This is a genomic window from Aquitalea pelogenes (assembly GCF_041914625.1).
GTDB classification, from domain to species: Bacteria; Pseudomonadota; Gammaproteobacteria; order Burkholderiales; family Chromobacteriaceae; genus Aquitalea; species Aquitalea pelogenes.
This window is the reverse complement of sequence record NZ_JAYSDA010000010.1, coordinates 56,410-139,334: the sequence shown is the minus strand read 5'-3', so window position 1 is coordinate 139,334 and position 82,925 is coordinate 56,410. Positions and strand designations below refer to the sequence as shown.

The following is an 82,925-nucleotide window of genomic DNA, read 5'->3' as shown; positions in this document are numbered from 1 at the left end:
TTTGGGGATATCAAGCTGCACGGCACGCTGAGTAATGAGGGGAAGGCGGGGCTGGCTAATCCAGTCAGCGCATTCCCCAAAACCGAATTAAGCCTTGATCAGAACTACTCGGAATGAAGGGTATTGATTATTCGCCAGCTCATCATTCAATTAGAACAAGGAATAAACATGTTAATCGGACCACCCGTATTACTAAAGCCAGCACAAGCGCAAACCACCACCCAGAAAGAAGATAGGGCATGGCTGGAAAGCATGATGCCCAATCGCGACAGGGGAGGATTTCCAGTAGGAAAATCCGGCCAATGGCACCCCGGCCTGCACATTACCGGCTTTGTCGGATCGGGGGACAACAACGCCGTATGGGCGATTGCCGACGGTGCCGTCATGTATTACGCCGAGGACAAAGGGACAGACCTCAGCGAGCACGCCAACTCCAGCGGAGTGGTGATCATCAGGCATGAAACCCAGATTGGCAGCGAGGCAGAAGGCTGCATTGTGTATTACTCCTGCTATCAACACCTGCAAGTCATCAATGAAGCAATCAAGACAGCCTACGCCAAGGGCAGCCCCGTCTATAGAAAAGACCTGATTGGCCATGTCGGTAACGTGGCAGACAATAGCGGCATCCATTTTGAAATCTTTTGCAGCGGCGCAAATGTAAAGAAAATCACCGGTCGCAGCAGCGGCAAGCTGAACCTCGCCAAATCCGGCCGGAAAAACATTGTTTACGGCGATACCCACTACTACATCCCGGCAGGCACTCCCTTATATTTCCAGGCGACAGCGCCAGATTACAGCGCACCCACCCTCAAAAACCCAACACCGAGTACGTCAGATTTATACGTCACCATCAAATTTGAAAAGGGTGAAGTCACGATAAGCAGCAAGTTATTAAAAGACAATCAATACATCAGCATCCCACACCGCGCCAAAGACAACAAATTCTACCAGGCATACGAATACAAGCTCTATAACCGAGCAGTCAAGATGGGCGAACAGTATAAAAAAATCGCCCCCAGCGCAATTTATGAAATGCTGAAATTTGGCCGCATCATTGATGAGGTCAACACCCAGAAAATTGGCCATGACATTCCACACTGGCATCAGATTGACACACCACAGGGCCTGGCCTGGATCAATCTCAATGCCGCACCCGCCCAGGGCGCAAAGCCCATTACCGTATTTAGTGATGGCGATTTTCCGGACTGGGCAGACTGGACCCTCATCGATGATGACCCGGTTGATAACGGCCTGTGTGATAGCAAAATCATTCATTCACTACTGTATCCAGCGGGCAGCGAGAAAAACGCAGCCGTATTACAACGGGCATTAACTGACCCGGCTGTCAGTAGCAAACTATCAAAGATGATTTGCAAAATTCCCAGCGAATGGGACAAAGCAAAGAAGGCAGTGCGCCAACAATGGCGTAAAGTGGCATCCCCGCTCAACCCCATACCACTAGACAATAGCAAATTCCAGAAATTAATGGACGACCTGGACAAAGCCTGTTTCTGGCAGCGATTCGTCGACAACAACAATAAATTCCCCAGTGCTTGTCTACCTACTGTAGACAATGCCAGCAAGGCATTTTACCAGGGTGCGATAACGGAAGATGTCTGGTTCTTCAACCCCAGGGAGTTCATCCTGCATTTCAGGAAATGTAATTGGCTATCGGAGTTTGAGTTTGCGCAATTACTGCCAAGAACACTAAAGCGCCTTGATCGCACACAATTCAGAACCGAATCCAAGAGTTGGGAGGCAGCATTCTCCACAGCCAAAACCTGGACAAAAGCACTATGCCAAGGCTTTAACAAATATGGCATTTTACACAGCAAAGGCAGATTAGCGCATTTTATTGCGCAAACCATTCCAGAAACCAGCTATCTGGCATATTTAGCCGAGCCACATGATCCAAGCGCAGAATACAGGCCCTATTGGGGACGGGGCATTATTCAACTCACGCACAAAGGCTCCTATTCAAAGTATGGTGAATTTCGTGGAATACCATCCACCAAAAATGCACAGCTTGGTGTGTATGCGGAATTAGGCTGGAACCCAGATAATTTAATTGCAAAGCCGGGACAATCCGAAAAGAAAAAGCAACTAAGCCATTCGATTAATAATGTATTTGGCTGCATCGATAGCAGTGGTTTTTACTGGATCAGTAAACAATCAAAAAAAGTCACCAGCATGCACTCTCTATGTGATCTAGGCAGCGCGATTAAGAATGGCATTGAGGTCAGCAAAGGTATCAATGGTTGGGTTTTTGATCAAAATATCAACGGACTTGAGCTAAGACTTCAAGCCTTGGAGTACTGCAAATGGATTTTACATGATGCCATTCCACCCAAAGACACTGTTAACATCACCTTTGTCTGGCGCAGAAATAGCAGAAAAGAAAAAATAAATGGAGAAGAAAAATTTGTCCCTACCACGCACTCTCTAAATTTGGCATATATCTTACAAAGACCTTAAACATAAAGACATCAGCGCAGAACCATTAATTAATACAAAGAACACATTCATGTCCAGAATAATTACCTACATAGCTTGCATTTTTGTTTTTATTGCAAGTCCCGCGGTGTATAGCAAATCAAACTCAGCCATTGAAGTTGATACATCTAACGCAACTTGCTTTTCCTCACACGAAAAAGGCGAATTCATATTTATCAGCCTTATTTTATTTTCCGATTACCGATTAGGTGGGTATGTACAGCATAACAATGGTACCACACTACGCTTAAAATATTTATACGCCAATTATATAGACAAAAAAGGAGCAGGTAATGATAGTGAATCTCACACCTATGCAGAAATTACAAATAACAAAATCACAGGGTATTATATATACAATTGGTACAGAGGAGACATGCCAATTCTTGAATATTATCCTAAAAAATCCAACAGACGATATGGCTTATTTATTGATTCAGAAGCACAAACCTCACACACACCAGATATAGCATGCGACTGGTCGAAATCAAGTTTATTAAATGATACAAACAACTAAAAATATAAATAGCAATCAAAAAAAACACCACATAGTCACTCCCTGGAAGGATACCAATGCTAAGAATACTAACCATCGCAGCCATCTTTCTGCTTGCCATTACAGCCCATTCAGCCCAAAGTCAGAAAAATCCAACCGCAGAAATAGATAAAATTCGCCCAGACTGCTATTCATCACGAGAAAAGAATGAGTTCATATTTATTACCCTAGGCCTCTTTAATGACAGGCGCCTAGGCGGCTTTGTACAACACAATAACGGCCCTATCATTCACCTTAGATATCTATACCCTGAATATATAGACATGACAGGATCAAACAATGATAGTCAGTCACACACTTATGCCGAAATGATGAACAATAAAATGACTGGATACTACACTTACACTTGGTATAGAGGAGACTCGCCAATGCTCGAATATCGTCCCAAGAAAAAAATCAATCGTATTTTCTCAGATTCGACTCAGGCGCGGACGACTCAAAAATACCTTACGTTGCATGCGACTGGTCCAAATCAGATCGACTATCAGAAGAAGAAAATAACTAAATATGTTATATAAAAATATAAACACAAAAAAGACATCCATATCAAAGAAAATCAACCAACACAGCTGTCTTTCATTTTGCTATTGCACCGCATGCAAACGGGGAAAGCCTAGCTTATTGAATAAATCATTAAGCGTGACCGCGTGAAGTATTTGTTTTGATTTGTGCAATTTATTTACTAAGGACTGTCATGTTAAGAAAAATCACCGGCCTAGCAAGCGCCCTTATTGCCACCACGGCGCATGCATCCGTACCAGCAGCCACTTCAGAAAACAGAATTAATAGAACTAACACCTACTGCTTTTCTGCCATGGGAGATAAAAAGCCTATTTTTATCAGCCTAATCCTGCCGCAGGGCCCACGCCGCGATGTTTATGTGCAATACAACAATGGGGCTAAAATTCGCTTGAAATATTCCAACCATAAAGACATTACAGTAAAGGAAGGGAAATTTAAAAACTATCGCTATGTATACACAGAAATAATTAACAAAAAAAAGACCGGTTTTTATTCATTTTACTTGCATGGTGATGGCCTATCTGTTTTTAACTATGTCCATAGAAAGGGGCCCAAGGAATATTTCTTCTTCCCTGATTATGGTGCAGCCAAGGCTAGCCCACCTGCCAGTCTGTGCGACTGGTCCAAATCAGATTTACTGGATGGTGATGAAAGCAAATAACACCCAGCGTTTTCCACCAGTAACGACAAAGGCAGGGCGCATAGGCCGGCCAGTAGTCACTCAAACCACATATTGATTTGCAATAACTCCGCCAGCGCTGACCGTGTGTAAGCGTGAATGTCCTTTGAATTGCATTGCCAAACGTGAGAGGCCATCGCCATGACCAGCCTGCCAAGCTCTTCCCCTACCCCGCGCCGCGTTTACTGGATACCCCTCATCCTGTTTGCAATTGGAGCACTGGCGCTGTTGCTGGTCTGGTTGTATGGCAAAACGCTGTTTCAGGGGCCGACGGATGGCTTCTTGTTGCAAACCAGTCTTTTCTTCTGGGCCGTGTTACTGCCAACCCTGGCGGTGTTTGTCTGGTTAGTGCTGCTGATCCGGGGGCCTGCTGCGTTGGCGGTGCCTCGCGTTCACCGTGCCAACACCACTATGGATGGCAGGTCGGAGGGCCTGGATTCCGTTCTGCAATACATGCGCCATCAGTACCCGGGCAAATGGCGCAGCATCAAGCCATGGGTGGCAACGCTATTGCCGGAGAAGGTAGTGTCCAGCCTGGCGGATGTCGACCAGGCACCGGCACCGCTCTGGCTGGATAGCCCGGATGCCTTGCTGCTGCGCATCACCCCGGAACAGCCAGCAAAGCGCCTCGCCCGTTTGCGTGGCCGTTGGCGTGTGCCGTTGGATGCCGTCACCCTGGTGGCGGACACATTGCCGAAAACCGGGAGTATGCAGCTGCAACAGCTGCTGGATTTGAATGCACGCTGTCAGTGGCGGCTGCCGGTCTGCCTTGCCCTCACTGGCTGGACGGTACCGGAGCAGGGTATTTCCTGCGTACTGACCCAACCCGGCGATGCGGCACAAACGCGGGCCGACTTGCGCCAGCTGGTCTGGCAGAGCGCCATTGACGGACAGGCAGCCTTGCTGGCGCACAAGGGCTCTGCCACGCTGGCCTTTTCCGCTGCGCTGGATCAGCCCGGCGTGATTGATGATCTGGCCGAATCCCTGGCGCAGATCAGCCACCACCTGCCAGACGGGCAGCACATCATCCGCCTGGCGTGGATTGCCGGTGCTGACTTATCGCATATTGCAGGCCATGTGGTGGAGGATTGTGTGCAATGTGCACCGCGCCGCCATCGTCTTGCGCTGACCGACCTCATCGGCTGGCTTGTGTGTGCCCTGTCCCTGCTGCTGGCGGTGGCGGTGGGCGTGTCCGCCATGCGCAATCACACCCTGGTGATGGACGCCCAGGCCCGCATCGCCCAGCTGAATGCCGCCCGCACCATCAAGCAGGCCTTACCAGCCTTGCTGAGTACCCAACAGTTATTGCAGCAGCTATCACAGCAAGCCAACGCCGGTATTCCCCTGCTGTCGCGCTTTGGCCTGAACCTGAATGACAAGGTGCAGGCACCGCTGTTTGCCGCTTACGGCAAGGCTGCCCGACAGTGGGTGATTACGCCTGCGCAACAGGATATCCAGCGCGTTTTGCTTGAGCTGAACAAGCTGCCGCTGTCCGGCGGTGGCGAGGCGATTTCGCTGGCCAGCAAGGTGGGGTTTGACAGCCTGAAAGCCTATTTGATGCTGGATACGCCTTCCCGCACGCAGGCGGTATTCCTGTCGGATCAACTACGCCTGCGCAGTGGATCCGACGGCCAGCCGCAAGCAGACATCATGCGCTTTTATGCGCAGCATCTGGCGGCACACCCGGAATGGAAGCTGGCGGCCAGCCCTGCCGTGGTATCCGCTGCCCGGCAGACCTTGCTTGGCCTCAACGGGGTGGAGCATGGCGACGAAACGATTTACCAGTCCATCCTGCAACAGGCGGCTGACAAATATCCGGCCCGCACCGCCAGTAGCCTGCTGCCGGGGGTGGATAACCGTGGCCTGTTCCTGCTGCCCGGCACCCTGCCCGGTGCCTATACCCGCGAAGCATGGGATGGCCATGTCCGCACTGCCATCGAAAATGCCGACCCGAAACAGGGCGGCGAGGCGCTATGGGTGATGGGGGCAGAAGCTGCACGCAGTGAAGGCAGCCTGCTGAAAACCCGCTTGCTGCAACGTTATTTCAATGACTACGCCGCCGCTTGGCAACGCTGGCTGAACGGCATGCGCTGGCAATCTGCCAGTAACCTGTCCAGCACAGTGGAGCAACTGAACACTTATGCCGACCCGCAGCGCTCGCCGCTGCTGGCCTTGCTGAGCATGATCCAGTACCAGGGGCAGGCTGGCATGGCGGAAAAGTCCCTGGCCAGTGACTTGCTGGACAAAACCCGCGCACTGGTGGGCAAGTCCGGTGACAAGGCGGCCATGCAGCAGACACAGCCTTCCGTCCCGCTAGCCCGTGCCTTTGGGCCCTTGTTGCGGCTGACTGCGCCGGATGATGCACAAGCCAGCCACACAATCAGCCTGGCGCGCTATCTGGAATCCGTCACCTCGGTGCGGCTGAAGCTGCAACAGCTGGCCTCCTCGCCCAACCCCGATGCCGCGTCCCGCCAGCTGGCACAGGCGCTGTTCAAGGGCGAACAGAATGCGCTGGCCCATGGCCAGGAGTACGCGGCCATGCTGGCTGCCAGCCTGGGGGCAGAATGGGCCGGCTTTGCGCAGCAGCTGTTTGTCAGCCCGCTGGATAGTGCCAACCAGGTGGTGATGCTGCCAGCGGCGTTTGACATCAATGATTTGTGGCGCCGTAGCATCTACCTGCCATGGGGTAGTCAGCTGGCCGGGCGCTTTCCCTTCAATGCCAGCGATAACGACAGCTCCATTCCGGTGCTGACCGGCTTTCTGGCCCCGGAACAAGGCGCGATTGCCCGCTTTCTGGGCAGTACACTGGCCGGAGCGCTGGTGCAGGAAGGCGATCAATGGCTGCCCAGCCCCACCTTGCAGAATGCCGCACCTTTCGATGCCGACTTTCTCAATGCGGTGAATGCACTGAGCCGCCTGTCCAGCCTGCTGTATGCCGAAGGCGATGCCGCTTACCAGTTTGAGCTGCGCCCGGTTGCCATGCCGGGCCTGGCCGAAACCACGCTGATGATTGATGGCCAGGCATTGAAGTACTTCAACCAGCACGAGGCCTGGGTAGCCATGCATTGGCCGCAGACCGGGCAGCCCGGTGGCACTTATTTACAGTGGCTGTCGCTGGCTACCGGCACACGGCAAACGCTGGAATTCAGCGGCCGCTGGGCCTTCGTCCGCTTGCTGGAAAAAGCCAAGGTGGTACAACTGGACAAAGCCCGTTTTCAACTGGACTTTGCCCTGCCTGATGGCTTGACCGCACGTTATATCCTGCGCACCACTGCTGGCGAGGGGCCGCTGGCCTTGCTCAAGCTGTTGCAGTTCAAGCTGCCGTCACGGGTGTTTGCCTTGCCTGCACCTTCAATTGCCGCCAAGGAAAACATCAGCGCCAAACGCTGATGCAATGAAGATGCAATGAACTGGCCACAGCAATACGACAGGGCTGAGCGCGCAGCGGCTTGCTGTATGCCCTGCCCGGTTGCCGGTTCCTGCCTCTGGCGCATGGTGGTGACAAAGGGCCTGTTGCAGGATGTCCGGCCCGGATTGCCAAGACCTGCTTGTAAATGATGCAGCCATTTCACAGGCAATTCTAAGTATTTGGCATTAAGTCATGTCATGGAACTGTCATTCTCAGGGTCTACACTGCGCAGCATCCATTGTGCAGAAGCTGCAATCATGTCTCTTATCAAACGTTTATGGCTGACCATCCTGTTTACCGTGGCCAGCCTGCTGATTGTGCTGGCCGTTACCAGTCAGCAATTGTTCTCCCTCACCCGGCATGTGGATGACTACAGCCAGCATCAGCAACTGTCGGCCAATCTTTACCAGTTCAAGGCCAGCGTACTCAGCCTGTCCCGTGCCGACCCCTTGCAGCCGGAAACGGCCAAGCATCTGCAACAGGTCAAGCAGCAGGTCAAGCAACTGGGCAGCCGCATTGCCGCGGCCTTGCCTGCGGACAGTGCGGAAAAGTTTGCACAGCAAAGCAATATGCTGTGGCAGCAATACGCCAAGAATCTGGAAAGCGCGCTGACCATTGCCGAAACCGCGCCACAAGATGCGCTGTCGATTCCGGAACAGGCCTATCAGCAAAGCCTGGTGCCGCTGGTGGCACTGCTAGACCAACAACTGGTGCTAGCCGGCAAGGATCAGGCCGCAGAAGAAGCAGCCATGCATGCCATGCTGCAACAGCTGGCCATCATCATTCTGGGGCCTTTGCTGCTGGCCAGTGTGGCAGTGGTGCTGATTCAGCTGGCACTGGCACGGCGCTTGAAAATGCAGATGGCCGCCATGGGACGTGCCGTGGATGCACTGAGTGAAGGCAACCTGGCTGCCCGCTTGCCGGAACAGGGGCAGGATGAACTGGCGCAAATGGCCGCACGCATCAACCGCTTTCTGGAACGACTGGGCGAGCTGTTGAGCAATGTGCATCAGCACGCCAGCCGTAATCAACGCGACAGCCAGCAATTGCAGCTAATCACCAGCCAGGCGGCTGACGCCAGCCGCTTGCAAAGCGGCAAGGCCAATCTGAGCAACGAAGCAGCCGCGCAGATTGCCAGCCAGGCAGAAAGCGTGGCGCAATTCATTGCCCAGGCAGAAAGCGGATCGCAACAGGCGTTGCAACGCACCGAGCATGCCCGCCAGCTGTGCAGTGCCAATGCCTCTGCCATGCAGGACCTGGCCGCTCGCATTGATTCCGCCATGCAGGAAATGCAACAGCTGAACCAGTCGATTGGCGATATCGCCCAGATCAGCACCCTGATTCGCGATGTGGCGGACCAGACCAATCTGCTGGCGCTCAATGCAGCAATTGAAGCTGCCCGTGCCGGCGAGCAGGGCCGGGGTTTTGCCGTGGTGGCGGATGAGGTACGCAAGCTGTCCGAGCGCACCGCCAGTGCCACTTCGCGCATTTTTGACTGCCTGTCGCAGGTGGAAACGGTAAAGCAGTCGCTGGGTGACGCCATTGATACCGCCGGCAAGGCCAGCCATGACAACCAGCATGCTCAGCAGGCACTGGACACTGCCCTGTCCGGCGTGGACCAGTCGCTGGCCGAGCTGGACCAGCTGATGGGACAGATCAGCCAGGTGCGCCAGCAACAGAGCGAGGCCGGCAACAGCATTCGCCAGCATGGTTTTGAACTGGCCCACCTGGCCAGCAGCATCGACGAACAAATGCGCAATGCCCACCCGGTCATGCACCAACTGGCGGAGTCTGCCGGGGTACTGCACCAGGCGCTCAGCTGGTTCCGCTTGCAGCCACAGCACTGAGGTGCAAGAAACAAAAACGGCAGCCATCATGGGCTGCCGTTCAGGCTGCTGAGAAAGTCATTTGATTCAATTGCACTGGACCCGGCAAAGCCGGGCCTTTCGATTCACTGATTACTTTCGCAGCCTTTCATTTATTCCCTATCCCCCCGCCCTTACCCTGTAAGGGGGCCTCGCTTTCCTTATGGAAAGCGAGAGGGGCTTGTCAACAAAACAGGCTGCTTACAGCACCGCCAGCGCGGCTTCGTAGTTGGGTTCGCTGCCGATTTCAGCCACCAGCTCGCTATGCAGCACGGTGTTGTCGGCATCCAGCACCACCACGGCGCGGGCAGTCAGGCCAGCCAGCGGGCCGGAAGCCAGCTTCACGCCCCAGGCTTGCAGGAAGTCGGCATTGCGGAAGGTGGACAGGTTCACCACGTTCTCGATGCCTTCGGCGCCGCAGAAACGCTTTTGTGCAAACGGCAGGTCGGCAGAAACGCACAGCACCACGGTGTCGGCCTTGCCAGCGGCTTTTTCGTTGAACTTGCGTACCGAAGTGGCGCAAGTCGGGGTATCCACGCTGGGGAAGATGTTGACGATTTTCTTCTTGCCGGCAAAGTCGGCCAGGGTCACGTCAGCCAGATCACCATTGGTCAGCGTCAGGGCCGGAGCCTTGTCGCCCTTGACCGGCAGGGTGCCTGCCACTTCAACCGGGTTACCGCGCAGGGTTACAGATGCCATCTTCATGTCCTTCAGGCAAAGGCGGCCAATGCTGCGACCGGCCGCCGGGGTGGAGATGCACTCAGTGTGGGGCCTGGCGGCAGAAAATCAACCCTGCCGCCAGTCAGCCTATTCTTCCAGCTTGAGCCCCAGCTCGTTCAGCACTTCACGCGCACTGCGAAATGCTTCCACGGCCGCCGGGGCGCCGCCGTACACGGCACTGTGCAACAGTACCTCGCGGATTTCCACCAGGCTGGCACCGTTGTTGATGGCACCGCGCACATGGCCTTTCAGCTCGGTGCTGCGGCCCAGCGCCGCCAGCATGGCGCAGGTGATCAGGCTGCGGGTTTTCAGGTCCAGCCCCTCGCGCTGCCAGGTGCTGCCCCAGGCGTGTTCGTTCAGCCAGTCCTGCAAGGGGGCGGAAAAGCCATCCAGATTGCTCATCGCCCGTTCGACAAAGGCCTCACCCATCACCTGGGTGCGGCGGGCCTTGCCGGCGGCGCGGTCTTGCTCGCTCATGTCGCTTCCTTTCCGAGGTTGAAATCGGCCTGCTGTCTCAGGACAGCAAACTGCCCAGCACTTGTACCAGCCGTGCGCATTCGGCATCAGTACCGATGCTGATGCGCAGGTACTGGTTGATACGCGGCGCAGTGAAATGGCGCACGATCACCGCCTGCTGGCGCAAGCCGGTGGCCAGCATGGCGGCATCGTGCTGCGGGTGGCGGGCAAACACGAAATTGGCCGCCGAGGGCAATACTTCAAAGCCCAGTGCCTGCAATTGCGCTGTCAGTTGTTCCCGCGTGCGCATCACCGCCTGGCAGGTGTGGCGGAAGTAGTCGTCGTCTTCGAACGAAGCCACCGCCCCGGCCAGCGCCAGCCGGTCCAGTGGATAGGCGTTGAAGCTGTTTTTCACCCGCTCCAGCGCCTCGATCAGCGTGGCATCGCCCACCGCATAGCCCACACGCAGCCCGGCCAGCGAGCGCGATTTGGACAGGGTGTGCACCACCAGCAGGTTGGGATAGTCGTTCACCAGCGCGATGGCAGTTTCACCACCAAAATCGACATAGGCTTCGTCGATCACCACCACCTGGTCGGGATGGTCATCCAGCAGCTGGCGGATGGCAGACAGCGGCAGCAGGCGGCCAGTGGGCGCATTCGGATTGGCCAGGATCACCCCGCCGCAGGGCTGGCGGTAGTCCTCCACTCGGATGGACAGACCGTCATCCAGCGGAACCTGTTGCGCCTGAATGCCGAACAGGCCGCAATACACCGGATAAAAACCATAGCTGATGTCCGGCATCAGCAAAGGCTGTTCATGCTTGAGCAGGGCCTGAAACACGATGCCCAGCACCTCGTCCGAGCTGTTACCCACGAACACCTGCGGGCGGCTGACACCGTGGTAGCCGGCAATGGCGTCTTTCAGCTTTTCGCCGCTCGGGTCCGGGTACAGGCGCAGGCTGTCGTCGGTAGCGGCACGGATGGCCGCCAGCACCTTGGGCGACGGCCCATAAGGGTTTTCATTGGTATTGAGCTTGATCAGCGTATCCAGCTTGGGCTGCTCGCCCGGCACATAAGGGGTGAGCTGATGCACCACCGGACTCCAGAAACGACTCATGATTCAACCTTTCCCGGCCACGCCCAGCGCAGCCTGTAGTTCATTGAGAGCGGCTAACAAAATAGCATCGCGCCCCTGATGCAAGGCGCGCAGACGCAGCAGCATTTTGTCAGCTGCTGTTAACGTCCTGCGCTGCGCGCCGACAGCAACACGCCGCCCAGAATGGCAGCAATCCCCAGCAGGTGATAACCATGAATGGCCTCACCCAGCAACAGCATGGACAACACGGCACCAAAAGCCGGCATCAGGTGGATGAAGCTACCCGCCCGCGCCGCACCAACCCGCGCCACGCCCTGATTGTAAAAATGATAAGCCAGCACCGAAGGCAGGGTGCCGACATAGGCAAAACTGGCCAGCGTGGTGACATTCAGCACCGCCCGCCGTCCCTGGGCATATTCCAGCAAGAACAGCGGCAGGATGGCCAACAGGCCGATGGCCACCAGCAGGGTGAGCAGGCCCAGCCGATCCAGCCCGGCGGGCAGGCCACGCAACAACAGGGTATACACGGCCCAGGCCAGCATGGCGGTAAACACCAGCGCATCGCCATGGTTGATATCCAGCGTCAGCAAGCGGGATGGTTCACCATGCGCCACCAGCAGCAACACCCCGGCAAAGGACAGCAACACCGCAGCCAACTGGCGACGATTAAGCGGCAGGTGGAAAAACAGCGCGCCCAGCAGCACGATCAGGATGGGAATGAAGGAATTGAGCAGCACACCATTGGTGGCGCTGGTGGACTGCAAACCCAGGTAAACCAGCGAATTGAAACTGGCAATACCCAGCAAGGCCAGCAGGATGATGCGTCGCCAGTGCGGCTGCCACAGCGGCCGCTGCGCCAGCATGGGCTTGAGGCCGACAGGCAGCAGCACGGCCAGCGCAATCAGCCAGCGGCCAAAAGCCAGGGTCAGCGGTGGAATGCTGGCATGGACGGCACGGCCCAAGACGAAGTTGCCAGCCCAGAACAGGGCAGCCAGGGTAAGCAGACAGTAAGCGGCAGTATGGGAAGAACGCGGTGAGCTCATGGTTTCAACCATGCCATGCCGGGCGGAAGGCTGGCAACTGTTTTGCGGCGCAACATGCATGCACTCACGCTGGCGGGCAGACCGGGATGAGGATTGCGTCTTCTCACTTCCTCTGCCCGCTACGCGGAACTGTTTTCATGGCGGGGCTGCCCGCCGTGCAGGCAGGGGAGCTGCGTCGCCAGCTCCCCTGCACCCCTAGGCGACCCCGGGTTGCGCGTATTTCCGCCGTATCCGCGCCGGGCAAGGCGCCACCGAACTCGCCATTCGCTAACGTCGAATGGCTCAAACATGCGGCGGCTTAAAACCTTGCCCGATCCCGGCTACTGCGGCGCGCGCCACGGGGATCAGGGAGCTTCACAACGTTCTATCAGTTGGCGTTAGTACATCCATTCAGAACGATAGTGTCAGTCCTCTAATCAAAAAAATCAGTCCCGCCTACATGGCGGACATGCCCCGCCACGTAAACACGCGACGCGCGCCACGGGGATCAGGGAGCTTCACAACGTTCTATCAGTTGGCGTTAGTACATCCATTCAGAACGATAGTGTCAGTCCTCTAATCAAAAAAATCAGTCCCGCCTACATGGCGGACATGCCCCGCCACGTAAACACGCGACGCGCGCCACGGGGATCAGGGAGCTTCACAACGTTCTATCAGTTGGCGTTAGTACATCCATTCAGAACGATAGTGTCAGTCCTCTAATCAAAAAAATCAGTCCTGCCTGCATGGCGGGCAGCCCCGCCACGTAAACACGCGGCGCGCGCCACGGGGATTGGGGCGCATCACATCACTGTTGATTCGACACTACGTCTTTTGTCTGCATCACAAGCCAGGCAAAAAAAAACCGGAGCCGTAGCCCCGGTCAACGACATCCCCCACGAGATGTATTCCCCATTGACGCCCGCCGGCATGTTGCCAGCAACATGGCACCCTGCACGTAGCAGGTGGGCGGACATCAGCATCAATCTGCATAGCAGCATAAGCGGGACATGGGGGCGCTGTCGATATCCTGTTGAATATTTTCATTACAAATTGATCAAACAATATTGGATACAATCAAATAAACAATAACTTACCTGAAAATATCAATAATATTGTCGTATTATTTGATCAAACAACACAATGACTTAGCCAACATTCCTCCAGCTTTATACAGCTGGCTGGCCGCGGCAGCCGGGCCGCCCTGCCCTGTCAAGAATGTTAAACAAATGCCACAGTCAGCGCGCCAGTGCCGTCAGGCGTGGCATATGGTCTGCGGCATGGAAACGGCCTTTGGCATCGCGGTTTACCCAGGCCATGGCGTACTGCGGGTCGTGGGTGAAGAATAGCCGCCCTTGCCGGGCAAGCAAGCCTTCCAGCAGCTGGCGTTTTTCGTCGGTCAGTTGCTCCGGAAAGCGGTCGTAACCCATGGTGATGGGCACATGCACCCAGGGCGCACCGGGAATGAGGTCGGCGGCATAGACAACCGGCCCGTCTTCCAGCGGAATTTCGGTCAGCAGCATGCCCGGTGTGTGTCCGTCGCTCAGGTGAAAGCGGTAATCAGCCGGCAGGCAGGCCGGTGTCTCGCCATCGGTCAGCACCAGTCGGCCACTGTTTTCCAGCAAGGTAATCAGTTCGGGAATAAACGACGCGTGGTCACGCGCATGTGGCTCTTTGGCACGCTGCCAGGCGCTGCGGCTGACCACGAATTGCGCCTTGGGGAACAGCAAACGCGCCGGACTGCCATCCCAGGCGGACAGCAGGCCGCCGACATGGTCGAAATGCAGGTGGGACAGAATCACCACGTCGATGTCTTCGTGGCTGCAACCGGCAGCGGCCAGATTGTCCAGCAGCACATGGCCGTCTTCCACCACGCCGTAGCGGGCTTTGAGTTCCGGCGCAAAAAATGCGCCGATACCGGCTTCCAGCAGAATGCGGCGGCCGTCCTCTTCGCGCACCAGCAGACAACGACAGGCCAGCGGCACACGGTGTGCCTCGTCCGGGGCCAGCCATTGGCTCCACATGGCGCGTGGCGCATTGCCGAACATGGCACCGCCGTCCAGTTTCTGGGAATTGCCAAGCAAGGATGTCAGGGTACGCATGGGCGCTCCGCTTGATGATGGATGTTCCGATTATCAAGCAAGCGCTCGGTATTGTCATCAACTGGCCGTTGCATCTCCCGCATGGGCGATGAACAGCGCCTCTTGCTCCACCTTGAGCTGACGCTCCAGCATGGCGGCGACAAGGTCGGCCAGCATGGGCGGCAGGCTGCGGCCAGCCAGGCGTGCCAGGGCTTGCTGATCGTCGGCGCTCAGTGGCTGGCCGCCACAGGCCAGCGTCAGGTCATCGGCCTGCATGCGCCAGGGTTGCCAGGCGCAACCGGCCTTGCCAGCCAGTTCGCCCACTTGCAGCGCAATGGCTACGCCGGACGGGTCCAGGTCACAGGCCACCTGCACCGGCAAGCGCAGCAAGGCCAGCACATGCCCCACCGCGTCCAGCCAGCGCCGGTGCGGATAGCCCGGCACCCAGATGGTGAGTACGGGCTCGGCTTGCCGGGTCAGTACTTCAAACACGCTGAGGTTTTCCACAATGCGCACCATCTGCACGGCACCACGTACTGCATCCACCTGCAGCAGCGCTTCCGGTGCCAGTGCCAGGCCGCGTTGCAACAAGGCGGCAGACAACAAGGGCTGACCGGCGGCATAGAGCGTCAGCGCGCCGGACAGGAAAACGTGCGGGGTATGGCGCGAAATGCCACAGGATTCCAGCGCAATGCCGAACTCGGCCAGCCAGCGCCGGTCGGCCTCGCCAAAGGCCTTGCTGCGACCCAGCGCGTATTGCGAGAACTGGCGCTCGGTGCCCCACAGTCCGGCCGTCAGCCAGTTGTCCAGCCCCTGGGCAATTTTCAGGCGCCGCTCCAGCGTGGAGGACTGTACGCGCTGGGTCAGGCTGTCAGCCAGGCCTTGCAGCTGCGGGTTTTGCGGCTGCCAGCCACGCCATAGCTGCACGACTTCATCACGCGCATCGGCATCCGGCAGGCCGATCAGGCTGCGCAGCTGGTACACCTCGCGCCAGTTGACCCAGAACGGCTCCCACTGGCCCAGCCGGTCGGGCTCGGCATGCAGTTCCACCTCACACCAGCCACACTCCAGCAGGCGGCGCAGCAAATCTTCGGCCTGGGTTGGATCGCCACTTTGCGCCACGAGAGTAGTCCAGCGCTGGCGCATCACGCGCAAGGCCAGCCAGCGCTGCAGCAAAGCCTGGTCGGTCTGGGGCAACAGCAAGGGTGTAGGGGCAAGCGTGGGTTGCAGCAGCAAGTGGTGGCCGCGGGCGCCGATGGGCAGGCGTTCGACCAGTTCCGGAGAAATACGGGCAAGCCAGCTGGACATGGGGTTCTGCCAGAGTAAAGGGTGAAAGGAGTAGACCGCCGGACGGAAACAAGTTTCCCCGTCCGGCGGCAACATCAGGCCTGCGGGTCTGCCTGCGGCGCATCCACCCGGCGGCGGGTTTGCAGGATGGGCGGAGCCCACTGCTCGCCCGGCCGCTTCTTGCGGGTGGCCAGCGTCAGTTCCGATGGTGCGAAGATATTGATGTTATGGGTGTTGGGCGTGGTGATCAGGTACTGCGCCTCGGTGGCCTTGAGGAAGCCTGCCACCCGGTCGATGTTGAAAATGTCGAGGTGGGCGAAGGGTTCGTCAATGAACACGAAGCCGGACGGATTGGCCTCGTCCATCATCAGGCCGATCAGCAGGATCAGCGACTTCATCACCTGCTGGCCGCCGGAAGCCTCGCCGTCGTTCATGCCCATCAGCCCCTTCTGGTCGAAGTTGAAGCGTAGCGTCAGCCCGGCTTGTGCCAATGCCGCGTCGTCGTTTTCCAGCGTGGGCAGTTCCACATCCACACCGATGCCGGCCAGCTCGCCCAGGCGCTTGATATTGGCACCATAGGCGCGCACCGTGGCGCGCAGCTTGCCCATATAGGCGGCGCGGGCGTCGTCGGTAAGTTCACGCGAGCGGTCCACCTCGCTCTGGCGGCGCTGGCGTTCGCGGTCGATCTGCGCCAGGTCGTCAGCCAGCTTGTCACGCAGTGCCAGTACCGACTCGTCAGTTTCCCATTCGCCGCCTTGCAGCCGCTCTTGCAGGTAATTCAGCTGATGGCGCGCATCGGCGGCGCTTTCGTATTCCTCTTCCAGCGCGGCCACATGCTCGGCGGCCAGCGCATCAGCGGGCAGGCGTTCGGCCCACTCACGCAGTTCGGCCAGCAGGCGGCGCAGCTGGCGGCGGCTGTTTTCCACTTCCTGACGCTTGCCGTCATAACGCGACAGGCTTTCCTGTTCGCGCTGGCAGATGCGGTCGTGCTCCAGCCGCGCATCGCTGTAGCGCTGGTCTGCTGCATCCTTGGTGGCACTCGCTTCGGCCAGTTGTGCGCCCAGTTCCTGCTGCTGCGCTTGCAGGCTGTCCAGTCGCGCAGCCAGTGCGGCAAATTCTTCGGCACGGCTATCCAGCTGGCGGATGGCGTCCATGCCGCCCAGGTATTCGGCCAGTCCGGCCGCCTCGCGGGTGATGGTCACCAGCCTTTCTTCATCGGCCAGAATGCGCACGTTCAGCTGCTTCAGCTCGTCGCGCAGAGCCAGCAGGCGCGACTGGCGCGCACCTTCGCCAAAGGCAAATTCATGCGCGGCCACGCCGATATGGCGCGCCCCGCGTCGTTCGCGGAAGTAACCGTCGCGGGTAATCCAGTCGCCATCCACCGCGGCACCGGCCTGGGCGTTTTCCACCCGGCTGACCTTGTTCAGCTGCTGGTACAGCCAGTCCGGTGCATTGGCGGAAAAGCGGATCACCTCCAGCAGGCTGCCCTTGCGTGCAGGCGGCGGGCTGCTGCGTTCCGGCACTACAAAATGGCGGAAGCGCAATTTTTCGCCCAAGCGCCAGGCCTCGCCCTTTTGCTGCGGGTTTTCCAGCAGCACCACATGACGGTAGGGGCGCAGCATGGCTTCCACCGCACCCTGCCAGCCGGCGTCCATCACCTCGATGATGTCGGACAGCATGGTGTGGCCGATATTGGCCTCGTCCAGAGCCGCCTTGAACTGGCGCACTTCTTCCGGCGAGCGGCCACGGCCGATTTCCAGTGCCTCGACATGGTTTTTCAGGTCGACGCGCTGGCGGTTCAGGTCGCGCAGGCCGTCTTTCAGTTGCTCGGCCTCGCCGCGCAGACCGGACAGCTTGTCGGACAGTGCGGCGGCATCGGCACCGTATTCGCGGCTGGCCAGGGCTTGCAGGCGGTCGCGCTCTTTCAGCTGGCCGCTGACGCTGGCGTGTTCGGCCTTGGCGGCCATGAACTGCTCCTGCGCCTGCAAACGGGCTTGTTCAGCTGCCTGGCGTGCTTCGCCAGCGGCCACTTCGGCGGCCTTGAGCTTGGCCACCAGTTGCAGGGTGTCGTGATGTTCGCGCCGGGTGCGGCTGAGCTGGCCGTAGGCGGTGCGGTAGTTTTGCCAGGTCTGGCCCAGTGCGCTCTTGCCATCCAGATAGGCCAGCACCGGCAGGGCTTCGTCCTGCAGGCGGCGGATGGTCTGGCTGAGCTGACGCCATTCCAGAAAACGCCCGGCGCGGGTTTTCATGGTTTCCACCCGCGCTTCCAGTGCTTCTTCCTGCCGGGTGAGCGCTTCCAGTTCCAGCTCGGTGGCCCGTTGTTCGTCGCGGGCGCGCTGGTAGTTGTCCAGCACGTCCTTATCGCCGAATACCTGGAAGACCAGGTCCAGCAATTGTTTGGGGCTGTATTCGGTCAGCTTGTCGGTATCGCCCTGCTCCAGCGCCAGCACCTCGCCCACGGCGGGGGTGAGGCCGGCCACTTCCAGCCGGCGGCGGTATTCCTGTACACCCAGCCATTGCGCTTGCGCCTCGGCCAGTTCCAGCGGCACATCACCATCCAGGATGGCGTAATGGCGCACCCAGTCGCCGCCCTGCTTCTTGATGCGGCACAGCAGCGTCACCGCCTCACTGACGATGGGAAAGAAGGGGGTGGGATACAGGCCGCCGGACGGGCGACGCGGGTTGTCCACCACGCCGCGCAGGTAGGCAAAGGGCTCGCGGTTGTTGCGCACATAGCGTTTGTAATCGCGCTTGCCCGAGCACTTGATGGCCAGCAGGGTGCGCATGGCATCCAGCAAGGTGGTTTTGCCCGAACCATTGGGGCCGATGATGGTGACAATCTGCGCGTCCAGCGGCACGGCCAGCCGTTGCCAGAAGTCCCAGTGCACCATTTCTACCGATTTCATCTGGAACATCAGCGGTCTTCCTCTTGCGCGGGGGCGTGTGTGTCGTCTTCGGGGCCTTCAACAGCAGCAAACAGGCTGGCGCCATCATCCGTCACCGTGGGCTGTACCGCCTGGGCAATGGCGCTGGCGGTCTTGTCGGCCAGGGCGTCGGCCGCCTGGCTGCGGCGCTGGCCCAGTACCTCGGACAGCGCGCCTTCGATGATGCGCGGAGCCAGCTGGCTGTAGTCGATCATCAGATCCAGCATCGGGCCTTCATCCAGCCACTTGTTACGGCGCACCACAAAGCCCAGGTTCACCAGCCGGCCCAGATTGGCATTGAAGCGGGTACGGCCGCCCAGCGCCTTGCCGAAGTCGGCGTACAGCGCGTCTTCCGACACACCGGTGGACACGCCTTCGCCGGTTTCCAGCGGTTTTTGCGCGCCAAACATATCGCTCTGGTTTTCCCGCCCGGCTTCCACGCGGGCAATCTGCCGTTCGCGCTTTGGCAGGATGATCAGCGCCCACAGGATGACCAGCAGCGCCACGCCATCGCGCGGCAGGCCCAGATTATTGTTGAGCCAGGCTTCGCCGCTGCCGAATACCGGCTCGGTCATCTCCGGCAGCAGGGCGACGGCGATGTGCTCGGCATAGGGGTTTTCCACCAGCCGCAGGCCGACATCGGCCAGCCGCTTGTCCAGCTCCTGGCGGAAGATATCGTCCAGCAGCGCCTTGCGCGCCAGCGCGTCGCCACGCGGCACCACGCGGTGCGCCAGCAGACGGGCGGTGAGGGTTTTCAGTTGCTGTTCCATGGCTTAATTCGGGGTATGGGGAAGCAGGCGCGCATCAGACAGCGTGGCTACTTCCGGGTGTTCGGGTTCAATCACGGCTTCGCCGCCGTGCAGGGTGAACGGCAATTTGGCCAGCGCCGCCACAATGCTGGCATCGCCATGGCTTTCCGGGTCGCCAATCAAGGACAGCAAGGACAGCCGGTAGGCGGTTTCGTTGTAGCTGTCGGCCAGCACCGCCTGCCGGATGGGAATGTGGTCCGCCCCGCTCTCGCCCAGTTGCAGGCCCAGGGTTAGCAGTTCGTCGTACATGGCTTCGGCAGCAAACAGGCGCTCCACTTCCAGCTCGCCGGACAGGGGCGCGGCCACGCTGCCGGGCAAGGTGGTATTGCCGGCCTTGGCCCGCTCGCGCGCCAGCAGCTCGAATTCCGCCATGTCAGCCAGTTCCGGCGTGGCAATGAAGGCGGGTTCCGGGTTGATGGACAGGCAGCCGGTCAGTTGATCGGCCAGCTGGCCCACCGCCTGACGGCGCAGCCAGTCGGCGATATCGGTGGAGGTAAGGCCGGAGCTGCCCAGATGCACACGCTGCGCGGCCAGCTGCGCCAGACGGCGTTCGAAGGTACCGGCCAGCGCCAGCATGCGGCTTTGCGCCAGCGCCACCGCCTGCGCCTGATTCAGGGCGGACAGGCTGAGCGTGTCGTCGGCGGTCAGGCTGCGGATCACTTCTGTCGATTTAGCCACCCAGCGCCACACGGCTTCCAGCCGGTGCTGGGCAGCGCGGATACGGAATTCGGATTGCGATTCCAGCGCTTCTTCAAACTCGCCATACAGCTCGTTCAGCCGCGCCAGCAAGTGCTTGAGGGCGTCGTCCGACAACTGCCCCACCGCCTGCCCGGCGGCCACCTGGCTGGTGAGATAGCCCAGCTCGACATCATCACCGGCAAAGTCAATCAAGGTGGCCAGCGCCGCCAGCGCCACGCGTGCGCCTTCGGACAGCTGGTACTGGCCACCATCGCTGTCGTACACCAGCAATTCGCCCTCGCGCAGGCGGCCCAGAATGGTGGCCAGCTTGGTGTCGTTGAGATAAGCAAAGCGCTGGGCGATTTCCTGCGGCGTCCAGCGCGGCGCGTCGGCGCGGCTGCCCAGTTCGCGCAGCACCAGGAGGCGCATCAGCACCTCCTCGTCGCCACCGCGAAACAAGGTGACAAACACGGACAGATACGGCCAGGCCTGTTGCAGGCGATTGACCGCAGACAGCGAATCCGGCGCAATGCCCGGCTGGAAAAAGTCGGCGAGCGATTCCAATGACATTCCGGCATCAAGAAGCAAAAGCGGATTGTCCAAGGCCGGGCGGGGGTAAGTCAACGCATCTTGCATGACTGGGGGTGCGTACCAGGGCAGGGCACCCCCCCCATGCTCAGACTGCTGACGGTTGTATTTGCGGTGTGCGTCGGCTTCGCGCGATATAGGCCAGGGCGGCCAGGCTGATCAGGGTGGTGAACATCAGGTAAAAGCTGGGAGCCTGATTGCTGCCGGTGGCGCTGATCAGCCACACGATGATGGCCGGGGCAAAACCACCAAACACCGTTACGCCCACGTTGTAGCCAATGGCCATGCCGGTGGCGCGGGTGGCGGGCGGGAAGATTTCCGACATCAGCGCTGGCAAGGCACCAAAGTAAACGGACTTGAGCAAGGCCAGCCAGCCCACCAGCACATACAGCGCCCAGGCACTGCCACTCACCGAGACATACAGGAATACCGGGTAAATGGTGAGGGCAAACAGCACACCGGCCATGGCCATTTGCCTGAGCCGCCCGATGCGGTCGGACAGCCAGCCGGAAAACGGCGTCACCACGGTAAGGATTACCCCGGCCAGAATGCTGGCAGCAAAACCGGTGGCGGCATCCATCTTCAGCTGGCGGATGGCAAAGGTGGGCACGTATTGCAGCATGTAATTGACTGCGGTGGACACGGTAATCACCCCGATGGCCGCCAGCACCATGCTTTTCTGGCTGAGCAGGACATCACGCACCGGCGTGGCGGTGTGCTCGGCTTCCTTGAAGCTATGCGCATCGTCCAGACAGCGCCGCATCAGCAAACCGGCCGGGCCAATCAGCAAGCCGAAGAAGAAGGGAATGCGCCAGCCCCAGGCCAGCAGCTCCTCATGCGTCAGCAGCTTGACCAGGCCATAACCAAACAGCGAAGCCAGCAAGGTGGACAAGCCCTGGGTGGCAAACTGCCAGCTGGCGAGAAACCCCCGGCGGTGCGGGGCATGCTCGATCAGCATGGCGGTGGACGCGCCGAACTCGCCACCCGCGGAAAAGCCCTGAATCAGCCGCGCCAGGAAAATGCCGATGGGTGCCGCCACGCCAATCTGCGCATAAGTAGGCAGCAGGGCGATGATGGCGGTGCCCACCATCATCAGGCTGACCGTCAGCAGCAGCGCGGCCTTGCGGCCATGCCGGTCGGCATAGCTGCCCAGTACCACGCCGCCCAGCGGCCGGATCAGGTAGGAGGCACCAAACGAACCGAAGGTCAGCAGCATGGAGGCGGTTTCATTCCCTGCCGGGAAGAAATTGTGGGCGATATAAACGGCAAAAAAGGCATAAATGGCGATATCAAACCATTCCAGCGCATTGCCGATGGAAGTGGCCACCACGATGCGGGTCAAGCTGACGGGTTTAGCTGTCGACATGGTTTTCTCCTGTGTATGCCCTGGCCTGTGCCACCAACTGGCTGCCCTGCTCGCCCAGATCCCACCAGATGCCGGCCATCAGCCCCAGGGCCTGGCGCGCCACTGGCGCAAGCAGGTGCTCATTGGGCGCATGTTGCGCACAGCCGGGGTAGGAGTGCGGCAGCCACAAGGTAGGCAGTCCCAGAATGTCGGCAAAGGCATCATTCGGCACCGTGCCGCCCAGATTGGGCAGCAAGGCGGCAGGCTGGCCGGTACTGTGACGCATGGATGCCAGCGCCCACTCGACCCAGGGATGATCCAGCGGCAGCCGGGTAGCCGCAGAACTGGACAGAATGCGCACCTGCACATGTTCCAGCCCATGCTGTTGCAAGTGCGACGCAATATGCTGCCGGGTATTGCGCCAGTCCGTCCCCACTACAAAGCGCAGTTGGCACACCGCCTTGGCGCTGGGTGGTATCGCGTTCACCGGCTTGCGGGCATTGCCGGACTCCAGCGCCAGCACTTCCAGCGCATTCCAGCCTATCACCCGCTCCAGTGGCGTCAGGCCCGGCTCGCCCCAGTCTGTATCCACCGCCGGGCTGTTTGCTTCGCCCGCCAGCGTCAGGCCGGACAGTGCACGGCGCACCCGCTCGTCCAGCGGTGGCGGCCGCAGGCCGGGTACCTGAATCACCCCGCGTGCATCCACCAGACAAGAAAGCGCGTGCGCCAGCACTACGGCCGGGTTGCGCAGGGCACCGCCCCAATTGCCGGAATGATGGCCGCCTTCGCGCAACAGGATATTCAGTTCGAACAGCACATTGCCGCGCGAACCCAGAAACAAGGTCGGCCGCTCGGCACTCACCCGTGGCCCGTCCGAAGCAATAAAGACATCGGCCCGCAAGGCTGCCTGTTCTTGCAGGCAGATTTCGCGCAAACCGGGCGAGCCGATTTCCTCGCCACTTTCAAACAGCCATTTGTTGTTGAAGCCCAGCCGGCCGCCACGGCTTTGCCGCACCGCCTCCAGCGCAGCCAGGTTGATGGTGTGCTGGCCCTTGTTATCCGCCGTGCCACGGCCATACCAGCGCCCCTGCTCCACCGTCACCTGCCAGGGATTCAGGCCGCTGCGCCAATGCACATCATCACCGCGCACCACATCGGCATGGCCATAGCTCAGTACGGTGGGCAAGTCGTCGGCTTCATGCCGCTCTGCCAGCAGGAAGGGCGCCAGCGGTGCCACAGGGTTGTCCAGTATCCGGCAGTGAAAACCCATGCCCTGCAAGCCGGGTATCAGCTCCTGCTGGAAATAGGCCAGATGAGTGGCCGCCTGTGCCGGGTCCTGGCTTTCGGTATGAAAGCCCACCCGGCGTTGCAGATCGCCCAGCAAACCGCCTTGATCGAAATAGGCATACGCCCGCTCCAGTGCCTGACTTCGTAAAACCTGCCCTTGCGTCATCTGGTTTCTCCAATGGGAATTCAATATGGTGGGATGGCTTGCGCAGTCTAGAAGCGGGCAAACAGCAATGACAATTGCAAAAAAAGCCAGGCTTGTTGCCATAAAAGCAAGGGAGATCAAGGTGATACACGGCATCGCTCTGCGCTACTTCGTGGAAGTGGCGCGTACCGGATCACTGGCTGCGGCATCGGAAGAACTGCATGTCGCGGTATCCGCCATCAGTCGGCAAATAGCCAAACTGGAGCAAGAAGCCGGTACGGCACTGTTTGAACGACTGCCCCGTGGCATGGTGCTGACCGAGGCAGGAGAATTGCTGGCAGAACATGCACGTCGCACACTGCTGGATGCGCAAACCGTGCTGGGTGAAATCTCATCACGCCATGCCAGGCAAGGCGGCCTGGTGCGATTGGCGTGTACTGACGGGTTTGCCCATAGCCTGTTGCCGGACATCATGCTGCTTTATCACCAGCAACACCCGGCAACGCGCTTTTCGCTGGAAAACGGTAGCCCGGAACAGGTACGGCACTGGGTGGAAACCGGCGAAGCCGATATCGGACTGGGCTTTGCCATGGCGGACAGCCATAAAGTGGACGTTGTCCTGCAGCACGAACTGCCGGTATGCGCCCTGCTGCGCCCCGGCCATCCGCTGGCCGGACAAGAGACCCTGAGCCTTGACGACCTTGCCCGCTATCCGCTGGCCATCCTGGAGCGCGGCAACACCGTGCGGCAATTGCTGGAATGGAGCTTTAGCGCACAGGGCAAGGTATTCAGCCCGCTGCTGAGCAGCGGTCACTCCAGCACCCTGCACCGCTTTGCCGCCCGTACCGATACCATTGCGCTGGGCAGCCGTCTGGCCATTCACGGCTTGCCGGAATGCAGCAAGCTGCTGGCAAAAAACATCGACGAACCACTGCTGCAACAAAGACAGCTACAGCTGATGACCATGCAGGACCGCCGCCTGCCACCGGCTGTCAGCCAGTTCCTGCAGTTGCTGGCGCAACAATTGCGCGAGGTACTGGCGGACTGAACCGCCTGGTTTGGACAAGAAAAAAGCGGCCCATCTCATCAATGGGCCGCTTTTACTTTCTATAACACCGACAACCTATTTCAGGCTGCCGGACAGGAAGGCTTTCAGGCGTTCGCTCTTGGTATTGCCGAATACTTCGTCCGGGTGGCCTTCTTCTTCCACCCGGCCCTGATGCAGGAACATCACGTGGTTGGACACATTACGGGCAAAGCCCATTTCATGGGTCACCACCACCATGGTGCGGCCTTCTTCGGCCAGGGTCTGCATCACCTTGAGCACTTCGCCCACCAGTTCCGGGTCCAGCGCCGAGGTGGGTTCGTCAAACAGCATCACTTCCGGTTCCATCGCCAGTGCACGGGCAATGGCCACACGCTGCTGCTGGCCGCCGGACATGTGCGCCGGATACTTGGCCTGGGCCTGGGCGTCCAGCCCTACCTTGCGCAGGTATTTTTCGGCGCGGGCAATGGCTTCGTCACGCGACAGGCCCAGCACATGAATGGGGGCTTCGATGACATTTTCCAGCACCGTCATGTGGCTCCACAGATTGAAATGCTGGAACACCATGGCCAGCTTGGCACGCATGGCTTGCAGCTGTTTGTGGTCGGCCGGCACCAGTTCGCCCTGCTTGTTCTTTTGCAGGGTGATTTCCTCGCCACCCAGGCTGATGCTGCCGGCGTTGGGTTTTTCCAGGAAGTTGATGCAGCGCAGGAAGGTACTTTTCCCGGAGCCGGAAGAACCGATGATGCTGATTACATCGCCTGCCTTGGCCTTGAGCGAGATGCCCTTGAGCACTTCGTGGCTGCCATAGCTCTTGTGCAGGTCTTTAACGACTAGCTTTTCCATCTTTTATCCTTGCGGGTAACTCAGGCCTTCATCGGGCGCAAATGCGCCAGCCACTTGCTTTCCGCCTTGCGGAACAGGGCCACCAGAACAAAGGTGATACACAGGTAAATCAATGCGGCCAGACCAAAGGCATTAAACGAATCATAGGTGGCGGCATTGGCATCGCGCGCCACTTTCAGGATGTCCGGCACGGTGGCGGTAAAGGCAACGGTGGTGGCATGCAGCATCAGGATCACCTCGTTGCTGTAGGCCGGCAGTGCGCGGCGCAGGGCCGACGGAATGATGACCCGGCGATACAGGGTGAACTTGCTCATGCCGTAGGCACGGCCCGCTTCGATTTCACCATACGGCGTGGCCTTGATGGCACCGGCGAAGATTTCGGTGGTATAGGCACAGGTATTCAGGCCGAAAGCCAGAATGGTGCAGTTATACCCTTCGCGGAAGAAGTGGTTGAGAAAGCCCACTTCGCGCACCACGTCAAGGCTGTACATGCCGGTGTAAAAGAACAGCAGCTGGATGTACAGCGGCGTGCCACGGAACACGTAGGAAAACAGCCATACCGGGCTGGACAGCCACTTGGACTTGGAGACCCGGGCAATGGCCAGCGGAATGGAGGCGCAAAAACCGAAGGCAATGGAAACCACCAGCAGCCACATGGTGACGGCCAGGCCGGACAGGTGATAGCCGTCCGACCAGAGGAAGGCTTTCCAGTATTGTTGGATGATGTCGATCACAGGTCTGCCTCCCGCACGCCGGTGGAGTAGCGGCGTTCCAGCCACATCAGCACCACGCTGGAAACCGTTGTCAGAATCAGGTAAATGGCACCGGCCACCAAGGTGAAGAAGAACACGCGGTAGGAGCTCTTGCCGGCATCAATCGATGCTTTCACCACATCGGACAAGCCGATGATGGACACCAGCGCGGTGGCCTTGAGCATGACTTGCCAGTTATTGGAAATACCCGGCAGGGCAAAGCGCATGACCTGGGGAAACTGGATGCGGGAGAAGGTTTGCCAGCTGCTCATGCCATAAGCAATGCCGGCTTCGATCTGGCCTTTGGGCACAGACAGGAAAGCCCCGCGGAAAGTCTCGGTAAAGTAGGCCCCGTAGATGAAGCCCAGGGTAAACACACCGGACACAAAGGGGTTGAGGTTGATCTGCTCCATGCCTTGCCATTCGGTCAGGTGATTCATGCCGATTTGCAGGCTGTAGAAGATCAGCAGCATCAGTACCAGGTCCGGTACGCCGCGAATCAATGTGGTGTAAAGCGTGGCAATGCCCTTGAGCACGGGATTGCTCGACAGCTTGGCGCCAGCGCCACCCAGACCGATGATGAAGGACACCAGAAGCGACATGACTGCCAGCTCCAGCGTGACCCATGCACCGTCCAGGATGATTGGCCCGAATCCATCCAGAAACATGGCCGTTTCCCCTGTATGTTGTGCTCGCCACACCCTGTCCCGCGCGCGCAGACATCCACCGCCAGTCCCGCAAAGGCAGGCAGCAGCGTGAGTTTGTCACCGGGGCGCAGTGTGTCAGCGAAGTTGGCAGCGGACGTAACAGTGGGTGTTACGCATCTCCTCCGCAGCCGTGATGAAAACGCGCCCCGCTGATATCACCGGGGCGCGGTGCTTCCGTCAGTGTTACGACTTATTTGCCGTATACATCAAACGTGAAGTATTTCTTTTCGATTTTCTTGTAGGTGCCGTCTTTCAGCATGCCGGCAATCGCCTTGTCGATGGCAGCTTTCAGATCGGTATCTTCCTTGCGCAGGCCGATGCCGGCACCGGTACCCAGGGTTTTCGGGTCGTTCAGGTTGCCGCCGGCGAAGGCAAAGCCCTTGCCTTCCGGTTTTTTCAGGAAGCCTTCATCAGCCTGGATGGCGTCTTGCAGGGAAGCGTCCAGACGACCGGATGCCAGGTCAGCCAGCACCAGGCTCTGGTTCTGGTACGGAACCACTTCTACACCGCCCGGTGCCCAGTGGGCCTTGGCGTAAGCTTCCTGGATGGTGCCTTGCTCAACACCAACGCGCTTGCCCTTCAGGGAAGCGGCAGTCGGCTGCAGGCCGGAACCAGCCTTGGCAACCATGCGGGTCGGGGTATTGAACAGCTTGGCGGAGAAGTTGATTTCTTTCAGACGTGCTTCGTTGATGGACATGGAGGACAGCACGCCATCAAATTTCTTGGCCTTCAGGGCCGGGATCATGCCGTCGAAGTCGTTTTCCACCCATACACACTTGGCTTTCAGGCGTGCACAGATTTCATTGCCCAGGTCGATGTCAAAACCCACCAGCTGGCCGTTAGGGGCCTTGGACTCGAACGGAGCATAGCTGGCATCAACGCCAAAACGGACTTCTTTCCAGTCTTTGGCAAATGCGCCAAAAGAAGTGGCCATCAGTGCCAGAGAAACGGCGGTAATCACTTTTCTCATCAAACTTCTCCTTACTGCTTGGTTTTATTGTTCACACCATGCCGGGCAGCCCCTGCCACCGCAACATACCGATACGCTGTAATCGGCTCGCCTGCCTTGTGGGCGGGTCAAACCGACTGGCAGCAATGGTTATATGAATAGCGCAAATTGTCCAGAAGCACGACTCCGGATACAGGATAAATAACGCATCCGCCCTGACCGGAGAGGACAGCAGATCAAGGCTGGGCCGATTTCTGGAAGATCAAGTCGCATTCGATTGTATTCTTGAGTACAAAATACAACAAACCCACGTAAAACTACGTAGCGTATTTTGCAGTGCGACATCAAATTTTCAAAGTGCAACCGTGCAATAGACGAAAAAAAGCCGGTTTCTTCTGAAAACCGGCTTTTGGGACAGTGTCTGGCTTAGTTTTCTTCGCCAGCCGCCTTGGCAGCAGCGGCAGCTGCCTTGGCGGCTTCAGCCGCTTCCAGCTGAGCGCGGGCCGCGGCCTTGCGGGCCAGGCGTGCTTCTTCGGCCTGACGTTCGGCCTCTTCAGCAGCAGCACGGGCGCGGGCACGCATGATGCGCAGATAGTTATCAATCGCGCGCACCAGCTCACGGGTGCCTTCGTGGGTCAGCGCAGAAATGGCAAATACACGCGGGGTGTCGACATCAAACGCCAGGCTGTCGTCCGGCTGGGTCTTGGGCCAGCCATAGGCTTCCAGGAAGGCGCTTACCGTCAGGTCGCGCTCTTCTTCCGGCAGCATGTCCAGCTTGTTCAGCACTAGCCAGCGCGGCTTGCCGTGCAGTTCGGCATCGTATTTTTCCAGCTCGGCCACGATGGCGCGTGCTTCGCGTACCGGGTCGACATCCGGGTCGAACGGGGCGATATCCACGATGTGCAACAGCAGGCCGGTACGTTGCAAATGCTTGAGGAAGCGATGACCCAGGCCAGCGCCTTCGGCAGCACCTTCAATCAGCCCCGGAATATCGGCAATCACGAAGCTGCTGGTATCGTCCATGCGCACCACACCCAGGTTGGGGTGCAGGGTGGTAAACGGATAGTCCGCCACCTTGGGGCGCGCGGCCGATACCGAGCGGATGAAAGTGGACTTGCCGGCATTGGGCATGCCCAACAGGCCCACGTCTGCCAGTACTTTCAGTTCCAGCTTCAGCGTACGCTGTTCACCCTCTTCACCCGGTGTGCTCTGACGCGGCGCGCGGTTGGTGGACGACTTGAAGTGGATATTGCCCAGGCCACCCTTGCCGCCACGGGCAATCATCACCCGCTGGCCGTGATGGGTGAGGTCGGCCACCAGCTCGCCGGTGTCGTGGTCGGTAATCACCGTGCCCACCGGCATGTGCAGTTCGATATCGTCACCGCCCTTGCCGTAGCAATCGGCACCACGGCCACGCTCGCCGTGCTGCGCCAGGTATTTCTTGACGAAACGGTATTCCACCAGGGTATTCACGTTTTCGTCTGCCACGGCAAACACGCTGCCACCCTTGCCACCATCGCCACCGTCCGGGCCGCCAAACGGCACGTACTTTTCGCGACGGAAACTGGCGGCACCATTGCCGCCCTTGCCCGCAAACACTTCGATACGGGCTTCGTCGATAAACTTCATACATCCTCCTTGAGGAGTCAGGCGTCAAGGTTGCATCCGGCAACCAGCCCTCACGCCTTGCCCCTCGTCTGGCCCGCCAGATGGCAAGCCGGATAAAAAAAAGCCCTATCTCACAGGATAGGGCTTTCTTGTCTGCAGAAAGCGATTATTCGCCGTCTACACCGGTGTACGGTACCACGGTAACGATCTTGCGTTGCAGAGCACCCTTAACGGTGAACTGAACATAGCCGTCAACCTTCGCAAACAGGGTGTGATCCTTGCCCTGACCAACATTTTCACCAGCGTGGAAACGGGTACCACGCTGACGAACAATAATGGAACCTGCCGGAATCAGTTCGCCACCGTAAGCCTTAACGCCCAGGCGTTTGGCTTCGGAGTCACGACCGTTGCGGGAGCTACCGCCTGCTTTTTTGTGTGCCATGACTGTTTATCCTTACTTCGAAATCGCGTCGATGCGGATTTCGGTGAAGTTCTGACGATGACCCTGATGCTTCTGGTAGTGCTTGCGACGACGCATCTTGAAGATACGTACCTTGTCGCCACGACCGTGGGAAACAACAGTAGCCGTAACGGTGGCACCTGCAACCAGCGGGGCGCCTACAACAACCTGTTCACCGTCAGCGACCATCAGCACTTCTTCGAGTACGATTTGGCTGTCGACGTCTGCAGGTATCTGTTCTACTTTGAGTTTTTCACCGATGGCAACCTTGTACTGCTTGCCGCCGGTTTTTATGACCGCATACATTCGCATAGCTCCTAAAGAGGGAATCTTCCCCGCATCACGCGAAGAAGAACGCGAAACTATACGCAGGGTGCAAAAAGTTGTCAATAATTTCATCAGTTTAGCCCCGCAACAAAGGTGGGCATGGCTGGCTGCATGGCTTTTCTGGTAACATTCCGCGCTTCTGGCTCCGCTAACACCAACATCTGGCTAAAACCGTGTCCACCCCGCTATTCCGCACCCTGATCGCTGAAGACATGCAGACCGTAGACCGCGTCATCCGCGCACGCCTGCACTCCGATGTAGTTCTCATCCGCCAGGTGGCGGAATACATCATCACCGCCGGCGGCAAACGCCTGCGCCCGGTACTGACCCTGCTGTCCGGCAAGGCACTGGGTTATGAAGGCGACCATCTGTACGAACTGGCGGCAATGATCGAATTCATTCACACCGCCACCTTGCTGCACGACGACGTGGTGGACGAATCCGACATGCGCCGTGGCCGCGAAACCGCCAATGCCCTGTTCGGCAATGCCGCCAGCGTGCTGGTGGGTGACTTCCTGTACACCCGCGCCTTCCAGATGATGGTGACCACCAATAACATGCAGATCCTGCAGGTGATGGCCGAAGCCACCAACATCATCGCCGAAGGCGAAGTGCTGCAACTGTTGAATATCGGCAATACCGAACTGTCCGAACAGGACTACCTGCAAGTCATCCAGTACAAGACTGCCAAGCTGTTTGAGGCCGCCGCCCGCGTGGGCGCGCTGATTGCAAACGGCAGCGACGCCCAGGTCAAGGCACTGGCCGACTACGGCATGTACCTGGGCACTGCCTTCCAGATCATCGACGACGTACTGGACTACAGCGGCGACGCCGACACCATCGGCAAGAGCCTGGGTGACGACCTGGCCGAAGGCAAGGCCACCCTGCCCTTGATCTACACCATGCGCCAGGGCCCCGCCACCGCGGCCGACGTGGTGCGCCAGGCACTGGAAAACGCCAGCCGCGACCGTTTCCACGATGTATTGGCTGCGGTACAATCCTGCGGCGCGCTGGACTACGCCAAAAACGAAGCCATCAAAGCCGCCGAACAAGCCGTGGCCGCCATTGCCGACCTGCCGGACACCCCGGTGAAACAGGCACTGGTAGAACTGGCCCGCCTGTCGGTAGAGCGCAACGCCTGATCCGGATTTAGGTCTCCGTAGTTAAATGGATATAACGGCCCCCTCCTAAGGGGCAGTTACAGGTTCGATTCCTGTCGGGGGCACCACCTACAGTTCCAGCGAAGTCCGAGCAAGTCCACAAAAGCCGCACCCCGCAAGGGTTTGCGGCTTTTTTTATGCCTATGACGTCCGAGGAGGTCCTGCCACTTCCGGTGGTTTTGTTGGTACAAATGTTGGTACAATTTTCGCAGCAGAAATCTTGTACCAACATTTGGAGGGTGCAATGCCCCTGACAGACGCGCAGATAAAGGCTTTCAGGCCCTCAGAGGACGGCAAGCCAGTCAAGTTGGCCGATGGTCAAGGACTATTCCTGATGGTGATGCCAAACGGCTCCAAATACTGGCGCTATCACTACCGCTTTGCTGGTAAGCAAAAGACACTTGCTCTGGGTGTCTACCCAGACATTACCCTCAAGCAAGCCCGCACCAAACGGGAAGATGCAAGACGCCTGCTGGATCAAAATACTGACCCCGGCCTACAAAAGCAGGTGGAGAAGCTCAATGCCAGTGCATCCAATGCGACAACATTCGAACTGATTGCCAGAGAATGGCACGCCAGCGCCAGCCACGAGTGGAGCCAGGACCACGCTGACCGAGTCCTGGCATCCTTGGAAACTCACATCTTCCCTTTCCTGGGAGAGCTGCCAATTTCGCAGATCAAGCCGATGCAATTGCTGGCCGTCCTGCAGAAGGTTGAACGTGCAGGTAAGATCGATACCGCTCTACGCCTGAAACAGCGCTGCGCATCCATCTTTGACTTGGCTGTTCGCACTGAGCGCTGCGATACCAATCCAGTAGCTCCGCTCAGCAAGACGTTGCGCACCCAGCAATCCACACCGCGCAAAGCCTTGCATGAGGACGACCTACCAGACTTTCTCAAACGCCTGGCCAGCTTCGATGGCAACAAACAGACTGCCCTGATGATGGAACTGGCCCTACTCACCTTCACCCGGGTGGGTGAACTGTCACAAGCTAGGTGGGAAGAAATCGACTTCGAGAAGGCCCTGTGGACCATCCCACCGGAGCACCGCAAGCTGCAGGAGAAATTCAAGAACACCGCTCCGCCACACCTGGTACCGCTATCTAGCCGTGCCATTGCGGTCCTACGCAGCATGGAAGAGATCAGCGGAGGGCGTGAGCACATCTTCCCCAATCGTAACGACCCACGCCGCCCGATGTCGCCGGAAACCTTACGCAGAGCCCTGCACAGCATGGGCTACAAGGGAAAGGCCGATGTACACGGTTTCAGAGCGACAGCATCGACCATCCTGAACGAAGAAGGCTTCAATCCGGATGCGATCGAGCGCCAGCTATCGCACGTTGAAACCAACAAGGTACGCGCAGCCTACAACCGTGCGGAGTACATGGAGGAACGAGTCAAGATGATGGAGTGGTGGGCTAAATTTCTGGAACGTCAGAACCAATGAGCATGAATCGTAAAACATATCTTCCGCCAGCGTCTTGGTAAACGTCGTAAATACAACTGGTCGCCCAGGAAGTTCGGCGTATTGACGCGCCAATCTTGCTGCACGATGCATGGCAACTACGGTCTTTCCTGTGCCGGCACCACCAGAGACTTTAACTGGCCCACTCCAGTCACGCTCAATCAATTTGCGCTGGCTCGGATGCAAGAAAACGCGCCAACGTTCCAGTGGTGCCCCCAATAGGGCCTCAAGATCACTGTCGTCGGTAAGCACAACAAAATGACGACGCGACCCATCCCGTTCCAGCGCAGCACCGTAGTCCTGAGGATCGATCTGTTCATGTGGTGACGATTTGTCCAGCAAGATTTGCTCTAACGAATCGCCTGCTGCATACAGGAACAAAGCCTCATAAGCTTCATCAGGCAACCTCGATTGCAATGTATCCAGCTCTGCATCGCAGGTTATCGACCTAACTAAAGTCAACATCTCATCTGGTACGCCAAGACGTCGGATTTCACGGTCTTTCAGCGCATCAAAGATACCAGCAGGTTGGGCAACCGTTGCCAAGTCCTGTTTTGCAGGCATGGACTCTTCAACGGAATAGACCTGGATACTTCCTACATCCGGATGGATTGCGACCTTGTGTCGTCGTGCCCATTGATAGGCATCATCATGCTGATCAACCCAGAGTAAGCAATACACATTGCCGAGATCAGGCTTTAAGACGATACCTCTCATGTTGTCATTCATCCGGACCGAACGCATGTTCGGATCAGCAGCATCATGAATGCGCTCATAATTGATACCGGGCGCAAGGTACGGCGGGTGAATGCGGTACTGCAGCACCCTGCGCACCGTTTCATGCTGGCCAATCTGGATCGGGAGGTGCGTTGTCCGGACGAGGGCTGGGGCATCCTGGAAATCAAGACCGCCAGCTATCACTCGGCCCCGCAGTGGGAGGAAGGCATAGCCCTTTTTGTTTGGCCTCTTGTAGCAGGGCAATGGCCAGCTGCGTTTTACCGGATCCGGCGGTAGCCTGAATGCGGTAGCGACGCGATGGGGCCTGTATGCGGGGAACCCAAGTTGCCAGGCCATCGGCCAGCCCTTTGATGGTTTGTTGCAGCTGGCCTTGCAGGCTGGCGATATCTGGCTGCAGATCCAGTTGGTTGCTCAGGAAAGCTTTGACCTGATCTGCGGTACTGCTCGGCAGGCCCAAAGGCAGTAGCTGCGTGATGCGAGCCGGCAGGTTGGGATAATCCTGGATGTCGTAAATGCGTTCTCGCGGGATGCCGACAATGCTGGAGGCAGTCAGGTGGAAATCCGGCAATACCAGGCAATTGCTAACTGAAGCTGCCAGTTCTGCCTTGGCAAGCAACTGGCGCATTGCACCGTATTGCACCCGAACTTGGGCGGCGACATCGCGCTGACGCGTTCCATAATTTTTCAGCAATTGCCCATCGCAAACGCTGAGCACACCAGCTTTGACTTCGACCAGTAGTAGGTCACCAGCCTGGTTCATGATGATCAGGTCTATCTCGCCGTGACAGTCTCGCTCTTCATACAGGCTATGCCATTCAACGTTATGGAAGATGGTATAGCCATCTGGCAGCGTTTTTTGCAGCAGCCCCAGTACATCCATTTCACGGCGATAGCCGATGGAATTTCGTGTATTACCCGACAAGTCCGGAAGAAGCGTGGCCATGCGATGACATCATTTTTATAGTTACGGCATAACCATATCAGAAGCTAACAAAATTTACGTAGTTAAACTGCATGAATTATGATGCCTTGCGACAAGGTTTGTCGTAGGTCAATGTCATGCTGTGTCTGTCTTGAGGAAGGGGGTGGGCATATGTACCGAGAGCAGAGACAGTCACGAGAGGGTGATCCGGGCTGGACCGTGTTGGCCGTGTTGTTGTTTGTCGCATCCCTGTTTGTGCCAGGACGCTTTGTCAGCAAGTGGCTTCAGGCGCTGGCAGCGGTCTTGCTTGCCATCACCTGCCCATTGCTTGGTGTTCCACTGTTGCTTTACTTCGTCCTGTCGCGCTAAGGGGAGAGTTGCATGCCAGTTCCAATCGGCCCGCTCAAATTTGTCTGCCCTCGCTGCCACTGGCAGCGGACCATCCATATGGCTTCTGACGTACTCATTCAGCCGACTTGGGCCAAGCAGTGTCCACAGTGCGGTTTTGCTCCGCTAAAGGCGGAGGCCGGTAGGTGTCTGCCCGGCTTGCTTGGTCAAGTTGTTGAGCGAGTTCTGCGTAAATTCGTGTAGTCCGGAGCATGCATGAGTACATCACCAAACACCAGCATGTCTAACTGTCTCGCATCGGCCGAGCTTGCCAAGGTGGTAAGTGTATTTGCCAGCAAGCCACTTTCAGAAATCCCCTTGATTGACCTGCGTAATGCCTTGCGTATTTACAAAGTAAGCTTCGCTGAGGGTATGAGCAGGGTAGAGGATGAAATGCCTGCGCTGGCCCTTCTTGCTTTGCGTGAAATGAGGCATAGACTATTTGCTGCCTGAGCTCTGCATGCTTGATTCACGCCATGTAAGTGTTCGCTGACTTATTCCTTCAGCTTGTCTGAGAAGAGACGCTCAATGTATAGCGACGTCGGCCAGTACGGCTGCACCGGCTCCAAGGCTGAGCAATGATGCACTGGTCATTAAGTTACGTGCGGTCAGTCAGTCGTCTGCATCTTTTTTAATTACTTGTTCCGAGGAGGTGTCCGGAACAATCTCATACCTCTGCAGTTCCAGAATGTTAAGTGTACAGGCCCTGCCTAGCCCAAGCCTGGCACATGTGGATTGCGTCATGCTCACCACGTTTGCTGCCACTTGTTGGCTCACCTCGCACAGTTCTGTTTCTTCTGCAATCACACACCACTCATCCGGAAGGCTTGCGATGCACCACGGCCACCGTTAAGACCGCGTGTACTCGGTTGCTGCATTCAGTGATGCATTACCCAGCCCACAATGAATTTCTTGCTCCACAAAAGGTGGAATTTTTTCTCTCTGAAGCCGTGTCAATACTAGTTTCTCTGAAATTTTGTAGAGCGCTGTCAGATTCAGGTAACGAGGGGGGAGCTACCAAGGATTCAGTCAATCCCGCTCCTCGTTCACACCGATGTTTAGTTCAGCTCTTTGTTGCACTGCTTATGGCATCTTTTAACGCACTTGTAATCAATGCAATATCGATCTCTTCTCCAGGATGCGTCGAACAGAATTCAAACAGGGCCGAGACATAGGCATTGCCCAGTGCCTTGGTAATCAATGCTGCCGTTGTGCCCGCAACCGCTCCACCAGCCACGGAACCCACGACGGGGATAAGTTTTAGAAGGCCAGATACGATCGCACGTCCTGCCAGTGTCGCTGCAGATGCTCCCAACACGGATGTAACAATTGTGGTCAGCGCGGCTGTGCTGATCTCCATGCCAAAGGTCACGCCGATCTTGGCCAGCATCCCGACCTGAATTGGAACGAGAACAACTGCATCAGAGAAGGGAATGGGCGTTGCTCCTGCGGTGGCCGCTAGACCTGCCGCAATGTTCACCTCCTTCTCCGCCTGACGCTTTTTTACTTCGAGGCCTCTTCGGATACGTGTCGAGAGTGCATTCGCATATGCACGCTTCTGCGCCTCGGGTAATAGCTCCAATGTTGCGTCGATCAGAGAGTCTAGACCTGTCGGAGGCAGAGTGGCATCGAGCTCTTCGATATGCTCGGCAATAGCTCGAACACACACGATGTTGGAGGCTCGAGCTAGAAGTTTCTTCGCGTTATTGGAGAATTCTTTATTCTTTCGCGATTTGGTGAGTACCACGACCACTGGGATGCCTGCGTCTGCGATCGTGTTGCAAAGCTCAACTTCAGCGTCCTCGACACGATCACTGCCCTCCTGGATGCAGAGCCATGCGACATGAATATGTCTGTTTTGGTCATCAGAGCCTGAACGTTCGCGGATGAGTTCGTCGAGTTCGCCCTTAGTGCTTGCATAATCAGCGACTTCCAAGCCTTTTGTATCGATGATTGTAAGCGGATGGCCCGGTTTGGTGATTTCAACAATCTTCTGGGTTACTGGCTTTCCTGAGCCAGTTTTTGCGAATTCGCCGCGGAAGACTGTGTTGATCAGCGTGCTCTTGCCAACACCAGTTTTGCCGACGGTCACAACGTTGACTCGACCGAGCCCCTTAGTTGCCTCACCAATGGCGACCTCAATTGCGTCGTGAAGCTGAAGTTCCTGTCCAACAGATGCGTTCATTTCTTTCCCTCAATTGAATCGAATTTTACAAATCAACAGTCCGGCGTACTGCTAGTCCATTGCGAATCACACATGGACCATGCTGATGATTATGGCATTTGCGCCATGTAACTTGGGATTGTACACATGACACTTCGTTATATAGAAAGTTAATTGTGGTAACGCGAGAACCGGACGTGGGGTCGCTGCCTTGCCACGCTGGCTGATGGAAGAGTACGGCAACAAGCTACCTGTTTATCCGGTACGCTTGAGGCCACATGGCATAGACAAACAGATTTTTTTTGGCTATCGCGATGGTGAAACCAGTATCGAATTCCTGCGTGCGTTTATTGATCTGGCCAGCGAATCGTCAGGGAAGTGAGGCAAGCTGGTATGTACAGGTCCGTCCGTAATTCTGTGTAACCCTGCCATTCGACGCCATCTTGTTGACAGGCGGCTTTGGCCGAGATCCAGCCAATTGGCATAACACATAGTCCACAGTCATACCGAATCCTGTAAAATCTTGTCATTCACCGCCACATACAGGTACTGACGTGATTGTTAAGGAGTTGGATCCGTTCCAGTCGGAAGACAAGCTGGCCAAGTCTGGCAGGGCTGCCGAAGAGCAGATGGCCTTTTACCTGAAGCGTTTCTTTGCTACCGATTCTGATGTCCTGGTACTCAATGGCGTACGGTTGGAAGAAGATGGCGACGCAGCTCAGATCGACCATCTGCTAATTCACTCTTACGGGCTGACCATCGTGGAAAGCAAGAGCGTCCACGGCAAGATCCAGATCAAAGATGATGGCCAGTGGATCCGATGGTTCGGTGCCAACCAATCCAAAGGGATTGCCTCCCCTCTCACCCAGGCCCGCTTACAAGAGCGCTTCTTCCGTAAAGCCTTGGGCATTGCTGCAAAGAATCCTGGCTTCTTCGACAAGCTCCAGATCGACACTTGCATTGCCATCTCAGATAGCGGGGTTATCTTGTGGCCAAAGAGTGGTCCTGTGGATAACGTCTGTAAAGCTGATCAGATCGCAGACAAGGTCATCGAGAGCAATGTCTCCCGTGCTCGTCAAATGCAGGAACCAGTGCTTTCAGCTGAGAACCGCAAGAAGATTGCAGCCTTCCTCTTGGCCAAAAACAAGCCACTGATCAAGCAGACCTTGGCACCTGCGGTGGAACAAGCATCGCCTGTTGATGAGGAGGCCTCCCCTGTCCTGGATACGGTCTCGGGGTAATCAGGATCAGGTTGGCCATAGCAGGTATCACCGATCACGAACTCATGCTGATGGCTACCGTGCCACCCCATGGCATGCTGGAAGATGACATGCAGCGTTGCCAGGGTAATAGACCCTGGTACCAGTAGCTGTCGCCAGATCAATGGCTCTGAATCAGTCAGCGCGATACGCAGCTGATAGACAGGCACAGATGAACGAACAATATGTAGATGCGGCTTGATGCCAGTCACCATACAGCTCCTTCGTCTACTGTTGCGATCAGTCTGCCTGGGTACCAATGTCCACTCAGGTCAGTACATGGCAATCATCCGAATTGCACTCTGCTTATGGGCAGTGCAATTCGTCTTGTCTGTCTACTTGAGCACCAATATCACCACTAGTTATTAATAACCATACAGTAATAGCAATAAAAGCATATTACCAATACCGAGAAAATGCAGCTCTACATTTCCCATATTGCTTGGATTGAATGACAAACTTAGGCCCGTACTCACGGACAAAGTGACCACGGTCTGCACTCTGGTAAAGCACCATGACCACCTCGGCCACGGTGCTTTACCAGAGAAGCGCATCATCCAGTCAAGAAAATCACCTATACATCATGCGTGGCTAAGATCACGCTCTTCAATTTTGGCCAGCATCCAGTCATCAATCTCGCTCTCAACCCAGCCGACACATCGCTCTCCAAGAGAGACTGACTGGGGAAACGCACTATCACTCATCAACTGGTACAGGGTGGAGCGTGACAAACCGGTCTTTTCAAGGACATCCTTCAAGCGTAGAAATTTCATGATGTGCAACCTGTGTGTTAGGACACATCATTCAGGTGCGCAGTAAAAATCTCACCGCATGGCCGTCGATACCTATGTCGAAATCTTGACTCTCTTCTTTCTTATCTGCACTTTCACACCGTTCACCTCAATCACTCCAAAAGGACGTGGCGGATTACCCACCTGTGGAAGCACAGGTAGTGATGGTTCCATTTTCTGATGTCCGGGCACTTCATTCGGTTCACTTGAGACGGTCTCCGCATCTGGCTTCGACCCAGAATGGTTACATTCAATCACATGTTTCTTTCCTCTCCGCCGCGCATTGAAGCTAGGAAATAGTGCACGCCACGGATCTGACTTAAGCCTGCTATCCTTGCCCATATAGATTGGAAGGCCATGGTAGGTTGTTGACTTCACCGCAGTGGGCTCTTGCTTTTTTTGGGTACTCGGCTTCGGCTTATTGCGAGGGAGTTGACCACGGCTATAGGTCACAAACCGCGGGTCGTCCTGGATGCTTAACCGCATCACCGCATCCAACTTAGTCATGTAATGGACCAGCATTTTTAGCTGCCTGTCCGCATCAGGCTCACCACGCTTCATCAGCCCGATAGCACAAAGCTGGTAGTTAACTGGTTTGGCTTGCAGCAAATAGGAGATGTGCCCCACCTTGTTCAAGCCCTGCATCCAGATACTGGCAATCATCTCAGCCTGCTTTGGTGTCGTGACTATCCGGCCATCAAAGAACAAAACAAGGTGAACCTTCCAGTTAAGATCGCCTCTTTCAAGCCTCCACACATAGCCGGTCAAACCATACCAGCTTTTTTCGAACCGCCTCTGGTTACGACTCCGCAAGAGCGTTGCCAAATCGTCTTTGATTGAGCCGGGAGTACACCGGGTTTCCCGGGTGTAGCTCAGCTCTAGTCGTTGCACATACAGATCTTTGTAGATTTTTTGCAAGCCGTTGATGTAGTCCTTGCAACCTCGTGCATTTTTGTTTGCAGTGCGTACCATCAGTTGTCGAGATGCCTCGAACTTTTTCTGTTTTACCTTTTCACGAAAATCCAAGACAAGCTGATTCCATGCACTCGCAAGCTCTGGGTCTTGGCTTGAAGAATGCGCGGAGTTCATGGTGCGAGGCCAAGAGTCTGTAACAGAGTCATTCAAGGCATTGACCAGCATCAACAGTAATCTCAGGTACGGATGTACCTCGTAATCTGACAAATGCAGCCACATCTCACGAAACTCATTGCTTTTGAGCCACTTCAGTTCCTCTACCAGATGAGTGGAATCAAATACGTCCACCCCAGCTTCGACTCTCACGAATCGGTATGGCAACGCATCAGCACCCAGCAAACGCACTGCCAGTCGCATTCCAGAAATGACCGTGCTGACAGCGTTTTGTAAGTCACCCACTACGATAGCTGGACCGTGGCCATCTAGCAGCACCCGCCCGGGGATCCAACTCCGACAAGAATCTCTCAACCCTTCGGCCGTTTTGTTGGAAATAGCCCCCCGACTTCCTGTAAAGCCTCGTGCCATCTGCACTCCCTTTGACGATCACTTTCCCTACAACCTGCCATCCCATAATCGGACATTCTCCCCCTTGCAACAAGCATGCTACAGATAAAAACAGTGCGCTCGTGGTAGATCAGGTAATCATAGGCAATGACAGGGGATAAGCGTGGTACATGGAACTGACTTTCCTTAAATAGGATCCATAATTATCGGCCCTATTTGACAAATATCATAAAATTAAAATTATCTAATATTAATAATTGCCGAAGAATTTATGACCGATGAACTCGGTAATTCCGGCAACTATCATGACCTAAAGTACGGCAGATTCAGGGGGATATTTGTTAGTGAAGGTGAGACTCTTGAGGGGATATCCACAGCAGAGATGAGGCCGGGATCATGTACCGGTCAACGTAAAACAGATAGGCAAGACAGCAGCATAGTTGACTACAAGTAAGTCAACCCAAACAGAACCGGAATGAGATGCAGACCATCATCACGATCGTGCTGGTAATCTGCATATTGTTCTTGTCAGGCTCTTTTGAGCTGCACGACGTTACCACCTTCGACCAAGGAAAGTTGACCATTCGCACAGAGCTCAAGTGCGCTCCCCAGCAGATCCAGTGTTTTACAGCGCTGTTCCCAATGGGTATGTCTTGCATAGCGCCCTGTCGTTTTGGCATCAGGCCTTGCATGAACCAGGACCCGGGCAACCATGTCCCGCTCAATTCCCAGCTCTTCCATCCGCGTGGCTACCGTGCGGCGCAAGTCATAAAAAGTCCATTTACCGCCAGGAAGGTTGTAGAGGCCGTAGTCCTGCTTGGCACGACAGCACTTCATCCGCTTGGCAGGATGTGCCTCACGATTCACTGGGTGCACAACAGAACTACAATCGAGCGTTTACACAGATGTTTGGCCGTGAGTCGAGACCAATCCATCTGCTATACTTGCGTCGTGTGTTGGTGATCTATTTCAGCCCCGCAAACACTTGCAATGACAACGGCAAGCAGTTTTAATTCGGTTCCCTCCGAACGTCGCAAAATCACCATTTTTCGCTACGTTGGTACAAATGTTGGTACATTTTTAGACGGTTTAAAAATTACCACATAAAAATCAGCAAGATGGGATACAAATCCGATTCCTGTCGGGGCACCACTTGCACTGCACTGTGCATTCACAAAAATCCACAAAGCCGCATCCTGTAAAGGAATGCGGCTTTTTTTATGCGTTGCTCTAACAGCAGTCAGCTGACATTGCCAGCATTCAGTCATCCCGCCCCAAATTGCTTCCCCTCTCCCTGTCCGCCGCCCGTACCGCATCGCGGTCGGGATATTCGCCGATACGCACCAGCCGGGCGATGATGGCTGCGCGGCTGCGGCCCATGCTTTGCGCGATGCTGGCGCAGTCGGGAGCGGCGGGGTCGTGCCAGCTGGCGCGTAGCCGGGCGTCGTCGCTGGTGCTCCAGGCTTTGCCGGCATTGGGGTTGCTGTCACGCTGCCGGTCAAGGTCCGGCAGTGGCAACGGTGGCGGCTGGCTGGCCCACCAGGCGGGCTGGCCGGCTTGTTCCAGCCGCAGGTCGTCCGCCTGCATGGCGCTGGCCTGGTCGGCAAAATAGCCTTGCTTCACCAGCCGGGCGAGGATGGCGGCACGGCTGCGGCCCAGCTTCTCAGCCAGATCTGCACTGGTGACGGTGCTGGAGGTTTCCCACAGCGCACTCAGCCGGTTGTCTTCGGCAATGCTCCAGCGCTCGCCAGCGCGGCTGTGACCGGGACGGACCGGAGCAGATGGCGGAACGGGCTGGCCGGCATGCTGCTTGCTTACCCTTTTGAGCTGCTGGTAGTAGATGGCGCGGGCCTGGTCCAGCGCCGGGTCTTTCGGGGTGTGCAAGGCCTGGCCGCGGTGTAGCGGGTCCTGGCCCAGTATCAGTTGTTCGACGATTTCCAGTTCCCGGAGCATGGTGTGGCCCTCTCTTGTTTCCGGCGTGGCGAGGCTTGCCGAAGCTGGCAACGCTGCGCTTGATGATGCAAGTATGGCGGGCTTGTTGGCTTACGGTCCATTCTTGCACTGGTGAGGCTGATTCTTGGCCTTGGTGGTGCGTGAGCCGGCCTCGAATGCCGAAATGCAGAGTGAGCTAAGCAACTATGCCGCCAATGCGGCCACACAGCACAAAGCCGCCATCACAGGCGGCTTTCAGGCTACTGACCAGCGTATCTGGTGCGCTTGTATTGGACCCGGCCAGGCCGGGCCTGCCGACCAAGTAATTGATCCCGCAGCCTGTCTATCTAATCCCCCCCGCCCTTACCCTGTAAGGGTGCCTCGCTTTTCTTTCAGAAAGAGTGAAGGTTTGAAAGCCGCCATCACTGGCGGCTTTCTCTTGATCAGGGCGGATGACTTCAGGGTTTGGCCAGCGGCTGCAAGGCCCAGTCGAATACCGGTTTGAAATCGGCTGCCATGGAACGGGCCATGCTGGCGGTGATGTGGTTTTTGTCCTGATAGCGGATATGGCCGTTCTGGCTGGCGTAGCAGGTGGTGGCATCGCAGAAATGGTCGAAACCATCCCAGACGCGCACATTCGGCGCCTGACTGGCCACCTTGCGCAGCATGGCCACCACGTCGGCGCGTTCTGCCTCGGCTTGCTGGCGGCTGACATTACAGGCAGCGGCTCCCAGCCGTATCACGCACTCTGGCGGCGAGCGCTGCATTTCCGGCTCCGGCAACACCAGCACCAGCTTCAGCCCCAGTTGCTGCAGGTAAGCGGCATTGCGCTGTAGCGCCTGTTGCAGCACGGCCAGCGAGGTGGCGCGGTCCAGCGGTGCCATGCCCACCTGTTTGTCCCACACGCTGTCCGGCATGCCGTTCTGCCCGGCGGCCAGCACGGCAATGCTGTTTTCACCCGGTTTGTTGAGTGCGGCATAGCCGCTCCAGCGCACATTCATCAGCACGCCGCTGACGCCCTGTTGCTTGAGCTGCGGCAGTTCGTCCCGCACCGCACGGGAAAAGTTGGTGCACCAGGTGCGCAGCTTGCCCTCGCCCACCGGGGTGACATCCGGCAGTGGCGGGCAGCCGTGGTACACCCGGCGCAGGATGGCAATATGCTGTTGCTGCGCCAGGGTTTCATACAGCGGCATCAGGTGGTCGGTGTGCGAATCGCCCCAGGCCAGCAGCCTGACCGGGCCATTGCGCTGGCCTTCCACGCACTGCGCCACCGGCGACAAGGGCAGGCCGTCCTTGGGCATGGCGCAATTGCCGTGCATGACCATGGCGTCACCCTTGGCCTGCAACAGTGCCTGATGGCCGGACCACGGTGCGCGTGGCAACAGGAACATGGCCACATTGCCCAGCAGCCACATGCCCACGATCATGCCAAAACCGCTCCACAGCGTGGCCTTGGTGGCGGTGAAGGCGCGCAGTTTTTTCTGGCGGATGGGTTGCTCGACATAGCGATAGCTCAGCCAGGACAGCAACAAGGCCAGTACGCCGCCCAGCAGCAGGTCGCGCGGCAGGCTGCGCTCACCCAGGCCCCAGTAGCGGCCCAGCGCCAGCAGCGGCCAGTGCCACAGGTAAAAGCCGTAGGAAAGGATGCCGATGTCGGTCCAGGGCCGACGCGCAGCCAGACGGCTGACGGCATTGTCCGCATTCAGCTGGCCACCCAACAGGAACAGCACACTGCCCAGCACCGGCAACAGCACGATGACGCCAGGGAACACCATGGTTTCGTTCAGGCCCAGCACCGAGCCCAGCAACAGCAGCAAACCGGTGCCACTGGCTACGCCAGCATGCGCTTTCCAGCCAGCAGGTAGCGGAGTGATGGCCAGCAGCGCACCGGCGGCGAATTCCCAGGCGCGGGTGGGCATCAGGTAAAAAGCGCGCGGGGTTTCGTGATAGGACAGCCACAGGCAGTAAGCGAGCGAGGCGACAAAAATCAGCCACAGCAAGGGAGGCAGGCTGCGCGCCACCTTGTGCGGCTGACGGCCATTCAGGCGGTACAGCCCCCACATGATGAAGGGCCAGGCCAGGTAATACTGTTCTTCCACCGCCAGCGACCAGGTGTGCAGCATGACGGTGAGGTCGGACGCGGAATTGAAATAATCAAACGCATGCTGCAAGAAATGCAGGTTGGCCGACAGCAATGCCACGCCGCGGATTTCCCGGCCAAGCTTGTTCTGGTCGTCCGGCAGCAGCACAAAGTAGGACAGCAGCAACACCACGCATACCATCAGCAACAGTGCCGGGCCCAGACGGCGAAAGCGCCGGGCATAGAAGGCCTTGAAGTCGATGCGACCCTGGCTGATGAGCTCCTGCCGCAGCAAGCCGCTGATCAGGAAGCCGGAAATGACGAAAAAGATATCCACCCCGACAAAACCGCCGCCAAAACCCGGCACGCCGATGTGAAACAGCACCACGGCCAGCACGGCCAGTGCACGCAGGCCATCGATATCGGGACGGTAACTGCCAGCATTCACGCTGGAGGAAGGACGAAGAGACATGGAAGGCCTGGCACCCGGCAGACGGCATCGGATGGATGCAGCGCAACAGGTGGCTATCTGTGGATAAAGAGCCGCCCATTGTATAGCGGGCGGCGCATGCGTCAAAGCACGGCGCAGCTTGGTGCTGCACTGCAAAGTCCACATGGCGCTTGCGTGGTGGGTGAGGTATACCGAAATCAGCTGCCGGCACGGCATTTGCTACGGATTTACACAAGAACAGGTCGCCTGCTGGCGGATTTTGCCGGTTGACCCCTCCTACACTGGCAGGATGTCAGCCGGGCCGCCGCCCACTAGTCAGCCACAGCACGCCTGCTGCGGGCTGACCCAGGCAGCACATCGTCGGGGAGAACAATATGGTGACTTCCATCCTGCTGGACCTGATGGGAGGCGTGGCGCTATTGCTGTGGGGCCTGCACATGGTGCACAGCGGCATCGTGCGCGCCTTTGGTGCCAGCCTGCGCCGGGTCATGGCTACGGTATTGCGCACCCGCCTGCAGGCCTTTCTGGCCGGGCTGGGCATTACCGCCCTGCTGCAAAGCAGCACTGCCACCGCGCTGATGCTGTCATCGTTTTCTGCCTCCGGCATGGTGGAGCTGGCCCCGGCGCTGGCGGTGATGCTGGGGGCCAATGTCGGCACCACGCTGATTGTGCAGCTGCTGTCGTTTGACTCCTCCGCCATCTCGCCCTTGTTGCTGGTGCTGGGTGTGGTGGCTTTCAAGCGCAGCCGTGATGCCCGGGGGCGTGACCTGGGCCGGGTGGCCATTGGCCTGGGCTTGATGCTGCTGTCGCTGCACTTGCTGCTCACCAGCCTGGCGCCGGCGGAAAACGCGCCGCTGGTGCGCGAAATCCTGTCGGCCATTACCGGCGAGCCGCTGCTTACCCTGCTGCTGGGTACCGTGCTGACCTGGCTGGCGCACTCCAGTGTGGCCACGGTCTTGCTCACCATGTCGCTGGCCTATTCCGGCTTCATTCCGCCACTGGCCGCCTGTGCGCTGATTCTGGGTGCCAATCTGGGCAGCGCGCTCAACCCCTTCATCGAAGGTTTGTCCAGCAGCAATCCGGCGCACCGCCGACTGCCGGCGGGTAATCTGCTCACCCGGCTGGCAGGCTGTGCACTATTCCTGCCCCTGCTGGACCCGTTGCTGGGCTGGCTGGGCCAGCTGGAGGACAATCCGGCGCGGCTGGCGGCGGACTTCCACACCCTGTTCAATGTGGTGGTGGCGCTGGTATTCCTGCCGCCCATCCAGCCCTTGTCGCGCTTGCTGTGCCGCTGGCTGCCGGACAGCAAGGCCGCGGACGACCCGGCGCAACCGCTGTATCTGGATGCCAGCGTACAGGGCACGCCCAGCGTGGCGCTGGCCTGTGCCGCCCGCGAGGCCCTGCACATGGGCGATATCGTGGAAACCATGCTGCGCGAATCCATGCAGGTGTTGCTGGGCAATGACCGCAAGCTGGCACTGGCGGTTTCGCAACGCGACAACGCGGTGGACAGCCTGTACGAGGCCATCAAGCTGTACGTGGTGCAGCTGACTCGCGACAGCCTGGATGAGGCCGAAGGGCGGCGGGCGATGGAAATCATGGCCTTGTCGATCAATCTGGAGCATATCGGCGACATCATCGACAAGAACCTGATGGAGCTGGCCAACAAGAAGATCAAGCATCAGCTGCAGTTCTCGCGCGAAGGAGCGCAGGAACTGGAGGCCTTTCACCGCCTGATCATCGACAATCTCAAGCTGTCCTTCTCCGTGTTCCTGACCGGCGACGTCAAGGCGGCACGCCAGTTGCTGGACGAAAAAACCCGGGTGCGCGAACTGGAAATGCAAGCCGCCGAAAGCCATATGGCACGGCTGCGCGAAGGCAGGCTGGAAAGCATGGAAACCAGCTCGCTGCATCTGGATATCCTGCGTGACTTCAAGCGTATCCACTCCCATCTGTGCGCCACGGCCTATCCGGCGCTGGAAGCCAGTGGTCAGCTGCGCCCCAGCCGCCTGCGCAAACCGGCGGTGTCCGCCACACCAGCCAGCAGTGATGGCGCTGGCAGCGTACATCCAGCCCCGCCGCCGTCAGCCGGGGCGTGCTGAGCAGAATTGTTAAGGTGTTTGCCAGTCCGGCCCCGACAGGCCGACAAGCTGGTATATCTGTCAGCCTGATTCATGCCCGGATGCCGCCATGCGCTTTGCCATTACCCTGACCGACCGTTTCAAGGTGCTGCTGGACCTTGCCTTGATGGCCGGCTGGCAGCCGTTGAAAATCTTCACCTGCCCGCTGGATGGCAAGATCCACGACAACCGGCTGGTGGTGGAACAGGCGGCCCGGCTGGGCATTCCCGTGCAGCTGTCACCAATGACCGAGGCGGATCTGGCCGCGCTGGCCGCCCAGGGCTGCGAAGCCCTGCTGCTGGGCAGTTATGACTGGAAAGTACCGGACTGGCGGCCTTACCTGCCCCGTGCGGTCAACTTTCACCCCTCGCCGCTGCCGGAGGCGCGCGGGCCGTTTCCGCTGGTACGCGCCATTCTGGAGCAACGCAGCCAATGGGGGGTGAGCTGCCATGTGGTGGAGCCGCGCTTTGACAGCGGCGCGCTGCTGGATCAGCAACTGTTTGCCCTGAGTCCGGATGAAACCCTGGCCACGCTGGAGTGGAAATGCCAGTTGGCACTGGAGCAGCTGGGCCGCCGCGTCATCGCGGATTTCGCCAGCTTGTGGCAACAGGCCAGGCCACAGGGGGCTGGCAGCTACTGGCCGCGCTGGAGTGATGCCGAACGCACGCTGAACCTGCGCGGCCCACTGGACGCCGTCCTGCGCCAGTTGCGCGCCTTTGGCGATATCAACTGCCTGGCCGAGGCCAATGGCGTGGGCTTTGTAGTGCATCGTGCCCACGGCTGGCTGGAGCCACACAGCCACACGCCCGGCACCCTGCTGCGCAGCGTGGACCTGTCCATGCTGTTTGCCGTGCAGGATGGCTATCTGGTGATCAGCGAATGGAGCGTGCAGTCCCCCGGTGCCATCAGCGGTCGACGGCCATTCTGAGCGCCGTTATCCGATTGCTCATTCCACGAAAAACAGCCCTTGACGGGCTGTTTTGCATGGCGGTAATACCGGCAGCTACCACTGGCCACCGAGAGCAGCAATCAAGGCCACGCTGGCGGTGTACTGGCGGTTTTTCAGGGTCCACAGGCTGTTTTCGGCGCTGATGCGGCTGTTTTGCGCGGTCAGCACATTCAGATAACTCACCACCCCGGCGCGATACTGGTTGAGTGCAATGGTTTCCGCCCGCTGCGCCGCAGCCAGTGCCGCTTGCTGGTACTGCATTTCCTCGTCCAGCAGCGCCTGGGCGGACAGATTGTCCTCTACGGCCTGGAAAGCGGACAGCACGGTCTGGCGGTAGCTGGCCACGCTGGCGTCGTAGCTGGCCACGGCGGCGGCGGTCTGTGCGCGGCGCAAGCCACCGTCAAACAGGGTGAGTGCCAGTTGCGGCCCCACGCTCCAGATACGGTTGGGCAGGCTTACCCAGTCGGCAAAGCTGCTGCTCTTGTAGCCGCCGCTGGCAGTCAGGTTCAGCGTGGGAAAGAACGCGGCCTTGGCAATGCCGATTTCGGCATTGGCCTGTGCCACCGCCCGCTCTGCCGCCGCGATGTCCGGACGGCGCTCCAGCAAGGTGGACGGCAGGCCGGCGGGCAGTTGTGGCAGATGGGGCAGGGTTTTGCTGACCGGCAGCGTGAAGCTGGCCGGGGCCACACCCAGCGAGGCGGCGATGGCGTGCTCCAGCTGGGCACGGCTCAGCTGCTTGTCCACGCGGGCGGCCTGAGCGGTTTTCCAGCTGCTTTCCGCCTGCGCCACGGCATCATCCGACACCATGCCCACGGCAAACTGGTTGCGGGTGAGCTGCAGGGTTTGCAGCAGATTGGCCTCGCTGTCCTGCAATTGCTTGAGCTGCACATCGGCCGCCACCAGTTGCAGGTAGGCAGTAGCCAGCTGGGCCTGGCTGCTCAGGCGGATGGACGCCAGTTGGGCGGCGCTGGCCGCCTCCTTGGCATTGCCCGCCTCCACCGCGCGGCGCACCGTACCCCACAGGTCCACTTCCCAGCTGGCGCTGGCAGACAGATTGTACTGATTGCTGACACTGCCGCCCGCCGTTGTCACCCCGCGGGTTTTGCTGGCGGTGCTGCTGATGGTGGGCCACAGGCTGGCTTCGGCCTGATCCAGCAAGGCGCGGGCATTACGGTAATTGGCCTCGGCCTGGGCAATGGTGGGGCTTTGCCGGTTGAGGGTGTCCATCAGGCTGTCGAGCTGCGGGTCCTGATACACCGCCCACCAGTTGCCACGCGGAGCGGCATCTTGCGGAGTGGCGGTTTTCCAGCGGCCGTCTTCCTTGTACGTTGCCGGAATGTCCATCTTGGGCCGGGTGTAGTCCGGGCCGATGGCGCAGCCTGCCAGCAGCAGGCTGATCAGGCCGGCCAGTACCAGCCGGGACGGGGTGAATGCAGACATGCGTGTCATTCCTTGTGTGCGGCAGCAGCCCGGCTGCGCCAGTTGTCACGCCATTGCTGGCACCACAGGCGGAAACGGTCCAGATACAGGTAAACCACCGGCGTGGTGTACAGCGTCAGCAACTGGCTGAGCAGCAGGCCACCGACAATGGAGATGCCCAGCGGGGTGCGCATCTCGGCACCGTCGCCATGCCCCAGTGCCAGCGGCAATGCGCCAAACAGGGCGGCCAGCGTGGTCATCATGATGGGGCGGAAGCGCAGCAGGCAGGCTTGCAGAATGGCATCGTGCGAACTGAGACCCTGCTCGCGTTCGGCACTGAGGGCAAAGTCGATCATCATGATGGCGTTTTTCTTGACGATGCCGATCAGCAGCAGCACGCCGATCAGCGCGATGATGTTGAATTCGCCACCGGTGGCCAGCAGCGCCAGCAAGGCCCCTACCCCGGCCGACGGCAACGTGGACAGGATGGTGAGCGGATGCACCACGCTTTCATACAGCATGCCCAGCACGATATACACCGCCACCATGGCAGCCAGAATCAGCACCGGCTGGCTGCCCAGCGAATCCTGGAAGGACTTGGCCGTACCCTGGAAGCTGCCGTGTATCGACGATGGCAGGCCGATGTCCGCGGTCGCCTTGTCGATGGCGGCAGTAGCGTCGGACAACGAACTGCCCGGCGGCAGGTTGAAGGACACGGTGGTAGCGGCAAACTGGCTCTGGTGGTTCACCGCCAGCGCGGTATTGGTGGGCTGCCAGCGGGCAAAGGCGGATAGCGGAATCGGCTGGCCGGTGGTGGTTTGCAGATAGATGCTGCGCAGGCCTTCGGCGCTTTGCCAGTACTGGGGTGCCACTTCCAGCACCACGTGGTACTGGTTGAGCGGGTTGTAGATGGTGGACACCTGGCGCTGGCCGAAGGCGTCGTTCAGCACCGAATCCACTTGCGACTGGGTCAGGCCCAGGCGCGCCATGGCGTCACGGTCGAAGGTGAGCGTGGTTTGCAGGCCCTTGATTTCCTGATCGCTGCTGACATCGGCCAGCATCGGCAGTTTTTGCAGCGCCTGCTGTACCCTGGGCGTCCAGCGGCGCAGCTCTTCCAGATCATCCCCTTGCAGGGTGTACTGGTACTGGGCATTGGCCGCCCGTCCACCCACGCGGATGTCCTGCACCGACTGCAAGAACAACTGCGCCCCCGGCTCGCGCGCCAGCCGCTTGCGCAGGCGGGCAATCACCTGATCGGCGCTTTCCGTGCGCTCACCCAGCGGCTTGAGGCTGACAAACATATTGGCGGTGTTGCGCTGGCCGCCGCCGGTAAAGCCGATCACCTTGTCCACTGCCGGGTCCTGCCCTACCGCGTCGATAAAGCGTTGCAGCTTTTGCTGCATGGCCTGGAAGGAAATGCTCTGATCGGCCTTGATCATGCCGGTGAGACGGCCGGTGTCCTGCTGCGGGAAAAAGCCTTTGGGCACGATCACATACAGATAGACATTCAGCGCAATGGTGGCCGCCAGCATCAGCATCATCAGCGGGCCGTGGCGCAGCGCCCAGCCAAGGCTGCGGCGATAGCCGGCCAGCATGGCGTCGAACATGCGCTCGCTCCAGACAAACAGGCGGCCCGGCTTGTGTTCGCCATGGCTTTTCAGCCAGCGCGCACACAGCATGGGCGTGGTGGTGAGCGACACCAGCAGCGACACCAGAATGGCCACCGACAGCGTGACGGCAAACTCGCGGAACAGGCGGCCGATGATGCCGCCCATCATCAGGATGGGAATGAACACCGCAATCAGTGAAATGCTCATCGACAGCACGGTAAAACCCACCTCACGCGCGCCCTGCAAGGCGGCCTGGAAGGGCTTCATGCCGTTTTCGATATGGCGGGCAATGTTTTCCAGCACCACGATGGTGTCGTCCACCACAAAACCGGTGGCAATGGTCAGCGCCATCAGGCTGAGGTTGTTGAGCGAAAAGCCGCACAGATACATCACGGCAAAAGTGCCCACCAGCGATACCGGCACGGTGATGGCAGGAATGGCGGTGGCACGGCCATTACGCAAGAACAGGAAGACCACCAGGATGACCAGCGCGATGGAAATCAGCAGCGAGCGCTCCACCTCGGACAGCGAGGCACGAATGGTGGAAGTGCGGTCCATCACCACCTGCATCTTGATGGCGGCGGGAATGGACGCCTGCAACTGCGGCAGCAAGGCCTTCACCCGCTCCACCGTTTCGATGATGTTGGCACCCGGCTGGCGGAACAGGATGATCATCACCGCCGGTTGCTTGCCCAGCAAACCGGCATTGCGCACATCCAGTACCGAATCCTTTACCTCGGCCACGTCGGACAGGCGCACTGCAGCGCCGTTCTTGTAGCTCACCACCAGCGGCAGGTAGTCGCTGGCCTTGCCGGCCTGGTCATTGGCCTGTACCTGCCAGTGACGCTGGCCGTCCTCGACAAAGCCCTTGGGCCGGTTGGCATTGGTACTGGTGATGGCGGCGCGCACCGTTTCCATGCCGATACCGTAATGGTTCAGCTGTAGCGGGTTCATTTCCACCCGCACTGCCGGCTGTGCGCCGCCACCGATATTCACATCGCCAATACCCTCCACCTGGGCCAGCTTCTGGCCAAGGATGGAGTCGGCGGCATCGTACATCTGGCCGCGGGTGAGCGAGTCCGAGGTCAGGCCGATGATCATGATGGGCGCGTCGGCCGGGTTCACCTTGCGGTAGGTGGGGTTGGACGGCATGCCGGTGGGCAGCAGCGACCGGGCCGCGTTGATGGCGGCCTGTACATCGCGTGCGGCACCGTTGATGTCGCGGTTGAGGTCAAACTGCAAGGTAATGCGGGTGGACGCCAGCGAGCTGGACGAGGTGATTTCGGTCACCCCGGCAATACGCCCCAGCGCCCGTTCCAGCGGGGTGGCCACGGTGGACGCCATGGTTTCCGGGCTGGCACCGGGCAGCTTGGCACTGACCGAGATGGTGGGAAAATCCACCTGCGGCAAGGGCGACACCGGCAGCAGCTTGAAGGCGAGAAAGCCCGCCAGCAGGATGGCCAGCGTCAGCAGCGTGGTGGCAATGGGCCGCCGGATGAAGGGCGCGGACGGTATCATGCCTCGGCCTCTGCCTGGTCATCGTCAGCGGCATGGCCTGGACGCCGCCAGCGCCGGGCCAGCCGGTCGAAGGCCAGATAAATCACCGGGGTGGTAAACAGCGTCAGCACCTGGCTGACCAGCAGCCCGCCCACCATGGTGACACCCAGCGGCGAGCGCAATTCGGAACCCATGCCGCTGCCCAACATCAGCGGCAGCGCGCCCAGCAGCGCCGCCATGGTGGTCATCAGGATGGGGCGGAAACGCAGCAGACAGGCCTGGTAGATGGCATCGCGCGGGCTCATGCCCTGCTCGCGCTCGGCCTCCAGCGCAAAGTCGATCATCATGATGGCGTTTTTCTTGACGATGCCGATCAGCAGGATGATGCCGATGATGGCAATCACCGACAGGTCTTTGCCGGACACCAGCAAGGCCAGCAGGGCACCGATACCGGCCGAGGGTAGCGTCGACAGGATGGTGATGGGGTGGATATAGCTCTCGTACAGCACCCCCAGCACGATATACATGGTGATGATGGCCGCCAGGATCAGCCACAGCGTGTTGCTGAGCGAAGCCTGAAAGGCCAGCGCCGCGCCCTGGAATCTGGTATCCAGACTGGCCGGCATACCCAGTTCGGCTTCAGCCTGACGGATGGCCTCCACCGCCGGGCCCAGTGCCGCGCCCTTGGCCAGGTTGAACGAGATGGTGGTGGTGGGGAATTGCCCCAGATGGTTGATGGTGAGCGCGGTCGGGCGCTGTTCTATGCTGGCCACCGTATCCAGCGGCACCGGGCCGCCACTGGCGGTGGGCACGTAGATGCCCTTGAGCGACAGCGGGCCTTGCTGGTTCTGCGCGTCCACTTCCAGCACCACGCGGTACTGGTTGGTCTGGGTGAAGATGGTGGAAATCAGCCGCTGGCCAAAGGCGTCGTACAGCGCATTGTCGATGGCTGCAGTGGTGACGCCCAGCCGGGCGGCGGTATCACGGTTGATGTTGACATAGGCTTGCAGGCCCTTGTCCTGCAAGTCGCTGGCCACATCCGCCAGTTGCGGCAGCTGGTTCAGCTTGTGCACCAGCTTGGGCACCCATTGCGACAGCTCGTCCGGATTGGTGGCCTGCAGGGTGAACTGGTACTGGGTGCGGCTGACACGGGTATCGATCGACAAATCCTGCACCGGCTGCAAATACAGCGACATGCCCGGCACGCTGGCGGCACTTTGTTGCAGGCGGGCCAGCACGGTGCGGATGTCATCACGTTCGCCCTTGGGCTTGAGGTTGATTTGCAGGCGGCCGCTGTTGAGCGAGGCATTATTGCCATCCACCCCGATGAAGGACGACAGGCTGTCCACCGCCGGGTCTTTCAGCAAGGCCTGGGCCAGTTGTTCCTGCTTCTGCGCCATGGCGCTGAAAGAAATACTCTGCGCCGCCTCGCTGCTGCCCATGATGGCGCCGGTGTCCTGCAAGGGGAAAAAGCCCTTGGGCACCGCCACATACAGCAGCACGGTGAGCAGCAAGGTGCCCAATGCCACCAGCAGGGTGAGCTTTTGCCGTTCCAGCACCCAGCCCAGCATCTGGCCGTAACGGGCAATGATGCGGTCGAAGAAGGCCCCGCTGGCATGGTAGAAACGGCCCTGTTTTTCTTCCGGCACGTGCTTGAGCAGGCGCGCGCACATCATCGGTGTCAGGGTGAGCGAGATGAAAGCCGAAATCAGGATGGACACCGCCAGCGTGATGGCAAATTCACGGAACAGCCGCCCCACCACATCGCCCATGAACAGCAGCGGAATCAGCACCGCAATCAGCGAGAAAGTGAGCGAGATGATGGTAAAGCCAATCTGCTGCGAGCCCTTCAGTGCCGCCGCCATCGGCTTTTCGCCTTCCTCGATGTAGCGGGCGATGTTCTCGATCATCACGATGGCATCGTCCACCACAAAGCCGGTGGCAATGGTCAGCGCCATCAGGGTGAGGTTGTTGATGGAAAAGCCGGTGAGGTACATCACGCCAAACGTGCCCACCAGCGACAGCGGCACCGCCACGGCAGGAATGATGGTGGCCGGCACATTGCGCAGGAACACGAAAATCACCATCACCACCAGGCCGATGGCCAGCATCAGTTCAAACTCGACATCCTCCACCGAGGCACGGATGGTGACAGTGCGGTCGCTCAGCACCTTCACATCCACCGCGCCGGGCAAGGTGGATTGCAGTTGCGGCAGCAAGGCCTTGATGCGGTCGGTCACCTGGATGACATTGGCCCCCGGCTGACGCTGCACATTCAGGATGATGGACGGCGTCGTACCAGCCCAGGCTGCCAGCCGCATGTTTTCTGCCGCATCAACGACCTTGGCCACATCGCGCAAGCGCACCGCCGCGCCGTTCTGATAGGCGATGATGACGTTCTGGTATTCCTCGGCCGACTTCAGCTGGTCGTTGCCATCCACGGTGGAAGCTTGCTGCGGGCCGTCAAAACTGCCCTTGGCCTGGTTCACATTGGCATTGCTGATGGCAGTGCGGATGTCCTCCAGCGTCAGGCCACGCGCGGCCAGTGCCTTGGGATTGCTCTGGATGCGCACCGCAGGTCGCTGACCGCCACTGAGGCTGACCAGCCCCACGCCCGGCACTTGCGACAGCTTTTGCGCCAGCCGGGTGTCCACCAGGTCTTCCAGCTTGGTCAGCGGCAGGGTGTCCGAGCTGACCGCGATGGTGAGAATCGGCGTATCCGCCGGGTTCACCTTGCTGTAGATCGGCGGATTGGGCAGGTCGCTGGGCAACAGGTTACCCGCCGCATTGATGGCGGCCTGCACTTCCTGTTCGGCCACATCCAGCGTCAATTCCAGGCTGAACTGCAAGGTAATCACCGATGCCCCGCCAGAACTGGTGGACGACATCTGGGTCAGCCCCGGCATCTGGCCGAACTGGCGCTCCAGCGGCGCGGTAATGGAAGACGTGATGACTTCCGGGCTGGCACCGGGGTATTGGGTCACCACCTGGATGGTGGGATAGTCCACCTCGGGCAGGGCCGATACCGGCAGCAGCTTCCAGGCCACCAGACCGGTGAGCAGGATGGCCAGCATCAGCAAGGTGGTGGCCACCGGCCGCAGGATAAAGGGACGTGAAGGGTTCATGCCGTAATCCCGCGCTTAGTTGGCGGCAGAGGCGTGCTGGCGCTGGCCGCCCCAGCTGCCACTGGCGGCATGCTGCTTGCCCCGGCCCTTGCCTTTGCCATTCCCATCGGCTGCATTCTGCATGGCCCGGTCGATCACCTTGATCTGCGCACCTTCACGCAGCTTGTCCAGGCCATCCACCACCACTTTCTGACCGGGCTTCACGCCCTCTTCGATAATGGTGTTGTCGCCGGATACCGCACCGGTTTTCACCTTGCTGATGCTGACGGTCTGGTCCGGATTCACCGTGTAGACATAGCTGCCCACCTTGCCCTGCTGCAAGGCCACGCTGGGGACTACGATTGCATCGGGCTGGTCGCCCAGTTGCAGGTGCACATTGACAAACTGGTTGGGGAACAAGACGGCATCAGCATTGGCAAAGCGCGCCTTCAGGTTCACCGTGCCGGTGGTGGTGCTCAGCTGGTTGTCGATGGCCAGCAGCTCGCCATCGGCCAGCTTGTGGCGGTTGTCACGGTCCCAGGCTTCCACCTGCAATTTGCCCTTGGCGGCACGCGCGGCAGCCAGCACCTGGCCAAGGCTGGTTTCCGGCACGGCAAACAACACATTAATGGGCTGGGTCTGGGTAATCACCACCACGCCGTTGCTGTCGCTGGAGTGCACGATATTACCCAGGTCCACCTGACGCAGGCCGACACGGCCGGACAAGGGCGCAGTGATGCGGCTGTAATCCAGTTGCAGACGGGCGGTGGCCACCGCGCCCTGATCCAGCTTCACCGTACCCTGATACTGGGCCACCAGCGCCTGCTGGGTATCCACCTGCTGCTTGGCAATGGAATTCTGCGCCAGCAGCTGCTGGTAACGGGTGAGGTCCAGCCTGGCGTTTTGCAGCAGTGCCTGGTCGCGCATCAGCTGGCCTTCGGCCTGAGTCAGCGCAGCCTGAAAGGGACGCGGGTCCAGTTCGGCCAGCAGCTGGCCTTTCTGTACCAGCTGGCCCTCCTCAAAATGCAGGGCCATCAACTGGCCATCCACCCGGCTGTGCACCGTCACCGTATTGGTGGCAGTCACCGTGCCCAGAGCCTCCAGCTGCAAGGGCGCATCCTGCTGCATCACCGGGGCCACCGCCACGGCTACCGGGCCGCCACCGCGCTTGGGTGCGGCTGCATCCGGTGCGGCACTGCGATGACTGCTCCACCACCAGCCACCAGCCGCCAGTGCCAGCAGTAACAGGGAAACATTGCGCAAGGTATGGGTGGATTTGGCAGGAGCGGCAGACATATTGGTTTTCCGGGAAAGGAGCAGCTTAAATTGTCAGCGGAGTCAGGATCGACAGGCCTGATGCAAAGCAGCAAACAGGCTGAGATGATATGGAATCCCTTTGCCCTTGCCTATCGACAAGCTGTTTATAGTTGTTAATCGTCCGGCATCCGCTACATCCTGCCGGATGTGACCGCCAAGCAGACATGAAAAAGCCCACCCTGGACGGGGTGGGCTGTGATGGACTGCAATCTGGCTCAGAACAGCATTTCCTTGACGTTTTCCACGGCATCCTTGGCAGCAGGCGCGTTCGGATCTTTCGCGGCAGGGTCGTCTGCCGCAGCATCAGAAGCGTTACCGCCCGGAATGCTGCCGTGGTTGTCAATCTTCAGTTCCGGATTGGTCTTCTGGAATTCTTCGTAGTAGTACTCGTCACCACCACGCTGACCGGCACCCGGTTTCACCACGATGCCGGCAGGCACTGGCAGTTCCACTTCCGGCACGCCCTTGAGCGCGTTGGCCATGTAGTTCATCCACACCGGCAGCGCGGCGGTGCCACCATAACCGTAACGGCCCAGCGAGCGCGGCTGGTCGTAACCCACCCAGGTGGCTGCCACCAGATTGGGGTTGAAGCCGACAAACCAGGCATCCTTCCAGTCGCTGGTGGTACCGGTCTTGCCGGCCAGGTCCATGCGGCCCAGGCTCATTGCCTTGGCTGCCGTACCGTAGCGCACCACATCTTTCAGCATGGAAGTCATGATGAAAGCATTGCGCGGGTCGATGGCCTGCGTGGCATTCTGGCCGGCCACCGCAGGCTGGGTCTTGGCCAGCACATGGCCGGACTGGTCTTCGATGCGGTCAATGAAGTAGGCCTTGATGCGGTAGCCACCATTGGAGAACACCGAATAGCCTTCCGCCATCTGCAGCGGCGTGGCCGCACCGGCCCCCAGCGCCATGGTGAGGTAGGCCGGATGCTGTTTGGGCGAGAAGCCGAAACGCTGGATATATTGCTGGGCGTAATCGGTTCCCAGCGCCATCAGCAAGCGTACGGACACCAGGTTTTTGGATTGGGTCAGCGCACGGCGCAGGGTAATCAGGCCGGCAAATTTGCCATCGTCATTCTTCGGTTCCCAATTACCGGTACCCGGCGCACCAGGCACGGTCAACGGGGCATCGTTGAACATGGTGGATGGCGTCACACCGCGTTCGATACCGGCGGAATAGATAAAGGGCTTGAAGGTGGAGCCCGGCTGACGCCATGCCTGGGTCACGTGGTTGAAGCTGCGACGGTTGAAGTCAAAGCCGCCCACCAGCGACTTGATGGCACCGCTACGCGGGTCCATCGACACGAATGCCCCTTCGACATCCGGCATCTGTACGATTTCCCAGTAGCCCTTGTCATTGGCACGCACACGGATGACCGCACCGCGGCGAATCTGTTTATCCGCTGCCAACTTGGGGTTGAGCGCACGGCGGGCAAATTCCAGGCCCGGCCCCTTGATGACCGCCACCTTGCCGCCGCGCAGGTAGGCGCGCACTTCGGACGGGCTGGCAGACAGCACGATGGCCGCCTGCATGTCGCCACTGTCGCGAATTTCAGACAGTGCATCGTCCAGCACTTCGGTCTGGTCTTCTCCCTCTGCCGAGGCCAGATCGATATAACTTTCCGGGGCACGGTAACCCTGCTTGCGGTCGAAATCGATCAGGCCGGCACGCAGTGCGTCATAAGCCCATTGCTGGTGATGGCTGTCCAGCGTGGTGTAGACCTTGTAGCCCTCGGTATAGGCAGCATCCTTGTAGCGTTCGTACATGGCCTGACGGACCATTTCCGCCACGTACAGGGCCGGCTGATTGGCGTCAACACTGGCGCTGGCCAGATGCAGCGGCTCTTTGATGGCCGCGTCATACTGGTCCTGGGTAATGAAATTCAACTCGCGCATGCGGCGCAGCACATACAGCTGACGCAGGTGGGCACGCTCCGGATTGACGATGGGGTTATAGGCGGAAGGTGCCTTGGGCAGGCCGGCCAGCATGGCCATTTCGGCAACGCTCAGGTCGGTGATGGGCTTGCCGAAATAAGCTTGTGCGGCAGCCGAAAAACCGTAAGCGCGCTGCCCAAGATAAATCTGGTTGAAGTACAACTCGAGAATCTGATCCTTGGAAAGCGTATGTTCGATTTTGAAAGCAAGCAAAGCTTCATTAAACTTACGTGTGAAAGTCTTTTCACTGGAAAGAAAGAAATTCTTGGCCACCTGCATGGTGATGGTACTGGCACCGGAACGGGCATGACCGGACACCAGATTACCGACGGCAGCACGCATGACACCCATGTAGTCGATGCCGCTATGCTGATAGAATCTTTCATCCTCGGCAGCCAGCAGTGCTTGTTTCATCAGTTGCGGGACTTCATGGATGCGGGCGAACGAACGGCGCTCTTCACCGAACTCTCCCAGCAACTGGCCATCTGCCGAGTAGACGCGCAGTGGAATTTTTGGACGGTAATCCGTCAGCACATCAAGACTTGGCAAACGCGGGTAGGTTATGATGATGGCAATGGCTGCCGCACCGGCTGCCAGCACGGCCCCACCAATGACCAAACCGGCCAGAATCGCAAGAAGTCGTTTGAACATAATTACAAATAGGCTTTCGGAAGAAAGCGGATTATAACGTCTTGTGAGAACTAGCAAGACAAACATTGACAGCGACAGTGCAAAAACTGTCGCACTAGACCATTTCGGGGCCTTAACTGATGCTATCCGACAAATTTCGGTTCAGTACGGACTGGCTGGATCAGCTTGGATTGGGGAAATCCAAGAATGTTCCTCTGCTGGGTCTTGATATCAGCACTACCTCGGTCAAGCTGGTAGAGCTGTCCAGATCGGGCAAAAATTTCCAGATCGAGCGATATGTAATTGAGAACCTGCCCAAGGAAGCCGTTTCCGAAGGCAATCTGGTGGATATCGAAGGGATTGCCGAGACCTTGCGCAAAGCATGGAAGCGACTTGGCAGCCCTATCCGGAATGTCGCCATCGCCATTCCCACTTCGATGGCCATCTACAAAAAGCTTCTGGTACCGGTCAGCCAATCCGAGGACATGGAAGGCATGATCGAGTCCGAAGCCGACCAGATCATCCCCTTTCCGCTCGATGAAGTGAATCTGGATTACCAGGTGCTGGGCCCGTCCAGTAGCAGTCTGGATGATCTGGAAGTCCTGCTGTGTGCCGCGCGCAAGGAAAAAGTGGAAGAACGGGTGGCTGTAGTGGAAATGGCTGGCCTGCGCGCCCATCTGGTGGATGTGGAATCCTTCGCCATGATGACGGCCTTCGAGCAGATCCAGCAGCAACTGCCCGATCATGGTATGAACCAGACTTTTGCCCTGTTTGATATCGGTGCCAGCAAGATCCACTGCAATGTCATCCGTAACGGCCAGCAAATCTACTACCGCGAACAGATGTTTGGCGGCCAGCAACTGACCCGCGACATCCAGCGCCGCTACGGCATCAGCTTTGACGAAGCGGAAAACGGCAAACGCAGCATGGCGATGCCGGACGGTTACGAGTCGGAACTGCTGCACCCGTTTGTCGACGCGCTGGCACAAGAAATCCAGCGCGCACTGCAGTTTTTCTACACCACGGTCAGCGTGTCGCAATACCTGCGCGTGGACTACATCCTCCTGGGCGGCGGCTGCAGCATGCTGTCCGGACTGGACGACGCAGTGGCCTCCCGCACCCAGATCAGTACCATGATTGCCAACCCCTTCACCTCCATGGTGCAGTCCAGTTCAATCCGGCTGAAGGAATTGCTGCTGGATGCGCCTGCACTGCTCATTGCATGTGGACTTGCCATGCGGAGGTTTGACTGATGATCCGCATCAACCTCCTGCCGCACCGCGAGCAGAAAAAAGCCGCACACCGCCTGCGCTTCCAGCTGTTGCTGGGCAGTGCCTTTGGTGTAGCCCTGCTGATTGTCGGACTGAGCTATTTCGTTCTGGACACCCGTGAATCGCACCAGGAAGAGCGCAACCAGTTCCTGCAAGGCGAAATTGCCAAGCTGGATCAGCAAATCAAGGACATCGGCGCACTCAAGAAGCAGCGTGACGACCTGCTGGCCCGCAAACAGCTGGTGGAACGCCTGCAACAGGGTCGTAATGATGCCGTACACATTTTCGACCAGCTGGTTCGCCAGACGCCGGATGGCATCTATCTGAAGAGCTTCAGCCAGAGCGGCAACAACTTCAGCTTCAGCGGCTATGGCCTGTCCGGGGCCCGCGTATCCAATTACATGCGTACCCTGGCACAGTCCACGGTGTTCACCGAACCGCAGCTGGTGGAAGTGAAAGCCTCCACCGCCAGCAACCAGCGCGTGAGCGAGTTCAGCCTGACCAGCACCTTCAAACAGACAGCCCCGGCTGCCAGCGCACCGCAAGGCCAGGTCGCACCGCAGGGAGCCAAGCCATGACCCTAGACGAGTTCCGCAACCTTGACCCCAAGGACATGCCCAACTGGCCCTTCCCGGCCCAGGTATTCGTGGCAATCTTCATCGCCGTGGCCTTTTTGGGACTGGGGTATTTCTTCGTGCTGAGCGACCAGCTGGACAAGCTGCACAACGCCCAGCAACAGGAAGAACAGCTCAAGCAAACCTTCGTCGACAAAAAGCGCCAGGCCATCAACCTGGAAGCGCTGCAACAGCAATTGAAAGAAATCCAGCTGTCCTTCGGTGCCCTGCTCAAACAGCTGCCCACCAAGGCAGAAATGGATGCGCTGCTGACCGAAATCAACCAGGCCGGCATCGGTCGCGGACTGCAGTTTGACCTGTTCCGCCCCAGCGGCGAGGTGAAGACTGCCGAAATGGCGGAAGTGCCGATCGCCATCCGCCTGACTGGCAGCTACAACGACCTGGCTGCCTTTGTCAGCGATGTGGCACAGCTCTCGCGCATTGTCACCATCGGCGACATCAAGCTGACTCCGGGCCAGGGCAAGGATGCTGCACGCATGACCATGGAAGCCACGGCCAAGACCTACCGGTCGCTAGAGCCGGAAGAGCGCATCGCAGCGGCACAGCCGCCGAAGAAGTGAGTGTGACTTCATGCTGAAAAAAACTTACGCCATCTTGCTGTGCCCGTTGCTGCTGAGCGCCTGCAGTGGCAGCAATACCGACGACCTGCATGCCTGGATGTTGCAGGCCAGCCAGGGTTTGCGCGGTCAGATCGACCCCCTGCCCCAGGCACAGAGCTACCAGCCGTTTGCCTACAATGCGTTTGACCTGCCCGATCCGTTCAACCCGGTCAAGCTGCAAATGGCAAAACGACAGAACTCGGCCAATGCGCCCGACTTCAAGCGCCCGCGCGAACTGCTGGAAAACTATGATCTGGACAAGCTGAAAATGACCGGCTTGCTCAAGCGCAACAATATTACCTATGCCTTGATCCGCACGCCGGAAGGCAGTATCTACCGCGTGCAACCGGGTAATTTCATTGGCCCCAATTTCGGCCAGATCAAACGTATCAGCGATACCGAACTAGTACTTTCCGAGACCGTGGAAGATCTGAACGGAGAATGGGTACAACGCGAAACCAGCATGTACCTGGATGAACAAGGGCAGAAATAATGAAAAACCATTCAATCAAACTGTTGTCGGGGCTGGGTCTGTCCATTGCATTTTCCATTGCCCATGCTGCATCCATCACCGCGATCGACATCGCCCAGACCGATGGCGATGCCCAGTTGCTGCAGATCACCTTTGACGGGCCGGCCAGCAAGCCCAACAGCTTCGCCATTGCCAACCCTGCACGCGTTGCCTTCGACTTTGCCGATACACAGGTGAAGCTGCCGAAGAACACGGTTGAGCTGGGCAATCCCATCGTCAAGTCCGCTGTCGCGGTTGAGGCCAATGGCCGCTCCCGCCTGGTGCTGAACCTGGCACACAATGTGTCCTACAGCACCAGCATCTCCGGCAACAAACTGCTGATCCGCATCAACAACACCATGTCTTCCCCGCAGCAGTCGGCCACTTCGCAAGAACAGCCGGCCAGTACCGCTTCGGCCGCCGCCCAAGCCAGTGCCCAGGCTGCCGTGGCCACCACCCCGCTGGGTCTGGACTTCCGGCGTGGCCGTGGCGGCGAAGGCCGGGTGGAAATCAACCTGCCAACCGAGAGTACACCGGTGGATATCCGCCGTGAGGGCAAGAACCTGGTGCTGGATGTGATGGGCGCCAATCTGCCGCGTTCGCTGGAAAAGCGCATGGATGTCAGCGACTTTGCCACACCGGTGGACAAGGTGATTGCCAGCAATCAGGGTCGCAACAGCCGTGTCGTGATTCAACCGCAGGGTGACTGGGAATTCTCTTCCTACCAGACCGAGCGCAAACTGGTGGTGGAAGTACGCAAGGCCGTGGTGGAAAGTGCCAGCAAGAACGAGCTGAACAGCAAGCCGCAATACAAGGGCGACAAGCTGTCGCTCAACTTCCAGAACATTGAAGTACGCACCGTACTGCAGGTGATTGCCGAATTCACCGGGCTAAACATCGTTACCAGCGACTCGGTCACCGGCAATATCACCTTGCGCCTGAAAGACGTGCCGTGGGATCAGGCGCTGGACCTGATCCTGCAAACCAAGGGCCTGGATCAGCGCCGCAATGGCAACATCATCAATATTGCCCCGCGTGAAGAGCTGCTCAACCGCGACAAGCAGATTCTGGAAGGCAAGCAGCAACTGACCGCACTGGAGCCCATCCGCTCGGAAACCTTCGTCCTGCGCTACCGCTCAGCCGAAGACTTCAAGAAGATTCTGGATGGCAGCACCACCACGTCCGGCTCCAGTGCAACGGGCAACAGCGGCGGCAACGGCCTGCTGTCGGCCCGAGGCAGCTTCATGATCGACCCGAAAACCAATACCCTGATCATCAACGATACCCAGACCGTGATCGACAAGATCCGCGATCTGGTGACCAAGACCGACATTCCGGTCAAGCAGGTGCTGATTGAAGCGCGCATCGTCGAAGCCACCGACAACTGGAGCAAGAGCCTGGGGGTGAAACTCAATGTGGCACGCGCCAGTGGCGGTACCAGCATTGGTGGTTCGCTGGCTGATGCCACCACCAGCTTCAATATCGCCCGCGGAACGACTACTGGCACCATCCCGCTGACCTCCGGGGTGAACCTGGGCCTGTCCGGTACCTATAACTCCATCGGTGCCGTGTTTGGTGCTGGTTCGCGCGCTGCCATCGGCCTGGAGCTGGACGCCATGGAAACCGCCGACAAGGGCAAGATTCTGGCCAGCCCACGCATCATGACTGCCGACCGGGTAGAGGCCAGCATCGAACAGGGTACGGAAATTCCGTATCAGGAAGCCAGCTCCAGTGGTGCAACATCTGTGTCGTTCAAAAAGGCCAACCTCAGCCTGAAAGTGACCCCGCAAATCACGCCGGACAACCGTGTGCTCATGGAAATCCAGATCAACAAGGACAGCGTCAGCAGCACCTTGTTTGTCAACAGCACCCCGGCCATCGACACCAAGGTGGTGAAAACCCAGGTGATGGTGGAAAACGGCGGCACCGTGGTGATTGGCGGTATTTACCAGCAAACACTGGATACCACGATCAACAAGGTACCACTGCTGGGTGATATCCCCTTCCTGGGCGCACTATTCCGCAGCAAGGTGGACAAGAACAACCGCACCGAGCTGCTGGTATTCATCACGCCTAAGGTGGTTGAAGACCTGAACCTGCAAAATCGCTGAACACTGGGCATCTGCGCGCATTTTGTCCTCTGCCCGCGCAGACAGACCCAGCCAGCATCAGCTACAATGCCTGCCATGGAGAACATGGCAGGCAATTTTTTTCTTGTCGGGCTGATGGGTGCCGGCAAGACCACCGTTGGCAGGGCACTGGCACGCAAGACCGGCAAGACCTTCTACGACTCGGATCATGAAATCGAGGCGCGCACTGGCGTTCGCGTCGCCACCATTTTCGAGATAGAAGGCGAACTGCGCTTTCGCGACCGTGAAAGCAGCGTGATTGCCGATCTGGCAAAAATGAACAATATCGTACTGGCCACCGGTGGGGGCGCCGTACTGCGTCCGGAAAACCGGGCCGAGCTGTCAAGACACGGCGTGGTGATCTACCTGCGCGCCTCCATTGACGACCTGCTGGCGCGCACCATGCACGACAAGAACCGCCCGCTGCTGCAAACCGCCGACCCGCGCGCGAAACTGCAAAGCCTGCTGGAGCAGCGCGACCCCTTGTACCGCGAAGTCGCCGACATCGTGGTTGATACCTCGCAACAGAACGTCAACCTGCTGGTCAGCCGCCTGCTCGATCAGCTGCATAACATTCCAGCCAAGACCTGACGCATGATTACGCTAGACCTGACCCTGCCGGATACCCGCTACCCCATTCACATTGGCCACGGACTGCTTGATCAGGTTGAACTGATCCTGCCGCACCTGCCCATTCCCCAGGTTGCCATCGTCACCAACGACGTTGTTGCCCCGCTCTACCTGGAGCGCCTGACCCGGCAATTGGAAAGCCACGGCGTGCATTGCATTCCGGTGGTGTTGCCGGACGGTGAGGCCAACAAGAACTGGCAGACGCTGAACCTGATCTTCGACGCCCTTCTCAGCCACAATGCCGAACGCAAAACCACGCTGATTGCCCTCGGTGGCGGTGTGGTGGGCGACATGACCGGCTTTGCCGCCGCCTGCTACCAGCGCGGTGCACCCTTCATCCAGATTCCCACCACCTTGCTGGCGCAGGTTGATTCCTCGGTGGGCGGCAAGACCGCCATCAACCATCCGCTGGGCAAGAACATGATTGGTGCTTTCTACCAACCCCGTATGGTGCTGGCCGACATGGATCTGCTGGCCACCCTGCCCGAGCGGGAACTGTCGGCTGGTATTGCTGAAGTCATCAAGTATGGCTTGCTGGGCGATGCCGACTTCCTCGCCTGGCTGGAAGCCAATATGGACAAACTGCGCGCACGCGACCCGGCAGCGCTGCAATATGCCGTGCGCCGCTCGTGCGAAATGAAAGCTGAAATTGTCGGCCAGGATGAAAAAGAACAGGGCGTACGGGCCTTGCTCAATCTTGGTCATACCTTTGGCCACGCCATCGAAGCCGGCCTGGGTTATGGCGCATGGCTGCATGGCGAGGCGGTTGGCGCTGGCATGGTGCTTGCCGCCGCCGCGTCACAGGAACTTGGCTGGCTGAGTGCGCAAGATGTCCAGCGGGTGGTGACACTGATTGCCGCTGCCGGATTGCCGGTACAAAGCCCCGACTTCGGCCTTGAGGAATGGATGCGCCACATGGGCCACGACAAGAAAGTGGAAAGCGGCGTCATCCGCTTTGTCCTGCTCAAGCAACTGGGACAAGCCGTGATTCAAGCCGGGCTGCCGGCCGCGCTGCTGGAGCAGCTGTTCCAGTCCGCACACATCAATCCGGCTCTGGGGCGGCATGGCGCTTGAGGCTGTCGCCACGGAAACCTTGACCCCATTAAGGATTTTTACGGATTGCGGCCCTGCACGCCTCCCCGAATAATCGACTGCATAATTCAAGCAGAGAGAGAATCTCGGAGGGAAGCCGCGGTGGATGCAATAACAGCCTTGGTCGCCAGTTTTGGCCTGATGTGTACTTATGGTCTTGCCCGCCGTGTCTGGCGCAAGGCAACTTACAAGAAACCGCGTGCGCGGGGTATCGACCCTGTCGGTGAGGCCGAGGTGTTTCTGGCTTATGGCCGCAGCAGCGATGCAGTGCGAGTACTGAAAGAGGCGATGAAAGATGAGCCACAGAATCTTTCCATCAAGGTGACGCTGTTGCGTGCCTATTCCTCGGCAGGTAACTGCAAAGCCTACTGCCGTCTGGCGCGAGATGTACAGGCCCAGGTGAAGGATCAGCCGGTATGGCGCACCATCCAGGAGAATGGTCGGCTGCTGGCTCCACAGGATCCACTGTTCGCCGCCAAGGCGTGATGCCATCCCAAACAAACAGGCTGCCCGAGGGCAGCCTGTCTTGTTTTGGACCATCACGATGGAAAACTCAGCTGGCGTCAGCTTCCGGCTCGCGGAACTGCAAGCTGTGCAGACGTGCGTAGATACCATCCTGCTGCATCAACTGCTTATGACTGCCCTGCTCCGCCACCTTGCCCTGATGCATCACGATGATGCGGTCGGCGTTCTCGATGGTGGACAGCCGGTGGGCAATCACGATGGTAGTACGGTTCTTCATCAGGTTTTCCAGCGCAGCCTGTACCAGTCGTTCGGATTGGGTATCCAGTGCAGAGGTTGCTTCGTCCAGAATCAGCAGCGGGGCGTTTTTCAGCAGTGCACGGGCAATGGCCAGACGTTGACGCTGGCCACCTGACAGACGCACACCGTTCTCGCCAATCTGGGTATCCAGCCCTTCCGGCATCGCCTCAATGAACTCCAGCGCATTTGCCGCACGTGCCGCTTCGATGATCTGCTCGCGGGTAATGTTATCGCGTGCGCCATAGGCGATATTGGCAGCCACAGTGTCGTTGAACAGCACCACATCCTGACTCACCATGGCGATATGCTGGCGCAGATCAGCCAGCACGATGTCATCCAGCGCAATACCGTCCAGCGTGATCTGCCCGGACAAGGGCTGGTAAAAACGCGGAATCAGGCTGACCAGCGTGGTTTTGCCGCTGCCGGAAGAACCCACCAGCGCCACGGTTTCACCCGAATTCACCTCCAGGCTGACCTGCTGCAACACATCGCGTTCGGCATTCGGATAACGGAAAGACACATTGTCAAAGCGCAGTCGGCCCTGGGTTTGTGGCAGACGGCGTGTACCGTGATCCGGCTCACCCGCCTCGTCCAGGAAATTGAATACGCTTTCCGCAGCTGCAAGGCCGCGCTGCATGGCTTGGGAAATGCCGGTAATCCGCTTCACCGGTGCAAACAGCAACATCATGGCGGTAAGGAAGGACATGAAGTCACCGGCGGTGAATGATCCATGCTGGGCACGCAAGGCGGCAAAATACAGGATGGCGGCCAGCGCACAGGCAATCATCAGCTGGGTCACCCCGGTATTGGCCGAACTGGCAGCGCTCTGCTTCACCCCGTTGCGGCGGATGGCCTGGGCTGCAGCATTGAAGCGGCTTTCTTCATATTCTTCGCCGCCATAAACCTTGATGACTTTCTGACAATCCACCCCTTCGCCCAGAATCTGGGTCAGGTCAGCCATGTGTTGCTGATTCTCCAGCGCCAGACCACGCAGGCGTCTGGCCACCATGCGCATGCAGACGGTGACCACCGGCATCACCACCAGGCAGATAATGGTCAGTTGCCAGTCGATATACAGCAGCCAGGCCAGCAGGCTGACAGCAGTCACCCCGTCCTTGACCGTGACGGTGATGACATTGAAGCCTGCTTCGGTCACCTGATTGACATCAAAGGAGATGCGCGACACCAGGCGGCCAGACTGATTGTCGGCGTAATACGGCACCGGCAGGCGCAACATCTTGGCAAACATTTGCTGGCGCAGGGTTTGTACCAGATGCCCGGCCAGCCAGCTGGAGGTGTATTCGTTGATGAAACTGGTGATACCGCGTACCAGGAATACCCCGACAATGGCCATCGGCACCCAGACAATGGCCTTTGGGTCCTTGTTGACAAAGCCGCCATCAATCAGCGGTTTCATCAGCCGGGCAAACGCCGGTTCGGTCAGCGCGGCAATGGTCATGGAGACCAATGACAGGGCGAATACTTTCCAGTACTGGGCCAGGTAACCCAGCAGTCGTCGGTAGATGGGCCAGCTATGTTTCAAGTTGATAGTCCAATCAGTTCAATGTGATGCGGCCAGCAGGCCGGAAAGCCCGCTCAAGGCCATGATCTGCTGCAGATTGCTGTCCGGTGCAAAGCGTTGCCGGACATCAAGCGCTCCGGCCGCCGCCATGGCACGCTGCTGCGGCATCGCATCCAGCGCGCTGGCAATCGCGTCCGCCCAGGCCTGGGCATTGCCGGCTTCCACCAGGGTGCCGGTCTGGCCTTGTTTTACCGTTTCAGGAATACCGCCGGTAAGGCTGGCCAGCACCGGGCAGTGCAAGGCCAGTGCTTCGATTTGCGACATGCCCAACGGCTCGTAGGTGGATGGCATCAGCAGCAGGTCGGCACGCCGATACAGCGGTGCCACCGGGGATACCACACCGGCCAGCAGTACACGCGACTGCAAACCCAGCCGCTGGACTTCAGCCTCGATATCCGGTCTGGCCACCCCATCGCCCGCCACCAGATAGCGCCAGTGCGGATGGCTGTCACGCAGGATATTCATTGCTTGCAGGATGGTCAGATGCCCCTTTTCACCGCGCAGCATGGCGGCATGCAGCAGCACCGGGCTGTCATCTGCCGCCAGCCAGCTGGCGATATGAGGCGGCACCGCCTGATCAACGGCGGCATCCAGCCCGGCGAAGTCTATCCCCGGATACACCACGTGGATGCGTTCGGGCCGGATGGCCGGATTCTGCAGCAAGGCATCACGCAGGTAATGACTGGGCACCATGGTGGCATCCACCAGCTGGTTATACGACCATGCCGAAGGCTTGCCCGGCTGATAGGTACGCGAGCGCAGCAGGAACGGCCGGCGCCATACCAGGCGCGCGGCAATGGCCAGATTATTGCTGTCATGCCCGCTGTGGCAAATGGCCAGGCGCGGCTGATGCCGGCTGATCCAGCGCCGTAAAATGGCAATGGAGGGCAGGTGCAGGCTGTTACGGAAGCGCACCGGCAGCACCGACAGCCCTTGTTGCAAGGCCACCTGCTCCACCCGGCTACCGGGACGGCAGGCCAGCATGGTGCGCAGGCCATGCGACTGCATCTGGCGCATTTGCTGCATCAGTTGCAGCTCCTGGCCACCCACATTGTCGGATGACTCGGTAAACAATACCCAGTCAGTCATGATGATTTCCTTCGGCAGCGCCGGCTGGCTGGCTGATACGCAGCAGCTGTTGCAGGGTTTGCCATGCTTCGGCGCTGCTGATGGCTTCCATGCACAGGGCACGACGACATTCATTGGCACCGTTGCCAAAACGGCGGAAACAGCGCAAAGCCCAGTCCACATCGCGATGGTGCACACTGCGCTGGTTACGACAGGGGAAGATGGCAGGCCCTACCCCCAGGCAGTGATGGTGCGCAAAGAAACGGCTGGCACCAAACAACACCTCGCTGCCGGGGCCAAACAACATCAGCAATGGCGTACCGGCTACCTTGGCCAGATGCGCCACACCGGTATCAGGGCAAACACAGGCGCGCGCGCCGGCCAACAGCTGACGCAGTTGCAGCAGGCTCAGGCAGCCAGCCATGCGTACATCACTGGCAGGCGGGTCGATTTGGCGCAGCAGAGCATCCTCGCCCGGCCCGCAAGACCACACCACAGACAGCCGGGCGGCACGAATGGCATCCGCCAGTGCCCGCCAGTGTTCAGCAGGCCAGAAGCGGGTGGCCGAGCTGGCCCCCACATGCAGCACGACATAATTATCCGGCACGTGTGGCAGACTTTGCGGTGGCATCGGCCAGTCACTTAGCTGATAAGGGGCAGGCTCGGGGCCATCCACCAGTCGAGCAGCGGTATCGGTCCAGGCTTCCGGCTCGGTAGCGTACGGGATGGCCTCATCCAGCAGCCAGTTCTTGTGTGCTGGTTGTTCAGCGGCAAAGCCGACAATCCAGCGCGCCCCGATGGCACGTGCCAGATAACTCAGCCGGTTTTCACCCATCAGCAGCACCAAATCAAACCGCGGCATGGCAAACAACTGGCACACCGAGGCAAAGTTGCGGATATGCCAGCCAAAAGCCCGCACACCATAAGGTTGACCAGCATAAAGCGCTGCCTGACCGGGTGGGCAGGCCATCACGATGTCGGCCTGTGGATAACACTGTCTGGCCTTGGCCAGCAGGCTGGTGGCCATCAGCGCATCGCCCAGCAGGAACTGGTGCAGGATCAGTACACGCTGTACTTGTTCAGGCCGGGGCTTGCGCCGCAACCATTGCCAGGGCAGACGTAATAACAGGGACAGGAAAATCAGCGCCCGGCCGGGAAATCGACTCGCCTTCATCATGTCGGCCTCACTGCTTGGGATGCATGGCCGTGCTGGTCTGACAACAGGCTGCGGTACAAGGCCAGCATTTGCGCAACCATGTGTTGCTCGGTTTGGTCCTCTACCCGCTGGCGGGCCTGGGCTGCCATGTTCGGCCAACTGTCCTGTGCTGCCAGCCAGGCAGCCACATTGCGTTGCCAGGCTGCAGTATCGTGCGGGGCGGCCAGCCAGCCGGTGGCCGGGCTCACCCACTCGGCACCACCACAGCGGGTACTGGTGAGTACCGGCAGCCCGCAGGCCATGGCTTCCCCCACCACCGAGCCGAACGGTTCGTACATGGTGGGCAGAATAAAACCATCGGCCATGCCGTAATGGCTGAGCACATCCTTTTGCGGGCCGGTAAACACCACCCGTCCGGCAATACCCAACTGGCTGGCCAGTTGCCGGTAAGCGGCCAGTTTCTTGTCGCCCCCCACCACCACCAGCCATACATCCGGATGAGGCTGGATGGCATGCAGCGCCTGCGCCACGCCCTTGCGCTCAAAACCTGAACCCACATACACCAGCACTGGTGCCGCCGGGGGAATACCGTATTGCGCACGCAGTGTGCTGCGCTGTTGGCGGGCAGCAGCAGGGTTGAACCGCTGTGCATCCACGCCGTTATGAATCACCACACACTGCTCTGGCCGGAGCGGAAAACGCTGCAATACGTCCTGTTTTACCATCTCCGAATTGCAAATCACCACCTGCAAAGCCGGGTGCTTGAACATGGTTTTTTCCATGCTCAGCATGAAATGATGATAGGGATTACACCAGACCGACAGCTTGTGCCACCAGCCCTTGCCTTCCGCTCTGGCCGCCAGCCAGGCTGCATGCACGCCATCGCCGGCACGGAAGATATGACAACCCGGAATGCGTTCGTGCGACTGCACCAGATCGGCCCCCACCTGCAACCAGGCCCGGCGCGCGGCGCGGGCAAAACCCCAGTCACGCCAGATGCTGCCCAGATAGAAGGGATTGACGCGACACACGGCCACGCCATCCAGTTGTTCCCAGTTACGGTTGATCAGCACCGGCTGCAGCTCGTCCTGCTGCTTGAGCTGACCCAGAATGGCGCTGACAATCCGTTCTGCCCCACCGGCCGGATTGTATTTCTGCCGCACAATGGCCAGACGGCTCATGCGGTTTCTCCCAGTACGGCATCCACCGCATCCAGCACTTGCTGCAGGCTGATCATGTTCAGGCATTCGCTGTTCCAGCCGCCGCCGCAACCGGCGTTACCGCAGGGACGACAGGGCACACGGGCTGCAACAACACGGTGCGGCACCTGCCACGGCCCCCATTCGATGTCACCGGATGGACCAAACAGCGCCACACAGGGCGTTTTCATGGCCGACGCAATATGCATGGGCACCGAATCCACGCCGATATACAGGCGGGCATTGTCGATGGCTGCTGCGAGCTCTTTCAGGGTCAGCTGGCCGGCCAGGCTGGCAACCGGCTGCGTCAGCCGCGACTGGATATCGGCCAGCATGGCCATTTCATCCGGGCTGGGCGCGGCCGTCAGCAGTACGCGCTGGCCACGCTGCTGCAGGGTGTTGATTAGCGCGGCCATGTTTTCCACCGTCCAGCTTTTGAACAACCAGCGCGAGGTGGGGTGCACCAGAATGTACTGCCCAGCTTGCAAGCCTTGCTGTTCCAGCTTGGCAGCCAGCGTAGCCTCGGCATTATGCCCCGCCACCAGGGTCAGCTGACGCTGTTGTTCTGCCGGATACACCCCGATACGCCGCAGCGCATCCAGATGGATTTCAATGGTATGGCGGCGGTTGCCCGGCACCTGCAAATAACGGTGGGTAAAGCTTTTGCGGAACATCTTGCCATACGGGCCATCCGGCCCCACCGACCAGCGTGGCGACAGCAGGCGGACCAGCCAGGCGCCGCGCTTGTGTTCGGTCAGGGTGATGACCAGGTCGTACTGGCGCTGACGCAGCCGGTTGATCAGCCCCAGCTCGGCCTTGCACTGACCGATGAGGCCCAGCTTTTTCCAGTTGCGGTCTATGGTGTGCAACTGGCTGATGGCCGGATGCAGGCTGAGCATTTCCTGCGTATCCCGATACACCAGCGCATCGATTTCCAGCTGCGGAGCCTGCTGTTTGAGGACGCTGAATACCGGAGAGGTGAGCAGCACATCCCCATGGTGGCGCAGTTTGATGACCAAGACGCGGCGCACCTGGTTCAGATCGATGGAGTCGTTCAGCATAGATAGGGTGAAAAAAGCCGGATCAGGCATCCGGCTCGGCATTCAGCAGTTGCAAAAGATCGGCGATTTTATCAGGGTCTTCGGATCGAAGCATGCGCCCCGCAATGGGCGCGATATCGTCCAGATGGGTGTTGAGCACCATGCGCTTGACCGAGAGCAGGCTGGCCGGATGCATGGAGAACTTGCGCAAGCCCATGCCCAGCAGCAGGCGGGTCAGGCGCGGATCGCCCGCCATCTCGCCGCACACCGATACCGGTACCCCACCCTTGATGCCGGTGCGGATGGTATGCAGGATGAGCTTGAGCACCGCCGGATGCACCGGGTCATACAGGTGGCTGACCGAATCGTCGTTACGGTCGATGGCCAGGGTGTACTGGATCAGGTCGTTGGTGCCGATGGACAGGAAATCGACGTACTTGATGAAACTCCCCACCACCAGTGCGGCGGACGGAATTTCAATCATCGCGCCCACTTCCACCTTTTCATCGAATGGCAGGCCTTCTTCATGTAATTCCTGCTTGGCGTAATCCAGCTGGGCAATGGACTGCTTGAGTTCGCCCAGTGAATTGAGCATGGGGAACAGGATTTTCACCTTGCCATAGTGCGAGGCGCGCAACAGCGCACGCAGTTGGGCACGGAACATCAATGGCTCGGCCAGGCACAGGCGAATGCCGGTGAGGCCCAGCGCCGGGTTGTCTGCCACATCATGGTTCAGCCACTTGGGGTTCTTGTCGGCTCCAAGGTCCATGGTGCGGATGGTGACCGGCAAGCCTTTCATGTCTTCGGCCACCTTACGGTAGGCCTCGAACTGTTCGTCCTCGGTAGGCAGGGTGTCGCGCCCCAGAAACAGGAACTCGCTGCGGAACAGCCCCACCCCGGCTGCGCCGGAACCTTTCACCACGTCCACATCCTGCGGCAGCTCGATATTGGCCAGCAGTTCGATCACCGTGCCATCTTTGGTTTTGGCATCGGATTTGCGGATGGAGGACAGCTTGCGCTTGGCGTCGCGCCAGGCACGCTGCCGCCGGCGGTACTCGCTCAGCACCAGTTCGTCCGGGTTGATGATCAGCACGCCTTGCTGACCATCGACGATGATCTGTTCTTCCTCGCGGATTACCTCACGCGCGTGATGCAGGGCGATGACGGAAGGCAGGTCGAGACTGCGCCCCAGAATGGCGGTGTGTGAAGTCGCCCCGCCCACATCGGTGACAAAGGCGGCAAAGCTGGAATCCTTGAAATACACCATGTCGGCAGGTGACAGGTCGTGGGCCACCAGGATGGTGTCGTCCAGCAGGTCACCCGGAGCCGGCAGTTGCGGCGTGTGGCCGTCCAGATTCTTGAAAATGCGTTCCACCACCTGCAGCACGTCATTCTTGCGTTCGCGCAGGTAGTCTTCCTCGATGGCGTCAAACTGCTCCACCAGCAAGTCGCATTGCAGTTTCAGCGCCCATTCGGCATTGCAGTGCTGCTTTTCGATGATTTCGCGTGGTTCGCGCGAAATGGTGACATCACCCAGCAACATGATATGCAAGGACAGGAAAGCGCCCAGCTCAGCCGGGGCATTTTCCGGGATGCTGCCCCACAGCATCTCCAGTTCCTTGCGCGTGGCGCGGACGGCTTCGTCAAAGCGCGCCATTTCCGCCGGAATGTCCTTCTCTTCCAGGCCGTAATGCGCCACATCGTCCATGCTGCGCGAGATGAGATGGGCCCGGCCAATGGCGATGCCGCCACCAATGGCTACACCGTGCAGGGTGATATTCATCGTCCCATCCCCTCCTCAAGCGGGCTGATTCATTCAGCCTCGTCAAAACGATTGTTGATCAGTGCCACCAGCGCATCCAGCGCTTCCTGCTCGTCCGGACCATCCACGTCCAGCTCCACGGTAGCCCCCTTGGCCGCGGCCAGCATCATCACGCCCATGATGCTCTTGCCGTTGACACGCCTGCCATTGCGGGCAATACCCACATCGCTCTTGAAGCGGCTGGCCAGCTGGGTGAATTTACTCGAAGCCCGCGCATGCAGGCCAAGTTTATTGATAATTTGTATTTCAACGCGCAGCATTACCGTCCCCTGGAAGAATATAAAGCACGCCCTCCAACCCACCGGTAATGGCCTTGCTGACCACGATTTCCAGCGGCTGGCTGCTATAACTGAGCGCACGTACCAGCATGGGCAGACTGACCCCGGCAACGGCTTCCACCTTGCCCGGGTCGATCAGCCGGCTGGCAATATTGGATGGTGTGCCACCATACATATCAGTCAGTACCACTACGCCATCGCCTTGTTCCAGGCGTGCCACCAGCGCAGAAGCCTCGACCAGTTTCTGATCCGGATCCTCGGTTTTTTCTACCGCCAGCGTGGCGATATTGTCCGGGTCCCGTCCTAATACATGCCGGGCGCAGTCCAGTAGACAAGCGCCCAGATTGCCATGCGATATGACCAATACACCTACCATGCCCGCGTCTTCTTGTCCGTAACGATGATCGGCACACAGCTGCCCCGGGGGCAGGCTGCGCTCATTTCTGCTGCGAATCCGCCATTGTAGCAGGCCCGTTTTCCACACGGCGGAACCAGGCCAGTTTATCTGCCAGCGTGACAACGCTGCCCACAATGATAAGCGCTGGCGACGCAACACCATAGGAAGAAATCAGTGCCGGCAGGCTCTGAAGCGTTCCGGTCAGCGTGCGCTGACGGGTGGTGGTGGCCCATTCGATGACCGCCGCCGGGGTATCGGCCGGTTTGCCGTGGGCGATGAAGGCCGCACACAAATCAGCCGCCATGGTCAGCCCCATGTACACCACCACCGTCTGGCCTGGCCGGGTAAGGGCTGGCCAGTCCAGATCGATGCTGCCGTCTTTCTTGTGGCCGGTGACAAAAGTCACCGACTGGGCATGATCACGATGGGTCAAGGGTATACCGGCATAGCTGGCTGCGCCATTTGCCGAGGTAATGCCCGGCACTACTTCAAACGGAATGCCGTGGGCGGCCAGGGTTTCGATTTCCTCACCACCACGGCCAAAAGTAAACGGATCGCCGCCTTTCAAGCGCAATACGCGGCGGCCTTCGCTGGCCAGACGCACCATCAGCTGATTGATGTCTTCCTGCGGCAAGGTGTGATTGGCACGAGCCTTGCCCACGTAAATGCGCTCGGCATCGCGCCGCACCAGCTCCAGCAATTCCGGCGCAACCAGGTTGTCATGCAGCACCACATCGGCCTGCTGCATCAGGCGCAGGGCACGGAAGGTAAGCAGGTCGGGATTGCCCGGTCCGGCGCCCACCAGATACACCGCACCACTGGGACGGTCTTCCGCGCTGTCCAGGCGCAGTTCCATTTCGGCGCTGGCCACCGCCTCGCGGCCATTCATCACCGCTTCAGCAATCGGTCCTTCCAGCACGTTTTCCCAGAAAATGCGGCGTGACTCCACGTCGGCAAAGCGGGCCTTTACCCGGTCGCGAAAGCGTGCCGAAAATGCCGCCAGCAGGCCGAAACCGGCCGGAATGATACTTTCCAGCCGTGCCCGTACCAGACGGGCCAGCACCGGAACGGCACCGCCGGATGACACGGCAATCACCAGCGGCGAGCGGTCGATGATGGCAGGGGTGATGTAGGTGGAGAGTTCCGGATCATCCACCACATTGACTGGAATATTCTGTGCTTGCGCTGCGGCCGATACTTGCTGGTTGACCTCCCGCAAATTGGTGGCCGCAACCACCAGCCGCATGCCGGCCACGCGGGATGCCTCAAACCGCTCCGGCAGCCACTCCAGCTCGCCCTGCTCAATCATCCGGGCCAGTTCCGCCGTCACTTCCGGCGCAAGTACGGTCAGGCGTGCACCGGCAGCCTTGAGCAAACGCACCTTGCGCAGGGCGACATCGCCCCCGCCCACCACCAGGCAGGCGGCATCCTGCAGCTTGAGAAAAATCGGGAAATAATCCATGCAACACTCCGCAACAATCGGCACAGCATACTTTATTTGTTGCACAAAAACGACGACCACGGCATATGCAGTCTGATTTTCATCATCACAATTTCCGAATCAGGTGCCATGATGAAGCAAAGCCCCGCACAAACGTTAACAGGGGCGGCATCAGAAAGCGGCGGGTAGGCATTTGGATAAATTGAGCGCAAATACCGGTAGCCATGTCATCCGGTCTGGCAGCGCCCTGCTGCTGTTCAGTAGTTCGGCATGGGCAGCACCTGCCATCAAAACCCCATGGGAATGGCCGTTGCTATGCATCGTGGGTTTGGCGTTGGCCGCATGGCTGGGCAGTTTCTGGCAACGCTGGCGCCTGCGCCAGCTGCAGGAGGATTCCCTGCGTTTCAATGTGCAGCATTCCGGCGAGGCCATGCTGATTCTGGACGAACAGGGCCGGGTACAGGCTGCCGGTGAGGCCTGTGCCAAGTGGCTGGACATCGGCCCCGACCAGCGCTTGCCCGAAACACTGTACGCACGCTTGCAGCAACAGACTGCCTTGCTGGCTAGCGCCCAGCCCCTGGTGTGGACCGATGAGCGCTGCGGCCATACCCGGCTGGGCATTCAGCAACTGGTGCTGCCGGCGGAATTCCTGCCCGCACGCTGGCGCATCATCCAGCTGCATGCGCTTGACGAGGCGGTGCTGGCCGTACCGCAAGCCCAGGCCATGCTGACCGCCATGCAAGGGGCACGCATCGGCCTGTGCGAATTCGACCTCGACAAGAACCTGGTACAAGGCTCACCCGCAGCCTTGTCCACCCTGCTGGGCCTGCCAGCCAGCGACATGCAGCTGGATCTGGGAGACTGGCTGGAGCGTGTGCACCCGGATGACAGAGCGCTGCTGGAAAACGCCCTGCAAGCCATCGCCCACAGCGGGCAGACCAGTCAGGAGCTGGAATACCGTATCCGCCACGAAAAACAGCACTGGGAATGGCTGGAGCAAATCCTGCAGGGCAAGGACTGTGCGGACGATACGCATCGCGTGCTGGCCCTCAGCCAGGTGATCACCCCGCGCAAACTGGCCGAGGCAGCCATCCGCCGGCGGGAGCAGGAATTCCGCACGCTGGTGGAGAACTCCAGCGACATCATTGCCCGTTACGATCTGTCGCTGCGCTGCCAGTTCATCAACCGCAGTGTCAGCCGTTATTCGCCGCTGATCCGCGATGAACACATCGGCAAGACCATGGCGGAAAAAGGCTGGCCCGCCGATATCGTCCAGCAGTTTGAAAGCGAGTGCCAGACGCTGATAGACACCGGGCAGCCACGCTGTTTCGAGATGGAATTGCTGCTGCTCAACCGGCGTCATATCTTCGAAACCCGGCTGTTTCCCGAATTTGACAGCCAGGGCAAGCTCACCAGCATCCTGTCAGTGGACCGGGAAGTCACCGACAGTAGACTGGCCCAGCGCCTGCTGAGTGAAGAAAACGCCGTGATGGAGATGATTGCCTCCAATCAGCCGCTGGAAGACACGCTGGCGCAGATCTGCACCATGATTGAGACCCAGCTGGCGGGAGGACGCTGTTCGGTGATGCTGCTGACCGAAGACGGCCAGCACCTGCATGTGGCATCCGGCCCCAGACTGCCTGCGGGCTACACCTCCCGGATAGAGGGCATCGCCATCGGCCCGGAGGTCGGCTCCTGCGGCACCGCCGCCTACTGGAAGCGCACCATCATTGTCGAGGATATGGAAAGCAGCCCCTTGTGGCAGCCCTATCTGGAACTGACGCGCCGCTTCGAGCTGCGTGCATGCTGGTCCACACCGCTGTTTAGCAGCCAGCGCGAGCTGCTGGGCACTTTTGCCATTTATTACAGCGAGCCACGCACGCCAACCCCGGAGGAAATGCGTCTGGTGTACCGCAGCTCGCATATCACCGCCATTGCCCTGCAAAGCGAGCTGCATGAACAGAAGCTGGTACAGCTGGCCACCATTGATGAACTGACCCACCTGGATAACCGTCGCCACTTCCTGCAACAAGCCGGGCGCGAGCTCAAGCGCTGCCAGCGCTACCAGACGCCGATGGCGGTGCTGATGATGGATCTGGACCATTTCAAGAACATCAACGACCAGTATGGTCATGCCGCCGGGGATGAAGTAATCACCCACTTTGCCCGCCTGTGCCGCGAAGTGTTGCGCACCAGTGACCTGACCGGCCGGCTGGGAGGTGAAGAGTTTGCCGCCATCCTGCCCAACACCGACAGCAGCGCGGCACTGGCCGCGGCCGAACGCCTGCGCCAGGCCGTCAGCGACAGCCAGGTGACGGTCAATGGCCAGGACATCCGTTACACCGTCAGCCTGGGCATGACGCTATTGCGCGAAACCGACTTGCATGTGGACGACTTGCTCAAAAGGGCGGACAAACTGCTGTACCAGGCCAAGCACGAGGGACGCAACCGGGTATGCCATGACCTGGCGCTCAAGGTGGTGTGAGGGACAGCAGCAGGCAAGGCGGCTATCGCTGCCGGCGGCTGTAGCTCTAGAATACGCGTTTTCCCGCGATGGCCGCTGCCGTGAAAGACTGGAGCAAGCACTACCTCAGCCACCCGCTGTACCAGCCGGTTGCCGATTTTGCCACCCTGCTGCCGCTGGCGGACTGGCCGGATCAACAGGACTACGACCAACTGCTGCAACAGGCCCGCCTGCGCTGCCAGCTCCTCGCGCAGCTGCGTTTTTGCTGTGACCTGCAAGCAGACGCCTACTATGAAATGCACATCGGCAGCACCGGCGAGGTGCCCACCCGCAGCCACAACTGGCATGACTGGTTCAATGCACTGGCCTGGCTGGCATGGCCGCGCAGCAAGGAGGCACTGAACGCGCGCCATGTGCGCGCCATCAGCCGTGGAGAGGTCAAACGCGGGCCACGGCGTGATGCTGCCACCTTGCTGGATGAATGCGGGGTGATCGTGGCCTGTGCCCGTCCGGAACTGGGCCAGGCGCTGGATGACATGCAGTGGCACACGCTGTTTGTCGATGAGCGTGCTGCCTGGGGACGGTACATCAGCGTGCATACGCTGGGACATGCCATTTTCGAAGTAGGCTTGCAGCCGCATATCGGCTGGTGCGGCAAAGCCTTGCTGCTGGATGTCGACACCGGATTTTTCCAGCTGGATGAACACACGCAACGGGCCTGGCTGGATGCCAGGCTGGCTGCGCTGCTGGCCGATGACAACTGGCTGGCCAGCCCGCGCCAGCTGTGGCCGCTGCCCTTGCTGGGCATACCGGGCTGGTGGCCGGACAATGAAAACCCGGCCTTCTACCAGAATACCGACTACTTCCGCCCCAGCCGGCGGGCAAAATCCTCCAGCGTCACGGTCTGAAGCCGTTCGGTGACACTGCCCAGCAAGGCTTCAATACCCTGGCCGACATCATCGTCATTGGCCAGGTCGGCCCGGTAGACAAACAGCTGGAACAGGTCGGACAAGTGCACGCTGGCCAGCTTGCGCATCAGCACCCAGCCATCACGCTGGCCTTTCTGCACGTAACCATGCTGCGCCAGCTTGTCCAGCACCAGTCCCAGTTCGTCATAACCGATCTTCACCTGCTCGCGCAGCTGAACCGGTGTCAGGCTGCGGCCTTGCACCTGGGCCGCATCCAGCATCAGCAATACTTCCACCGCATCCAGAAAACGGCGGCGCGGTTCAAAGCGGCGCCGCCAGGCCCCACCCTCCCAGTAAGACAGGGAGGCGGTGAATACCGCACCGGCCAGCACCACCATCCACAAGCAGTACACCCACAGCAGGAAAATCGGAATGCTGGCAAAAGCGCCATACACCAGCTGGTAATTGGCGACCTGCCCGATGTAGTAGCCAAACAGCAGCTTGGTCAGTTCCAGCAACACCGCGGTAATCATCGCGCCCAGCACGGCATGACGGATCGGGACAAAGCGGTTGGGCACAATGCGGTACAGCAGCGACAAGACAATGCCGGTCAGCAAAATGGTCCCGCCCGCCTCGACCGTACTGGCCAACAGCGGCATGGTCTTTTCAAAGCGGGTGAACTTGAGCAGCCAGCGCCAGGACAACAGGCCGCCCCCCAACACCAGCGGGCCCAGCGTCAGCACCGTCCAGTACACCATGCTCTGCTGCAGCCAGGGGCGGCCACGACGCACGCTCCAGATGGCATTGAAGGTGCGCTCGATGGTGGACATCAGCATCAAGGCCGTCACACCCAGCATCACGATGCCGGCTGCGGTCAGTTTTTCCGCATTATCGGCAAACTGGCGCATGTAGACGGATATCACCTTGCCGGCGAATTCCGGCACCAGGGTGGACAGCAACATCACCTTGAAACGCGTGCTGTAATCGGAAAACACCGGGAAAGCGGATATCACCGTCAGCGCAATGGTGAACAGCGGCACCAGCGCCAGCAGTGTGGTGAAAGTCAGGCTGCCGGCCACCTGCATCACACGATGGCTGCCCATGCGTCTGACCAGAAAACCGACAAAGCCTGCCTGAGTAGCGTATTTATGCGGCAGTTTCATCTGCGGCAAGGTAATGCAGCCTTTCGCCGCTGGCAAGTGACAGCCACAAGGCAGGCCCTGCCCAAGGCCAGGGCCATGCAGGCGCACTGATTGACGGCGTAATGTTACACACACCTTCTTCATACAAATTAACGATTGGAAGCTGGTATCATGCAGCCAGTTATCGAGGTCGTCTTTTGACGATGACATATCACTGGACATTGCCGTGCAAGACATTCTTGTTCTCTATTACAGCCAGCATGGTGCCACTGCCGAACTGGCCCGACTGATTGCCCGTGGCATCGAAAGTGTGCCCGGCTGCCAGGCACGGCTGCGTACCGTGCCCAAGGTATCCACCGTGTGCGAAGCCAGTGAACCGGCCATTCCGGCACAGGGCGCACCCTATGTGGAAAAAAGCGATCTGGCCGAATGCATTGGCCTGGCGCTGGGCAGCCCCACCCGCTTTGGCAATATGGCGGCGGCCATGAAGTACTTTATCGACAGCACCAGTGGCGAATGGCTGGCGGGCGCGCTGGCCGGCAAGCCCGGTTGCGTGTTTACCAGCTCCTCGTCCATGCACGGCGGGCAGGAATCCACCTTGCTGAGCATGATGCTGCCGCTCTTGCACCACGGCATGCTGATTGTCGGCCTGCCCTATGCCGAAGCAGCGCTGGCAGCCACCCAGACCGGCGGTACCCCTTATGGTGTCAGCCATGTGGCGGGGGTCAAGAA

At 59.0% G+C, this 82,925-nt stretch carries 67 protein-coding genes, 1 tRNA gene and 1 pseudogene (1 of these 69 running past the window's edge); 27 read left to right on the top strand and 42 right to left on the bottom strand.

What is annotated here, in order from left to right; translation table 11 throughout:
- The first annotated feature begins 123 nt into the window (after nucleotides 1-123).
- The 6 genes from ACE3SE_RS10600 (at nucleotide 124) to ACE3SE_RS10575 (ending at nucleotide 9,506) form a co-directional block, all read left to right on the top strand.
- Nucleotides 124-2,475 (top strand): hypothetical protein, encoded by a 2,352-nt coding sequence (locus ACE3SE_RS10600; protein ID WP_374555142.1) that lies wholly within the window; start codon nucleotides 124-126, stop codon nucleotides 2,473-2,475.
- 49 nt (nucleotides 2,476-2,524) lie between these two features.
- The gene (locus ACE3SE_RS10595) at nucleotides 2,525-3,010 is read left to right on the top strand and encodes a hypothetical protein (RefSeq protein WP_156157009.1); all 486 of its coding nucleotides are present in this window, start codon (nucleotides 2,525-2,527) and stop codon (nucleotides 3,008-3,010) included.
- A 56-nt stretch (nucleotides 3,011-3,066) separates the two neighbouring features.
- Nucleotides 3,067-3,567 carry a hypothetical protein gene (locus ACE3SE_RS10590; protein WP_374555140.1) on the top strand — a complete coding sequence of 167 codons (501 nt, stop codon included), beginning with the start codon at nucleotides 3,067-3,069 and terminating at the stop codon, nucleotides 3,565-3,567.
- Nucleotides 3,568-3,743: 176 nt separating this feature from the next.
- Complete coding sequence (locus ACE3SE_RS10585; RefSeq protein ID WP_374555138.1) at nucleotides 3,744-4,232, top strand: hypothetical protein; 489 nt, start codon at nucleotides 3,744-3,746, stop codon at nucleotides 4,230-4,232.
- Nucleotides 4,233-4,391: 159 nt separating this feature from the next.
- The gene (locus tag ACE3SE_RS10580; protein WP_374555136.1) at nucleotides 4,392-7,640 is read left to right on the top strand and encodes an ImcF-related family protein; all 3,249 of its coding nucleotides are present in this window, start codon (nucleotides 4,392-4,394) and stop codon (nucleotides 7,638-7,640) included.
- Nucleotides 7,641-7,916: 276 nt separating this feature from the next.
- The gene (locus ACE3SE_RS10575) at nucleotides 7,917-9,506 is read left to right on the top strand and encodes a methyl-accepting chemotaxis protein (protein ID WP_045847913.1); all 1,590 of its coding nucleotides are present in this window, start codon (nucleotides 7,917-7,919) and stop codon (nucleotides 9,504-9,506) included.
- A 219-nt stretch (nucleotides 9,507-9,725) separates the two neighbouring features.
- Here the strand turns inward: ACE3SE_RS10575 and tpx are convergent, their stop codons facing one another.
- From tpx to ACE3SE_RS10520, 11 genes are all read right to left on the bottom strand, one after another.
- A complete protein-coding gene (tpx, locus tag ACE3SE_RS10570) occupies nucleotides 9,726-10,223 on the bottom strand; it encodes a thiol peroxidase (protein ID WP_045847917.1) in 498 nt (165 codons plus the stop codon).
- Nucleotides 10,224-10,331: 108 nt separating this feature from the next.
- Nucleotides 10,332-10,721 (bottom strand): carboxymuconolactone decarboxylase family protein, encoded by a 390-nt coding sequence (locus ACE3SE_RS10565; RefSeq protein WP_045847912.1) that lies wholly within the window; start codon nucleotides 10,719-10,721, stop codon nucleotides 10,332-10,334.
- Nucleotides 10,722-10,758: 37 nt separating this feature from the next.
- Nucleotides 10,759-11,817, bottom strand: a complete 1,059-nt coding sequence (gene hisC, locus ACE3SE_RS10560; protein ID WP_374555133.1) for a histidinol-phosphate transaminase — start codon at nucleotides 11,815-11,817, stop codon at nucleotides 10,759-10,761.
- Nucleotides 11,818-11,936: 119 nt separating this feature from the next.
- Nucleotides 11,937-12,839, bottom strand: a complete 903-nt coding sequence (locus ACE3SE_RS10555) for a DMT family transporter (RefSeq protein ID WP_374555131.1) — start codon at nucleotides 12,837-12,839, stop codon at nucleotides 11,937-11,939.
- Between the two features lie 1,217 nt (nucleotides 12,840-14,056).
- A complete protein-coding gene (locus tag ACE3SE_RS10550) occupies nucleotides 14,057-14,920 on the bottom strand; it encodes an MBL fold metallo-hydrolase (RefSeq protein ID WP_374555129.1) in 864 nt (287 codons plus the stop codon).
- A 57-nt stretch (nucleotides 14,921-14,977) separates the two neighbouring features.
- Nucleotides 14,978-16,207, bottom strand: a complete 1,230-nt coding sequence (locus tag ACE3SE_RS10545; RefSeq protein ID WP_374555127.1) for a DUF2399 domain-containing protein — start codon at nucleotides 16,205-16,207, stop codon at nucleotides 14,978-14,980.
- Between the two features lie 74 nt (nucleotides 16,208-16,281).
- A complete protein-coding gene (locus tag ACE3SE_RS10540; RefSeq protein ID WP_374555125.1) occupies nucleotides 16,282-19,101 on the bottom strand; it encodes an ATP-binding protein in 2,820 nt (939 codons plus the stop codon).
- Nucleotides 19,101-19,880, bottom strand: a complete 780-nt coding sequence (locus ACE3SE_RS10535) for a hypothetical protein (protein WP_374555123.1) — start codon at nucleotides 19,878-19,880, stop codon at nucleotides 19,101-19,103. The genes ACE3SE_RS10540 and ACE3SE_RS10535 overlap by 1 nt, the downstream gene beginning before the upstream one ends.
- A 3-nt stretch (nucleotides 19,881-19,883) precedes the next feature.
- Nucleotides 19,884-21,167 (bottom strand): hypothetical protein, encoded by a 1,284-nt coding sequence (locus tag ACE3SE_RS10530; protein ID WP_089085194.1) that lies wholly within the window; start codon nucleotides 21,165-21,167, stop codon nucleotides 19,884-19,886.
- A gap of 106 nt (nucleotides 21,168-21,273) precedes the next feature.
- The gene (locus ACE3SE_RS10525; RefSeq protein WP_374555121.1) at nucleotides 21,274-22,551 is read right to left on the bottom strand and encodes an MFS transporter; all 1,278 of its coding nucleotides are present in this window, start codon (nucleotides 22,549-22,551) and stop codon (nucleotides 21,274-21,276) included.
- A complete protein-coding gene (locus tag ACE3SE_RS10520; protein ID WP_374555119.1) occupies nucleotides 22,538-23,983 on the bottom strand; it encodes a M20 family metallopeptidase in 1,446 nt (481 codons plus the stop codon). Before ACE3SE_RS10520 ends, ACE3SE_RS10525 begins: the two co-directional genes overlap by 14 nt.
- Nucleotides 23,984-24,104: 121 nt before the next feature.
- Here ACE3SE_RS10520 and ACE3SE_RS10515 point away from each other — a divergent pair, with 121 nt between their 5' ends.
- On the top strand, nucleotides 24,105-25,010 hold the full coding sequence (locus ACE3SE_RS10515) for a LysR family transcriptional regulator (protein WP_374555117.1): 906 nt from the start codon (nucleotides 24,105-24,107) through the stop codon (nucleotides 25,008-25,010).
- Nucleotides 25,011-25,085: 75 nt separating this feature from the next.
- Here ACE3SE_RS10515 and ACE3SE_RS10510 read toward each other — a convergent pair whose 3' ends face one another.
- The 7 genes from ACE3SE_RS10510 to rplU form a co-directional block, all read right to left on the bottom strand.
- A complete protein-coding gene (locus tag ACE3SE_RS10510) occupies nucleotides 25,086-25,853 on the bottom strand; it encodes an ABC transporter ATP-binding protein (protein ID WP_045847792.1) in 768 nt (255 codons plus the stop codon).
- A gap of 20 nt (nucleotides 25,854-25,873) precedes the next feature.
- Nucleotides 25,874-26,587 (bottom strand): ABC transporter permease, encoded by a 714-nt coding sequence (locus tag ACE3SE_RS10505; protein ID WP_089085200.1) that lies wholly within the window; start codon nucleotides 26,585-26,587, stop codon nucleotides 25,874-25,876.
- Complete coding sequence (locus ACE3SE_RS10500) at nucleotides 26,584-27,273, bottom strand: ABC transporter permease (protein ID WP_045847790.1); 690 nt, start codon at nucleotides 27,271-27,273, stop codon at nucleotides 26,584-26,586. The genes ACE3SE_RS10505 and ACE3SE_RS10500 overlap by 4 nt, the downstream gene beginning before the upstream one ends.
- Nucleotides 27,274-27,502: 229 nt before the next feature.
- Entirely contained in the window at nucleotides 27,503-28,282 is a 780-nt protein-coding gene (locus ACE3SE_RS10495) for an ABC transporter substrate-binding protein (RefSeq protein ID WP_062787219.1), read from the bottom strand.
- Nucleotides 28,283-28,687: 405 nt separating this feature from the next.
- Nucleotides 28,688-29,890: a GTPase ObgE gene (gene obgE / locus ACE3SE_RS10490; RefSeq protein ID WP_045847788.1), complete on the bottom strand. Its 1,203-nt coding sequence runs from the start codon at nucleotides 29,888-29,890 to the stop codon at nucleotides 28,688-28,690.
- A gap of 145 nt (nucleotides 29,891-30,035) precedes the next feature.
- Nucleotides 30,036-30,311 (bottom strand): 50S ribosomal protein L27, encoded by a 276-nt coding sequence (gene rpmA, locus ACE3SE_RS10485; protein ID WP_045847787.1) that lies wholly within the window; start codon nucleotides 30,309-30,311, stop codon nucleotides 30,036-30,038.
- Nucleotides 30,312-30,323: 12 nt separating this feature from the next.
- The gene (rplU, locus tag ACE3SE_RS10480; RefSeq protein ID WP_045847786.1) at nucleotides 30,324-30,635 is read right to left on the bottom strand and encodes a 50S ribosomal protein L21; all 312 of its coding nucleotides are present in this window, start codon (nucleotides 30,633-30,635) and stop codon (nucleotides 30,324-30,326) included.
- 194 nt (nucleotides 30,636-30,829) lie between these two features.
- Here rplU and ispB point away from each other — a divergent pair, with 194 nt between their 5' ends.
- From ispB to ACE3SE_RS10465, 3 genes are all read left to right on the top strand, one after another.
- A complete protein-coding gene (gene ispB / locus ACE3SE_RS10475; protein ID WP_131357509.1) occupies nucleotides 30,830-31,798 on the top strand; it encodes an octaprenyl diphosphate synthase in 969 nt (322 codons plus the stop codon).
- Nucleotides 31,799-31,809: 11 nt separating this feature from the next.
- A tRNA-Arg gene (locus tag ACE3SE_RS10470) sits at nucleotides 31,810-31,884 on the top strand.
- A gap of 176 nt (nucleotides 31,885-32,060) precedes the next feature.
- Nucleotides 32,061-33,263: a tyrosine-type recombinase/integrase gene (locus ACE3SE_RS10465; RefSeq protein WP_374555113.1), complete on the top strand. Its 1,203-nt coding sequence runs from the start codon at nucleotides 32,061-32,063 to the stop codon at nucleotides 33,261-33,263.
- Here the strand turns inward: ACE3SE_RS10465 and ACE3SE_RS10460 are convergent.
- Nucleotides 33,147-34,106, bottom strand: a complete 960-nt coding sequence (locus tag ACE3SE_RS10460; protein WP_374555111.1) for a UvrD-helicase domain-containing protein — start codon at nucleotides 34,104-34,106, stop codon at nucleotides 33,147-33,149. The genes ACE3SE_RS10465 and ACE3SE_RS10460 overlap by 117 nt on opposite strands.
- Between ACE3SE_RS10460 and ACE3SE_RS10455 the strand changes: the two genes are divergently transcribed.
- Nucleotides 34,044-34,295 (top strand): YqaJ viral recombinase family protein, encoded by a 252-nt coding sequence (locus tag ACE3SE_RS10455; RefSeq protein WP_374555109.1) that lies wholly within the window; start codon nucleotides 34,044-34,046, stop codon nucleotides 34,293-34,295. The two genes, ACE3SE_RS10460 and ACE3SE_RS10455, sit on opposite strands and share 63 nt — an antisense overlap.
- Here the strand turns inward: ACE3SE_RS10455 and ACE3SE_RS10450 are convergent.
- Nucleotides 34,183-34,962 carry a nuclease-related domain-containing DEAD/DEAH box helicase gene (locus ACE3SE_RS10450; RefSeq protein WP_374555107.1) on the bottom strand — a complete coding sequence of 260 codons (780 nt, stop codon included), beginning with the start codon at nucleotides 34,960-34,962 and terminating at the stop codon, nucleotides 34,183-34,185. The two genes, ACE3SE_RS10455 and ACE3SE_RS10450, sit on opposite strands and share 113 nt — an antisense overlap.
- A gap of 582 nt (nucleotides 34,963-35,544) precedes the next feature.
- Here ACE3SE_RS10450 and ACE3SE_RS10445 point away from each other — a divergent pair.
- Nucleotides 35,545-35,781: a hypothetical protein gene (locus ACE3SE_RS10445; RefSeq protein WP_374555105.1), complete on the top strand. Its 237-nt coding sequence runs from the start codon at nucleotides 35,545-35,547 to the stop codon at nucleotides 35,779-35,781.
- Between the two features lie 610 nt (nucleotides 35,782-36,391).
- On the opposite strand, the gene ACE3SE_RS10440 is transcribed toward ACE3SE_RS10445, so the two are convergent.
- Nucleotides 36,392-37,513, bottom strand: a complete 1,122-nt coding sequence (locus ACE3SE_RS10440) for a YcjF family protein (protein WP_374555103.1) — start codon at nucleotides 37,511-37,513, stop codon at nucleotides 36,392-36,394.
- Between the two features lie 190 nt (nucleotides 37,514-37,703).
- Between ACE3SE_RS10440 and ACE3SE_RS10435 the strand changes: the two genes are divergently transcribed.
- Both ACE3SE_RS10435 and ACE3SE_RS10430 read left to right on the top strand, forming a co-directional pair.
- Entirely contained in the window at nucleotides 37,704-37,874 is a 171-nt protein-coding gene (locus tag ACE3SE_RS10435; RefSeq protein ID WP_374555101.1) for a hypothetical protein, read from the top strand.
- A gap of 172 nt (nucleotides 37,875-38,046) precedes the next feature.
- A complete protein-coding gene (locus tag ACE3SE_RS10430) occupies nucleotides 38,047-38,733 on the top strand; it encodes a nuclease-related domain-containing protein (RefSeq protein ID WP_374555099.1) in 687 nt (228 codons plus the stop codon).
- Between the two features lie 47 nt (nucleotides 38,734-38,780).
- Here the strand turns inward: ACE3SE_RS10430 and ACE3SE_RS10425 are convergent.
- The 6 genes and pseudogenes from ACE3SE_RS10425 to ACE3SE_RS10400 form a co-directional block, all read right to left on the bottom strand.
- Nucleotides 38,781-38,966, bottom strand: a pseudogene (locus tag ACE3SE_RS10425) (IS1096 element passenger TnpR family protein); the annotation flags it as partial.
- Nucleotides 38,967-39,332: 366 nt separating this feature from the next.
- Complete coding sequence (locus tag ACE3SE_RS10420; RefSeq protein WP_374555097.1) at nucleotides 39,333-39,524, bottom strand: AlpA family transcriptional regulator; 192 nt, start codon at nucleotides 39,522-39,524, stop codon at nucleotides 39,333-39,335.
- Nucleotides 39,525-39,596: 72 nt separating this feature from the next.
- Nucleotides 39,597-41,042 carry a hypothetical protein gene (locus ACE3SE_RS10415; protein WP_374555095.1) on the bottom strand — a complete coding sequence of 482 codons (1,446 nt, stop codon included), beginning with the start codon at nucleotides 41,040-41,042 and terminating at the stop codon, nucleotides 39,597-39,599.
- 507 nt (nucleotides 41,043-41,549) lie between these two features.
- Entirely contained in the window at nucleotides 41,550-41,888 is a 339-nt protein-coding gene (locus ACE3SE_RS10410) for a hypothetical protein (protein WP_374555093.1), read from the bottom strand.
- Nucleotides 41,889-42,281: 393 nt separating this feature from the next.
- Nucleotides 42,282-42,974, bottom strand: a complete 693-nt coding sequence (locus tag ACE3SE_RS10405) for a hypothetical protein (RefSeq protein ID WP_374555091.1) — start codon at nucleotides 42,972-42,974, stop codon at nucleotides 42,282-42,284.
- Between the two features lie 437 nt (nucleotides 42,975-43,411).
- Nucleotides 43,412-45,505 carry an acyltransferase family protein gene (locus tag ACE3SE_RS10400; protein WP_374555089.1) on the bottom strand — a complete coding sequence of 698 codons (2,094 nt, stop codon included), beginning with the start codon at nucleotides 45,503-45,505 and terminating at the stop codon, nucleotides 43,412-43,414.
- Between the two features lie 353 nt (nucleotides 45,506-45,858).
- Between ACE3SE_RS10400 and ACE3SE_RS10395 the strand changes: the two genes are divergently transcribed.
- Both ACE3SE_RS10395 and ACE3SE_RS10390 read left to right on the top strand, forming a co-directional pair.
- Nucleotides 45,859-47,586, top strand: a complete 1,728-nt coding sequence (locus ACE3SE_RS10395; RefSeq protein WP_374555087.1) for a Na/Pi cotransporter family protein — start codon at nucleotides 45,859-45,861, stop codon at nucleotides 47,584-47,586.
- Between the two features lie 88 nt (nucleotides 47,587-47,674).
- Complete coding sequence (locus tag ACE3SE_RS10390; protein WP_374555085.1) at nucleotides 47,675-48,532, top strand: formyltransferase family protein; 858 nt, start codon at nucleotides 47,675-47,677, stop codon at nucleotides 48,530-48,532.
- A 75-nt stretch (nucleotides 48,533-48,607) separates the two neighbouring features.
- On the opposite strand, the gene ACE3SE_RS10385 is transcribed toward ACE3SE_RS10390, so the two are convergent.
- The 5 genes from ACE3SE_RS10385 to ACE3SE_RS10365 form a co-directional block, all read right to left on the bottom strand.
- Nucleotides 48,608-49,993 (bottom strand): efflux transporter outer membrane subunit, encoded by a 1,386-nt coding sequence (locus ACE3SE_RS10385; RefSeq protein WP_374555083.1) that lies wholly within the window; start codon nucleotides 49,991-49,993, stop codon nucleotides 48,608-48,610.
- 5 nt (nucleotides 49,994-49,998) lie between these two features.
- Nucleotides 49,999-53,100, bottom strand: a complete 3,102-nt coding sequence (locus ACE3SE_RS10380) for a multidrug efflux RND transporter permease subunit (RefSeq protein WP_374555081.1) — start codon at nucleotides 53,098-53,100, stop codon at nucleotides 49,999-50,001.
- Nucleotides 53,097-56,204: an MdtB/MuxB family multidrug efflux RND transporter permease subunit gene (locus ACE3SE_RS10375; RefSeq protein ID WP_374555079.1), complete on the bottom strand. Its 3,108-nt coding sequence runs from the start codon at nucleotides 56,202-56,204 to the stop codon at nucleotides 53,097-53,099. Before ACE3SE_RS10375 ends, ACE3SE_RS10380 begins: the two co-directional genes overlap by 4 nt.
- A 15-nt stretch (nucleotides 56,205-56,219) precedes the next feature.
- Nucleotides 56,220-57,479, bottom strand: coding sequence for an MdtA/MuxA family multidrug efflux RND transporter periplasmic adaptor subunit (locus ACE3SE_RS10370; RefSeq protein ID WP_131357483.1), 1,260 nt, complete (start codon nucleotides 57,477-57,479; stop codon nucleotides 56,220-56,222).
- A 236-nt stretch (nucleotides 57,480-57,715) separates the two neighbouring features.
- A complete protein-coding gene (locus ACE3SE_RS10365; protein WP_131357480.1) occupies nucleotides 57,716-60,088 on the bottom strand; it encodes a penicillin-binding protein 1A in 2,373 nt (790 codons plus the stop codon).
- 170 nt (nucleotides 60,089-60,258) lie between these two features.
- Here ACE3SE_RS10365 and ACE3SE_RS10360 point away from each other — a divergent pair, with 170 nt between their 5' ends.
- The 8 genes from ACE3SE_RS10360 (at nucleotide 60,259) to ACE3SE_RS10325 (ending at nucleotide 67,420) form a co-directional block, all read left to right on the top strand.
- Nucleotides 60,259-61,320 carry a pilus assembly protein PilM gene (locus tag ACE3SE_RS10360; RefSeq protein WP_233160600.1) on the top strand — a complete coding sequence of 354 codons (1,062 nt, stop codon included), beginning with the start codon at nucleotides 60,259-60,261 and terminating at the stop codon, nucleotides 61,318-61,320.
- On the top strand, nucleotides 61,320-61,916 hold the full coding sequence (locus ACE3SE_RS10355) for a PilN domain-containing protein (RefSeq protein WP_374555076.1): 597 nt from the start codon (nucleotides 61,320-61,322) through the stop codon (nucleotides 61,914-61,916). Before ACE3SE_RS10360 ends, ACE3SE_RS10355 begins: the two co-directional genes overlap by 1 nt.
- A complete protein-coding gene (locus tag ACE3SE_RS10350) occupies nucleotides 61,913-62,533 on the top strand; it encodes a type 4a pilus biogenesis protein PilO (RefSeq protein ID WP_045847774.1) in 621 nt (206 codons plus the stop codon). Before ACE3SE_RS10355 ends, ACE3SE_RS10350 begins: the two co-directional genes overlap by 4 nt.
- A 10-nt stretch (nucleotides 62,534-62,543) precedes the next feature.
- Entirely contained in the window at nucleotides 62,544-63,065 is a 522-nt protein-coding gene (locus ACE3SE_RS10345) for a pilus assembly protein PilP (protein WP_045847773.1), read from the top strand.
- Complete coding sequence (gene pilQ, locus ACE3SE_RS10340; protein WP_131357468.1) at nucleotides 63,065-65,194, top strand: type IV pilus secretin PilQ; 2,130 nt, start codon at nucleotides 63,065-63,067, stop codon at nucleotides 65,192-65,194. The genes ACE3SE_RS10345 and pilQ overlap by 1 nt, the downstream gene beginning before the upstream one ends.
- Before the next feature lie 66 nt (nucleotides 65,195-65,260).
- Nucleotides 65,261-65,803: a shikimate kinase AroK gene (gene aroK / locus ACE3SE_RS10335; RefSeq protein WP_045847771.1), complete on the top strand. Its 543-nt coding sequence runs from the start codon at nucleotides 65,261-65,263 to the stop codon at nucleotides 65,801-65,803.
- A gap of 3 nt (nucleotides 65,804-65,806) precedes the next feature.
- On the top strand, nucleotides 65,807-66,916 hold the full coding sequence (gene aroB / locus ACE3SE_RS10330; protein ID WP_374555073.1) for a 3-dehydroquinate synthase: 1,110 nt from the start codon (nucleotides 65,807-65,809) through the stop codon (nucleotides 66,914-66,916).
- A gap of 120 nt (nucleotides 66,917-67,036) precedes the next feature.
- On the top strand, nucleotides 67,037-67,420 hold the full coding sequence (locus ACE3SE_RS10325; protein ID WP_231588907.1) for a type IV pilus assembly protein FimV: 384 nt from the start codon (nucleotides 67,037-67,039) through the stop codon (nucleotides 67,418-67,420).
- A gap of 67 nt (nucleotides 67,421-67,487) precedes the next feature.
- On the opposite strand, the gene msbA is transcribed toward ACE3SE_RS10325, so the two are convergent.
- From msbA to cysG, 9 genes are all read right to left on the bottom strand, one after another.
- On the bottom strand, nucleotides 67,488-69,239 hold the full coding sequence (gene msbA / locus ACE3SE_RS10320; protein ID WP_374555071.1) for a lipid A export permease/ATP-binding protein MsbA: 1,752 nt from the start codon (nucleotides 69,237-69,239) through the stop codon (nucleotides 67,488-67,490).
- 18 nt (nucleotides 69,240-69,257) lie between these two features.
- On the bottom strand, nucleotides 69,258-70,367 hold the full coding sequence (locus tag ACE3SE_RS10315; RefSeq protein ID WP_374555069.1) for a glycosyltransferase: 1,110 nt from the start codon (nucleotides 70,365-70,367) through the stop codon (nucleotides 69,258-69,260).
- Nucleotides 70,360-71,523, bottom strand: a complete 1,164-nt coding sequence (locus ACE3SE_RS10310) for a glycosyltransferase family 9 protein (protein ID WP_374555067.1) — start codon at nucleotides 71,521-71,523, stop codon at nucleotides 70,360-70,362. The genes ACE3SE_RS10315 and ACE3SE_RS10310 overlap by 8 nt, the downstream gene beginning before the upstream one ends.
- A complete protein-coding gene (locus ACE3SE_RS10305; RefSeq protein ID WP_374555065.1) occupies nucleotides 71,520-72,683 on the bottom strand; it encodes a glycosyltransferase family 4 protein in 1,164 nt (387 codons plus the stop codon). Before ACE3SE_RS10305 ends, ACE3SE_RS10310 begins: the two co-directional genes overlap by 4 nt.
- On the bottom strand, nucleotides 72,680-73,762 hold the full coding sequence (gene rfaQ / locus ACE3SE_RS10300; protein ID WP_045847818.1) for a putative lipopolysaccharide heptosyltransferase III: 1,083 nt from the start codon (nucleotides 73,760-73,762) through the stop codon (nucleotides 72,680-72,682). Before rfaQ ends, ACE3SE_RS10305 begins: the two co-directional genes overlap by 4 nt.
- Before the next feature lie 22 nt (nucleotides 73,763-73,784).
- Nucleotides 73,785-75,524 (bottom strand): phosphoenolpyruvate--protein phosphotransferase, encoded by a 1,740-nt coding sequence (gene ptsP, locus ACE3SE_RS10295; protein WP_374555063.1) that lies wholly within the window; start codon nucleotides 75,522-75,524, stop codon nucleotides 73,785-73,787.
- Between the two features lie 29 nt (nucleotides 75,525-75,553).
- Nucleotides 75,554-75,823, bottom strand: coding sequence for an HPr family phosphocarrier protein (locus tag ACE3SE_RS10290; protein WP_045847765.1), 270 nt, complete (start codon nucleotides 75,821-75,823; stop codon nucleotides 75,554-75,556).
- Complete coding sequence (locus tag ACE3SE_RS10285; protein WP_045847764.1) at nucleotides 75,810-76,217, bottom strand: PTS sugar transporter subunit IIA; 408 nt, start codon at nucleotides 76,215-76,217, stop codon at nucleotides 75,810-75,812. The genes ACE3SE_RS10290 and ACE3SE_RS10285 overlap by 14 nt, the downstream gene beginning before the upstream one ends.
- 61 nt (nucleotides 76,218-76,278) lie before the next feature.
- Nucleotides 76,279-77,700 (bottom strand): siroheme synthase CysG, encoded by a 1,422-nt coding sequence (cysG, locus tag ACE3SE_RS10280; protein ID WP_374555061.1) that lies wholly within the window; start codon nucleotides 77,698-77,700, stop codon nucleotides 76,279-76,281.
- A 181-nt stretch (nucleotides 77,701-77,881) separates the two neighbouring features.
- Here cysG and ACE3SE_RS10275 point away from each other — a divergent pair, with 181 nt between their 5' ends.
- Together ACE3SE_RS10275 and ACE3SE_RS10270 are read left to right on the top strand one after the other, a co-directional pair.
- Complete coding sequence (locus tag ACE3SE_RS10275) at nucleotides 77,882-80,164, top strand: diguanylate cyclase (RefSeq protein WP_374555060.1); 2,283 nt, start codon at nucleotides 77,882-77,884, stop codon at nucleotides 80,162-80,164.
- Between the two features lie 80 nt (nucleotides 80,165-80,244).
- Nucleotides 80,245-81,051, top strand: coding sequence for a DUF3025 domain-containing protein (locus ACE3SE_RS10270; RefSeq protein WP_374555059.1), 807 nt, complete (start codon nucleotides 80,245-80,247; stop codon nucleotides 81,049-81,051).
- On the opposite strand, the gene ACE3SE_RS10265 is transcribed toward ACE3SE_RS10270, so the two are convergent.
- Complete coding sequence (locus ACE3SE_RS10265; protein ID WP_131357441.1) at nucleotides 81,003-82,214, bottom strand: YihY family inner membrane protein; 1,212 nt, start codon at nucleotides 82,212-82,214, stop codon at nucleotides 81,003-81,005. The genes ACE3SE_RS10270 and ACE3SE_RS10265 overlap by 49 nt on opposite strands.
- A 205-nt stretch (nucleotides 82,215-82,419) precedes the next feature.
- Here ACE3SE_RS10265 and wrbA point away from each other — a divergent pair, with 205 nt between their 5' ends.
- Nucleotides 82,420-82,925, top strand: the 5' portion of a protein-coding gene (wrbA, locus tag ACE3SE_RS10260; RefSeq protein ID WP_045847760.1) for an NAD(P)H:quinone oxidoreductase. It continues 97 nt past the right edge of the window; only the first 506 of its 603 coding nucleotides appear in the window; its start codon is at nucleotides 82,420-82,422; the stop codon falls past the right edge of the window.

Excerpts from the sequence above, each read along its gene's own strand:
- ACE3SE_RS10595 (WP_156157009.1), top strand. The coding sequence starts at position 2,525 with ATGTCCAGAATAATTACCTACATAGCTTGCATTTTTGTTTTTATTGCA.
- ACE3SE_RS10590 (WP_374555140.1), top strand. The coding sequence starts at position 3,067 with ATGCTAAGAATACTAACCATCGCAGCCATCTTTCTGCTTGCCATTACA.
- ACE3SE_RS10585 (WP_374555138.1), top strand. The coding sequence starts at position 3,744 with ATGTTAAGAAAAATCACCGGCCTAGCAAGCGCCCTTATTGCCACCACG.
- ACE3SE_RS10580 (WP_374555136.1), top strand. The coding sequence starts at position 4,392 with ATGACCAGCCTGCCAAGCTCTTCCCCTACCCCGCGCCGCGTTTACTGG.
- ACE3SE_RS10575 (WP_045847913.1), top strand. The coding sequence starts at position 7,917 with ATGTCTCTTATCAAACGTTTATGGCTGACCATCCTGTTTACCGTGGCC.
- tpx (WP_045847917.1), bottom strand. The coding sequence starts at position 10,223 with ATGGCATCTGTAACCCTGCGCGGTAACCCGGTTGAAGTGGCAGGCACC.
- ACE3SE_RS10565 (WP_045847912.1), bottom strand. The coding sequence starts at position 10,721 with ATGAGCGAGCAAGACCGCGCCGCCGGCAAGGCCCGCCGCACCCAGGTG.
- hisC (WP_374555133.1), bottom strand. The coding sequence starts at position 11,817 with ATGAGTCGTTTCTGGAGTCCGGTGGTGCATCAGCTCACCCCTTATGTG.
- ACE3SE_RS10555 (WP_374555131.1), bottom strand. The coding sequence starts at position 12,839 with ATGAGCTCACCGCGTTCTTCCCATACTGCCGCTTACTGTCTGCTTACC.
- ACE3SE_RS10550 (WP_374555129.1), bottom strand. The coding sequence starts at position 14,920 with ATGCGTACCCTGACATCCTTGCTTGGCAATTCCCAGAAACTGGACGGC.
- ACE3SE_RS10545 (WP_374555127.1), bottom strand. The coding sequence starts at position 16,207 with ATGTCCAGCTGGCTTGCCCGTATTTCTCCGGAACTGGTCGAACGCCTG.
- ACE3SE_RS10540 (WP_374555125.1), bottom strand. The coding sequence starts at position 19,101 with ATGTTCCAGATGAAATCGGTAGAAATGGTGCACTGGGACTTCTGGCAA.
- ACE3SE_RS10535 (WP_374555123.1), bottom strand. The coding sequence starts at position 19,880 with ATGGAACAGCAACTGAAAACCCTCACCGCCCGTCTGCTGGCGCACCGC.
- ACE3SE_RS10530 (WP_089085194.1), bottom strand. The coding sequence starts at position 21,167 with ATGTCATTGGAATCGCTCGCCGACTTTTTCCAGCCGGGCATTGCGCCG.
- ACE3SE_RS10525 (WP_374555121.1), bottom strand. The coding sequence starts at position 22,551 with ATGTCGACAGCTAAACCCGTCAGCTTGACCCGCATCGTGGTGGCCACT.
- ACE3SE_RS10520 (WP_374555119.1), bottom strand. The coding sequence starts at position 23,983 with ATGACGCAAGGGCAGGTTTTACGAAGTCAGGCACTGGAGCGGGCGTAT.
- ACE3SE_RS10510 (WP_045847792.1), bottom strand. The coding sequence starts at position 25,853 with ATGGAAAAGCTAGTCGTTAAAGACCTGCACAAGAGCTATGGCAGCCAC.
- ACE3SE_RS10500 (WP_045847790.1), bottom strand. The coding sequence starts at position 27,273 with ATGTTTCTGGATGGATTCGGGCCAATCATCCTGGACGGTGCATGGGTC.
- ACE3SE_RS10495 (WP_062787219.1), bottom strand. The coding sequence starts at position 28,282 with ATGAGAAAAGTGATTACCGCCGTTTCTCTGGCACTGATGGCCACTTCT.
- obgE (WP_045847788.1), bottom strand. The coding sequence starts at position 29,890 with ATGAAGTTTATCGACGAAGCCCGTATCGAAGTGTTTGCGGGCAAGGGC.
- rpmA (WP_045847787.1), bottom strand. The coding sequence starts at position 30,311 with ATGGCACACAAAAAAGCAGGCGGTAGCTCCCGCAACGGTCGTGACTCC.
- rplU (WP_045847786.1), bottom strand. The coding sequence starts at position 30,635 with ATGTATGCGGTCATAAAAACCGGCGGCAAGCAGTACAAGGTTGCCATC.
- ACE3SE_RS10465 (WP_374555113.1), top strand. The coding sequence starts at position 32,061 with ATGCCCCTGACAGACGCGCAGATAAAGGCTTTCAGGCCCTCAGAGGAC.
- ACE3SE_RS10455 (WP_374555109.1), top strand. The coding sequence starts at position 34,044 with ATGAATGCGCTCATAATTGATACCGGGCGCAAGGTACGGCGGGTGAAT.
- ACE3SE_RS10450 (WP_374555107.1), bottom strand. The coding sequence starts at position 34,962 with ATGGCCACGCTTCTTCCGGACTTGTCGGGTAATACACGAAATTCCATC.
- ACE3SE_RS10445 (WP_374555105.1), top strand. The coding sequence starts at position 35,545 with ATGAGTACATCACCAAACACCAGCATGTCTAACTGTCTCGCATCGGCC.
- ACE3SE_RS10440 (WP_374555103.1), bottom strand. The coding sequence starts at position 37,513 with ATGAACGCATCTGTTGGACAGGAACTTCAGCTTCACGACGCAATTGAG.
- ACE3SE_RS10420 (WP_374555097.1), bottom strand. The coding sequence starts at position 39,524 with ATGAAATTTCTACGCTTGAAGGATGTCCTTGAAAAGACCGGTTTGTCA.
- ACE3SE_RS10415 (WP_374555095.1), bottom strand. The coding sequence starts at position 41,042 with ATGGCACGAGGCTTTACAGGAAGTCGGGGGGCTATTTCCAACAAAACG.
- ACE3SE_RS10405 (WP_374555091.1), bottom strand. The coding sequence starts at position 42,974 with ATGCTCCGGGAACTGGAAATCGTCGAACAACTGATACTGGGCCAGGAC.
- ACE3SE_RS10400 (WP_374555089.1), bottom strand. The coding sequence starts at position 45,505 with ATGTCTCTTCGTCCTTCCTCCAGCGTGAATGCTGGCAGTTACCGTCCC.
- ACE3SE_RS10395 (WP_374555087.1), top strand. The coding sequence starts at position 45,859 with ATGGTGACTTCCATCCTGCTGGACCTGATGGGAGGCGTGGCGCTATTG.
- ACE3SE_RS10390 (WP_374555085.1), top strand. The coding sequence starts at position 47,675 with ATGCGCTTTGCCATTACCCTGACCGACCGTTTCAAGGTGCTGCTGGAC.
- ACE3SE_RS10385 (WP_374555083.1), bottom strand. The coding sequence starts at position 49,993 with ATGTCTGCATTCACCCCGTCCCGGCTGGTACTGGCCGGCCTGATCAGC.
- ACE3SE_RS10380 (WP_374555081.1), bottom strand. The coding sequence starts at position 53,100 with ATGATACCGTCCGCGCCCTTCATCCGGCGGCCCATTGCCACCACGCTG.
- ACE3SE_RS10375 (WP_374555079.1), bottom strand. The coding sequence starts at position 56,204 with ATGAACCCTTCACGTCCCTTTATCCTGCGGCCGGTGGCCACCACCTTG.
- ACE3SE_RS10370 (WP_131357483.1), bottom strand. The coding sequence starts at position 57,479 with ATGTCTGCCGCTCCTGCCAAATCCACCCATACCTTGCGCAATGTTTCC.
- ACE3SE_RS10365 (WP_131357480.1), bottom strand. The coding sequence starts at position 60,088 with ATGTTCAAACGACTTCTTGCGATTCTGGCCGGTTTGGTCATTGGTGGG.
- ACE3SE_RS10355 (WP_374555076.1), top strand. The coding sequence starts at position 61,320 with ATGATCCGCATCAACCTCCTGCCGCACCGCGAGCAGAAAAAAGCCGCA.
- ACE3SE_RS10350 (WP_045847774.1), top strand. The coding sequence starts at position 61,913 with ATGACCCTAGACGAGTTCCGCAACCTTGACCCCAAGGACATGCCCAAC.
- ACE3SE_RS10345 (WP_045847773.1), top strand. The coding sequence starts at position 62,544 with ATGCTGAAAAAAACTTACGCCATCTTGCTGTGCCCGTTGCTGCTGAGC.
- pilQ (WP_131357468.1), top strand. The coding sequence starts at position 63,065 with ATGAAAAACCATTCAATCAAACTGTTGTCGGGGCTGGGTCTGTCCATT.
- aroK (WP_045847771.1), top strand. The coding sequence starts at position 65,261 with ATGCCTGCCATGGAGAACATGGCAGGCAATTTTTTTCTTGTCGGGCTG.
- aroB (WP_374555073.1), top strand. The coding sequence starts at position 65,807 with ATGATTACGCTAGACCTGACCCTGCCGGATACCCGCTACCCCATTCAC.
- ACE3SE_RS10315 (WP_374555069.1), bottom strand. The coding sequence starts at position 70,367 with ATGACTGACTGGGTATTGTTTACCGAGTCATCCGACAATGTGGGTGGC.
- ACE3SE_RS10310 (WP_374555067.1), bottom strand. The coding sequence starts at position 71,523 with ATGATGAAGGCGAGTCGATTTCCCGGCCGGGCGCTGATTTTCCTGTCC.
- ACE3SE_RS10305 (WP_374555065.1), bottom strand. The coding sequence starts at position 72,683 with ATGAGCCGTCTGGCCATTGTGCGGCAGAAATACAATCCGGCCGGTGGG.
- rfaQ (WP_045847818.1), bottom strand. The coding sequence starts at position 73,762 with ATGCTGAACGACTCCATCGATCTGAACCAGGTGCGCCGCGTCTTGGTC.
- ptsP (WP_374555063.1), bottom strand. The coding sequence starts at position 75,524 with ATGAATATCACCCTGCACGGTGTAGCCATTGGTGGCGGCATCGCCATT.
- ACE3SE_RS10290 (WP_045847765.1), bottom strand. The coding sequence starts at position 75,823 with ATGCTGCGCGTTGAAATACAAATTATCAATAAACTTGGCCTGCATGCG.
- ACE3SE_RS10285 (WP_045847764.1), bottom strand. The coding sequence starts at position 76,217 with ATGGTAGGTGTATTGGTCATATCGCATGGCAATCTGGGCGCTTGTCTA.
- cysG (WP_374555061.1), bottom strand. The coding sequence starts at position 77,700 with ATGGATTATTTCCCGATTTTTCTCAAGCTGCAGGATGCCGCCTGCCTG.
- ACE3SE_RS10265 (WP_131357441.1), bottom strand. The coding sequence starts at position 82,214 with ATGAAACTGCCGCATAAATACGCTACTCAGGCAGGCTTTGTCGGTTTT.